Here is a 115,343-nt window from a genome sequence, read left to right as displayed (position 1 = left end):
GGCTGCACCCGAGCAAAGCACTATTTGTATTATTATGAAGTACATCCCAATCATCAAAACTAATACCGTATGGAATATCACTTAAAATCAAGTGTATCGAATTATCAGGAATATTTTTTATGAGCTGGATTGAATCTCCTTTATAAATCTTATTTATATCCATAATCTTTCCTCAAGGAATCTGTAAACTTTGTAATAGCTGCAATTTTTTCATTGAGCTTTAAGGACACAATCAACTCATTTATTGCTTTTTCTCTGGAGTATGTTTGTATCTCTTCAATTTTCCGTTTCCAGAAATCTATTTCAGCTTCACCACGTTCTATCATTGATTGTTTAAATAAAGATAAATGAGCTTCAAAAGTATCGTCTGAAATATGCATAAAATTACAAATGTTTTTATTTTGCGGAATAAAAAAACAATTATTTTTATCGGCAACAGATGTATCTCCGCTTATGACTGAGCTTTGATTCCATAAAATAGAAAGATTGATTTTTTCTGTTTCTTTCATATTATTTTGCAAAAGGATAGAAAAATATTCCCATGAAAATAATGAAACATTATTATTTAATGCTTGTCCATAGATTTGGCTTACTGTCTTAGGATATTGAAAATACGGACATACCAACACTGAATAATCGTGATCACCTCGCCAATGATCCATTGATTCAACTTTAAAGTCTTTTTGATTTTTTGCAGTTCGGCTCAATCGAAATGATTTTGCGTCCCCTACAAGTGAATAATCATGATAGATGCTCTTTGCTTCTATATCGGCGCTATTACTGCGTTCTTGTAATACGATGGCTTTAAGTCCAAGCTCATGGAAACACTTCGCAAGTATTATATCCGAAACTTTTGAATACAATTTTTCTTCTGTTGAATCGTGTCCTATACATTCAGGAATTGTTCCGATTTCTGTAATAAGCGGCATAAAATCTTTCTTCGAGCAGTTAAATATTACTTTTTCAAGTTGATTACCTGCTTCTTGAAATGTCATCGTTGTTGCTAAGTCATTAATAAGACTACATAACTCATTAAATTTCATATTTTCTGATTATAAAACACTTTTTACTTTTATTTAAGAGGCATATTAAGTATTACTATATAATACGTCTAACTGCCGCTTAACCTGCATTTGTGCCTTTGCTGACGCGCAAAGCGGCGGCAAAGTTGGCGCGAAAGTTGCGGTGCCGTATAGGCACTTTAAGCAACTTTCGTGACAAAACAAATGTCAGCGTTGAAGCGGGTGTTAGGTAGAAAATATTTTTTCCTTAAATTTAGTCATTCGATCTTCAGAAGAAGCTCGTTTAGGAAAATTAATTAGTTTATTTCTTTCATTTTGAACAACTGACTTATCATAAAGTTTAATTATATCATGTCTTATTGAATCAAAAATAGACATATCATATTCATTGTAAAACATTCTTTCGTTAATAAAATATAAATCATCCTTCATAAATTTTATTTTTTTATCAGAAAAAGTATCAAATACTTCTGGTGAAATATACCAATTTTCTGAACTCATTAATAGAGCCTCACAGAAATTTAATATACCCAAATCATCTTCCATTTGCTTTACAATTTTTTTATTAATATCTGCAGGATCATTTTTAGGTAAAATCATCAATATTTCTGTTCTATCATTTTCAGGAAGTATACAAAAATGAAATGCAAGTAAAACATCATTTAAATAATAGTAATACCCAGCATCAAGTGCACAAGGTAGCTTTATCGCCCATCTTTTTCTTATTATATAAAAACAGATATCCTCATGAGACAAAACTGATTCATCATCAAGTTTTTTTGATTTCGAAATAGAATCAATTAACATATTTATATTTTCTATTTCAACTTTGATATAGTTTTCAATTTCATGATATTTTTTAAATTTGCGACTTGCTTCTTCTTTATATAAATGTGTAAGTTTGTTTATGCAAATATTTAATTTTTTTGAAATTAAATTTACAAACTTAGTCAACCAGATAGTGGCAAAATCATTTTCATATTCCTTATAATAATTATGATAATAAAGGTGTTTATATAAAACTCTTTTAAATTGAAACAATAAATCATAATAAGTATTTAAGCCATTGCAATCAATATTGTAATATTCAGAATCATGATTTTTGCAAAAACCTGAAAACCCAGAAGCCTTTTGAATTCCAATTGATTCGATACTAAGATATTTTTGATTTTTTTTCCTTTTTGATACAATACCAATTAAATGCCCACCTCTACTTATATTCATTAAATACCGCTTTTCAGAAATAACATGTGAATAAATTGCTTTATTTTCGCAATCTTGTATTATACATTTATTACTACAACGTCCTAAATATGAATTATATTTTTTCTCTTTCTCTGTATCAAAGTTTAATTGCTCAATTTCTGATGTAAAAAGATTCATATATTTATATCTCCAGTGCTATCAACCTAACGGGGCGGCGGATAAGCTGCAAGAAGCGAGAAAGTCTTTAGACTTTTGAGCTTCGCCGTCAGCTTAATCCGCGTGTTGGACGGCGCTGTGCGCCGGACGACAGGCGGAGATTCCGCCGCCCCGTTGAACGGGCGCGAAGCGTCCGTTCAACACCTTTTCGACCTTTCCTCATAATATCATGGGAACGCCCCATTTGCAATCTAAACTATTGGGGATTAAAACAACAACATCTTTCTACCATAATATTCGCCGAAACAACTCATTGACAGACAGATTAGGCCTATCTTCATTAAATGGAACAAGGCTTCCAATAAGTACATTGCAAATAAACAGTAAAAAGCATGATATGTGACAGTACATTGATCTTTACGATATCGGATTTTAAAACGGCTTTGTGCAGGGAAGACTGAATAATCACAGGAACAATGTGACGCTGCCCCTGCTTGCCGGTTTCTTTATTTGTAAGGAGGGAGCCATACCCCGGCACGTTGCATCGAGGTGTGTTGATTTTTCCATCGGCGAGCTTGGGGAAGTAGTTATAGCCATCCCCAAGCTTAGTCCGGCATATTGCTTGCTACTTTACCCCTTCGTTATCTTAGGCAGAAGAATCATGCCACCGGTAAACACGACTAACACAGCGAGCCATGCGGAAAGAATGTTCATAAAGATTCCGCCGGTGATAAAACCTGCTAACGAACACGTTGCGACAAAAAGCGCGTAGGGCATTTGTGTTGCAACATGTTCCAAATGCGGGCAGGCTGCTCCGGTAGAAGATAAAATCGTTGTGTCTGAAATTGGTGACGCATGGTCACCGAAGACGGCTCCGCCGAGAACTGCCGAAATACAAATAAAGACGGCATTAAACGCAGCGTTTTGCGCTAATCCGGCGTTTTCCGTCAATCCGACGGCGATCGGCATAATAATCGGAATCATAATACCGAACGTACCCCAGCTGGTGCCGGTTGCAAATGCAATAACCGCTGATAGCGCAAAAACGATTGCGGGGAGTATCCACAACGGGAAGGAACTGTTCACAACCAGCTCAGAAAGATAGCGCCCCAGTCCTAAACCGCCGTCTGCAGGAGATGAGCGTATAACCGTTCCGATTGACCACGCCATCGTCAAAATAATGAGGGCGGGAACCATAGATTTTATACCGTCACGGACAGCTTCACTGGCTTCTTTTAGATTCATAAGGCGGCGTGCAAGATAGTAAAGGTATGTAACGGCTAAGGTAAAGATAATGGCATAAAAAAGCGCATAGGATGAATCGGTATTAATGAAAGCGTCGCGGAGACTCATCGATGCGGCTGCTTGTGATATATTGGTAATTGTCGTGCCGTCTATAGCGTTAATCCACGAAACGGCAGGAAAAAAGGCAATGGCGAAAACAATAAGAAGCAAAATGGGCAGCAGCATATCGATCGGCTTTGCTCGGGTCGTCTGCTCTTCGGGAATATCACCGGAGATAACGCCGTAGAGTTCTTCGTTCCAGAGGAGACCGGATGTTCTTGCTAAGTCCTCGGATTTTTTCATTGCACCGAAATCCGATTTAAAAAAGATGATGACAAGAATCATCAGAATCGTCGTCAGTGCGTAAAGGTTGTACGGAATAGCGCGGATAAAAAATTCAAAATCACTCATGCCGAGTTTACCGAATCCTTCGGAATTTCTCACGATGGACATAACGGTAACGACCCAGCTTGAGACAGGCGCCAGAATGCACACAGGGGCTGCGGTGGAATCCAGAATATACGCAAGCTTTGCACGCGGTACCTTATGTTGATCATTTATTGGGCGCATAACAGTTCCAACGGTTAAAGAGTTAAAATAGTCGTCTATAAAAACGATTAGACCGAATATAAACGTTGCAAACTGGGACGCGGTTTTGTTTTTCAGTTTTTTGGACATCCATAATCCAAATGCCTGTGCCGCTCCCGTTTTTGATAGCATACCAACCAGTGCCCCGAGCAATCCGCAAAATAGGAAGATGCGGATATTCCAGCCGTCAGCTAAGGAACCGGCGAGCAGATCCGTTAGTCTCATAAGCGCCGCAGCAGGATTTCCGCCGGCAACGATAATACAACCGGATAAAATCCCCAAAAAAAGCGAAACGATAACGTCTTTTGTGATGAAAGCAAGCGCGATAGTTAAAACGGGGGGTATGATGCCCCACATTCCAAAGTGATCCATAAAGATATAATGCTCCTTTTTTATCAGGGTTTAAGATAAGTTAAAGAAAAGAAGATCTCCAAAGAACTTCCCACGGTTTTAGAAATATCTGTAAACGCATTGTAACATATATTTGATATCTGTACAGTAGGGGAGCATGACACTTCAGGTATGAAAATAAGGCTATAATCCATACCGATAAATTGGAAAACGTAGTTACAATAAAAAAATTGCGTACTTTATTAATGACTCCCTGTTCGTTTTGTGATATAGTACAGGGTATGCAAGAAATACCATTATCAGCGGACTTGGCTCTTCAAGCAAAAACTTTTTTACAAAAGACTTCTTTCTTTTCAGGGTGGACTGATGAAGAATTAGACGAAATTATGATGCATTGTCAGGCAAATGAGTTTGAGGACGGCAGCATAATATTCACCCCCGAAGAGAACGGATCGAAGGTTTATCTGTTGCTGAACGGCAGTGCGGAAGTGCTTTCTCCCGATAAAAAGACCGCATTGGCTGAATTTGTTGCCGGGGAATTATTCGGTGAAATTACCTTGCTTACCGGTAAACCGCATGATGCGTATGCAATAGCACACAAACAAGCCCGTGTTTTGGAATTTCCCAAAGATGGGGTTCCGCTCGAAGCCTTATTCCACGATAATCCGCGGATACTTGCTCATCTCTTTCAATCATTGTTGATTTTTACCTCGCAACGTACCCGAGCCGCCAATATGCTCATTAAAGAGAATTCGCCGGTTGTACGCGAACTGAGGAATCAGGTCTATAGCGATAAGCTTTCAGGTCTCTTTAACCGTACCTATTTAGAAGAATCTTTTGCAGAGTTTTGCAAAGAACCTTTTGCGCTCATTATGATGAAACCGGACAACTTTAAGCAGATCAACGACAGTTTCGGGCATGAAGCAGGTGATACCGCGCTTATCTTTATTGCCGGCCATCTAAAAAAAGCTTTTTCGGAAAATACCGTTTTAGTGCGTTACGAAGGGAATGAATTTGCGGTCCTTACCCATGTGTATACCGATAAGGACTCTGCGCGAGCATTTGCAGAGAAAATTAAAAATGAGCTGGAAACATTGGATCTTTCTCATATTTTTAACGGGGAGAAAATCTTTTTAAGTATGAGCCTCGGTGTTGTTCTTTTCCCCCAGCACGGTAAAATTTATACCGATATTGTAACGCGATGTTCCGGTATACCGCTCATAGGCAGACAACGCGGCGGTTCGATGATTTTATTTCCGGAGGATATATAATGCTCGAAGTAAAACAGCGGTGGCTTGAAGTTTTGCGCAAAACATCTATTTTTTCACGCTTAACCCCCAATCAAATGGCAGTTGTTCTTTCTTCCCTCTTTTATTGTGAGGTAGAAGCAGGTCAGACCCTCGTATATGAAGGCGAAATCGGTTCGGAGCTTTTTATTATAGCGCAGGGATGTATATCGATTTCGGTAAAATCGGGAGAAGAAAACATCGAACTGGGACGGCTGCGTTCCGGTGATTTTTTTGGTGAAATGTCGCTGTTGGAGCAAACAGCCCGTTCAGCTTCTTGTACGGCGGTGGAAAACACCTCCTGCTTTATGCTTAAAGCACGTGACTTTTCTCAGATTATTGTAAACGATCCTGTTATTGCCGTTTCCATCTTACAGCAAATGCTGTCGAGTACGGTTTCCCGCCTCTTGCGGACAAACAGCTTTTTGACGCAGGTTATCCAGTGGGGTGACGAAGCCAAAAAGCGCGCTATTACAGATCCCTTTACCGGGCTCTTTAACCGCCGTTATCTGGATGACAATATCGGAAACCTTATCCGCCGGAACACTGAAACCACCGGCGCCAGTTTTGCAATGGTGGATGTTGACCGTTTCGGCACTTTGAATAAGACCTACGGAAGTGTATTCTGCGACAACATTTTACTTGCAATTACCGATGTATTTAAGAAAACCTTTGACCATCAGGATACACTGATACGGTACGGCGGCGATGAGTTCTGTTTTATCGTCGGAGGAAATTTTGAACGTGCCGAAACGCTCTGTCGAAATGTCTGCGAGGGAGTAAACGCCATCAGATTTAACGAGCATCCTGAGCTGGCTGTTTCCTGTTCAATCGGCTTAGTTCCCTGCGCCCATAACGATAATGTGCAAGATATACTCAAGCATTCCGATGAAGCATTGTACTGTGCAAAAGAACAAGGCCGGAACCGTGTGTGCACGGCTTAGTGTAGTAGAAATGTGCTGCTGTGGTATCAATATGAAAAAATATAAGGTTTATACGGTATGATTTCACTACTAAAACTTTTCTGCATCGGAGTATTCATTGGAATTGCCAATGTTGTGCCCGGAGTTTCCGGCGGCACGATTGCGGTAATTTGTAATGTCTACGATAAACTAATTATATTGAGTTCGCTTAATTTTAAACGGATAAAGGAGGCTTGGCAGGATATTCTTTGCCTTGCCTTGGGAATCGGTGCGGGGATTGTGCTGTTTGCAAAGGTGATTACGCTGCTATACCGCGCGTATCCGGCGCAGACCAGTGCCTTTTTTATCGGGATTGTGGCGGGAAGTATACCGTTTTTGTTCCGCAAGGTTCGTACCGGCATTCCCGCTGCAGCAGTTGCAGAGAATGGTTCCCTAAAATCCGGATGGCTGTATGGAACGCTATGCTGCGGAGCGGTCGGTTTTGCGCTGATGCTGGGAATGTTTTTCTTACAGCGCCGCGGTGTACAGGCAGCTGCCGTTGTTACTGTTTTTTCGCTGCCGTTTGCGGTTAAATTAGCGCTAATGGGAGCTTTGGCTGCGGTTGCGATGCTGATTCCGGGTATTTCCGGCTCATTTGTGTTGTTGATTCTCGGCGTATACCCGACAGTGCTGCAAGCGGTCGCGGATTTTAATATGCTATTGCTTATACCTATTGCGCTTGGCGTTGGTGCAGGGCTCGTTGTCGGAGCACGGCTGATTGCCGTATTGCTGGAACGCTTTCCTGCACCGATGTATGCTTTTATTCTCGGCTTGGTTGCGGGTTCGATACTTTATCTCTATTCGAGTACCAGTTGTCAGCCTTTTACGATGCGGCTTGTTTCCGGAACGGTATTTCTTATCGGTTATATAACCGTCTCATTCTTTTCTAAAAGAGGGGAAGCAATGGAACAGAAAGAAGATGTCACCGATGAGTAATAACCGTATATCTTTTTGAGTGGGAGGAATGTATGTTTGAATCTTTACAAGTAACACCTGAATTAGTAGACAAGGTAATTAAACCTTTTTCTGCGTTAGCGGAGCACGGGGTATTGGTCAGTGCCGGACATGGAACGGAGCGCGGCGAGTGGAATACTATGACCGCATCGTGGGCATTGATGGGGCATTTATGGAACCGGCCGATGGTTGCTTTGTTTATCAGACCGCAGCGGCATACTGCGGTATTTGCCGAAGAAGAAGATTACTTGAGCGTGTCCTTTTTGGATACTGCCGATGAAAAAATGTGCGAAGCCCTTAAAATTTGCGGCACTGTTTCGGGAAGAGATGAAGACAAGGCTGCTCGTGCAGGGCTTACGCCGGTATTCCATGACAATACCGTTATCGGATTTGAGGAAGCGAAGCTTACCATATCATGCCGGAAACTCTATCGAAGTCAATTCGATATGGATTTGTTTTTAGATCCGCAGGTTATTATCGACTGTTATCCCAAGAAAGATTTTCACTACGTCTATTTCTGTGAAATCCGCGATGCCTACCTTCGCAGCAACTAGAACACTGATATACGATAAGCAATCATGTCTGGCAAAGTAGATAAAAATCGCAGGATAATGAAGGTTGCTTGCACAAGAGATTTATTTTTTTTATTATATCGCTTATGACAGCAGTATTGGTATATTTTGATAAAGGGAAAACAGCTCAAACCAAGCTTTTTCTGGAAGCCTTAAAAGAGGGAGCTCATAGTCGGTGCGATGAGTTCCATATTTTGGATGGATATGCACTGACCGATACCGATCGGCTTAATATGTATGGGTATGTTGCCGTTTTCTGCGCCGAAAAACCGCTTTTTACCTCCAAACCCGATTCTGCTGTTGTAACTATCCTAAAAGAACACGGCCTAAAAGAAGGCTGTAAAGGCTGCGTTCTGACCGTAAGCCGCGGCTTGTTTTCGGATAAATTTACCCGGAATGTGATGAATGCATTGGAAAGCTGCGGTTTTATGATTGACTACTTCGATACATTGCGGAATGCTGCGGATGCTCGCCGTGCGGGGGCAAATATTGGGTAGTAAGGCGGAAAGCGGACAGCAGGATAGCGAAGAAGGATGCAGAAATCGATCAGCTCATCAAGTTCTAGAAATAGAAGATTATTATAAGATTTTAGATATTTCTCCTTCTGCTTCGACCCCAGAAATCAAACGGGCATTTAGAAAAAAAGCTAAAGAATTGCATCCCGATATTCCGCATAATATTCGGAATACCGGCGGTAAAAAAGCAAATGAGCAGGCGCTGATGCGGCTTATCCGCGCCTATGAAGCATTGCTTGATGTAAAACGTCGGGCGGAGTTTGATTTTTTCTATAATAAGACAGCCAAAAAAGGTGAAAGTTTTGATTACCGCACATGGTTAAAAGAACGGGCGGATCCTGAAAGCAGAGCTACGCTGATTTTTTTTGACCTTTTCCATAATGCAGAAGACGAAGCGGTACAGGAGTTTTTACGGCTCCGGTCAGTACAGCCTTCGTTTTCGCTCCGCCATTACTTTAGCAGGGGAGATTTTATGGATTGCGGTTTTGTTCTTGCAGAGGAATTGTATTTCCGCGATCATTATTATGAGTCTTTTTTGCTGCTTGACCGGATTATCCGCGAAGAGCAGAAGCAGGCATATTTCCGCCATTTTTTCCCCGAAGTGCTTATCTTAGCCCGCAAGCTTATCCGCGAGAAACTCATCTATACTCTTGCCGATGATTTACTGCTCGATTGCTGCGAAGCCGCGCTGGATTTTGGGTTGAGTAAAGCGGATAATGCAGAGATATTAAAAAAGATGGCGGAAATTTATTACCGGATGGGTGATTTTAGCACCGGTGACGGATGCGCGGCGGCGTCCGTGCGTATGAATCCCCGTATCCGCGGTATAACGAAGTTGAAAAAAAACTATCAGCAGCAGCTTTGGCGTTAACGGTGTGCCGGATATCCTTAACACAAGATAACCGGTGTATCCTCCTAAGACGATAAGGCTGCGCAAAAGGTAAGGAATATATGATACGGATTAAGACAAAGGAACAGATAGACGGTATCCGCCTATCCTGTAAGGCATTGGCGCGGCTCTTTAAAGAGCTGACTCCTCGTGTACAGCCGGGCGTAACCACTAAAGCGCTGGATGACTTTTGTGTTGAGTACATTAAGAGCATCGGCGGTATTCCCGCATGGTATGCAGAAGATTTTCCGGGGGCAGCCTGTATCTCCATCAACGAAGAAGTTATTCACGGCATTCCCAGCAAAAAGAAAATCGTACAGGAAGGAGACCTCGTATCGCTGGATATCGGTATTGACCTCAACGGATACATCAGCGATTCCTGCGTAACGGTACCGGTCGGGAAGGTAAGCCCTGAACGAGCCCAGCTCTTAAAGGTTACTACCGATTGTCTCTATGCGGGTATCGCCGCTTGTCAGGCGGGAAAGCGTGTAAATGCAATATCCCGCGCGGTGTACGATTTGGCACGGCAGTATAAATACGGCGTTGTATATGAATACTGCGGCCATGGGGTCGGGCTTAAAGTACATGAAGAACCGAATATTCCGAACGTACCGGAGCGCGGCGGGCCAAATCCTCGGTTGGTACCCGGCATGGTGATTGCGATTGAACCGATGATTAACCTCGGTACGGCGGATGTTAAAACCCGCGCCGACGGATGGACGGTTGTCAGCGCCGATAAGTCCTGTTCCTGCCACATGGAGCACACGGTTGCCATCTTTGAAGACCACACCGAAATTTTAACCCAACTTGCCCCCGGTGAAGTGTAAGTAAACGCGGCGCATTTTGCGTTATTTTATCAATTCAAAGGCTGAGTATTCTTTTGTTCCGTCTAAACTGTTTATCACCGTGTATCCTGCAGCCGCTAATTTTTCCGCAAGGGCAAAAGAGCGGTTGCCGGAATAACAGTAGGTCAGTACCGGTTTGTCTTTAGGCAGTTTGGGGAGTAATTCAGCGACGGTATTCGCATTGCCCGATATCGCGCCCTTTAAATGCGAAACGGCATAGTCCGCAGGTTCCCGGGCATCGACTACCGAATAGCTTCCGGTATTTACCAACTCCTGCATCTGCTTTCCCCGTACATTTGCGACTTTTGTGAGCGATTTATAAGAATAGCTGCCGACTCCATCCGCATTGAACAGTTTTTTAAATCCGTTCTTTTGTAAGATTTCTGCAGCTGCCCGGCTCCGTCTTCCGCTTCTGCAAATAACGATAATATTTTTATCCTTGCAGTCTGCAATATCACTCAGTCTGTTACCGATATCGTTAAGGCTGATGTTGATTGCGTAGCGAACGTGCCCTGCATCGTACTCGTATTTTTCACGCACATCGATAACAAGATACTGCTCTTTTTCCGCCTTGTCGTTCATAATGGTGTCCAGCGCGGCACCTTTCATATCAGCAATCTCCGCAGTACCCTGTGAATCGCTTTTTCCTTCTTGCGCTGTACAGGCATTTCCCGACAGCATAATACAGACCAGTGCATATATAAGGGCATTTATCTTTTTAAGCTCAATTTTCCGACTATACATTTCAAACTCCTCTATGTCAGGATGTAGTAAAACAATCCGGTGGCGGTACCTTATGTTTTACATATTACACTTTAAACTTTGAGACTTCTTTTGCAAGATTCTCAATGCTATGCTTATTTTTCTGCGTAATCTCGCTTACTTCCTGCACTGCATTGTTAATCTGTACTGCGCCTGAGGCCATCTCGTTCATACTTTGGGTGATGATGCGGGTCAGGTTGTCGAGCTTACGCATCTCTTCTGCCACTCCTTCCCCGCCTTTCAGCATTTCTTCCGAACCGGCTTGCACTTCTATTGTTACCGTATTAATACTCTTAATAGCGGTGAGTACCTCTCTGCTGCCGTTTTCCTGCTCCCGCATCGCTTCGGTTAGGTTGGCACTCATTTCTTTTACCTGCTCGGCAAGGCTGAAAATTGCGTTAAATTTTTCTTCTACTGTTTTGGATGAAGTGGAGAGTGTTTCGATTTCACCGCTGAGCGCTTTCAATGTAGTGGTGATGGTTTTCCCTTGCATCGAAGATTCTTCTGCGAGTTTGCGGATTTCGTCTGCAACAACGGCAAAGCCTTTACCTGCCTCTCCTGCATGAGCTGCTTCTATTGCGGCATTCATTGCAAGTAAATTGGTTTGCGAAGCAATATGCTGAATAACACTGCTGGCTTCCATTAGAGAACCGGATTCTTCTGCAATCTTCTGTGTTACAGTGTTAGAGGTAACAAGTGTTGCTTTGCCGTCGCCGGTCGCTGTTGTAAGACTTTTAACTACGTCATCGGTTTTTCCGAGTGTTTGTCCGATAGAGGCGATATTTGCAACCATCTCTTCTACAGAAGATGAAGATTGTGCGACACTTGCAGCCTGCGTGTCAATACTGGCGTTCAGCTGCTTAATAGTTCGGACAATTTCTTCAATGGTTGATGCCGTTTCGGTAACGCTGGCAGCCTGAGTTAAAGCTTGCTGTTTAACACTGTCGATGTTTGCACTAATTTGGTTGACGGCACTTGCCGTTTCGGTCATATTTGATGCAAGTTCATCGCCGATTTCTTCCATTTTTTGACTGTTAATTCCGACTGTCCGGATTGATGTGCCTATTTTTGTAATAGTTTCATTAAAATACGCTGCCATATCCGTGATTTCGTCATTTCCTATCAGCGGCAAACGGACGGTTAAGTCGCCTTCGCCTTGGGCAATATCCTGTAAAGCGGAAACAGCAGTGTGAATAGGTTTTACGATTGTATGGGTAACCAGATACACCACAACAATCGCTGAAAGCAAAATAATCACACCGATAATGAGCATAGAAAACTGGAGTGCATAGACCGTTCCTAAAAACTCCTTGACAGGTGCACGTACAACTACGGACCAATTTACCGACGCGATTTTAGCAAATGAGGCAATATAGCTCTCCCCTTCATAGGTATAATAGTCAACACTGCTTGTCGTCGTAGTTAGTACTTGCTGTAAAAACGCTGCAGTAGACGCCAGTGAGGCATTAGTCTTAGCTTGTTCAATAATATTAGCTTGATTTTCTACCAGAGAAGAATCTTTGTCAGCTATAATAACGCCTTTATCATCTAAGATATAGCAATTGCCGGTTTGACCGATCACGATGTCTGCAATATCACCGGAAAGCAACAAACCTGAAATATCTGCGGAGAGAACACCTGCAACGGCTCTGTTTTCATCATAAATAGGAACAGAGAGGACAGCGATCAATTCACCAGTCGCGCGTGATATATACGGAGCAGAAAAATACTTCTTTCCGCTTAAAGCTGCACGGAACCACTCACGGTCGTCAACGGTTACCAGCGAACCGTCAGGAAGGGTACATTTTCCATTTATATCGCTGAAATTCATTTCCTTGAGGCGTGTGTTAAAAGCAACCTCTCGAGTCAAAAAGTCTGCTTTTTCTTTTACAGAGACATCGGCATCCCTCAAAAGAGGCATACGGGCAATACCTTCAATAAACTGTAAAAATGCAGTAATCCGTCCGTTAATAATTTCTGCAGTATCATTTGCCTTATCGATAAGATGCGTCTCTATTTTTTCGAGAACCGCTCTACGCGCTGTATGTACGGCAAGAAATCCTTCAATAGATGAAGCAAGTGCGATCAAAAGACCGAAAATAAGAATAAGTTTCTTTTTTAAAGAAAAACGATTTCGTGTCTTTTTGGCGGCGGGCTGCGCCTTCTTTGCTTGTCTTGGGTGGGTGTGGATGGTACTTTTTTCGTTCATTTTGTCAAAACTCTCCTTATTATGACAAAAGATTACATCCGCCTATCTTGTCCGCCTTTTAGAAGGTAAAAAATAAGCGGATCCACGTGTATATTGCGTACACATGAAAAGTATAGCCCTTTTGCCGATATGTGTCCAGCAAGCAATGAGTAATGGTGGTAAAGCAAATTAAATCTAAAGAAAAGTTCTAAAAACAGAGGCTCGAGAGATTTTCTATAAAATAAAAAATTATGAACTAGTTTTTCTCTGGGACAAGGCCGCCAACAAAATACTTGTCCGGTAGTTTTGCGGGCTTACCGGTTTTATCTACACAGCCCCACGAAACTTCGGCTTCAGCACAGACAAAACCCTCCGGATTTGTGATTACCTGCCGGAAAGTTCCCGAAAGTTTGCCGAGTTTGATGGGCGTAACGTCAATACGGAGTTTATCGTAAAGCCGCGCAGAATATTTGTAATGAATGTCGATATGTGTTACATAAAGCATATAGCCTTCATCGATGAGTCCGACATAATCAAAACCGATACGGCGTAGGTATTCCATACGGGCGTACTCCAAGTAGTTTAAATATATGGCATTGTTTACATGATTATATGCGTCCAGTTCGTAGCTGCGAACTTCTACTTCTATTGGGGCTATCATAATTTTTGTCCTCCTCGTGATTTATCATAGCGAAAGTAATAGCGTAAAAAAAAAGACTGCAAGCCCCCTTGCAGTCTTTTGAGCTATGATGGATTCGAACCATCGACCCACGCCTTAAAAGGGCGTTGCTCTACCTACTGAGCTAATAGCCCATATCTTGAAATAACAGGGCGAGTATATAGGATATTGAGTGCTATGTCAAGTATCGCTCCTGTAAATATTTTTGTTTTGAACCGATTTTTTCCAGCATATATCGTTTTAATAAAAATGTGCAGAAATACGGGAATGTATAAAATTTACCATTAAATCCAATGTTCTTTGCACAGAGTTTTATTCCGTAATGAATATCCGGATATTTTTCTTTTTCTATCAGATTTTTAAGCGAAGCCGTAGCGCTGTCAGTTGCCTTTACTTCTACAGGAACAAGAGATTCGGCATCGCGGATAAAAAAATCCATTTCAACGGTAGATTTTTCATTCTTGTAATAAAAGAGTTCATATCCCTGTTTTACCAGCATATCGCCGACAATGTTCTCAAAGATTGCGCCTTTGTATGTGTTGAAATTTTTGTTCTGCCGTAAATCTGCCTGCGCCTCTTCATCCAGGGCTGCAATCAAAATTCCCGTATCGTGATAATAGATTTTATATTCCGTCGGATTATAATTGCCTCTTAAAGGCAGTTCCGGCTGCGCAAGATTGTAACACACATTTACAATTCCGGTATCTTTACGGCGGAGTTTGTAATCCATGACCGTATACTATCACGTTTTATCACATTTTTCCAGCATTATTCGAGGTAAAAATCACATTTTTCCAGATATTTTATGGTGATTTATCACATTTTTCCATAGACAAATTGCTCAAATCAATATCTTTTTTGCTGTGCCGCCGTAATATTCATTGCGGAGTTCGTGGACGTGCTCATCGCGGATATAGTCGTCAAAGGGCATCATCCGGTCGATTACACCGCCGGGGGTAATTTCTACAATGCGGTTTGCAATGGACGAAATGAATTCGTGGTCATGCGAGTTGAACAGAACGACGCCGGGGAAGGCGATGAGCGCCTCGTTCAAACTGGTGATCGCTTCCAAGTCGAGGTGATTGGTCGGCTCATCCATAATCAGCACATTGGCGCCGGAAAGCATCAGCTTACTGAGCATACAGCGTACCTTTTCTCCTCCGGAAAGCACCTTAACGGGTTTGAGCGACTCATCGCCGGTAAAAAGCATCCGTCCCAAAAAGCCGCGCACGTAGGCTTCGTCCTGTTCGGTGGAAAATTGCCGCAGCCAATCGGTAATGTTCAAATCTGTTTCAAAGTAGCTGGAATTATCCTTGCTGAGGTAGGCATTCGTAACGGTCTGTCCCCAATACACATCCCCAGAATCGGCGGTTTTAACACCGGCGATAATATCGAAGAAAGCCGATTTTGAGTTATGCTCCTGTCCGACAAAGGCGATTTTGTCCGTCCGGTTCACGGTCAAGCTGAAATCTTTGAGCAGCGTAATGCCGTTGCCCGAACCTTCTTCCTTAGAAATATAGTTGAGCTTTTCTACGCGGACAACGTTATTCCCGATTTCTCTATCCGGTTTAAAGTGGACATACGGGAATTTCCGAGTGGTAACCTCCAGTTCTTCCAGGGCAAGTTTGTCGTACACTTTTTTGCGGCTGGTTGCCTGCCGGCTTTTTGCCGCGTTAGAAGCAAAGCGCAGGATAAATTCGCGCAGATCTTTCATCTTTTCTTCGCGTTTTTTCTGCTGATCGCGTGCCTGCCGCTGCATAATCTGACTCATCTGATACCAGAAGTCGTAGTTACCGCTGTACATACGGATTTTTCCGAAGTCGATATCGCAAATATGCGTACACACGGTGTTTAGAAAGTGCCGGTCGTGCGATACCACGATCACGGTATTCGGGAATTCAATTAAAAACTCCTCAAGCCAGCTGATGGATTCAAGGTCGAGACCGTTCGTCGGTTCGTCCAACAAGAGAATATCGGGATTGCCGAACAGCGCCTGTGCCAGCAGCACACGCACTTTCTGACTTTCGTCAAGCTCGCTCATCATGCGCTCGTGGTTTGCCTCTTCCAAGCCGAGCCCGGAGAGCATCTGTTCTACCTGATTTTCTGCCTCCCAGCCACCCATATCGGCAAACTCACCTTCGAGCTCCGAGGCGCGGATACCGTCCTCTTCGCTGAAATCTTCTTTTTCGTAAATGGTTTCCCGCTCTTTCATAATTTTGTAGAGCTGCGGGTGTCCCATGTATACGGTGTCTTTGACGGAATATTCATCAAAAGCAAAGTGATCCTGCCGCAGTACCGCCATCCGCTCACCCGGTGTAATGCTGATTTCTCCACTGTCGTGCTCCAACTCGCCGGAAAGCAGCTTGAGGAATGTTGACTTGCCTGCCCCGTTTGCTCCGATAATGCCGTAGCAGTTCCCGGGGGTAAATTTTAAATTGACATCTTTAAAAAGAGGTTTTTCCGAAAATTTTAAACTAACATCGCTTACTGTAATCATAAAGGATAGTATAGCCTAAAAGAAAAAAAGAGTGAACGGGATGGATGAATAAACGCATCAGGTCGTTTTTTAACACCCCCACGGAAAAACTGAGACTATTCGACCAGAGTTGAACCTCTTCGCGGTTCAAATGGTCTCACAGTCTCAGTTTTTCCGCGGTTTTTATCTAGTCTACCTGATGCGTTTATCCATTTGTGGGAAAAATGTGCGAAATTTTAGATAAAATTTCGCACAGAAGGGCTGTTACGGATTATGGGTTTCTGCCAATACCCGTTGGTAAACCTCTGCAATTTTTTGTGCCATCGTTTGATAATTGTCTTGGGCCATAGCCGAGTTTATTTCTTCTTTGAGTGTTTCGCCGCCCTCGGCATGTTGTTTTTTATCATAGATATCATGCAGGATTTTAACGAATGCCGCTGAATCTTTAAAAGCAAACCCTGTTAATCCTTCAATATATTGATCTTCATTGTCTTTGTCATACAAATGGACAACGGGAAGACCGCAGGCCATCGCTTCCAACGCCGAAACTGAATGGTTTTCCGAAAGCGAGGTCATAATATATGCATCACATAAGTGATAATAATATTTAACGGTTTCATGCGGAATCGCACCGGTAAAGATAACCGAATGGGTAAGACCGTAATCCTGTGCTTGCTGTTCAAGTTCTGCTCTGGCAGGACCGTTCCCGATTATAAATAATTTGGCATTCGGCATCCTGTCTACAAACTGTTTCCAATATTCTAGTGTGAGTGAAAGATTTTTTTCGGAGGCAAGTCTCCCACAAAAACAGGCAATAAAATCCTCAGGTTTAATGGCGTACTGGATTTTAAGATTGTTAATAACTTCTTGATTGAGTGTTTCTTCGGAAAAGTCGGATGTAATACACGCATTTGGGATTTTATAAATAGGGGTCGTTACTTTGCATTGCTTTAAAAAATCTTCCATCTTTGTTGATGCGCAAATAACCGCTTTAGCGGCATTGGTATATTTTAAAATGCTCCAATTAATAAAATTTTTTGCCGCTTTAAGATTCTTAAATATCCCTAAATAATGCATATAGTCGTAATACATGGTATGGCAGGTGTATACAATCGGTATATTGAGCCTGCGTGCTGCATAAAGAGCAAACATACCCTGACTAAACTCCGTGTGGATATGAAGAATATCCGGCTTCCATTCCTGTAAGAGTTTTAATTCACTTTTACTGTATGGATACGAGACACAGTAATCATACAGATTAGGTAATTTTACTGCGGGACTATATAAAATACCGTCGGTAATATGATGATGCTTTGTGTTAAAATCCGGTTTTACAATTAATACTTCGTGTCCTGCTTCTATAAGGCCCGTCCTCAAGGCTTCCATGTGGTATACAACACCATTGATCGCGGGCAGGTAGTATTCGGCGATAATAGCAATTCGCATATAGATATGCCCTTTATAAGTTAGCTTGTATTCCGGCACTCTAGCACAGTTAGGCGGTAAAAGCAAGCAAAATCAAAAGTATGTCAAAATTAATATCGAAACCTCAGGCAGACATCGCAAATAAATCTAAGGAAAACCTATTGTTTTGTGAGAGCTTGTAGTATACATCCAATATTTTCTGAGCTGTTGATATACTCTGTGGACATCTTTCTTTGTTTTATCTATTATTATTTACCAATTATTTCTCAGGGTCAAAAAATGAAACGCTCTATCATTGTTCTATTATTATCGTTAATGCCTGCTCTATTTTGTTTTGCAGACACGTCTTATGCGCTATTTGTAGAAAATGATCATTGGATTTATGATGCAATGCACATCCTTTCGGTCGAATCGCGACAGACAACACTTGCAGATCGTCAGCCGCTTTCTAAAGGAGAACTTACTGAATACTTTTCTACTTTTGAGAATGCTGCTATACCTCAGGCGAGTGAACCGCTGTACCGTATGATGCACGATTATTTCTCCGGGCATTCGTTTTTATTTACTCGTAAATATTTTGCATTTGATGTGAACGGTATTTTTGCGCTGCAAGGGCAATATGTACACAACCGTGAAAATGAAGTGCGGCTGGATAGTTTTTTACGGTATAATAGAACGCCTGCTGTTGTTTCTGTCCCAATGCATATGATGTTTACCCCATACATTGATTTTTTTGCTAATCTCAGCTTAAAGAAAAATTACTGGGCGGCGGTATTATCCTATCCATATACCAATCTGCCGTTGGAAGGCAATGCCTTTGAGGCTGCCGTTCCTACGCAAGCCGGACTGTCTCTTGGAGGACGCATCTTTAATCTTACCATCGGACGTGGGGCTTTAAATATTGGCAGGTCGCTAGCAGGTAGTATGCTGCTTGCAGATACCGTAGACCGAATGGATTACATAACCGCCTCATTTTTCTATAAGAAGGTGCGATTAGCACTGAATGTATTGGAATTAGAGCCTACTCGATTTGTATTTTCTCACGAAGCTTCGTTTCGCCCAATTAATTGGATTACACTCCGCTTTTACGAAGGAATCGTGCTTAATGCTCCGTTTGATCCTAAATACTTAAACCCGATGATGATTTTTCATAATTTTTTCGGCTGGCGAGAGAAGACTTTTAATGGAAATGCTTCTGAAGAAGCCGGCAAATCAAGCCTCGGTTGCCAATTCGGTGTCGGTGTTGATATAGTTCCGATACGAGGTTTGCGGTTATATGGTCAATACGGTCAAAATCAATTTCAGACCTCGTTTGAGCTGAAAAACTATCCTAAAGCCCGGAATATTCCTAACAGCCTCGGCGGTTTAGCCGGTATTGAGTATATCCATCCGTTCAGTTTTGGACACCTTTCCGTAACAGGTGAGTTTTTATACGCAAACCCGTGGATGTATATAATGGAAAATAAGCATATCAGCCTCTACCACCGCCGGAAGGATACTGTTGCAGGCAAGGAAATGACGGATTCGTACATCCGGCAATGGGTTGCTAATCCGTATGGTCCTGATACAATCGGGGCTTTTTTACAGATTACGTTAACGGAACCCCAAAAATACCGTGCAAAGCTTGGGTACCGTTTTTTGGCGAAGGGAGAAAACGAAGATAATTTTTTTGATCCCAGTAAAGAAAAACCAGGAAAGCCTGGGATCTATTACCCTGATGCCGATCACTATGAAGCAATAGCACAGGCAAAGACCCCGTATGGGAACCCTGCATATTTTCATACGATTTCGTTGGAAGGCACATACCGGGTGATTAAACAGCTTGAACTGAATGCAGGGCTGAACTGGACAATTGTATCCGGTAGAAAAAACGGACACGCGGTGGATATTTATTCTTCGGTTAAATATACAATCCGGTAATATGTGCTTATATGGTAGGCTCCTGCTTGAGCATATCGCCGATTTTTGATACCTTTCGCACTTGTTATAGAAATAATTATGAAAAAGATGAGGTGTGTATGAAAAAACTTTTATGCATTGTATTATTACTCGTCGCGTTCCATACGGTATGTATTCAGGCGCAAGCTCCAGTTAATTTGTTCGATCCGTTCTATGAAGATTTATCGATATGGGAAGGAAGTGGTTTAATCAATGATGCACCAAGTATCAGACCATATCCGCTGCAAGAAATTGAGCGCTTACTGCAAATAGTTATGGAAAAAGGAGATGCCGGTCAGCGTAGAAAAGCTGCTGAATATCAAGCACGTTTTTTTCAGCGGCCTTTTCACTTTGGTGGAAAAGCTGAGTTTAACTTTGCTTCACCCGATAACCAAAAACAATTTTTTATAACGCCTTTCGGTACGCTTAACTATTCGCTAATGAAGTTTTTAACTATGTCCGCGTATCTGAGTGTTAATCTTATGAATACGCTGGATAATGAAAGTTTGTTACCTGCATATTCCTATTCGCAAAAAGATATTGCCGATGATGCAGGAAATATCGGTAAACTCAAACTACTTCCTGCATTTAATACTTCGGCAACATTCGGTACTGCAGAATATTATTTTACTGCCGGCTTAGGGCGGACTTCTTATGGTCCCTTCCATGACAGCGGTATTTTTATTTCCCGTGATGCATTCCATGCAGGGCATTTTATTTTAACGATTAACAAGAAAAAGTGGGCATATAATCAAGTTCTTTTGTTACTTGCTGCAACCAATGATCATAAAGGCTCTATTGGACCGCAGAAGTTTTTAGCATCTCATTCTATTGATATTCGGCCGTTGACCTGGCTCTCTTTTTCTATTATTGATACAATGAGTTATGGCGGGCGATTTGAGCCGATGTATTTAATTCCTTTCTCAGCTTTTTTTCTTGGACAAAGTGTCTATAGCTTCCCTGATAATTCTTTAATAGGGCTTAGCGCAACTGTCAAACCTATAAGAGGTTTACGTATTGATTCAGCGTTTTATGTTGATGATATCGGCTTAAATGAAATACTAAAGTTTAAAGATGCAAAATGGCGTTTAGCAGGAGAATTTGGAATTTCATATACCATGCCGAATACTCATTGGTTCTCTTTTGTCGATTTAAATTACACGTTTGTGATGCCGTATATGTATACACATGTTGACGATGATGATTATAATAAACCAAATTATCAAAATTATACGCATCACGGTTCTCCGCTTGGAACAAACCTCGACCCGAACTCTGATAGAATTCATCTTAAACTTAAATTTCGTCCGCTCCATGGGCTTGATATTAACCTTTCCAATACCTTTATCCGCCATGCTAATACAACTGAAAGTATTACGGATATCAGTATGATAAAAGACTACCTTGCAAGACAGTATACAACGGATGGATCGGTATTTAATCATCCTACGATTACAGGCAGGGCTCAAAATGGCGGTACTGACTGGAAAAATCATGCCTTCTTATATTCCACGCCCTTTATGCGACAACAGACCATCCAATATGTTAACCAGCTTGCATTGGATATCAGCTGCCATTTACCGATTGTAAAGTCGGGCGGGTATATGCTGTTCAAATTCGGTTATGTGTTTGAAGCAAACATCAATCCGGGTGTACGAAGAAATATTTATTCGCCAAATCATACGACAACGGGGTGGAATGATAAATCCATAGCACAAATTGGGGAAGCCGCGATTCGGCAAGAAGCTGACAGACAGCTTGCAGACTGGCGTGCCAAAGCTATCGGTAAGCAGTTCAACCACTATATTCGGTTAAGCGCAGAGTTTGCGTATTAGGAAAAGTTTTTATCGTCGGGCTTTTGAACTTAACTTAAATCGCACTATCTTGTGCGGTTTAAGTTAATAGTTTACTCGGACAACCTTATCGGTGCGTTCTACAACCGTGCCGATAATTGCCGGTTTTCCGCAGACGGTATTTTCAAGGACGGTGCAAAGTTCTGTGTATAACTGCTGCGCGTCTTTTTGCGCTACCGCAATAACAAGACCTCCTGACGTCTGCGGGTCAAACAGTATATCCTGATAGGCGCGCGGCACTCCGTCCAACACAGCATTATCGCCGACAAAGCTCCTGTTTGAATACGCTCCGGCGGGAACAAAGCCCATTTCGGCATATTCAACGGCAGCGTCAAAAATCGACAGCGATTTACAAGTAAGCTCAATACTGAGGCCGCTTCCCTTTCCCATTTCATACAAGTGCCCCAACAGTCCGAAGCCGGTGATATCCGTACAGGCATGAACCTCATATTTGGTCATCACAGTGCAGGCGGCGGCATTTAAGAAGGCCATAACGTCATACACGCTTTTAAGCTCATCAGCGCCGAGCATATCAGCCTTCGCTGCCGTTGTTAAAATACCGGAGCCGATGGGCTTGGTTAAAATCAGTACATCACCTGTTTTGCAGGCTGAATTCCGCAGTATTTTATTGGGATGCACAAAACCCGTTACCGCTAAACCGTATTTCGGGATGCTGTCGTAAATGGTGTGCCCGCCGCAGATAATTGCTCCCGCCTCAAACGCTTTGTCGGCGCCGCCTCGCAGTATTTCCTTGATAATGGGTTCTGGCATTTTTTCCGAAATACAAAAAAGATTGAGCGCCAGTTTCGGAACGCCGCCCATTGCGTAAATATCGCTGAGTGCATTAGCGGCTGCAATCTGCCCGAACATATACGGATCATCCGTAATGGCCGGAAAGAAGTCAGCCGTAAAAATTAATGCCGTTTCGTCATTGATTTTATAAACAGCCGCATCATCCGATGTATCGAAACCGACCAAAAGCCGGGGATCGGAGCAAATAGGAAAGCTTTTTAATAATCCATCCAGTGCACCCGCACTTAATTTTGCCCCTCATCCCGAATAGGACGAAGATTTAATTAAACTGAAATTTTTATCCGGGATTGCACAGCTCATGGTTGCCTCTTAATTGTCCACTGCGGTATATGTGCCGGCGGAGTCAAAACTGAACACTTCATCGCGTTCAATGTTTGCAAAGTTCTCTGCGCCGAACACCGCGCCGTCTTTTATCATAACTTTAACCGCCGTACCGCAGGCGGAGCTGAGTTCGCGCGGCACGGGAATAAGCTTAACGGTAATCACGCCGTTTTGCACAGCCTCGCTCTTTTCGAGACTGCGCATACAGACGAGCGCTTCGTAATGAGTGTGAAACGTTATTACGTAACCGCAGATCATTTTGAAACGGTGATTTTCCAGTCGCTGCCGTCTGCTGAAATGGAGGTCTTTGCCTTCATCTTATCGCAAAAGCGGATAACATTTTCTTTTGAGGTTTCATTATCGACAAGCACCGTAAAATTCTGATGTGCATCGAATGCTTTTTTTGTCCGTACTACCGGTTCGGGGCAGGAAAGCCCCCGTGCATCTACCATATAATCTGCCATTTTTGTCTCCTTCTGAAATATTTTCTATGTTAAAAAAAGAGGCATCCCTAAGAGGTCGATGATTAGGGATGCCGCGAAAACATTATTTATTTTTTGCTGCGTAATATACGCTGACACAGGCTGTTACGACTAATCCGATAACAACGGCAATCATCCCCGCACTTGTCGGGCCTTTACCGGAAGAGGCAAGACCGAAGTTATGAGCGAAAGCCGCGCCTGCAATCAAACCGGTTACAGTTACAGCCGAGTCGGTGTTACCCTCACCGGTTAAGATGAGCTGGCGTAAGGGGCAGCCGCCGAGCAGAACACTTGCCCATCCGACCAGCACCATACCAAGCGCATTCCACAACCCGTCGGTGTGGGCAACTGCCTGCCCCGCAAGTCCGAGCTTAAACTGTCCGGTTACGAGCGTTCCGATAAGCATGGCAACTAAAATAGCAATGCTTCCCGTTAAAAGGTGGAAGTCTTTGAGCATAATTGCATCGCGGATACCGCCTGCGGTACAGAGCCGGCTGCGTTGTGCTAATGCACCGCTGACAAGACCGATACCGAGTGCGAGCGCAATCGGCGCATGCATTGAACCGGGGCCTTTTTCGCTAAAGGCGAGAACGGCGGGGAATGCAACCAATAAAATAAAGAATACGATCATCACGATGGGGGCAAGCATACCTTCCTGTCCGGATTGGGGATACGCGCGGCTCAAGGAGAAATTCTTATTGAGGAATACCACTCCGATAGCGATACCGATGATGAACCCTACAAGACCAAATACCGCATTCAAGTCGCCTGCGCCCAAACGTAAAAACATACGAAGCGGGCATCCCAAGAACATCAATGCGCCGATCATTACGAAAAACCCTAATACAAAGCGGGTAAAAGGCGCTGAACCGCCGCGCGGCTTAAATTCTTTTTTTACGAGCGCGATTACAAACGCACCAACTATCAGGCCGATGACTTCGGGTCGCATATACTGTACGACGGCTGCATTGTGCAATTTTAAGGTGCCCGCAATATCGCGCAAGAAACAGGCAATACAGAAGCCCATATTCCCCGGGTTTCCGAATTTGACCAATACGACAGCCGCAATACCGATAAATGCGCCTGTCAATGCTACCATGAAATGTTTTTTCATTTCACTCCTCCAGTTTTTTATTTTTTTAATAAAACTATAAAAAAATTATATATAGTATGATACAAGGAGTTTATAGGGCTGTCAATATTTCTTTTAAAAATATATGTGGGTATTTACTGCTCTGACAGGGGGACTGCGTTTCCCGGCAGAAACGAGTTTAGGTATAAGTTAAACTTGTAGCCGCAGCATGAGGATGTTTCAAAAGTTGGTTGCTTTTTCGACATCCCAGCGAGTTTAAAATTAACTCTTTCCATTCTACGGCTTGTCTCTATTTTATTTTAGATAGCTCCTCGCTATTTTACAACATGCCGCCCTGATGGGGATGCCGGACAGCTTATTCCGGCTGAGGTAACAATTCTATCACCAAGAATGCTTACTTGACGTCCACAGTGGATACAGTGAATACCGTCATATACGGCAACATGCTTTTTTGTCGGGTTCCTGGTACAAACCATATCGCCGGTTGCGGATGCTAAATTATGGCCGACCGGTTTTATATCTTGCTCACAAAATCTACATTTCATAAAAACTCCTGTAAAAAGCAATACTCCTTCTTTTTATCATTTTTTATGAGAGAAATCAACAACCCTGATGCAGGGTGAAGGTCGTACTGTAACAGGGGATTAAAACCTCTCTATGGCTCAAGACAACTTGTTTATCCTGACTTAATTGTACTGTATGACCGACTGCAGCGGTATCCAGCCGGTAACTCCGCCGACGGTTTTAATGTAGTACCATTGCGGCGCTTTTCGTATGATAATGACACTTTGGCCTGCCGAAAGCCGGTGCACGATACTGCCGGTATTTTCCGGTATACGCCGCACCGCTATTTCGCCGGCATCCTCAATGCACACGCCTTGCGGCCGAAGTATGAGCCGGAACAGTACGGCGGTGAGGCTTCCGCTACACAATGCGATGATGATACAAAGCAGCATAAACCGCTTTTTATTGCGGAAACCGCACACTGCCGCACCGATCAGTAATAAGCCGGAGATTACCGCCGTTAGAATGCCGAGCAGGCGCGGATACAGCGGCAGCGGATGGGCAATCTCCAACGCAGCTTCCAGTTTTCTGCGTTCACGGCGGATTGCGGGAGAAAAAAGCGCCGCGGCTTCCTGTTTGCGGTAGTCGGCTATTTGCTTTGCCGCGGCGCTTTTTTCTTGCTCGGTCATAGTGTTGCCGCTGTACTGCGTTTCAGGCGGGAGCGCCTGAAACGCAGCGGCGGTGAAGCCGTCCGCACCGCTTTTATCGGCAGCCTCGGTAATTGCCTGCCGGTCGATGCGGTACGCAGCAGGAGCGCTAAATGCTTTTCCACCCGCTGTAAAAAATATCTGCGCTTGAGGAAGGCTTTGCACACCTATCCGCAAGGGTATCAAATTAAAGGCGGCAAGAACATAATGCTCGTCATCGGAATCTTCGCATGGAACGGATGCAGTCGACAGGACTGCACTGGAAACACTGGCATCCGGCAAATCTGCCGTATTTGACAAAGCCGCCGAGTTTATTAAAACAGCCGCATCAAACGGCAGTTCTGTGAGTGTAAGCGGTTTCAGCGCGGCGCTTTCGGATGGAGCGCATTCGATACGGACTATTTCAACTGGTAACGGCAGCTCACTGTGCATATCCCGAATAGCAGTGCTGTTGCGGTTCTCTTGGGAGCCGGACGCTTCGAGGCGGGCGGCTTCGATTTGAGCAGAGGCGGTTTGCAAAGTGTGCCGGTAGCGCTCGGTATGTCCTGCCGAATAAAAGGCTGCGGTTAAACACAGGATGTATTCCGTACCTTGTTCAAGGGCTGCGCCGTCCGCAACCGGCAGACCGCTTACAGAATACAGCATCCACACAAACGGCGTATGTTCCGACAGCCGCGGCCGGTGTACGGTTATATCCAGCGGTGTCAGCTCGACCGTTTGCCGTTTCCATTGTAGCTCCGGTTCGAATCGGAACCTGCCTGTTTTGTTAAACCGATACCGATAGCGCAGGTGTAGGCCGTCTCGTTCGGGAATCGCACTGCTCTGTATCAGCTCTGCCGTATCTGCGCTCTGCTCAAGGATAAATCGCGGCGTATCGCCATTATTCTTCTGCAAATACGGAGCCTCTCGTTTGATGATTACTTCAATTTCAAATTCACGATCAATTGATAATTCGGTACCGTCTGTTTTGAGCTCAATAAAATGCTCGGCATAATCGTTTTGCTGCCCATAGAGGCTTGCGGTTGCACAAAAGAAAAAAAAGAGTGTTGCCGTCTTCGCGACTAGCCTGCATACAAAGAATCCTAATAATCGTTTATCGCCGGTTCCGATTCGTGCTGTGTTTTTTTCCATTCGGTTTGCTCTCTTTTGCGAATAATATCTAAAATAATCGAATCCGTCAGATCGGCTTCGGGATCTTCGGACGTCTGTTGCGGAGCTTGATGCTGCATCTCCCGCTGTGTGTCGCTCAACTTTTTGCTCAACTCGTAATTAATCTTAGCTGCCGTATCGCGGCCGGACAGCTCCAATGATTTTCGGAACAATGCCGCCGCTTCTGCATAATCCTTTGAGTGAAACGCAATAATGCCTTGTTGATAAAATCGATGTGCCCGTAAAATCTCAGGCGCCGTTTCGAAACCATTTTGTAATTTTCCAGACGCAGCCTCATCCTCTCCCTGCATCAGATATGCGGATGCAAGCGCAAAGTCCGTGTACGGTTTTATGGTCTCATCGGATAATTCCGCCGCTAAACTTTCAGCCTCATAAAAATACAACACGGCATCATTCCAATCGCTCCGCATCCATGCGAGTGTCCCTTTTACGTGTGCAAGTTTGGTTTGCTGTTCTGCGCTGCATCCCGATAGGACAAACATCGTCATCAATAAAAAAATAAAACTCACCGACAAAAATGATGATCTAAATAACGATGATAATAATGTTGAACGTGATGATATGGGTGATATGACGGCAGCCGGACGTCTACATTTTTTTAGCACGGATACCTCCTGCACAAAGACCGATACAAAAAAGGAGGAGCGCCATCGCCGTACACTCAAATGTCCGCCGTACCGGTTTTTGCACATATCGTATTTTCTCGCTTTCGGCATCGCCTTCCGTCAGCGATTGCAGCACCTTCTGTGCCGAACCGAGGTCGGCAGCGGAAATATAAAAACTTCCGTTCAAGGCTTGCTCCGCATAGCGTTTAAGAATAGATTCCTCCAACTCACTTTTTTGCACGACCGATTCGTGTTTTTCATTCAGGATGGAAAGCGTACCGCCTGTTTCCGTTCCAAAGCCGATGATAATCAGTTGAACATTTTCTTGCCGATACCGCGGAAGAATACGCGGCACCGAACCGATTGTTTCACCGCCGTCGGTACACAGCACAACCGTTTTTCCGGTTAATCGATTTTCGGGGAAAGCCTCCAATGCGACACGCAGTCCGTGTTCAAGATTGCTGCCTGCCGAGGTTGCATTGAACGGCGACAGCGTTTCCGCTGCAGTCAGTACACTCTGATGATTAAAACTCAGCGGCACGGCAAGCGTACCCAGTCCCTTTATCGTAACGAGTCCGCAGGCAGTTTCCGGTAAACGTTCTATCAAAAAGGAAACATAACGCTTTGCAAATTCGAGCCGGTTCGGTGTGATATCGGCAACGGTCATACTGCGCGAAATATCGACGGCAAAGATAACCGCATTCCCGTGTTTGACTACGGTGGTTTGTTTTGTACCCCAGAGCGGTACGGCTGCAGCAATACTGAGGAACAGCCAGCCGATGCTCCAAAGCGCCGTTCGGATTCGCAGTGTCCGTATAATGGCGTGAATCTCTCCCGTCGCAGCGTAGCTTTCTTTTAATTTTTTTATGCGGTACAACGTAACGGCGCACGCAGGCAGAATAGCAATGATACACAACAGGAAAAACGGTTTTTCAAATTCAATCATTATGACACCGCCTGCATTCCGATTCTGCGGAGCAGCCATGCTCCTGCCGCGCAGCTCATTGCAATCAATAAAAACAGCCCGTCAAGGTACGCGTATTTACGCATCGTCATTGAAGGAGGCGTCGCCGGTATTTTTTGAATAAATCGATTAAAAATATCCGTTAATAATTCGGGTGACTGTGCCGAAAAATAGCGGCCGTTACCGTAACCGGCAATTTTTTGTAACTCCGCTTCATTGAACACAGTGTTGAGCGTACCGGAAATTTCTTTTTTTTGAATGGGATCAATATACTTAACCGGCGCATATCCCGACTTCCCCAACCCGATAATGTAAAACCCGATTTTTTTATGCTTGATGATATCCGCGGCTGCGCGAGGATGCACCTCGCCGGTGTTATTATCTCCGTCGGTAAAGAGAATGATATGTGAGGGAATCGCGGAATACTGCGTCAGATGCAGCACGGCAGAGGCAAGCCCCATACCGATTGCCGTTCCGTCACCGAATTCACCGACTTGCAGTTGATCCAACCGAGTCAGAAACGTGTGCCGATCGATTGTCGGCGGAATGAGTACGGCGGCGGAACTTCCCAGCGCGGTAAGACCCAACGAGTCGCCTTCATATTTTTCCGCAAAAGACTTGATAATCCGCTTCGCCGCCTCAAGCCGTGTCAGTGTTCCCATGTCCTGTGCCGCCATCGAGGGGCTGGTGTCGATGACAAACATCAGCGCCTGTCCCGAACCGGCATACATCGCTTCGGAAGTTTGCCGTACCGGTTCCGCAAGCGTAGCGACGGCGAATACAAAGGCTGCCGCAAGGGTGTACTGGGAGATACGGTGCACAAGATACACCCGCAGATTTTTTTCGGGAACAAACCCGTTCCAATTTCCAAGCGGCAGCACTATTGATACTGCTTGCAATCTCCCCGTCCGCCGGAGCAGTACAAAAGTCGGCAGTAACAGCAAGAGGAAAAAAGAAAGCGGTCGTTGAAAATTCAGCACACGGGTACCCTTGTTAGAGTATTATCAAGTATGGCAATTTCGCTCATATATTTTTTGATTTGCCTTTGTATGGGTTTATCAAGCCGTGCAAACTGTTTACTTGCTGCCGGAGCGTATTCGATTTTCATTTTAGTTATAATCCAAGCGCTTTATATAGAGCTTCGGCAGGTATTGCAGCTTCTCCGCTGTTTTCAAAGTCATTCCACGCTTTTTCGGCACGTTCAGTATCTTCGGCGTCTTCTTGTAATTCGGCAAGATAGCGGCTTAACGCATTTTCCAAGACGATATCTTTGGACATTCCGATCATTTGCGCTGCCTTTTCCAATTGTTGATACAATTTATTTGGCATAGTCATTGTAGGCATAACGTACCTCCCTCGTTGGTTATTATACCACACCTGCCGCAGTTTTATAAGGCAATACGTTTTTTCGGTATTACGACAGGGGGCATAGAGGCGCAAAAGATTCTCAAGGAAAAGGCATCCGCATCAAAAATTTTGCACGTGGTTTCCCTGTGTTAATACGGTTTCCCCATCGTAACCTTTTTTGAATCGCGGAGTGCCCAGCTTTCGGCTTTATTGACGCCGGACTTTGCATCGCGTACCAACGATTTTGAGGCGGTTATCGGCGCGATAATCGCTGACTTTAAGACAGCTCCGCCTCGCCATGCTCCGCTAGCAACGGCTGCTTCCGCTTCCCGTACCAGTTTTTCATCGTTCCATGCAGGAGCGGCGCCTCGCTTGGCAAATTCTTTTTCGGTACAGTAGAGAATGGCATCTTGAATATCGCCCCCAGATCCGGCTTTTATCAGAATGACATTGGCGTTCCGTTTGGGAATGCTCGTATACGGCCCCCAAAAATCACGCGCAGCGGGACATGATTGTGTTCCGCCTGAAATAATTTTAGCGGTTGTTTCATCGCGGATACCTTCTTCGACGGAACGCCAGTGGTATACGATGGTCTCTCCTGCGGAAACTTCTGCGGCGGGGAACTGATAGTGCGGAGCCTGCTTATCCCCGACATTCGTGATGGTGATGCCGGAAAGGTTCCCGCTTTTCATCACAATGAATTCGATAAATTCGCTTTTGGGTTTGCTGCTGTATAACGGACGGATTTCGGTTATCCGCAGTTTTGCAGGACGTGTGTTAGCACCTTCGAACGGCAGCGCGAAATCGAGAACGCTGTGCTGCGTATCCGACACGGAACCGCGCAATACAAAAGGAGCGCCGATTCCGATCGGGGTAGTTGGAGTAAGTGTAAAGGCGGTATAAGCATCTGCCTTGCCGGATTGTCCTTCGGAATCGGCAAAGTCGTCTGGGATGTCCATAGCTTCGACACTGCACGTTTGCGCTTCGCCCGTTTCAGGGATAAAAATTTCCGCCGACAACAACTCCGCCGTACCGGAAAAGAACAGTTGCACGGTATTGTCTTCTGTCCGCGCGGCCTTTGCTATTTTGACCGGTTCGGCTTCTCCTCCGATAATCTCGGTAAAAATGGGCTGTTCAGAAAAACCTGCGCATCCTGCTCCAAACAGGGCGCAGACAATCGGCACAACAAACAAGAGTTTTTTCATCAGTTAGCCTCCTAAGAATCTACAAGCTAACCTCTATATGCGACACGCGCGGCTTTTTGGCTAAGGATTTTGGGGGAAAGAAGGGAAATTTTTTGAAAAAAATTGTGAAAGCAGGGAGCTTAAGTTTCGGCTTGAGCACCAAGCCTTATAGGCCTCGGTGCAGGAGATATCCCGAAAGTCGGTTGCTTTCGGGATATCTCCGTGATTTTTCTCAGCGAAGATTTATTTTAGAGCCGCCCAGTTCGAGATGGTTACCTCATAATCGCTGATTGAAGAATCGTTCGGCTTAAACTCATAAGCTTCGGACCTTTCGGTTGTAAGTTCTCCCGTAAAATCATTTACAGGGCTTTGTTTCTGAGTCCCTTTAAAATAGTACATGCTTCCGCCGTTTTCAATAGCCAAAAGCCACTTATCTGATATTGCAAAGGCAGGGTGATAAACATTTTCCTGGGGAGCTCCATTAGCGTCGAGCGTTTTCCTTGATTCAACAAAAAAATCATTGTCGGGATTCTGGTTGCTTGGAACATAAAACCTCAGTTTTCTTGAAGCAATGTTTGGAATACTCCCCACACCCTCCCCCTTTATTTTAATATTAAAATATCGATTACGTTTTGTTTGGGGGAATAGATCTGATGATAATACCTTTTTTTCATCAACGGCAAAATCTATTAAGGAAGCCTCTTCAAAATTATCAGTAAAACTTGCAACAGCTCCGCTCATCTTTAACCATTTAAAGGGCTTAGCATTATTTTTAAAGCTTTTGCCTACGTAGAAACCGAGATAGTATTTTCCGGGAAATATCCGCCGGTGTTTATGTGGCTCGAAAGTTACAAAATGGGCATCCTTAGCCAAATATAATTCATTCACCGGGGTATATTGATTCTCAACCTTTGCTCCAAAGGCTATTCCTCGGTCGTATCTAAAGTCGGAAGAGTTAAAGTCCGTATCTGCTTTAAATAAACGGGCAACCCAAAACTCATTATCATACTCAGAGCCTCGAATCATTAAGCCTGCATTGTTTATACTGAGCTCAGCGTATGGTCTATTCACCGTTAAATTCTCTGGGTTAGTTCCGTTAAGCTCAATAGGCTTTGCATCCCCTTTATTAAGTTTTTTATCATACCAAAATTCATATTCCTGAAAGGTGTCGGTATCTTTTAATTTTATATAATAGGAACCCTGAGGTAAATGCTTAAAAGAAAAGTCTTTATTTGAGGACAGGCTTAAAAAAGGAGTCTCTTTTTGATCCTTATATAATTCAACCGTACCTATGCGTCCGGAATGGCCTCCATAGATGTCATTGACTTTTAAGTTAAGCACGGACTGCGCTGTACCAGGATATGCAATATTGATGGTTTCTGCTCCCGTGTTAAACTTTATCTTTTGACCATCCGCTTTATGTAAAGAGAATGTATCCCTTGCAGACATCCAAAGTTCAGGTGATGTAGCTGCAACTGCAGTATATTTGTCTGGCTCATGCTTTATGTTTACAAAATATTCACGGGCTAAAATTGTGTTGCCGTTAGGAATTCGTACAGGTTTTCCGTCCTCTTTATTCTTCAAAAAAAATACATTATAACTGCCTCCATAGGGAGGGGGAGCATATTGTATCTTTACATCAGGATACCACAAATCATAGTTGGCTTCTGAAGATTCAATAGTCACAATACAGCTATCATCAAAACTATCGCCTATCTGTTTACCTATCCAGAATTCGTTAGGATAAATGTTTCCAGGTTTTTCGGGTCTATAGCCTTCAAGGTACTTAAAAGCAAATTTATGACCAATCGGCATAAAAGCTTTAAAATTTACAGCCTTCTCATTTTCAAACCTTCTTATAGTATATAAAATTTGACCATTAGAGTCGGCCATTTCTATTAGACTGCTATAGCTGCGCCCATTTTCAAAATCCCTAGGAGTTGTAAAATTTGAGTTATCCGCCTTGTGCTTCATGGTAAAATTAACCGTTTTAGCTTCCGGATATTTAAAGGTATACGTTACATCTTTAATTCCGTTACCTTCATAGGTTATAATACTTGCCTCATCTTTAGAAAAAACGGCAGTCCCATCGTTTTTATAGTAGCAGCTTAAAATAGATGTCCTAGCTGATCGATCGTAGGAATTGGTTTTATATTCAAGTATACGTTTTTCTCCTAAAAAGACACCACGCAACTCAATATCGTGATATTCAGTGTTTATAGCTTTCATTGAGGAACCATCATGCTGTTGCAAAACTCCCTTAATATCTCCCTGGGGATGATAAGGACTAATTAAGTTTATGTCGTTTAAGTTTACTTTGCAGGCATCTTCTTCCTTTATAGTTACCGTATAGTCAGGATTTTCAGGTGTATGTCCCGCTTCTTCTTTAAGCCAAAGGTCATAATATTCTGTTGTGTTTTCATTAATGCCCTTATAAGAGAACTTAACATAATAAGACCCCTGATCAGTTAAGTATTCCATCGTGGGGTTCATAGAAGATTCTGTACCTATGTTAAAACTTTGCTTAGCAAGAAGCTCCTTTTGATCGTTTAAGATGGAAACCGTGTATTTTACATCTTTCGGATTAGTAGGGCTAAATGTGCGTTTGGGCATCTTTACGCTAAGAACAGATTTTTTTAAAATGGTGATTAGCCCCAGATCAGCTCCTTTTTCATCGGTAATATTAATAATATTAGCATCAAAGCTGCTCTTGCCGTTATACCACTGTATAAAGTGCCCAAGAGAATTAGGAGTAGCTGATATTCCTGTAAATTTTATAAGATATTTTCCTTTTTCGAGATTTCTAAATTCAAATGAACCATCTGTAATTTCCGGAATTGTAGATTTAATATTTTTCCAGTATTCTCCATCTTCTTTGTACAGCTCAACACGTGCAATTAAGGGATTTCCATCATATTTTAAGGATCCCTTTATTACACCTTTTTCAGCAGGTTTAGTCGTATTATTTTCACCGTTGTTTTGCTCCGGTGTCTTGTTTTGATTTGAGCCTGAAGGTGTAGGACAAGCACTAAACAATAATAAAACTACAGCGCTTAACAATAAAAAATTCAAAAATTTTTTATACATAAAAATCGCCTCCGAAAATAAAAATCTACCCGAGTTGTTATAGATGCTCGGTAATTATTGTTATAATAAAAACACTATTTTGTCTACTACTATACCATTTTCTTAATAAGTCGATTGTAACGGCACATATTCATAAGACTGCTGAAAAAACCAGACATACCCTCAGGCTTTCTACCATTCACACAAGAACCTTATATACGATGTTCACTACTGCAGATATTAAACCTACAAGATAACGTATTCACATACAAACCTCAAAAAAAATCTACAAGAGGGATTTTACGCCCTATCATACGACGAACCGATATCCAGTTCTTTTCGGTATTTTGCGACGGTGCGGCGGGCGACGGAAATACCGTATTTTTCTTGCAGCAAGTCGGAAATTTTTTGATCCGAAAGTTTGGAACCTTTTGCTGTATGTTCGGTAAGGAGCTCTTTAATGCAATCCTTTACGCCTTCTCGTGTTGCGGGAATGGTTGATGACGCGGAAGCATTGGATTGCAAAAATGCTCCCGACTCCAAAGAAGCGTTGGACTGTATAGGGCTGGACTGCGGTTGTACTGCTACGGAATTGGTGAAAAAATATTGTATCTCAAAAGTACCCCATTGGCACTGTACATATTTTCCGGCAACGGTCCTCGATACGGTAGATTCATGGATATCCAGTTCCCGCGCTATCTGTTGTTGCGTAAGCGGAACCAGCCGCCGCTTATCACCGGTTAAAAAGAACGCTTCTTGTGCCGATACTATTTTACGCAATACTGCTACAATTGTTTTTTCCCTCTGGTTTAAACTTCCGATAAAAACCTTTGCCTTTTGCAGCTGCTCTTTAATATACGTTTTAGAGTCGGAATCTTTTGCGTGGCTTATTAAATCCTGAAATTCGGGCGAGACTGTAAGAATCGGAACTTCTAAGTTATTTATTCTTACGGTGAATTCTTGATCATTCCGCTCGATGAACGCAGTTGGAATGATATATTCGTCCGGTGTTATATCCGGCGTAAAGGCTCGTCCCGGAAAAGGATTGAGCGATGCAATCAATGCAAGAATATCTTCTGCATTTTCTTGTGTCAGCTTATAGGGAATTTCTTTGTTTTCATTGACGGCACGTACGAGCGAATACGGACGCGCTTTTTCCAAATAGTCAAAATGGTGCGCCAAAATATCGAGCGTATAGGTATAGACGGGATCGATAGTAGTTTTATCACGGAATAATATCTTTGCTTGAACCAAAAGCGATTGCTTAAAATCCCGTGTTGCACATCCGATAGGGTCAAGCCGTCGAATAACCGATAATGCATGAGATATTTTATGCCGCGTAAAAGCGAGTGCTTTCTCTCCTTTGTTTTCAGAGAGTTCCGTTTTAAAAAGTTCGTTTAGCGGGACAACATGGAAGCCGTCATTTGTTAAATTTCCGATAATCCGTTCGGCAAAAGATGCGGTAAGCGGATCCAGCTTGTGAACAAACAGTTGCTCCAAAAGATGACTTTGTAAGCTCTGCTGCTGAGGCGCCGGAATATTTTCTAAAAAAGTCTGGAATACGTCGCTTGCTTCCGTCGAAAAGGATGACGATGTTCGGTCGTTGCGGTAGTACGGCTCTTTCCGTTCGAGCAGTTTTGCTTGACCGGTTGGCGCAGGCGATACTTGTTGTGTTCCGTGGATGAGTTCCAAAGCCGGATTTTCAGCAAGTTCTTCCGCAATTCTTTCTCGAAGTTCGACGGTCGGCATTGCCAATATATCCAGCGATTGGATTTGACTTTGACTCATTCGCTGCTCAAGCCGTTGCCCGAGCGTTTGCCCCATTTGCTGCATGGTTACCGGCCTATCCGGAAGGCACACCCGATCGAGCAGGTACAACCGCGTAAAGACGTGCCTGCGGAATTGGGTGGTGTATAGGAGCTTGGCTCAGTTGAGGTGATGCCATTATAAATAATACTACTACCTTCCATTGTTATACAATATTGATAAAAGAGATTAATGAATACTAAAAGGAACGGCAAGCAGTTCCAATGCAACCGGATATTACCGTGCATTGCCCATCCGCCGCCCAGAATGTCAACATATCGCACATTAGTAGCATGGTGGATATCTTCTGCGAAAGCTGTAATATCGGCAGTAACGTGAAAATCCGATAAAAGCGTTAGTTTATGAGGGAGTGTTGCTTCAAAAGCGACTCCTATTGCCGGTATCATTAATTGTTGTTGATACGATACAGCCGATCCTATATGCGGCACCTTAGGTAATGCAGGGCTCCACGGTTCATACGTTCCGTTCGGCCGTATTTTTGCATATTGCAGATAGCCCCCATAGGAATGCCAACTGATTTTTGAATAGTAAAAACTGAGCATCGGTTCTATCGTCATTGCAATACCGGCGCTCCTCATTGCTGCGGACTGCGGCATCGGCAACTGTAAACCGAGTTTTACCATCCAGCTTAGCCCGTTAACGATTGTACAGTTATGTTTGGAAAATTTGGTTATTCCCGTCTGCTGAGGAGTCGCCAGAATCCCCTCAAAGTCCAAATCGGTCATGGGTGCGGTAGCCATCGGCTGCATAAATGAAATATTCCCTTCAAGGTGAATCCCTTTCGGGAAATATACGCCGCCATAAAGCGTGTAAGAGGCCGAAGGTATAAGCGGCCATTTTAGATCACTTAAAATGGCATCATAACGGCACACATACTCGCGGCTTTCGGCAATCATGGTGTTGAGCGAAAATGCGATAAATCCGCTTACCGGAAATTTTTTTGTCTTTTCAGCAGTATCGAGACGCTTTGCGTCCTGTGCTAAAAGTATTGGTGGTAAGAGGAAAAAAAAGATAAAAAATATTGAAAACAAGCGACACGGCCGCATAGCGGAACTATAGTCTTAATTTGCAATCTACTCAATATCTTTGGATAGGGAGGATAGGCTCTTCTTATCGTTTTTTAATTTTAGAAAATATCGGGCAGGGGGGATTTGAACCCCCGACTTCTTGGTCCCGAACCAAGCGCGCTACCCCTGCGCTACTGCCCGTTTGTGTGATCATATCGTAACTATTATAAAAATAAAAGCTCACCACTTGCGCGGTGAGCTTCTTCGGGAGCGACGGGGCTCGAACCCGCGATCTCCGGCGTGACAGGCCAGCGCGATAACCAGCTTCGCTACGCCCCCGTAATGGCGGTAATAATATACTTATTGGAATAAAAAGTCAAGAGAAATATGACGAAATTTTCTCAGAAGCTTCTTTAATCATAAAACCAATCGAATCAACACTGAAATGCCGATAAAATTGATTGCCGTGATAATAAGCGTAAGTTCTATCACAAACCGCTTTTTAAACAAAGACAACAGCATAAAGAGGTTTTTTATATCCATCATCGGGCCGTATACTAAAAAGCCGAGAATTGAACCGAAGGAAAATCTGTTTAAGAAGCTGCGGGCGATAAAGGCATCGGAGGTGGAGCAAGCGGAAAATACAAAAGCGAAAAGCATCATTACAAGAAGCGAACCTGCCGCACTGCCGCTTGTTATGCTGAAAAACTCCTGAGGCACGGCCGCGCGTATCAGGGCGGTGATAAACGCACCGAGGATTAAAAAGGGGCCTGTGGTAAAAAATTCCGAACAGGTGTGCATCAATAGGGCGTATACTTTTACTTGCAGCCATTGCGCTTTGCTTTCTGTAGCGGTGCCCTCGAAATTGTCCGATTGAGCTTCGCTGCGGCTGTTCTGTGTACTTCTGCCTGTTGCAAGACGAAATGCTGCCACAGCACTATCAAGGGAATGCGGCTGGGCTGTCGGTTGCGTATCAAAATCTTCCTTTAAGTATTTTTCTTCGGGGTAAAACAGCAGTAAAAGCCCAATCGCAAATGCAATCAGCAAACCGAAGAACAGCCGGTAGAACGCTACGGACGGCTGTTGCGGAAAGGCGTACAGCGTCGACACAATCGAAATAGGGTTGACGATGGGGGACGCAAGCATAAAAGTAACCGCTATAGGCATCGCGACGCCTTTTTTAATCAGACTGCGCATCAGCGGAACGGCAGCACACTCGCAAACGGGGAATAACGCTCCGGCAAAGAGCGCGGTTAAAAAACCGAGCCCGTATTTTTTAGGAAAAATCTTGACCAGCAGCCGGTCGGGAACAAAAGCGTATAGAGCCGAGGACAAAAGCGCCCCCAGCAGCATGAACGGCACCGCCTGCAACACGATACCGGTAAATACCGTATGTACGGTAGAAAAAAATGCCGTCATATAAAACCTTTCTACAATCCGTATGAATACAGGCAGGTGTCGAGGTTACCGCTCTTTAACGGCCGCTTTTTGAGCGTAATGCCTGCACGCAGGAATATGTCTGCAAAAGCCGGTTTGTCGGTAATAAAACCTAAACGCCAGTTGTCAAACTCGTGCGGAATGGACGTCATTTTTTCGTAGAGCGTGGTTGCTTCCTGTTCATCGCCGAGGCGGTCTCCATAAGGCGGATTGGAAAGGAGCACCCCTTCGGGATACGGCGCGGTAAGTTCGCTAAAATCAGCTTGGATAAATTCGGGGCGCGGGATACGGTTATCTTTTCCAATCCGTTGCAGCGCTTTGCCTGCAAGCATACAAGCGCGCTCCGCATTGGTTTGCGCAAGCCGCACCGCCTCAGGATCGTTGTCGGAACCGCTCACTCGCACCAAGCAATCCGTGCGGATATTGAGCGCACCGCGCCGGCGCTCTTCTTCAATAAGCTGCCGGTCTTTTTTAGACGAATAACAGGTAAAGGTTTCAAAGGCAAAGCTGCGGCCGATTCCGGGCGGGATATTATAGGCATACCACGCCGCTTCAATCGGGATGGTACCCGAACCGCAAAAAGCGTCATGCAGCGGCAGCTTCCGTTTCCATTGCATACACTGCAACAGAACAGCCGCCAGCGTTTCCCTCATCGGCGCGGCGCCTCCGCTTAAGCGGTATCCCCGCCGGTGCAGCGGCTCTCCCGAAAGGTCAAGCAGCAGATACACGCGGTTATGTTCTATGTATATGCGTATACTGTACTCTCTCCCTGTTTCCGGTAATACATCCATCTTCCATGCGGAACAGAGCGCGGTGCATACCGCCTTATGAACAGCCCGCTGCACTGCATGTTCGGAAGCGAGTTTACTCTTAAAGGTTCTGACTTTGTCTACCGTTATCTTGGAATCTTTGGAAAAAAAACGCTGCCAATCTACTGCGGCAACGGTGTCATACAACGTATCGAAGTTATCAGCGGCAAATTCTTTCAGGACGAGATAGAGCCTGTCCGCAGTGCGGAGGTAAAAGTTTGCACGCATAATGCTTACGACTTCAGGCTCCTTCAGTGTAGAGGTAAAAAAAACACGTCCCGGCAATCGGTTAACCGGTTTAAAGTCTAACAGTTTTAATTCATTTGAAAGGATCGGCTCCGCGCCGACTGCGCAAAGCGCTAAAAATTCAAGCATGAAAGGACTATACTCATTTTAATTGATTTGCACAATTGGATATTAGGGAATGCCGGGGCAGCTTGAGCTTTTAGCGATGCCCTTGTTATTTCTATAAAAATAGCAGATACTCAAGCCCATAATACAGCTGTTTTTTATTATCGGTTTTAATAATCCCTTATCCTCAAAACGAAGGAACGTATGCGTAAAGTTTTTACCCTTTTAACCGGAATTTTTTTCACTTTTTTATTTACCTCTTGTGAGCAGTTTACCTCGGATATAGATACATATTTGGGGTATTGGGCGGCAGAGATTGCTCCGGTAAGCTATAGCATTGATCAGCTTCAAAAACCGTACCCAACAAATAAAGACGATGTCTTGTGTATACCATCAACAAGCGATGTAACGGTTACGATTAACCTGCGTAATCCGAAAAACTTTACGCTCGTTATGCCTAACTCCCCTTCTCTCGATGCAGGAAAGGTTATCACATTTCCCGGGCTTTCGCCGCAGCCTGAGTATGGCGAGTTGAAAGACTACACTTTAACGCAAACCGCAAACGATAAACTGGAACTTAAATACAAATCGACCTTTTTGCAAGCGCACGAGTGGGGTAACGGTAACATTAGTCCTGAAATTACCTTCATCACTGGCCGCAGGGTGTTTCGTAGAAAGTTCAACTTAAATTTAAAAGTTGACACCGCCCCTGCTTTGGAGTACGCGGGAATCGGAAAAACGACGGTTGGTACTGACAACTACTATGTGCTTTTATTCCGCGTAAAAGGTATGAATACCCCGATTACCGACAGCAGTGTACATAAAGACATCAAGAAATTGATTGTTACGGCGGGCGGAGGAAGCCCTGTTGAGATTCCGCTTACCTTTAACACAGGCAAGACCGACTTTGTAGCGAGTGCCGATCTTTTGGCCTCAGACGTGGTACAAAAACTTAAACCGGGCGATCCCGAACTTCCTGCTTCGGACACGCAGGATTGGATACTCCGCTTAAAGACCGATGTAAAAGTCGGCGGTCCTGAAAAAGCATACGATGTCAGCATAAAAGACGCACAAGGAGTAAGTTCCGCGGTCATATCGGCAGGTACTCCCAAAAATAAGCTTGGCGATGTGAAATTGCTTGACGGTTTGACCCCAATGGCGGAAACCCCTACATCGCCGGGAGTATCTGAGGCAAATCCGAAAGTATTTGCAGGTATGAGCGTAAAAACCTTGACAGCAAAAGCACAAAGCGGAGCGGCGATAACGGGAGCTATCTATAAGAAAAACGGCAGCGCTTGGACAGAGACGGATACCGTAAGCGGTATAACGCCTGTTACGGTAAACTTACCGGCGTTCGGCACAGGCGAAACCGAAGCGCTCTACAAAATTACTCTCAAAGCTCGGTTAAGCGGCTACGACGACAGCGACTCAAAAGACTTTTTTATTAAGTCGGTACGGCAGGAGCTGCCCATCCTTAAACTGAAGCAGGCTTTTGGCAGCAGCGATAACTCTTTGTACTGCATCAGCGCAGGCACTAAAGGCTATGTTACAGAAGACATCATTCCCGATGCGGGACAGTATATATCCTCAAACCCGCTGGTTATTTACAGTATGCGCAGCGGACAGTGCAAGCTTGCGCTTAGTGCGTCCGCAGGAACCACGGTAAAGTATAAGCTGGACAGCGGTACCGAACAGTCGCCGTCGGCGCCGGCGGAAATAATGGTATCCGTCGGTGCACACATACTTGAAGTATGGACTGTAAAGGGCACAATAGAAGGGCCGCCCACTACCATGCATATTAAGGTGGTAGATGCCGTAAGAGCCTACGGCGAACTTAAAAACCTTGTAAAAAACGCTCCCGAACAAGGTACGGGTACGGGGCAGTATAATTATAGCAGCCCCATAGATATTAAAATCGGCGACGACCTGAACGCTTCGATCGATACCGAAATAGCGATAACCGGCGGCAAAAAACTGGAACTGCTTAGTTCGCAAAGCGGTACCGTCCGCACTGTAAACGCAAATAACAACGGGCGCATCTTCAAAGTAAGCGGAGCCGGCACGGAGCTTACGCTGAATGATATAAAGCTTATGAACGGTAAGCCTGCTGACAACAAAGGTGGGGCGGCTTACGTCGAAACGGGCGGCATACTTGTGCTGAAAGGCAAGACCGTTATTACCCCATCCATCGGCAGTGAAGTAAACACGCCGGGCAAAAATGACGTGTATCTGGATATTACGAAGAGTTCTTCGATTAAAGTGGATAGTGCTTTGACGAGTACCGAGCCCATTGTTGCCCGCATTACACCTGTACCATACAGCGATACGCATAGAGTGCTTACGGGTACAGCCGTCGGCGGTGAATATATCAAGTTCAGTGTAACACAAACCTCCGATTCAACAAACCTATGGAAAATAAAGAATGACGGAAGATTGGAAGCGATTCCCAGTGTTATAAACGGCTCGGACTCCCTCGCATGGCAAAAGCTGAAAAATGCCGTGCAGAATTTCCCCAACGGTAGTATTATCACCATCAACGGCGAAATTAAAGCGACAAACGAAGGTTCGGGCCCGACAGCCAATTACGGCGAAATCGTTATCAACAAGAACCTCACGATTAAGGGCAAAACCGGAGCGACTACAGACATTCTTAACGCAAACAGTACTACTACCGATCCCAATGCCCCTGTGACAAAGCACCGCATCTTCAAGGTAACAAGCGGTAAAACGCTTACCCTTGAAAACCTGACGCTCAAAAACGGCAAGGCAGAAGGGACTGCACCGGCTGACTGCGGCGGGGCAATTTACACAGACGGCGGTACAATCAATATTACAAACTGCACGATTACCGGCAGCGAGGCGGGCAACGGTGGAGCTGTTTATACACGTCAAAACAGTACCATAACGATGAGCGGCGGTAAAATCTGCGCCAATAAAGCATCGTCGTTCGGCGGCGGTATGTATATACACACCAGTACATTGAAACTTACAAACAATGCACTCATCGGCGGTGAGCAATATTATGCAGATTCCGCACCCAACAAGATAAAAGGTAATATTGCAGAGAACGGCGGCGGCATATACTTTGAGTCAACCGGTAACAAAACGTTTGTGATGGAAAACAGTACCGTCTCTTTCAATACCGCGGACGGGACTTTGTTGCATAATGACAGCAGTGGCGGCGGCGTGACACTTGGCTCATCTATAGAGTTTACAATGAAAGGCGGTGCGGTAAAAAACAACAAAGCCGTCAGTGATACCGGAAACCTGTGCGGCGGAGGCATAGCACTCCGCGGTACAAACAGTAAGTTTATTATGGAAAGCGGCAATCCTGAAATATCCGGCAACGAAGCAGTCAGTACGAGTGCAAACGCTTCCGGAGGCGGCATATTTGTCGGCTTCGGCGTAACGTTGGATATTAAATCCGGAAATATTACCGGCAACGATGCAAAAGAAGGGCAAGGCGTGTATGTATCTTATTCAATGTCTTCCCCTCCAAATATGTGTATGTCCGGCAGTGCAAAAATCGATACAAACAACGATGTATATTTGTCAGGGTTTTCCACCAATACAAAAATTAAACTTGACGGTGTATTAAGCGGTGTCGCTCCTGTGGCACGCATTACCGTATCGAACAACAAATACCTGCCGAGTACGCAAGTGCTTGACGGCGATATAACAGAAGGTACACCGCAAAACTATACCAAGTTTACCGTAACGCCGAAAACTTTAGGCGGGGGAAGTACGCAGCAATGGGAAATAAACAGTAGCGGATTTTTACAAAAGGCACCCGTAGTTATAAACAACACAGGTCTTGCGTGGCAAAATCTCAGAGACGCGGTTGCCGCCGCCGCGGACGGTGACACCATCATCATAAACGGTGAGATTAAAGCGACAAACGCTAGTGATAACAAAGGCGAAATTACTGTCAATAAAAACCTTACGATAAAAAAAGCGGACGGCGCAATATCTGCCGTTTTGGACGCAAACTGCAATCATAGTGGCACTCCTCCTTATGGTGCTCCTACAACGCAGTACCGTATCTTTGATGTACAAAGCGGCAAGACACTCAAGCTTGAAAATTTGACACTTAAAAACGGAAACAAAGTAGGTATAACTGGCGGCGGTATTTTGGTTACCGGCAAAGTAGAGCTTACAAACTGTACTATCGAAAGCTGCAAAGCGTCAGACGGCGGTGCAATAGGAGGCAGGGGTGAGGCAAAACTTACAAATACAGTAATTAAAAAGTGCGAGGCAACGTCCAAAGGTGGCGCTATTTACACAAAAGGCGGTAACGTTACCATGACGAACTGCACCCTTACGGGCAACAAGGCAAAGAACGGTGGCGCCATCTATGCGGAAAAGAACACTGGGCCGAGTATACCGGCTGCCGTAACAATCACAGGCGGTGCAATCGGCGACATAAATGCGTCTAACGCAAATAAAGCGACCGGGACTGGAACAGACGGTAACGGCGGTGGCATTTATATCGGGGGAGACTGCACAGTCACACTTATAGACGGCGTACAGGTTATCGGCAACACGGCAGTAAACGGTGGCGGTGTATATGTGGATATAAACAGTACATTTAAGATGTCCGGCGGCACAATTCAGAAGAATAATATAAACGGTGCGGGAAAAGGCGTTTATGTAGCAGCCTCTTCCGGTAGTATGGGTAATCAAAATGGTAGGTTTATTATGGGTGATGAAGCCTGTGTTGGAGAATGGGAAAACAATGGCGCTCTGAAAGACGGAAATGATGTTTATTTAGGACAAAACAGTGACAGCGGCGAGCTTGTGAGCATTGTCATTGACGGCGAGAAGCCCATAACGAAATCGAAGGTTGCCTGTATTACTCCGCACGCATATAACTTTGAAGACATTGTACTAAGGATGTCGAACGGCACTGCGGTAGGAGCTTATACGGGTAAGTTCACCGTAACGCCGCAAACAACTCCTGCACAGGAGTGGAAGGTAGGTAATGACGGCAAACTGATACACAAGTAATCGTAAACAGTGGAACATAAAAAATTGGGAATGGATACTATTACCCATTCCTAATTTTTATGTGTATATGAGTGTATTGTTTCCGCTATACACCTTAATTAAACGGGGACAAAGCGATGGAAAATCGGTAATTAACGCAAGTGCGGGGATGTCGACAAACTTCGTTTTTTAGAGATACCCAATAGTGCCTTTCTGAGAGGTTTTTTATGGAAAAGATATTTGACTCGGTACGGGAGCTGGATAAGCGGGCAGAAGATGCCTTTAATCTAAAAAACGGTGTACTGATGGAACATGCTGCCCGCGGTATGGCCGAACGTATTCGGAATCTTCTTTTATCACGTTTATTGTATCCACAAAATATACAGGGACGTTCGAGGCAGAACAATACTTTGGATTTACCGTCTTCGCACATAAAATCGCTGCAGATGGAACTGCCGCTTGTGCAGATTGTCTGCGGTTCGGGTGATAACGGCGGAGACGGGTATGCTCTTGCGCGGCTGCTTGCCGATTTTTGTGCTGTTCGGGTGATTTCGGTAAAAGAACCGAAATCACCTTTGTGTAAACTGCAACGGGAACGGCTTGAGCTGCTTGGTATTCCGGTAGCCGCTGAATTGCAGGAACGTTGTGATGTACTGGTTGATGCGGTGTTCGGCACTGGAATTCGCGGTAGCCTCGATAGCGAAATGTGTGCCTTGATTGAGCGGATGAATGTAGTACAGGGCTATAAGATTGCCTGCGATATTCCGAGTGGTTTAAATGAATTCGGTATACCGTCGCCTGTTGCGTTCCGCGCCGATGAAACTTGTACCATGGGTGCCCTTAAAACAGCTCTCTATGCCGACGCCGCAAAGGATTATACCGGGGCGATTCATGTTTGTAATCTCGGTTTGCCGAGGTGCTGCTACGAAGGTGAAACCGATACCTTTCTTCTGTCAGCAGAGGATATGAAGCTGCCTCACCGCCGTGTGCAGAATACCCACAAGATGAGCTACGGGCATGGGCTTTTTTTCTGCGGCGAAAAAACCGGCGCCTGTATGCTGGCGGCCACAGCTGCGCTCCATTTCGGGATCGGTTTGGTTACTGTATTCGGAGAACCTGTGCCTGCCGCTCCGTTTGATTTTATGTATACGTTACAGCTGCCCGAAAACTTTTCCGCAGCGATGGTCGGCTCCGGATTAGGGCGAAGCTTCGCTGCACAGGCTCGGGCGCTCGACTTCCTTTCACAAGAGCTTGTTCGGGAATGTCCGCTCATTCTTGACGCCGATATACTGCATAACACCAAACTGCCTACACTGCTGCCACTTTTCAAAACGCCTATTCTAACGCCGCATCCAAAGGAGTTCCAAAGTCTGCTTGCAAATAGCGGGCTCGCGCAGGTAAGTGTCGCCGAAATACAGGAGCGCCGGTTTGAATATTTGAGACTGTTTTGCGGCGCTTTCCCGCAGGCAGTCATAGTATTGAAAGGTGCTTATCCGCTTGTCGGCTGCGGAAACCAAGTATTTGTGAATCCGCTCGGAACCAATGCGCTCGCCAAAGCGGGTTCGGGCGATGTACTGAGCGGGATGATTACCGCATTAGTGGCTCAAGGATATCCGCCCTTGGAGGCTGCGTATACCGCAAGCCTTGCCCATGCCGAAGCTGCAAAACTACTGCATACTGCCGACTACGGTTTAACGGCGAGCACACTTGCGGAGGCCGTTGCTAAACTGGGATGCTAAAGGAGTAACAACAAACTATGCCAAGACCTAGATAGACAATACGGCTTTATTGTGGTATTATCATGCCATAGAGGGATAGTTATGCCGCAAATAGTTCCGATACGTGATTTAAAGAATACTGCAAATATTTCCGCCTTGTGTCATGAAAGTAATGAACCTATTTTTATAACAAAAAACGGTTACGGCGATATGGTAATTATGAGTATGGAAACGTTTGAAAGAAACTCCTTTTTTTATCGTCTGTATGATAATCTGAATGCGGCGGAGCTGGATGTGAAAGAAGGGCGTGTTATCGATGCTGATGATGCAGTTGCAGAACTAAAATCCAAGTATGGTTTATAAAGTCAGAGTAACCGATAAAGCAAAGACTGATCTTGATGAAATTATCAGGTATATTGCGGAAAAGCTTTCAAATGTAACAGCTGCCGCCAATTTGCTTGCGGACTTTGTAAAACAGAAAAATAATTTACAGGATTCGCCATATATGTATCCCCTTTGTAATGACATAAAATTGCAGAAGAAGGGATATCATAGATTCCTTTTTTATAAAAACTATCTAGCTTTGTATTCGATTGATGATAAAGAAAAGATTGTACATATATTGCATATATTTTATGCAAAAAGAGATTATGCAAAATCGGTATAAAACAAAGCATTGAAAAAATATAGGGCACGATAACAGCCATCTCTAACAACTGCCGGATTTTCAGGAATAACAGATGCATTTTGTACAAGCAAAAGGAATTTTATCAGCGAAAAATGGAATGAACTTATACCGCGGTTGCACGCATGGATGTATCTATTGCGACTCGCGCAGTGAGTGTTATCATATAAACCACAGCTTTGAAGATATCGAAATAAAAGAAAATGCAATAGAGCTGCTCGAAGATGCCTTGCAGCGAAAACGCAATAAGTGCATGATCGGTACCGGGTCTATGACCGACCCGTATATGCCGCTGGAAGAAAAACTCGGGATGACGCGGAAAGCGATAGAGACTGTCTACCGCTACGGTTTCGGTTTTACTGTGATAACAAAATCCCCGCTTATATTGCGCGATCTCGAACTTTTACAGGTAATAAACACCAAAGCAAAATGCGTTGTACAAATGACGCTGACCACCTATGATGATAGCTTATGTAAAATACTTGAACCGAATGTTGCCGTTACCAGTGAACGATTTGCCGCGCTTAAAACGCTACGCGACGCAGGTATTCCAACCGTTGTGTGGCTTACGCCTATTCTTCCCTTCATCAATGATACGGTGGAAAACCTCGAAGGTATTTTACAGTATTGTATCGAAGCAAAAGTATGCGGCATCATCTGTTTCGGCATGGGCTTAACGCTCAGAGACGGCAACCGCGAATATTTTTATAAAAAACTCGACACAGCTTTTCCGGGCTTAAAAGAACAATATATCCAACGCTACGGTACTCGCTATTCCGTTATGAGTCCACACAATACACGCCTAATAAATATCTTCCATGCGCGGTGCAAAGAAAACGGCATAGAAACCAATCCCGATGTTATATTTGCGTATTTAAGCGCCTTTGATAAAATCCCCGGAAAGCCGAATGCACAACTGGAATTGTTTTGATATAATGGAAGTCAATACGTAAACAAATCAAATCAATTAGGAGCATATCATGAATGAAAATGAAACTGTAGAAAAGAAAAAGCAGACGCTGCAAGACATTGACATACCGAAATATATCCAAATTGCCAGCGTCATTTTTATTACGCTCTCTATTCTTGCTGCAGCACTTAATTTAGTTATTGATATTTTAACGCAGGGGCATGCAACATTAAATCAATTAGCATATCTTGAAAAGGTCGTATCGAATGTAACGCTCGGATTGGTATTCTGGGGAACAGGCCAAGTATTTGCAAAGTTATTGAGAAAGGCTTAAACTACATGAACCGGCTGTTAAAATATCTTAGATTGTATTTTGGAATTTCGTTTATCCTTTCAATACTCGGATGTATTATTATAGTGATGTCTATACCGATGTCTTTTGATGGGTATACCGCGTATCCAATTTTCGAACAAAAGCCGTATTTTTTCGTGGTGTTACAATTTATTGCTCAAATGATCAGTTCAATCAAAGTAATATTCGGTGTATTGATTGTTAGCCTTATCGGTTTTTTTATCGTTCTACACTTTCGCCGTCTGTACGGAATGTTACGAAGAATGGTATAACGCAACTATCTGTCATTATTATCGTTAAAATTGATGGGAAGATACTATGAAGATATCAACACGCAGAAGTTTTATGAAAAAAATAGTTATCGTATGTGGTGCGTTTATTTTTGTCGCGCTTTGGATCAATTACGATATGGTTCGCTTTGCAAAACAATATGTCAAAAATGCTGATGATGAGTGCCTCTCGAAATCTGATTGCATTTTAGTGTTAGGTGCGCGTGTTTGGCGCAACGGACAGCCGAGCCATATCCTAGAAGATAGAATTATAACCGGTATCGATTTGTACCGTGCCGGTATTTCTCCGGCGATTCTGATGAGTGGTGATCATGGTACAAAAAGCTATGATGAAGTAAAAGCAATGAAACAGTATGCAGTAGAAAGAAGTGTTCCGGCTGATTGTGTGTTTACGGATCATGCCGGTTTTTCTACGTACGATAGCTGTTACCGAGCGCGGGATATTTTTTGTGCAAAAAAAGTGGTGATTGTAACGCAGCAGTATCATTTATATCGGGCTCTCTATATTGCACGCTGTTTGGGTCTTGAGGCATACGGAGTTGCGAGCGACCGGCGGTTTATCTACGGAGAAAAACGCCGTCAGATACGGGAATTTTTTGCACGGATAAAAGCAGTCGGTGCAATTCTGATTAAAGCCGCTCCCCGTTATTTAGGTGAACAAATTCCTATACAAACTTCACAGGGAAGTGCAACGGATGGTTAAGTCTGTGATAAATCTGTGATTGGAAAAATCTTACGTGTACATCATTGCCTCCTCTGTGCTATAATCCCGTCATGATGGAAAAAACAATGCTTAATATTGCGCACAGGGGATTCCGCAGCCGGTACCCTGAAAACACCATGCTTGCCTTTCGGAAAGCAGTAGAAGCCGGGTGCGACGGGATAGAGTTTGATGTGCATCTTTCAAAAGATGGCGAGGCTGTTATTATTCACGATGAAACGGTTGACCGCACGACTGACGGTACGGGGTTGGTCGGACAGAAAACATACCATGAGTTAAAAGCGTTGAATGCCGCAAAGCCGCATCCTGAAACGATAGATTTTGCATCCATTCCTTCATTGCGGGAATACTTTGAATATATTGCAACACAGCCGAATATTATTTCAAATATTGAATTAAAAACCGGCGTTTTTGTTTATGAAGGAATTGAAGAAGTTGTATATCAGCTGATGAAGGAGTACAAACTGATCAGCCGCTGTATTGTGTCGTCTTTTAATCACGAAAGTGTACTACGGATGAAGAAGCTCGATGCATCGGTTGTTTGCGGACTATTGGTAGACAGTTGGCAAATTCATCCTGAGCAGTATGTGCAGAACCTCGGTATCGAATGTTATCACCCATCAGCTTATTGTGTAACGCCCGAACTGGTTGGGGCTTTGCACCGGGCTGGTATCCGTGTCAATCCGTGGTTCGGCAGTATTCAGTGCGATTACCGGCAGCTGATTGAAATGGGGGTAGACAGTCTTATTACCGACTACCCCGATCGGATTACCGCGTTGATGAAAGACCTTCATCCGGCGGCGGCGGATTAATCCAATACCAATACTGCCGGTTTATTCTGACAAACGAGATAAACTTTATCGCAACCCGCACTACCAAATATACAATTTGTACATGTTGAATAAGTGAAGTATAATTCGGGATCAAAAAGAATAATATGAATGAAAGAGGGATGATAATGTCCGGTAAGCACTCACGGCTGTCAAGGTTTGTTGCTGCTAAAAGTGAAGAAAGGAAAAATACATTATAGAAACTTACCACACCTGTGATATACACCATATTGTTCTTCCCAAAGAGACAGGCAGCGGTATAGGTAACGGCAAACGATAGTATTAAATGCGCAATGAGACGGATAGAAATTGCATGAGATCGGATGATTGAATGAATTGCGGAGATGGCTGTTCCCGACATAATAGTGATCAGCAGAGCTTCTCCGCCTGTTATATTCAAAATAAGAACTGTATCTGCTGCTGCGTGAATCGACGGTATTGACATAAGCCACGATGTCAACCCGATAGCAACAATTCCTTCATTGGATCCGATTTTTCCAAAAAACATTACCCGCCGCTTATAGCGTTCCCAGAAACTTCCAATCTGCCCTGCATATAAATTAAAGAAGCCTATTGTAATAAGAGCCGGTTTTGTTATCTTGAAAGATATCATCAGAATACTCATTAAAAGACCGGTCACAAAACAGTCTAAAAAATGGTCAAAATATTCACCAAGCGGTGAACCGGTTCCTGTTTTTCGAGCTTGTTTTCCATCGGCACAATCGCCGGTCAAATACATCAGTGCAAGTAATGGAATAAGCCACCAGTGGTCGTACCTTCCGACATAGTACCCATGTACTGCGACACAAAAAGCAGTAATAATACAAAGAAAGGATGAAAATGTAATAAAATTTGCCGGTACACGATAAGGTAAAATTTCTACCAAAGGATTAACGAAAAACTTATATAATATCGGCGATAGAATAGATTGATCTTCTGCACTATATAAATATTTTTTAGCCATAGAAAACTCCGCGTAAGAGAGTATTGCGTCCCGTATAACACTCGTGTCGCTGTTTATGTTGTGCTATCTGTATTATACGGGAAAATATCGCCTACGCCCTTGTGTAATTTTTTATTTCGGTTCTGATGCGGTTTGCAAGTTCTGTGCGGGGAATGCGAACCTGCTCCATAGAATCGCGGAAGCGTAAGGTTACGGTTCCGTCTTCTTTGCTGTCATAATCGACGGTAACACAGAACGGAGTTCCCGCTTCATCTTGGCGGCGGTATCGTTTACCGATTGCGCCGGATTGGTCGTAGTCTGTGCGGAAGTCTTCGCGCAATTCCGCTTGAATATCCTGTGCCAATTCCGCAAGTCCGTCTTTTTTCATCAAAGGCAGCACCGCTACGGTAATCGGCGCAATAACCGGATGAAAATGTAACACGGTTCGCCAATCATCATCGTTGCCTTTGTCGGCAACTTTTTGCTCTTCGTACGCATCGCAGAGGAACATCAAAAGGTTGCGGGTTAAACCGGCTGAGGTTTCGATGATGTACGGAATATACCGCTCGTTGCCGTTATCCTGATCGATATACTGCATATCCTTACCGGAATATTCGGTATGGCGGGTCAGGTCAAAATTTGTCCGGTTGTGCACACCTTCAAGCTCTTTAAAGCCCATCGGGAATTCGTATTCGATATCGTAGGCGTCTTTTGCATAGTGAGCAAGCTCATCCGGGCCATGCTGATGCCAGCGTAGTTTATCCATGCGGACACCGTGCTTTTTGTAGAACGCCCACCGCTGTTCACGCCAGTAGTTGAACCACTCGTCGTCGGTACCCGGCTTTACAAAAAACTGCATTTCCATCTGCTCAAATTCGCAGGTACGGAAGATAAAGTTTTTCGTTACAATCTCGTTCCGGAATGCCTTTCCGATTTGCGCAATACCGAAGGGAATTTTCATCCGGTTGGACTGCGCAACGTTTTTATAGTTCACATAGATACCCTGTGCGGTTTCGGGGCGTAAGTAGATGAGATTGCTGTTATCGTCCGTCGGTCCGATATGGGTTTTAAACATCAGGTTGAACTTCCGTACATCGGTGAGTTCACCGCCGCAGTCGGGGCATTCTTTTTTAGCTAACTTGTCCTGATCAATCTGATCGGCACGGAAGCGTGCTTTACATTTTTTGCAGTCAACCAACGGATCGGTAAAGTTCTCCACATGCCCGGAAGCCTCCCACACACGTGGGTGCATCAAAATAGCTGCATCGATACCGACAATTGAGTTGTGCAGCTGGGTCATTTCCTTCCACCATGCGCGGGCGATGTTGTTTTTTAATTCAATCCCGAGCGGGCCGTAATCCCATGCCCCGTTTTGCCCTCCGTAAATTTCAGAAGACTGAAACACAAAACCGCGCCTCTTGCACAGGCTGACAATTTTTTCCATTGAAATTGCGTGATCTTCCATACTGTAAGCTCCTTTTTTAGTTATGCAAAGTGTCGCTGACTGCTATGCAAAGCGTTCCTTGATTGTTTTTTCGATACGGGCAATAGAGCGGTCTATACCTAAGATCTGTATCGAACCGACCAGCGGCGGACTTACGCGGCTGCCCGTAACGGCCATACGCATCGGCATCATAAAGTCGCCCAATTTAACGCCCATTGCCTCTGCCTCCGCACGGAACACCTCGCTTGCCGCGTGCTCGTCAAGGTTTGCAATCGAAGGCAGAACGATCTTTGCTTTTTCGAGTACCGCCTTCGTTTTCTCCGCATCCAGTTTCTTGGGGATAATCTCTTCTGCAGGCGGCACAGTCGGTTCTTCAAAGAGGAACCGCACCATTTGCGGGGCTTCCGTCAAAAAGTGGAGGCGTTCTTTAATGAGCGGCATCACCTTCATCAGCATTGCCTTTTGTTCATCGGTAGGTTTAAGCAGAGTCTGGTCGGCAAAACGTAATCCGGCTGCTTCACGCGCTGCTTGATCTTGCTCACCGAAGATTCCGGAGTTCGCAATGAACGGCCATGTCAACTCAAAGAGTTCTTCATCGGTTTTAAGCCGCATATACTGTCCGTTAAACCATTCCAGTTTTTTATAGTCGAAGATTGCAGGGGCTTTATTGATGTGTTCGGGATTAAAGCGTTCTCCCAATTCCTGGAGTGAGAACATATCTCGGCCTTCTTCGTAAGAACAACCGAGCATCGCAACATAGTTGATAATCGCTTCTTTTAAATAGCCGTTGTTGCGGAATTCATTACAGCTGGTCGCGCCGTGCCGCTTGGAAAGTTTGTGTCCGTCATTTCCCATTACCATCGGCAAATGGCAAAAATCAGGATGATCCCACCCGAATGCCTTATACATAATGACATGCATCGGGGTAGAGGGAATCCATTCTTGGGCACGCATGACATGTGTAATCTTCATTAAGTGATCATCGACAACGTTTGCCAAGTGATAGGTGGGGAAGCCGTCGCTTTTCAGCAAGATAGGGTCAGGGTTGATGTCTTCGTTTTTCCACTCGATTGTACCGAGGAGCACATCGTGGAACACTGTTGTTCCTTCAAGCGGCACCTTAAGGCGGATAACATAGGGTTTTCCCGCTGCGATATTCGCATCGATTTCTTCCTGCGTTAAATTGCGGCAGTGCCGGTCATAGCCCGGAGGCATCTTATTCATGGTCTGGATTTTTCTTATGCGTTCGAGCCGTTCTTCATCGCAAAAGCAATAATAAGCATGGCCGCTTTTTACCAGCTTATCGGCGTACTCGCGGTATAATTCGGAACGTTGCGATTGAATATAGGGGGCATAAGGGCCTCCGCGCGGGCCGCCTTCATCCCAGTCCATTCCAAGCCAGTCAAGGGTATCGTAAAGATTTGTTTCGTATTCGGCAGCATAGCGGGTTTGATCGGTGTCTTCTATACGCAAGATGAATTTTCCGCCGGTAGCGCGGGAAAAAAGATAATTAAATAATGCAGTACGTACTCCGCCAATGTGCTGTAATCCTGTCGGAGACGGAGCATAACGGCTTCGAGTTTCCATATTTTACTCCTAACCATTTTGTAAAAAAATGACAGTTTATAATTATAGAAACTTTTATCCTTTTAAGCAAGTACGGTTTTTTTAATTGGTTGTTGTCATGGATAACTTGACTATATAGAAAAATATATATTATTATATATTTAAGAGGTGATGAAATGTTAGTGGAAACTACTCAAATTATGCCTATAACCCAGTTGCAGAAAACTCTTACGCAGACTGTCAGAAAGATTTCTGAGGACAAACAGCCGGTTTTCATCATGAAAAACAACATTATGGAAGCGGTTATGATTCCGTTCGACCGTTATGAAAAACTTTCCGAACTGGAAGAACTTGAAGAACATAAAGAAATTTTTTCGATGGTTCAAGACAGGCTAAGTCATTATGACGCTTCAAAGACAGTCAGCTTATCATCTTTGCGGAATAAATAATGGCAGAAAAATGGGAAGAAAAAAAAGACAAATTCGAAAAAATCCAATTAATTCCGGAGGCTGCTGAAGAATATAACAATTTGGATGGCAGTATCAAAATTGAGGTAGATAAGAAATTTATAAAACTTGATAAAAACCCCTTTCTTGGTTTTCCGTTAGGTAATAAAGCTAATATGGATTTGACAGGTTTTTATAAACTTTATGCCTGTGGAAAAAGTGTTCGGATCGTTTATCGACTTCTGACCCCCGAAAAAGTAGAAATTATAGAAGTTTGGGGCATCGGGGAAAGGGAAAATATGGAAGTATATAAAGATGTAGAAGACCGGAAAAACGGCTCCTAAAGAATCAACACCCCCGATGCTCTGTACTGGAGGTGTTGATTGGAATGGGCTGCCTTACTTCTTATTAAAGAACGCTGCAAAAGGATTGTACTTTGTGCCGTCATCGTCCTTCCGCGGGCGGGCTTCTGCAACACGCCGTTCTGACCGGACTGCGGGCTGCCGCTCTCCGCGGTGGCTCAGGTGTTTTTCACCCTGTACGGCAGGGGCGCCGCTGCTAGTCTTAACCGCAACGGTTTTTCCGTCCTTGGTTTTTACGGTAATCTTTTTTACTTCCGCCTTTTGCTTTGCGGTCAGCTTCCCCTGTACCCCGCTTTCGCTTTTCCGGCTGAGTGAGATGCGGCGGCGCGCTTCGTCGAGTGCAATAATCCGGCATTCGACAATATCGCCGACTTTTACCGCCTCAAGCGGGTCGGAAACAAAGCTGTCGCTCATCTCGGAGATGTGCAGCAGGGCGGTTTCCTTAATACCGAGGTCAACAAAGGCGCCGAAGTCCACAACGTTTTTGATCTTGCCCTTAACGGTCATGCCGAGTTTCAGGTCTTCAAACAAGAGAACGCCCTGCTGCATAATCGGCTTGGGGCAGTCCTCACGAGGGTCACGGTTCGGTTTTTTCAGCTCTTCGATAATGTCGCTGACTGTTTGCTCGCCGAGCTGATATTTTTCCTGCAGCTCCGTGCGCACCTCTTTGGTTACCGGTTCGTTTTTGCGTACAATCTGATAGATAACCTCCGCTGCAGGATAGTTTTCGGGGTGTACCCACGAGTTATCCAGCGGATTGGCGCTCTCCGGTATCTTTAAAAAACCGGCGCATTGTTCAAAGGTCTTAGGCCCTAAACCGCTCACGTTATGAAGTTGCTCCCGGTCGGTAAAGATGCCGGTTTTTTCGCGGTGGCTGACAATTTTTTTCGCCAATCCGCTCGTAATACCGGACACGTATTTGAGCAGCGAGGCACTTGCGGTATTCAAATTAACACCGACATTGTTTACTACCGAACCGACAACCGCATCCAGCTCTTCTGAAAGCTTTTTCTGGTTTAAGTCATGCTGATAGAGCCCAACACCGATAGACTTGGGATCGATTTTGACGAGTTCGGCAAGGGGATCCTGCAAGCGCCGCCCGATGGAGATAGCACCGCGGATGGTCAAATCCAAGTCGGGGAACTCTTCGCGCGCCACATCTCCTGCGGAATACACAGAGGCGCCGTCCTCATCAACTACCGTAAACAGTACTTCGGGGCAATGCATTTTAATCACATCGGACACAATTTCTTGTACCTCGTGAGAGCCTGTCCCGTTGCCCACTGCGATGAGCTGTACCTTATAGTCTTTTACCGCCTTGAGCAGCGCGGCTTTTGCTTCCTCTGCCTTATGCTGATAAATAACAAAAGAGCCGAGGTACTTGCCCGTTTCGTCTAAGGCAGCGCATTTGGTGCCGGTTCTAATACCGGGGTCTACGCCGAGTACGCGGGTTCCCTTAATCGGCTGCGTCATCAAAAGATGTTTTAAGTTTTCGCTAAAAATAGTAATGCCGTGGGTGTCGGCGTCTTCGCCTAAGTTGCTGCGGATTTCGCGCAGTACCGCAGGACTGAGCAGCCGGACAATGCCGTCTGCAATCGCTTCACTGTGGTATTTGTTGTGCTGTACCGAACGGCTCTGTACCCGCGCAACCGCTTCGTCTACATCAACATTGATTTTTACTTCCAAAATACCTTCACGCTCTCCGCGGTTGATAGCAAGCACCCGATGCGGTTTAATCTGATTCAGCGCTTCGGAATAATCCCAGTACATCTGATACACGGAGGTTTTCTGCGCTTCTTCATCACCGATACCCTTCACCTCAAAAAGACCGGTCGCCATAAAGAAGTCATGTACCGCTTTCCGGTTTTCAGTATCCTGCGCTGTTTCTTCGGCAATAATATCGGAAGCTCCCGCAAGCGCATCCTCTACCGTCGGCACATTCAACGTTTCGTCTTCGCAATCGGTTTTAACAAAGTCCTGTGCCCGTTTTACAAGCTCCGCTTCTTCCAATTCTTTCATTAAATCCGCTAAGCCCTGCAAGCCGCGTTCAACAGCCAGCATACCGCGAGTCTTTTTCTTCTTTTTGAAGGGTGCCCAAATATCTTCAAGCTCTGCCAGCGTTGATGCCTTCATAATGTTGTCATAGAGCAGCTCAGTCAGCTTTCCCGCTGCAAACACACCCCGCACAATCTCAAGCCGCCGCGTTTCCAAGTTGACATAGGATTTAAACAATTTATCGGAATCCCGCACCTGAACCTCGTCCAGCGAGCCGTGCATTTCTTTACGATACCGTGAAATAAAAGGAATTGTGCATCCTTCGTTGACCAATGTGATAACTGCGGAAACCTGCTGCATTCTAATGTTCAGCTCTTCCGCAATTCGTTTCATAATTTCGACCTCATTTACCGTAAGGCCGTCAATAAACTCTTGAGTTAATTCCATGCGGGCGAGTATACCGAATTTTCGCTTTTTTTTAAAGGGGATAAAAAAATGCTACAGGTGTCTTTCCGTAAGCCTTTTGAAAAGATGTGGGTAGATGCTAGGAGCGTACAAAAAACACCCGCAGGCGTACTTATTGTACGTCGAGGACTGTTTTTTTGTTAAGCGACAACGCAGATGCCCACATATTTTCAAAAGGTGTGCTAGACGTTGAATTTGAAGAATATAATATCCCCATCCTGCACGATGTATTCCTTGCCTTCTTGACGATAGCGGCCGGCTTCTTTGATTTTTTGTTCAGAGCCGTATTTAAGGAAGTCGTCAAAACTGTAGACTTCCGCTTTAATGAAGCCTCGCTCAAAGTCGGTGTGGATAACGCCGGCCGCCTTGGGTGCGGTATCTCCGGCATGGATTGTCCATGCACGGCATTCGTCTTTTCCGGCGGTAAAGAAGGTTCGGAGTCCAATCAAATGATACGCTGCATGGGCAAGAACCGATAAGCCCGAAACTTTGAGCCCGATCTCTTCCAAAAAGGCAGCACGTTCTTCCGCATCGTCGATATCGGCAAGCTCCGCTTCAAACTTTCCGCAGATAACGACGGTTTCGGCTCCCTCCTGTGCGGCGATTTTTTTAACCGTTTCGATATACGCATTCCCGTTTTTGATTCCGTCTTCATCGACATTACAAACATACAGCTGTGGCTTCATGGTAATCAGGTGCGTGTCGTACATCACGGCTCGCTCTTCATCGGTTAAATTGGCATTGCGGGCGCCCTTTCCGTCTTGCAGCAAGGGCTTGATTTTTGCAATTGCGCTCATCGCAATCGCCGCCTCTTTCTGCATATCTTTACCCATACGGGTTGCCTTGTCCGCCCGTTCCGCCCGCTTTTCCAGCGAAGCAAGGTCGGCAAGTGCGAGTTCAATATTGATAGTTTCGATATCCGAGGCGGGATCAACTTTGTTATTTACGTGAACGATGTCGGGATTATCAAAGCAGCGCACGACATGCGCAATAACACCTACCTCACGGATATGAGAAAGAAACTGATTGCCGAGCCCTTCACCCTTTGAAGCTCCCTTTACGAGTCCTGCAATATCGACAAACTCGACGGCAGCGGGGATGGTCTTTTTCGGTTCAAAAAATTGAGAGAGCTTTGCAAGCCGTTCGTCAGGCAGATCGACGATACCGACATTGGGGTTAATAGTACAGAACGGATAGTTTGCCGCCTCCGCAGGGGCACGGGTTAATGCAGAAAAGATGGTTGACTTGCCGACATTCGGCAGTCCGACAATACCGCAGTTTATAGCCATAAGGGAACCTCTTTAATCGATTATATTACATAGAAAGACAGCTAAAATCTTTATTTTTCTATACATACGGATATTCTAAGAATCACGAAATCCCAATGATTATTAGTGTAATCTATCACGGAATGCCGACGACTTTTACTGCAATATATCACGAAAAACCGATGAATAAAAGGGGTTTATTACACAAAAATTGAAGATACGATGTAATCCCGATAGAAAGAGAGCCTTTCTATCGGGATTTTTTTTACCTTACCGTGCAAGCAGCTTATTCAAGCGTTTTATAAAGTCGGCGGTGTCTTTGAGCGTACTGCCTTCCAGCAGCAGCGCCTGATCCAATAGCACAAATGCGGTGTCGGCAATGAGCGCTTCATCATCGGTATCCTTGAGCCGCTGCAGGATAGGGTGTTCCGCATTGATTTCCAAAATGGGCTTTACCTCACCGCGGAGCTGCTGTCCCATTGCCCGCATCATGCGCTCCATTTGCAAGCTCGGATCGTTTTCATCCACCACGATACACGAAGGAGAGTCGGCAAGCCGCTTTGAAAGGCGTACCTCTTTTACCGCATCGCCGAGCGCGTTTTTAATCTTTTCAACAATCGGCTTAAAATCCTTTTCCTTCTGCTTTGCTTCTTTCTTTTCTTCGTCAGTGCTCAGCTCTTCGTCGGATCCGGCGCGGTTTGCAGCTTTGAGTTCCCAATCCTTATACTTGCCGACAGAGGGAATTACGATATCGTCAATTTCATCCGGCATAATCAGCACTTCAAAGCCTTTCGCCTTGTATGCTTCCAAGTGCGGAGACTGTCTGAGCGCCTTTTCATCGCCGCCGGTGATATAGTAAATCGCCTTTTGCCCTTCCTTCATCCGCTGTACATAGTCGGCAAGGCTCGTCCAGGTATTTTCCTCATTCGTTGTTCTAAAGCGGATCAGTTCCAAAAGCTCGTCGCGGTGTTCATAGTCGCTGTACAAACCTTCTTTTAACGGACGGTTGTATTCGGCGATAAAGGTTTCGTATTTTTCCTTATCATTTTCAGAGAGCTTTTTAAATTCGCCTAAGAGCTTTTTTACCGATGCTGAGCGGATATTGTTCAAAATGCGGTTCTGCTGCAAGATTTCGCGGCTGACATTGAGCGGCAGGTCTTCACTGTCGATAATACCGCGCACAAACCGCAGATACACCGGCAGCAATTCTTTTTCGTCCTCCGTGATAAATACCCGCTTTACAAAGAGCTTTACGCCGGGCTTGTAGTCGGCATGGTACATATCAAAAGGCGCCTTTGCCGGAACATAAAAGAGCGTGGTGTATTCCTGCGTACCCTCCGCCTTGGTGTGGATGTACAGGAGTGGATCTGTAGAATCGTGCGAAAGCGACTTATAAAAATTCTTATAGTCCTCGTCTTTCAGCTCAGACTTCGGTTTTTGCCACAGAGCGCTTGCATCGTTGATCTGCTCGCTCTTTGCTGCCTGCGATTTTTCGTTCCCCTTATCATCATATTCTTTGTGGATATAGTGGAGATAAATCGGGAACGCGATATGATCCGAATAGCGTTTGATAATGTCTTCGATCTTCCAGCGGCTTGCAAATTCGGAATCTTCATTGTTCAGATACAGGGTGATGCAGGTTCCGTTAGCCCCTTCGGGAACATCATCGATGAGCGGGAACGCTGAATCATCGGTTTGCTCCAGTTCATATTCGCCCTTGCCGTCGGAAATCCACTTCCATACGGTATTTTCGCCTGCTTTTTTCGAAACTACTTCGATTTTTGATGCAACCATAAAGGCTGAATAAAACCCGACCCCGAATTGTCCGATCAGGTTGGAGTCTTTTTTATCTTCCGCGGCAAGCTGCTCCAAAAACGCCTTGGTGCCGGAGCGGGCGATCGTACCGAGGTTGTTTTTGATGTCCTCATCGTTCATACCGATACCCGTGTCGCGGATAGTCAGCGTCGGCGTTGCGGCATCTTCGTTAAACGTAATATCGATACGGGGATTGAATTGCAGATTTTTTAATGCGGCATCCGATACGGTCAGATATTTCAGCTTATCGAGCGCATCGGAGGCATTCGACACCAGCTCCCGCAGGAATATTTCCTTATTTGAATACAGAGAATGGATAATCAGGTGGAGCAGCTGATTAACTTCCGTTTGAAACTCATACTTTGCCATGCTATAACCTCAATATATGTAAGTAATTTTTTTTAATGTACTCAAAATAGTAAAAAACGGCAAATTAGCGTATTCCAATGCAGAGTACGAATATTCACCTTTCCACATAAATCAAACTATTTTTTTGGCATCCTAATTTTCTTTTTTTATTGTTGATTTTTCCATTTTTATCCCTTATACTGATACGGTAGAGTCAGTTCATTGATGAACAGTCTTTAAAAATCTCAATTTTTTAGGGACTTCCCTTAGGTATCTTTTGTGCGTATCCGTTTTGGGTATCCACAATTACATAATATCTTTCCGGATGGAGTATGCTATGGTATCATTAACCGTGAACGGCCGGATTGTTGAAGCCGAAGAAAACCAAAAACTTATTTATTTTTTACGCGATTCACTACGTTTAACTTCCGTTAAAAACGGTTGTATGGAAGGTGCATGCGGAACGTGTACTGTTTTAATAGACGGAAAGCCGATGAAGGCCTGTGTTCAAGTGGCCGGTAAATTAGCGGGAAAGACAATTACAACGCTTGAAGGGTTCCCCGAACGCGAGCTTGCCGTATATCAATATGCGTTCGCTCATTGTGGCGCGGTGCAATGCGGTTTCTGTATTCCAGGAATGATTATTTGTGCAAAAGCGTTGATAGACGAAAATCCTAATCCTTCATCCGCGGATGTAAAGCAGGCTATCCGCAATAATATTTGCCGCTGTACCGGCTATGTAAAAATTGAAGAAGCTATTTTGTTGGCTGCCAAGATACTGCGAGAAAACACGCCTGTGCCGGAAGGAAAAACCGAAACGGCTGTAGGAAGCAGCGCGCTCCGTGTTGATTCATACGCGAAAGCCGCAGGTACAGCCGAATATGCCGATGATATGTATTTGGATGGTATGTTGTACGGAAGCGCGGTACGTACTGCATACCCGCGGGCAAAGGTATTGTCTATCGATACCGAAGATGTGGAAAAGATGCCCGGCGTTCATCTTGTAATGACGGCAAAAGATCTTCCCGGTATGCAAAAAATCGGGCACTTAAAAAAAGATTGGGATGTGCTTATTCCCCTCGGCAAAGAGACGCATTATTTAGGGGATGCCATCGTTCTGATTGCTGCCGAAAGCCGCGAGATTTTGGCAGCTGCAAAAAAAGCGGTAAAAATCGAATATGAAGAATTAGCGCCGGTATGCTCTATAGCGGAAGCAATGGCGGAAGATGCGCCTCATGTTCATGAAAGCGGGAACCTTCTTTCAAAAGAACACCTCGTACGCGGCAATGCCGATGAAAAGCTGAAAAATTCAAAATATGTCGTTTCTCACCACTATTCCGTACCTCCGACCGAACATGCCTTTTTGGAGCCTGAAACGGCGGTGGCAAAGCCGGACGGAGAAGGCGGTGTCATTATTTATTCGGGGGATCAAGGTATATATCAAACAAAACGGGAATGTTCGGAAGCGACCGGCTTACCGATTGATAAGGTACGGGTTATCGCCAAGATGGTCGGCGGCGGCTTCGGCGGCAAAGAAGATATGAGCGTGCAACACCATGCGGCTATCCTTGCGTTAAAGACCGGACGCCCCGTCAAGGTGAGTTTAAGCAGAAAAGAGAGTATGATTATCCATCCGAAGCGGCACGCGATGGAGATGGATTTTACACTCGGCTGCGATGAGAACGGCTACCTAACCGGCTTAAAAGCCGTGCTCCATTCGGACACGGGCGCCTATGCCTCCCTCGGCGGGCCGGTACTACAGCGTGCCTGTACCCATGCGGCAGGGCCGTATAATTATCAAGATATCGACATACTCGGCTGTGCATGGTATACCAATAACCCGCCGGCCGGTGCATTCAGAGGATTCGGCGTAACACAAAGCTGCTTTGCCGTTGAATCGTGCATAAACCTATTAGCGGAAAAGGTCGGCATCAGTCCGTGGGAAATCCGCTACCGGAACGCAATTCGTCCCGGGCAAGTACTGCCAAACGGTCAGTATGCCGACGATTCAACCGCTCTTGTACAAACCCTCGAAGCGGTAAAGCCGTATTACGATGCGCATCCGAAAGCCGGTATTGCCTGTGCTATTAAAAACTCCGGACTTGGGGTCGGTATCCCGGACTTTGGCCGGACAACCCTGCGGCTTCAAGCAGACGGCGTACATATTTATTCGAGCGCAGCCTGTATCGGGCAGGGGGTTGGAACAATCCTCTTGCAGATTGTCAGCGAGGTGCTTAATCTGCCGCGCAGTCTTTTACACTACGAAACACCCGACACCAAGTTTGCTCCCGATGCGGGAGAAACAACCGCCTCGCGTCAGACCGTATTTACCGGTGAAAGTGCTCGTATGGCTGCTACCGATGTCAAAAGAGCGCTTGAAGAAGAACTGCAAAAGCGCGGCAAAACCGGTTGCCTTTCCGAACACATAGATATACTGCCCGAGCTGTTTACCGCCTTGAGCGCCAAAGAGTTTTTTGCGGAATATACCTATCCGACGGACAAACTGGGTTCCGACAAGCCTCATCCGGTAAGTCATGTTGCGTACGGTTATGCAACGCACCTCATCGATTTGGATGAAGAAGGAAAACTCGCGTATGTGGAAGCCGCACACGATGTCGGTCGTGCGCTTAATCCGATTTCGCTGGAGGGGCAGATCGAAGGCGGTGTCGTGATGAGCCTTGGGTATGCGCTGACGGAGGATTATCCGCTGCAAAAGAGTGTTCCGACTGCCAAGTTCGGTACGCTCGGCCTGTTTAAAGCGCCTCAGGTACCGCCGATAAAGGTTGATATTATCGAACATAATGATAATGAGCTTGCATGCGGCGCAAAAGGAGTCGGAGAAATTGCCAGTATTCCGACAGTGCCGGCGGTAGCGCTTGCGTATTATAACCGCGACGGTATTTTTAGAACAAAGCTGCCGCTGGAAAATACGCCGTATAGCCGGAAAAAGTAAACGAAAACGAAAAACCCGATTGAATGGGAAAGGATTGAAAAACCGGAAGATGCTTGAAAATAAATGAACCAGACAGGATTAGAAACTAAAATTAATTTTACGGGAAAGAATAAGCTTACAGATGAAGAATTTGTTGAGTATTATGAGCAATTATGGGATAAAACTCCTCATAGAGGAATTAATTGGCCAACAAAAGAACAGCTTGCTGAGAGTAAAAGAATAAGTTTAAACCGATATAATTTTTCTGAAGACACGTATGCAAATGATGAAAAATGGGTAAATGGTTCAACTTTTGGGTGGAATGACTACGAAATAAGTAATTACGGTCGTATAAAATATAAAGGTAGTATCGTTCTCCAAGATGACAACGAGTTAGATGGCTACCTTAAGTTATCTAAAAGCAATAAAGAAGTTGATCACAACATAAACGTTTATGAACTCATCGGAAGAGCTTTCTTAGGGAAAAGAACGAATGATGACTATGATATTCATCATATAAATGACGATGGCTACAATAATACGCCTGAAAATTTAATTTTATTAACCAGAAAACAATATAATTTAATTCATTGCAATATAAAAATAAAAAAAGAGAATGTTATAAAAGAACTAAAAAAATATAATTATTGTACGTTGATTTTGCACTTATCTAACTACAAAGCCTCCGTATTGAATACTCCAGAACAAATGAATTACAGAGGGAAAAAATATCGCCATATTCTACCAGAAGAAAAAAGAATGCTGAATCTCATTGATTCAGGATATAAAGATTCTTTAGAAAAATATATTACTGAAAGTAAGATAAAATTACATAGAGATTTTTCGCATTTAAATTCGTCACAGGCTCTTTGTTTGAATTTATTTTATCCGTTAATGAAAGACCATAGTTTGCAGTTCGTAAACAATAATATTTCTTTGTCCGCTATAGGAGAATTTGAACATACAGAAGAAGCTTCATTTGAAGTTTCAGGCGAATATACAAATTTTGATTTTTTTATTAATGATTCAAATACAAAATATTTTTTTGAAATAAAATATACAGAATCAAATTTTGGATCAATTGATACCGGTAATCCGATAGAGGCGTATCAAACTAAATATAAAAATAATTATTTATCACAACTGAAAAAAATCTGTAATGAAAAATATTTAAACGATAACTTCGAGGATGAATTTTATAAAAAATATCAGCTTTGGCGTAATATCTGCCATGTGGATATCGGTACAATTACTTTTGTATTTTTAAAATCACGAATTAATTTGAAAAATGAAATCGATAGTGCAATGAAAAAATGTAAACCTGAATATGCTGCAAAAATAAACATTATCTATATTGAAGATTTCATTAGCAGATGTCTTGAAAATAAGAACTTGCCTTTTTATAATCACTATTCCGAGTTTTATAATAAATACTTAAAAAATATTTAACAAATATTCTAAATACTACATTACTAAAAAAGCCGATTAAACACATGGCGTGTTCAATCGGCTTTTTGCTATTTTGACGGTTGAAAGCTTTTTACTTTATCGCTTCCGCAAGGTTATCCGTATTCAAAAGGCGGATCTTGTTTGCCGTATCTTGTACGAGCAAACCTTTTTCCGTAACGGTTATCGCCGTGTACGGAAGAACGGTTACCGTAGATTTTGCTTGCATTTCGAGGTTATTGTTGAATCGTGCAAGGTAATTTTTGCCTGATTGTTCAATTACCGCATAGTAGCTGTCATCAACCTGTATTAAAAGACTCTGTGCAGCAACCGGTACTGTTGCCTGTTTAGTCATTTCGAGCGTGCGGGGGTTAATGCCAACAAGTGTAATCATCTGGTTACCGGATTTTGAACCGGCAATCGCGATAAGCGAATCCGTTCCTTCGATAAGGACACGTCCGCGCACGGTATTCAACGACGAGGTTTTCAGTGTTTTTTCTGTTTTAAGGTCGAGCAGTACCACTTCGGAAAGCATGGAGCCGGAGTCAACTACTTTCAGCACAGCACTGGGTAATGCAGATGCAAAAGCCGCCTCATCTTGAGCTTTCCGCTCAGCTCGTTTTTCTTCAATGATTTTCCGAGTATCTGCAGCAACATCCTTCCGGTCGCTTTGAGCTTCTTGTTCTTTTGTATCGGCAAATTGTTTTTCGGAAGAAGCTTCCTGTTCTTTGTCTTGAGCTTTTTTTGCAGCTTCATTGGCGGCTTTCTGCTTTGTATCGGCTTCTTTCTGTTTTGCCGCTGCTTCCTGATCGCCTTTTTTCGCTGCATTTGCTTTTTCGGCAGCAGCTTTATCTTTATTGCTTGCTTCTTGCTTATTTTTTGCTGCTTCCTGTTGTTTCTTTGCAGCCTCTTCAGCAGCTTTACGATCTTTCGGGTTTTTCTGAGCCTGCTTCTGCGCTGCTACCGCATCTTTTTCGGATTGAGCCGCTTTCTTCTTTGCTGCTTCTGCATCTTTTCGGGCTTTTTCCGCATCTTGCTTTGACTGAGTCGCCGCTGTTTTTGATTTGTCAGCTTCTTTTTGTGCGGCTGCAGCTTCATTCCGTTTTGTTTCGGCATCTTTCCGAGCCGCAGCGGCATCCTTCTGTGCAACATCTGCACGGTCGCGGGCAGCACTGCTTTCGCGCTCTTTCAGGTTGATCATGTCTTTGCGTGTTGCGATATCTTTATCATCCTGTTCGCGCATCTTGCTAACGACGTTTTTATCGGAGATCGATTTCGTATCGATCGCGCTTAACGTACCGCTATATTTTTGATCGGAAAGCGGGATAACAATCTGTGTCTTTCCCGGCCATTCATCATAGCGCAGGGCAAGACCGGCTTTATCGGCAGTCAAATTCTTGACAACAACCGCTTTATACTTACTTTTGAACATATTCATGTCACCGCGGTATACGGCGTTATAAATTGTTACAAAATGTGCAATCGTATTTGCATCTTTTTCGGAGTATCCGTAAGCACGCCGTAAATAACCGGCGATAATAACTCGTAAGTTGTTGATATGGTCTACTCTTGCTCCGCTTCCGATAATCATGATATCGGCATCGAGACCGGTTTTCACCGACGGATCAACTGCATGGATAACGGCGTAGCGGTTCGTATCGCCGGCACGTCCGCGCTGAGCAGCTCCGGCAAGCGACTCTCCGATTTCAGCGATTGCCCGCAGCGTATCGATTTCGGCATGAGGCCCTGTGTAGTTGATAAATTCAATCGGCGTATTTTCGGCCTGCTTCAGTTCACTTTGATCGACCTCTATTGCAAAAGCCATACTCATAAAGGCAAATGTACAGAGGCATACAAGCGCTATTCTTTTCATTGAACAACCCCTTTCTATGAAGATGATACGAAGAAATTCCAACCCATTAGGACGTATCCTGAAGGAAGAGAGCTTCTCAGTAAAACAAAGTTCAATCCTATTCTACTATAGTTTTTATTTTTTGTCTTGCGTACTGCTTAATATTTTCGGGAAAGGCGCCCGCCGCGATGGTAAACAATGCTTTTACAGCTGAACCTGCGGTCTGTTTATCGCCATATTTTGCAATTTCGGTTAAAGCATCACAGGCTGCATACGCAGGTTCATAAATACGGACTCCGCAGCGTTGCAGTAACAGTTGTATCGATTCGATCGAATGTCCGTCAGGGTCGGCGGCAATAAATCCTAATGCCCGGATGATTGCAACGGCTAAAGTTGGGTCGTAGGTTTTTGATGCTTCGCCGAGTAAAATGGTTCGGTATTCCAATGATTCCAATAGTCCAAGCAATTCCGCTGCCCGTGCCCGTTCGTATACCGTAAAATCGTATGGAAAATATGCTGCCCGCTGATTGTTTGTTAAAATTGTTTGCAGAGTAAGTGCGTAGGCTGCTTCATTTGTACCGATTGTTCCTTTGGTAACAGCTTCGTCAATGCTTGATAACAGTGTTCCCGTATCTCCATAGGGGACAAAGAAAGGCAAGGTTTGCGTTTTTTCTTGTGTTTTCAAAATGTGATACTGCGGCGGTACGTCCCGCTGGGGAGAACTTTGCATAATCTTTGTGTCCAGCCGCCAGCTGTTGATCACCCAATCATTGACGGCAATAAGGATCCCGCTTGGTGTGATAACAGGCAGAAAAGCCGAGGTGAGTATCTTTTGTTCCCGCTTTACGCTTCCCGTTCCGCTGATAATTGCCGCTATACTTTTGCAGGCGATGTAATATTCGCCGTCCGTTTTGCTGTAATATAACGGAAGTGTGAGGCAGCTGTTCAATTTTGACGTCCAAGCGATTTTGTTAGAGGTAATATTCCGTGCCGAAACGGTGCCGTCAGCATATATGCATACCAGTTCATCGCCGGAATTTTGCATAAACAGCGGAGCTGTTTCTTGTGTTTGCCAAACTGCAAACCCATCGGTTTCTCCCTGCGGCACAAGTGAGGATGTGTTTTTTTCTTGGGAAATGGTACTGCGGTAATAGGTAAGGATGCCGTCACCGGTGCTCATCACATACCCGCCGGGAGCGGCCGAGAGTACTGCAATATCTTTTTTTAGTGTTTTTGTATTTAACACCTGTCCGGTAAGCGAAACGGTTACAAAGTCTTTGTTCGTAAGCGTCAGCAGTAATGATGCCGCTCCCGTTTCGCATAATTGCCGTGCCGGCGGAGAAGATAATGTAACCTGCCATTTGAGCTTCCCTTTTATGGAAAAACAGTAAAGATTGGATTTCGTCAGCACGCATATTCTGCCGTCTGTAGTGCTGTAAGGAGCATATAATGCCGGCTCCGGCAGCTGCACCGACCACAGATAAATCCCCTGTCCGGAAACTGCTTGCAGCATCCTCGACGCATCTGCAATAATCAATATTCCCGAATTTGATACGCTTAAAAACGGTTTTATTGTCCGCTCAATATTCCGCCGCCATACAAAGGAACCGGTATAATCGATACAGTTAAGCGCTTGATCCGAGCTTAATGTATAAAGATATTCTCCATGTAAGACCGGATCGCAGAGTGTTTCACCCGCCATAACCGCAGACCACTGTGCTTGTTCTGTTTGTGCGGTTTGTGCAGTAAGCAACCGTGTCGGAATCAGCAAAAACATACATGAAAAGGCTGCTGTAAGTAAGGATGTTAAAAAGCGTTTCGGTTTTGTCATCGTATAAAAATTCCTAAAAGTTCACAGTGGTGTGTTTGCGGATAAAAGTCGAACAAATGGTATTCGATAAATCGATACCCCAATGCGGTTAGTTTTTTTGCATCGCGGACAAAGGTTGCGGGATTGCATGAAACATAGTGAATGCGCGGTATTTTTGCTTGCCCCAGATAAGTAAGCGCCCGTTCGTGGATGCCCTGCCGCGGCGGATCGATGATAGCAGCATTATATGTAAGCTGTGCGGCGGGGATGTCCGGCCAATCGGCGTCGGAAACGGCATGGAAAAAGCCGCGGCAGGGGCTGTTCTTTTCTGCAATAATCCGGTTGAGGTTTTGCTGTGCTGTCCGCAGCGCCCGCTCATTGTGTTCCACCAAATGAAGCTCGGAAGCTTTGTCCGTTAAAAAAGCGGAAAAGGTGCCGACACCGGCATAAAAATCGAGTATCCGCGTACATGGGGGGATATCCGATACCGGTTCAATCAGTTTTTCCAGCATTGTGATATTCGACTGAAAAAAGCCGAATACGCTAAAGTTCAAAACAGTGTCTTTTACTCGTGCCGAAGCGTCGGGATGAACGGGACTGTATACGTCATCTTGTGCAAAAATATGGTAACGGTCTTGAGCGATTTTTGTACTGCGAGGAAAAAGTTTTTGCAACCCACCTTGTTGTAGAATAGTACGCAAAGCCGGTGTTGCAATGGGACAGTCGTGTACGGGAACAACCGTGTTGCTCGCAAACCCGTGCATCCCGATTGTTCCGTTTTTATCTGTATGGAATTGAAACCGATTTCGATATTCCCATGCGGGTCCCGTAATAAAAACCGGCGGACGTTCCGGTGTAATATGTGCTCTGTCGAAAAGCTCTGCAACCATTGCCTGCCGAAGTACTTGTTGAAAGTCGTCATCCGCCATTTGCAGATTACATCCGCCGCAGTACCCGAAATAAGGACAGGACGGTTCAATCCGGTGCGGAGAAGGTGTGATGATTTTTTTTATAACCGCTTCGCTGTAATCGCGCTTATTTGCCGTAACGCTAATATCGAGTTCTTCATCGGGGAGTGCAAAAGGGATAAATATCGTTTTCCCATCTATCCGTGCCAGCGCTTTCCCGCCGAATACGATTTTTTCCGTAGTAACTCGCATGAGATGCAGTATACAGGAAACCGGACGTTTTATAAAGGCGCGGGAAAGATTGTGTGCATTGGCGATGTATCAACTCAGATTTCCTTGTATTTTTTCTCTTGACAGTATATGTTATTGCCTCTATAATCAAATAAACATCTGAACATCTGTTCATATATTTGTAGGTAAAAAAAATCACCTTGCTGTTTTGAGAAAGCGAATGACCAAGGCCGGCAGGCGTGATAATCGGAATACATAAGGAGGCAGCGTAATGGAAAATCAAGAAGAACCGATGACTGACGAAACGGCGGAGTATTTTAACCCCGATGCCGTGGCTCATGCACGCTCAAAGATCCCCGACGAGGACACGATGACCGCATTGAGTGATTTTTTTAAGAACTTCGGTGATTCAACCCGTATCAAGATTGTATCCGCGTTAATGGCGGGTGAGCTGTGCGTTGCCGACATTGCGGAGGTACTTGAAATATCCGCTTCGGCAATTTCTCATCAACTGCGTATCCTCAGACAAGCAAAAATAGCGCGTTCGCGGCGGGTGGGAAAACAAATCTACTATTCTATAGAGGACAATCATGTCGGCATCTTATACAGCGTCGGCATGGAGCATATTCTGGAAGGGCGCTGAGCCGAAGGGGCAGGGTAAACGCATCAGGCTGTTTTTTAATAACCCCGCGGAAAAATTGATACTATTCGACCAGAGTTGAACCTCTTCGCGGTTCAAATGGTCTCACAGTCTCAATTTTTCCGCGGTTTTATCTACTCTACCTGATGCATTTACCCATTTACCGGAAAAAATGTACGAAATTTTAAGTAAAATTTCGCACAGAAGGAAGGCAACCGCTAAAAATATTTTTAATGCGGTTGCCATGATCTAAGGAGGAGAGAAGATGGCTTGTAGTTGTATGGCATGTAATCATATACACGAAACGCATAATCATGATGAACATCATCATGACAGTTTGTGGGATAAACACGATATTATCCGGTTTAGCGTAGCGGCAGTGTTTTTTATCGCCGGAATTGTATTGAAAATTGCTTCCGAACCTTTCAAAATGACCGTTCAGTTCAGCGGCGCTTCTTACTCCATTGCACTTTCATCACTGCTTTTTGTCGGTTCGTGGCTTGCTGCGGGGCTGGAAGTTATCCAAACCTTGCTCAAGACCATCGGTAAGGGGACTATTTTTGACGAAAACTTTTTGATGACTTTTGCGACACTCGGTGCATTCATACTCGGAGAGTGGTCGGAAGGCGCTGCGGTTATGCTGTTTTATAACTTAGGTGAGCTGCTGCAAGCCGCTGCCGTTCAGCAGTCCCGCCGTTCCATTACCAACTTGATGGATTTGCGTCCTGAATTTGTCCGGCTCTACCGTAATCCTGCCGACTCCGAATCGGAGCACGGCGATGCACATAGTTGTTGCGGTCATGAACATGAAGATGATGACCACCATCACAGTCATGAGCACATTCACGCCGAGATGTGCGAATGCGGGCACGAACACGGTGAACATCACCATACCCATTCGGAAAACTGCGAGTGTGGACACGAACACAGCCATGAACATCATCACAAACATGAAGAATGCGATTGCGAGCATGAACACGAACATACGCATAATCATGCCGAAGAGTGCTGCTGCGGGCATCATCATGAAGGCGATGACCCTGACATTGTAGCTCCGGAAGATGTTCCTGTCGGTACGCTGATCCTCGTAAAACCGGGAGAAAAGGTTCCTCTGGACGGGATACTGGTCGAAGGAGCGTGTTCTTTTGACACCTCTTCGATGACGGGAGAGAGTGTTCCGCGTTTTATTGAAGCAGGCGGTACGGTACTTGCAGGATTCGTCAATACGGACGGGCTTGCGGTGATTAAAACTACCGTAGCGGCGGAAAATACTGCTGCGGCTAAAATGCTGCAGTTGGTGGAACATGCGCAAGACCGCAAGGCAAAAACGGAGCGGCTTATTTCGAGCTTTGCGCGGGTATACACGCCGATTGTAACGATCGGTGCAGTCGTGCTGGCGCTCCTTCCGCCGCTTGTACTTTCGGCTGTACACGGCAGCCCGCTTTCGTGGAACGCCTTTGTTCCGTGGATTTCGCGCGGACTGGTATTCCTTGTTATATCCTGCCCATGCGCCTTTGTTATCTCCGTTCCGCTCGGCTACTTCGGCGGACTCGGCGGCGCAGCAAAAAAAGGTATATTGATAAAAGGCGCAGATTTTATCGACTCGCTTGCCAAAACGGACAGCGTCGTATTCGACAAAACCGGCACATTGACCGCCGGTGTTTTAACGGTACAGCATATTCTTCCTGCAGAACAATTCAGCACGGAGGAATTGCTTGAACTTGCCTATATCGCCGAGTATCATTCCGGCCATCCGATTGCCGTTGCGATAAAAGGCGCTATTCAAGGGCAGCTCGGTAAAGAGAAAACAGCTGTGTTTGAAACAGAAGCAGCCGAACTCCGGCAATACACGGAAAAAGCCGGTTCCGGTGTTAAAATGCTGCGGAACGGACAGGAGCTTGCAGCTGGTTCCGCGCTGTTCATCTTCGGCGATGCGGAAAAGCAGCCTGCTTCCATCGCCCAAATCGAAGGAACAAAGGTATTCCTTTCCTACGGCGGGCGCTATGCCGGCTGTATTATTTGCAGTGACAGCATTAAACCGCAATCCGCACAGGCAATACGGGAACTGCGCAGCGCCGGCGTCGGATACCTTGAGATGCTGACCGGCGATACGAAACGCACGGGCGAAAAAATAGCCGCCGAATTGCAGCTTGACCGCTGCAGCAGCGAACTTTTGCCGCATGAAAAGGTCGCTCGCTTTGAAGCAATCAGCGACGATCGGAAAAAGAGCAACGCCCACGCTGTCTGCGTGTTTGTCGGAGACGGGATTAACGATGCGCCTGTTCTTGCCCGCGCGGATGTAGGTATCGCGATGGGCGGAATCGGCAGCGACGCCGCAATCGAAGCCGCCGATGTCGTGCTTATGACCGATAATCCGCAGCTTATTCCGCAGGCAATCAAGTCGGCACGCTTTACACGGCAAATCGTTAAGCAGAATATCGTTATGTCATTTGTCGTTAAAATCGCCTTTTTGGCAGGCGGCGCTTTGGGCATTATCGGATTATGGGCAGCGGTGTTCGCCGATGTCGGTGTTGCACTTCTTGCCGTGTGCAATTCGTTGCGCGCACGGAGATAGGTTGTTACGGTTTGCTCTCAGCCAGTGCAGAAGCCGAAACGCTATAGCCGCTTTTGCGTCCTCCGTACCTTTGGCATTAAAACATCGCAAAAGAAATCTAAGGGAACCCTCTAAAAACGGAAGTTTTTAGAGGGTTCTAAACCTAATATCTCCGGAGTTGCTTTTTACTCCTTCTTAGCCTATAATACTACCCATGCCGAGCCGACATACCGCATATCCGCAGTCAAAACCGCCTCCCGTAAGCCTTTTGCAAATATGCAGCATATCTGCGTTGTCGCTTCACAAAAAACAGTCCTCGACGTACAACAAGTACGCCTGCGGGTGTTTTTTGTACGCTCCTAGCATCTATACCGCATATTTGCAAAAGGGGCTTGACACGCGCATAGTCGGCTGTACAATTCTCACAGCTCACAGCTCACAGCTCACAGCTCACAGCTCACAGCTCACAGCTCACAGCTCACAGCTCACAGCTCACAGCTCACAGCTCACAGCTCACAGCTCACAGCTCACAGCTCACAGCTCACAGCTCACAGCTCACAGCTCACAGCTCACAGCTCACAGCTCACAGCTCACAGCTCACAGCTCACAGCTCACAGCATGAATGTTATTTAGATAATTTTTTATCCGTATTTCACACACATAACAATGTTTCCTCATCACTAAAAACGCTGTCCAACGACAAGTTTGCCCAGCAAACTCGCTACTATATGGAACCACCGCCATTCGTGGCGATACTGAAAAGAACTTATTATATAAACCTCTTATTATTGTCCGCCTTGTACCGCAATGCTCGGTATGCAGTCTGGTTTGATACCGGATAATCCTCGCAGGAATCACATACGAACAACATGAGATAATTTACATAATAAGGAGAACACCGTATGAAAAAGAACATACGCTATATAACTATCGCCGCTGCATATATGGCTGTAGCAGCGATGATAATCGGCTGTAATCCAAATGTTAGCGCCGCACAAGACACAACGCCACCTGCGGAAGTTACGGAACTTACAGCAGCTGCCGGAAATGGTAAAGTAAGTTTAAGCTGGACGAACCCTGCGGATGCAGACCTGTATCAGGTAGAAATTACTGCAAGCCCTGCGGCGGGAACCCTTACAAACGCCGTTTACCTTTCTGCGGAAAAAGGTAAAGCGATGAGCTTTACCGCGGAAGGGCTTACCAGCGGTACTGCGTATACATTTACCGTTAAAACCATCGACAAGGCGCTGAACAAGAGTAAAGACGGTGTGAGTAAAACGGTTACCACCAACGCTGCTAGCAGTGTGATGACTATTACTCTGACGCAAGTCCCTGTAAAAACTGAGTGGACAAAAGATTCTGTAACGATAACGGTTAGTTCAGACACTTCACTAAAAGAAGCAAAATGGAAGAAAGGAAGCGGGCTCAGTGCAAAGGATGTGTTGGAAAATGGAACCGAGATAACCGGCAATAGCTTTACGGTTACTGCGAACAGCATCTACTCGGTAGCAGTGTTAGATAATGACGGCAGACGTGAAGTAGAAACGATTACCATTACAAACATCGACAAAACACCGCCTGCAAAGGTAAAAAACCTTTCTGCAGTATACGATTCAGGAAACCAAAAGATTATCGTAACGTGGACAAATCCTACAGACAGTGATTTTGCGGGACTTACCTTGAGCTGGAAAAAAGGAGGCGAAGATGCAACGGATATGCCGCTTACAAAAGACAAAACCGGCTATGAACTTCCGGTAACTCCTGTCGTCGGCGATGTGTATACGGTTTCAGTGAGTGCAAAGGATGACGTCGGAAACAAAAGCGACCCGGCTTCGGTATCCGTTACCGCTTCGCTGACCCCTTCCCTGAACGGCATCGAATTGAGCCGTGCGCACCTTGTCTATAACGACACCGACCTCACGATAACGGCAACGCTTAAAGGAAGTAATTTTGACCTTATCGCAAGTCAAAGCGACCCGGCGGTAAAAGTCGGTATCTTTAAAAACAGCACTCTGGTAGGCAGCCTTCAAAACGCAGTCGCAGCCGGTTCAGACTACACGGTAACGCTTACTGCGCCAACCCTTTCTGCGAGTAATGTAACCGTGGAAGGTGCGGTATATACGGTAAAGGTAAAACTGTGCGGAACATATCAAAGCGTAACCGAAACCTTTGTCATCTCCAAAGAAGCGCGTCTTACCGCCCAGCCCGAATTGAGCGTAACACAGATAGCTTCAAGTGCGGTACCGCCTTCGAGTACAACGAAAATTATGCTCAAAGGCATCAATCTCGATATTGTTGCGGGGGGTATCACCGTACAGCTCTATGACAGCAACGGAGCCGCTTACGGAAGCGCGGCGCCGATTGATACGTCGCATACGGGACGCGAGCTTACCACGCTTACGGCGGATATTCCTGTCCCATCGGAAGAAGGCGTGTTTACCGCGAAAGTGTTGTTCGGCAATGCCGTTCAAACGTCATATTATGAAGGATCTTCTTACGATGATAAAAAGACCGTAACCCATCCGACCATTCAGGTATACGGCAGTCCGAAATTTACCTCGTTTACGATTCCCAATGCGGGCATTTCTAAGGAAGACTCCCCTATAACGGCGACCGTGAAGGGGGTGAACTTCAAAGCGCCGGGAGTGAGCAAAGAGAATTTTTCGGTAAGCTGTGCAACATCTTCAATTACCAATAGCTCGGCGATTACGATTATTGATGATGCTACGCTGAAAGTGAGCCTTACCATACCGGGAACAGAGAACGACTACACGGTTACAATAAGCTCCGGAAGTGTAAGCACAACAGGTACTTTTGCCGTCAAAGACTATAGCGCCTACACTGTCGGTAAAATCGTACTTGCGGATAAAACAGTCGTTGATAAAGATAGCTATACTGCAATAGACCCAAACAAGCCACCGGTTGGTATTATCTGCGGCTCTAATAGCTATGGTGTACCGCGTATGATTGCGCTGCATACAAGCGGTAGCGGTCTTAGATGGGCAAAGAATGACAGCGCCGGCTACAACATGAAGTTTGCAGATATTATCTGCACACCGAGCGCAACAGGAAGTGGCGCTGCCCAAAGGGCAACGTTTACCGGCGATACTGACGGTAGCGATAACTGGGAGTATATTAAGCAGCAAGATACTGCAGGAGCCGCGGATGCAGCAACGAACTATCCGGCGTTCCACTGGGTAAATACTTATAACGAAATATATAGGACACAGCTTGGAGAAAAGAGGTTTGACTGGTATATACCAAGTCTTGCGGAACTGTGCGAGGTGTATAAGAACCGCGTGGCAATCAATGATAGTCTTGCAAAAATACACGGTCTGGATAGCAGTTATGCAGATGCAAGTCTCGGTACTTCATTGTATTGGTCGTCGTCGCAGGTTTCCTTCGACAATAGTTACGCTTGGGACGTGGATTTCAGTGACGGCTCCGTGGACTTCAATAGCAAGGGCAATAATTTTCGGGTATGTTGTCTCGCAGGCTTTTAACCGGTTAGGGGAAGACTTTTCTTTTTTTTCGATAAAAAGAAAAGTCTTCCCCTATGACCCCATCTAAAGAAAAACGGCGACTTAGGGCTCTGCCTTAAGAACCTGCCTTGGTGCTCAAGCGGGTTCTGAATGAAAAGCTGAGTAGCTATGCTTTTTACGCTCAGTATTTTCAGAACGAACAAGGATGTCGCGTTCAAAAATTGGCAAGAAAGTCAATTTTTGAACTTGCCGCAAACAGCAGTGCAGTTTGTGGAGAGATAATGAAGAAAAACGCTCCGTATGGGGGGCGAGGAAAGGAGAAGATTAAAGTGTTTGATAAATACATATACAAATCTATGTTTACAGACGGTAAAAGTAATGAAAGTATAAATGCAAAGAACTTAATAAATAAAGACAAAATACCAGAGCAGGATGATTCTCTAATAATCGATATGTATATAGAAAAAATACAAATGCCGATATGTTCTTACGTATTATTTATAGTGTTCAGTGTATTTGCAATCGGTTTATTAATTTTCTTATGGATGAATGTACGTCAATACGGTAATCAAGATATATTTATCATCACCTCAATTTTTGTCGGTATTATGACAGTTCTTATTGTTGCCTTTGCTCTTATAAACCTTGTATTCTCAGAAGAAAGCCGTAAATACGCTCTTTTAACATACGCCTATGATGAAGCTCTTAAAAAAGTAGGAGAACGGTACGATAAAAAAACAATTGCAACTTCTCGTAATGATAATACCGAATCAAAAAAAGAAGAAATAGAATATGGGGTGCGGACAATCACTAAAACTTTTGAATCCTACTGTCAAAATATTACGGCAAAATAAAAAGGGGGATTTATGTGCAATCAAGATAACAATCGTAATGACAATACGAATGCGAACAGTAATAATCACACCCCTACAGCAAAGGATATTTACAAATACCTTTGGCGCGGAAGAGATTTTGAGCTTGAACGTCTTTGGTCTCGGTCTGTTTTTCTTGCTGCTTTTTTAATTGCTATTGCAGGCGCTTATGCTGTTTATATGAAGGATATATTTATCCCCCAATTAGCCGGCAATCGCCTTACTGCAACGGTTCAAGCTGTTAAAGATGATGTGAAAGTTTGTAAAGAGTTTATGGTCATCATTACCGAAAAAAATGAATCCCCGTGTACGGAAAAGTCATTTGCCCAGCCTTTTACTATGGGGATAGTTCCCCTTGTTATCTGCTTTTTGGGAATGCTCTTTTCTGTGTTGTGGGTTCTTATGGGCAAGGGATCAAAGGCATGGTATGAGCTGTATGAAAGCAATATTGCACAGATGAGCACTAATCACAAGTTTTGGGAAGGCTGCAATGAGTCGGCAAACTCCGAGCTTAATAAGATATTTTGCAATAAAAAAACCGGACGATATACGGAATACTTATTCGGGAAACTGCACAACCGTCACGGCGATCCGATGAACTCCCGTCTCTTTTCTCCGGTCGCGGGGCCTTTTTCCGTTTCTAAAATCAACATCATGATCGGTATAATCAGCTTACAGTTTTTTATCCTCGCCTTTTTCTTTCATCTTTACCGGCTTTGTAAAATGTGTCTCTCCGCCTCTTTACATCCTATGATGTTCCTCATTTTCCTCGCCGCCGCTCTCTTTCTTTTCGTACTTTTTACCTGCTTAAAAAAACAACTGGGTTCCTCTTATTTGGCAAACGAATAGCCGTCTTTGACGTGGCTAAATTGCAGAAAGCATTGAACCCTGCTATACTATTGCTATGAATACTCCCCGCAAACTACCGATCGGCATACAGAGTTTTGAAAAACTGCGCCGAGACGGTTATCTGTATATTGATAAGACCCCATTTCTCTGGCGGCTCGTTCAAGTGTCGAGTCCCTATTTCTTAAGCCGTCCGCGGAGGTTTGGCAAGAGTCTTTTCCTTTCAACCTTGGCAGCATATTTCCGCGGGCAAAAAGAGCTATTCAAAGATCTATATCTTGAAAAAGCGGAAGAGGAGCAAGCGGCACAAGAAGGCAGAGAGGCGTGGCAAGAATATCCTGTACTCTATCTGGATTTTAATACGGAAAATTACAATGATGAAAAAAGTATGCACACTATTCTGCACACTCATTTAGTCCAGTGGGAAAAGCAATACGAATCAGATACCTCAGAGCAAACGTTTTCGAGCCGATTTAAAGGGATAATCCAACGGGCATATCAAAAGACCGGCAAGCAGGTAGTCATTCTCGTAGACGAATACGATAAGCCGCTTTTACAAACGATGGGAATAAATGAAGCGCTGAATGAACAATACCGCAATGCGCTTAAAGCTTTTTACTCTGTCATAAAAACCTGTGATGAATATATCCGCTTTGCCTTTTTAACCGGGGTTACCAAGTTTAGCAAGATCAGCATTTTCAGTGATTTGAATAACCTCCGCGATATATCGATTGAGAAACAGTATGCCAGCCTCTGCGGCATCACACAAACAGAACTTGAAACGAACTTCCAGCCTGACATACAAGTGCTTGCCGATGAGCAAAACCTTACGTATCAACAGGCATTAGCAGCCTTAAAGCAGTGGTACGACGGCTATATGTTCCATCCTGCAGGAGAAGGAATGTACAATCCCTTTAGCCTTTTGAGCGCCTTTGTCAAAAAAGAGATTAGCGGTTACTGGTTCGGTACGGGAACGCCGACTTTTTTGGTCAACTTCTTAAAAGAAGCGCATTATTATATCCCCGACTTGGATGGCAATGTGCAACTTGATGAAGATGGCTTGCAAACCTATCGGGCAGTTGCTCAAGATGCGTTGCCTATTCTGTTTCAAGCAGGCTATCTCACTATCAAGGAATATATAAAAGATTTACGGCTTTACCGACTGGGCTTTCCGAATGATGAGGTACGGTATGGCTTTTTGCATAATCTGTTACCGGCATATTCTGACGTCCCCTTCGGCCAAACAGGGGTATGGGTTGGACGGTTTGTACAAGACATCCGCAAGGGTGACGTGAATAGCTTTATGGAGCGGATGCAAGCGATTATCGCAAGTATTCCGTATGATGATTTCCCGAAGAATAAGCTGAAACTGCGGGAACAGAACTATCAGACAGCAGTGTATCTTGTCTTTGCACTGATGGGACAGTTTGTACAGACGGAAGTACACTGCGCTACCGGACGTGCGGATGCCGTGGTTATTACTGCTGATGCTGTGTATATCTTTGAGTTTAAGCTCTCCGGGAATGGTAGTGCTGAAGATGCCTTCAACCAGATAAAAACGAATGGCTATGCCGCAAAGTACATGGCGAGTGGGAAAAAAATAGTGCTCATTGGAAGTTCATTTGATGAACAGACACGCACAATAAAAGACTGGAAAACCGAAGTTTTAGACAAGTAAATTGCAACTATCGCGGACTGTTTTTTGTTAAGCGACAACGCAGATGCCCCGCCCCTAACCAACGCTTTTGCAAAGAGACGGTACAGATACGAGGCGTGAGCGAAAATTAACCGCAGGCCTGTTGAAAAGCGTACTTCCGTGTACGCTTTTCAACGACAAGTTTTTCTAGTGAAAAACTTGCTGCTGTTTAGAAACACCGCCATCCGTGGCGGTACTGATACGTTGAGGATTTTCAGCAGCGGCAAGGATGCCACTGATTTAAACAGAAGCGATGAAGGAGATACCCCGCCCCTAACCAGCGCTTTGACAAATAGGTGGAGCAGATGCTAGGAGCGTACAAAAAACACCCGCAGTCGTACTTGTTGTACGTCGAGGAGTGTTTTTTGTTAAGCGACAACGCAGATGCCCGCCTATTTGTCAAAGTCTAAGGCTCCCGTATAAAGTTGATAATACATACCCTTTTTGGCAATAAGACTTTCGTGTGTGCCGCGTTCGATAATTTCGCCGTGATCCAAGACCATGATAACGTCGGAGTTCATAATGGTGGAGAGGCGGTGGGCGATGACGAAAACGGTTCTGCCTTCCATCAGCCTATCCATACCTTTTTGGATGAGCGCTTCGGTTCTTGTGTCGATTGAAGAGGTTGCTTCATCCAATATCATAACGGGCGGATCGGAGACTGCGGCGCGGGCAATGGATAAGAGCTGCCGCTGTCCTTGCGAAAGGGAGTTTTTGCTGCCTTCAATAACCGTGTCATATCCGTGGGGCAGCATCGTAATAAAGTTGTGCGCATTGGCAAGTTCTGCCGCTGCGATACACTGTTCGTCGGTTGCATCCAAGTTGCCGAATCGAATGTTTTCCATAATAGTGCCGGTAAATAAATTCACCTCTTGCAATACGATACCGAGCGAACGCCGCAGGTCTTCTTTCTTAATGCGGGTAATCGGTATGCCGTCGTAGGTAATAGTGCCGCTGTTAATATCGTAGAAGCGGTTGATCAAATTGGTAATCGTTGTTTTGCCTGCACCGGTCGCCCCGACGAATGCAACCTTTTGTCCGCGCTCCGCAAAGAGGTTTATGTCCTTCAGCACGTTTTTCTCAAGGCTATAACCGAAATCGACATGTTCAAAAATCACCTTGCCCGTCAGCCGGGTTAAAGAAACCGCGCCGTCTGCCTGTGTTTCCTTCCACGCCCATATACCCGTGTGTTCCGCCGCTTCGGACAAGGTGCCTGCTTCTTCCCGTGCGTTGACAAGCGTAACGGTACCGGCATCTTCCTCCGGCGCTTCGTCCATCAGCGCAAAAATCCGTGAGGCTCCTGCAACGGCATTGATTACCGAATTGAGCTGATTGGATAGCTGAGAAATGGGATTGGTAAAGCTCCGCGACAGCGTTAAAAATGAAGCGATGGTGCCAAGCGTCAGCGTATTGATACCGGCGATAGTCGGATTGGGAATTTTTGCAATAGCAAACCATGCACCGACAAGCGCAACAATCACATACTGAAAATATCCCAGCGCATTCATAAAGGGCATGATGATATTTGCATACGCATTTGCTTTTGCTGCGCTTTCCTGCCATGCGGCATTCTTTTCTTTAAATTCAGCTTTTACCGCTTCTTCCCGGCAGAACACTTTAATCACTTTCTGTCCGTTTATCATCTCTTCAACATAGCCGTTGAGTTGCCCGAGTGTCTCCTGCTGGCGGACAAAATAGAAGCCGCTCTTTTTTGCGACGAACTTAATCACGTTCAAAATAGAAAAGATGGAAGCGACAACGATGACTGTCAGATACACACTCTGATACAACATTGCAAAGAACACGGCGATAATCGTACACACGGAAGAAACAAACTGCGGCATTGACTGCGTAATCATCTGCCGGAGTGTGTCGGTGTCGTTGGTGTAGCGGCTCATAATATCACCGTGCGTGTGCGTGTCGAAATACCGAATCGGCAGGCGCTGCATCTTTGCGAACATCTCATCGCGGATCCGCTTGAGCGTCCGCTGCGCCACATTGATCATCAAACGGCTGTAAATCCATGAACAAAGGACACCGGCGCCGTACACCGCCGCCATAACGATGAGCGCCCGTAGCAGTCCGGTAAACACCGGAGTACTTTGCGCAAGCAGTGGCAGGATATACTGATCAATCAATACTTGCAGGAATAAAGAGGCGGCGGCGGTTGCGCCTGCACTTAATAAAATACAGACCGTCACAACCGCAAGGATGCCCCTGTACTGTTTTTGATAGGAAAGAAGCCGTTTGACGGCAGGCATGGAAAGTTTCATTTCCGGTTTTGCACCGTGAGCAGGTTTCATATTATGCATCGGAACCTCCGATTTTTGTTGCACTGTTGAGCAGTGTACCTCCGTGTACACTGCTCAACTCTGATAGTCATTATGTCGTCAGTTCCTTTTTGTTGCGTTTCAAAGACTTCTTTATAGATGTCGCTTGTATGCAGCAATTCATCATGTGTGCCGACCGCAGTAATTGCTCCGTTGTCGAATACGAGAATTTTATCCGCATGTTGTACGGAAGAAATCCGCTGCGCAATAATGATCTTTGTTGTATCCGGCAGGAAGTCTTTAAATGACTTTTGAATCAGTGCGTCCGTTTTGGTGTCTACCGCACTGGTTGAATCATCGAGGATTAAAATCTTAGGTTTCTTGAGCAGCGCCCGCGCAATACAAAGCCGCTGTTTTTGTCCACCGGAAACATTGGCACCTCCCTGCTCGATACGGGAGTTATACCCATCCGGCATTGCTTCGACAAATTCGGCAGCGCAAGCGAGGCGGCACGCTTCCGCAATTTCCGCATCGCTTGCATGTTCATTCCCCCACTGCAAATTAGTCTTTACCGTACCGGCAAACAATTCATTTTTCTGCAAGACCATTGCTACCGCATCCCGCAGCGTTTTTACATCGTAGTCTTTTACGTTCACACCGCCGACACTCACCGAACCGGAGGTAACATCGTATAAGCGGGGAATGAGCTGGACAAAAGATGTTTTGGAAGAACCCGTGCCGCCGATAATCCCCACCGTTTCTCCAGACCGGATAACAAGGTTCGCATTATCGATTACTTTTTTATCGGCATCCGCAGTATACATAAAATCGGCATTGGTAAAGCATATCTCTCCGTTTTTTACCTCCATCACGGGATGCTCAGGATTGGTGATGTCCGGCTGCTCATTTAAAATTTCTGCAATACGGTCTGCGGAAGAACGGGAAATAGTGATCATCACAAAGACCATCGAAAACATCATCAAGCTCATCATAATTTGAGAGGCATACGAAAACAGCGCCATCAGCGACCCGGTGGTGAGCCCCTGCGTCGCATTGTTCCCGCTCGCAACAATCTCCTTTGCACCGAACCACGAAATCAAAATCATACAGGTATAAATACACAGCTGTGCCATCGGCATCATCAGCGTAATATACCGCTCCCCTTTTGAAAAGCCCTTGTAAATCGATTCGGAAATATTTTCAAACTTGGTAATTTCGTACTGCTGCCGGTTAAAGGATTTTACCGCCCGGACACCGCGCACGTTTTCCTGCACCACATTGTTGAGCGTATCGTAGGTTTTAAAAACAGTTCTGAATATCGGATGCACCTTCCGGATAATAAGAAAGATACCGAGTCCCAAAAGCGGAATCATACCGAGAAAGATGAGGGAAATGTTCGTACTGATTCTAAACGATGCAATCATCGCAAAGATCATCATTCCGGGGGCGCGCACGGCAAGTTTTACCAGCATCTGATAGGAGTTGAGTACGTTTGTTACATCGGTGGTAAGCCGCGTTATAATGGAAGAAGGTGAAAATTTGTCGATGTTGGAAAAAGAAAAAGTCTGCACGTTGTCGTACATATCCTGCCGCAGATTTGCCGCAAAACCCGCCGATGCCTTTGCCGCAGTAACCGACGAAAACACCCCCGTCAATAATTGAATAAGCGCAAAGACCAAAAGCGCCGCCCCGTACTTGAACACCGTTTGCATTGCACCGGCTTCAATTCCAAAATCAATGAGATACGCCATACAGGAGGGGATGATTATTTCAAACACCACCTCCGTAATAGTCAGCAGCACTGCGATAACGGATGTCCGTTTATATTCCCGCAGGCTTTTTGATAAAGTCTTCAGCATGATGACTTATCGTAGCACAGTCTAAAAAAAATGAATACGGCGAGTTGGAATATAAATTAAAATGCTGCTATATCACTCCCGCTTTTTCAAAATGCTTTTTTAATATCCGCATAGAAATCCACGCTCCCGCGAAACTTGTTATAACTGTCAATGCAACCATAGAACCGTACATCTGCCATGAACCCACAACCTGCAAATACTGTTGTAAAGCTTCATCCGTTAAATGTAAAATCTCCTTTCTTTGCACAAAGTATTCTCCATGCGAAAGATACATGGGCAGGGTGAACAAGGCTGTCTGCAATGTGGAGCCCAGCATATAGGACAGAATAATTGCTTTTTTATCCTTGTACTTCATCGTTGACGCAAGAGTCTCCGCAATGAACCAGCCGATAATTGAAAGGCCGACGCCTATTCCGTTTGCCGCCATAAATCCCGGTAAAACGATAATTATCCCCATAATAAAAAAGACGCCCGTTTTTCTTACCTTTGATGCCGCCAGCATAAATGCTATCGATACAAAAAACAGCGTAATCGGGATATTGGCTACCGTTCCGAAAAGCGTTAATGCAGCAATTGCTCCTGTAACAAAGAAGATGAGCAGTGCAACTGTACCAAAAATTCCGATAAAAATAAAATCTTTGGCGTTTAGTTTGTTTGTCGTTGTTTCCATAGTTTATATTCTCCTAAAAAATATTACTAACCTGTAAGTACGATACCACAGCCACAGCAATAGCCGTACATAATCCGTATACAAAATCCGTTTTTGTAAATTTGAGCGGATAGACATTCGTTCTGTTTTTATAGTTTTCAATTCCTCTCAGCAAAACCGATGTGGAAAGTTCCTCAGCTATGCGAAGACTTCTAAATAAAATCGGAACAATTATAAGTTCTAAAGAACGAATGGGATGAATTAAAAACCGTAAGCCCGAAATAGAAATTCCTCTTATTTTTAAACTGTCTTTTAAACAGCCGTAATCTTCTTTTAAGGACGGGAGATACCTAAATACAACGATTAAGGGAATTGCTATTATGTTTGGAAATTTCATCGTCTGCATAGCCGATATAATAGAGGGCATGGAAGTTTTCTTTTTCAAGAATATAATCATCATAACCGCAATAACGAATTTTTGAATAAAATAACTTAAAGATACAATCATGAGAGCAATTGTCGAATTCGGAATATAATGAATATAAAACATCGACACGGCAATGATACTATACATTCCGCTATATAAAACGGATTCACGATAAGCGCGTACATCCCATAAATAGAAATTACAAATAATAAGTAAAACATGTGAGGGGAGGGGCTTATTGACGGCAAGACCGAACGAGATAAAAATAAATACAATGCCGAGTACCGTTCTCGGATCCGCTTTTCTTTTTGTATTCACTTCACATTTCCTCTTTTTTACTTAAAAGCTCCCAGAGCATTTTCTTGGTATCATTATTTAAATTGAAATCAGCGTGAACCATTCCGCTTTTTAAATAAATAATTCTGTTGCAGACAGACAGTAAAAATTCATAATCATGCGATATTACAAATATAAGCCTACCTGCCTTTGCCTCAGTGAGAATACTTTTAGAAACTAAATCCATAGAATGTTTATCCAAGCCGCTTGTCGGTTCATCTAAAAAAAGTATCTTACAGTTATTGCAAAAAGCTACTGCAATGGTAAGCCGTTGCTTTTGACCTCTTGAGAGGGCAAGCGGATGCCGTTCTTTTAAATCAAGAATTTCAAAGTCCGATAAAACGGTTTCTTTTTCCGTATAGCTCAAACCGCCGCCTTTTTTTCCTATATTCAATTCATCCTCTACGGTATTACCGAAAAGTTGATAGTCGGAGTCCTGCATGACAAAATAAATACTCCCCGCCCTTTTCTTATAGCTACGCTTTTCTCCTTTAATTAAAACGCTTCCGCTTTTTTCTTTTAATAAGCCTGTACACAATTTAGCAAGAGTTGTTTTACCCGCTCCGTTTTCACCTATAATGCCGATAACTTCCTTTTCATAAGCTCTTATTGATATGTCTTTAAGCACATCGGGTTTTTCCTGTTTTGAATGTGAATATGAAATATTTTTTATTTCAAGCAATGGGGTGGTTTTATCGATAATACTTTTAGAATGAACCGTATCGAGATTTCCCAAATATATGGGGCGAATATTTTTATTGTTTTTTTGCAGCTCAAAAAATTCATCTTTTGAGTATTCGCCCGTAATTCTTCCCTTATCCATAATGAGCATACGGCTGCATAAGGCCGAAAGATAAAATAATCGATGCTCCAAAACGATAATGGTTTTTCCTTCTTCTTTTAAGCTCCGTAATATGTTTTCCAAATCAAAGATGGAATGAATATCCAGATTAGCTGTAGGCTCATCGAACAAAAAAATGTCAGGCGACATCGCATAGCATGACGCGATAGCCAGTTTTTGTTTTTCACCGCTTGAAAGTTTAAAGATACTCTTCTCTTTTAGATGATTTATTCCAAGCAGCTTCAAACTGTTGTCTACCCTTTTCAGTATTTCTTCCCTGTTCAAAAGCATATTGCTGCAACCGAATGCCGCTTCACTAAAAGGATCGGTCATAAAAAACTGACTTCGCGGGTCTTGGAATACACAGCCTACTATGCAGCCTATTTTTGAAAGCTCCATAGTGCATATATCTTTTCCGTTTAGATAAGCTTCGCCCGTTAATACTCCGTCATAGTAATGCGAGATAAGGCCATTGATAACAGAGCCGAGTGTGCTCTTCCCGCTTCCGCTTTTTCCGGTAATGACAACAAATTCTCCTTTTTTTATTTCGAGGTTTATATTGTCGAGAATGAGAAGCCCCGACCTTGTTTTATACGAAATATTTTTTAGCGTGAGCACATTCCGCTCCCGTATTGTGCCTTCCAAAGCCGCGCATAGTAAGCCTCCTTTTCCAAAAGTTCTCTATGCTTTCCTTTTTCGATAAGACAGCCTTTTTGAAACACAAGGATTTGATCTGCCTTTTGAATAGTCCTTAAATGATGAGCGATCACTATGACCGTTCTGTTTTTTGCAAGTTCTGTAATGGCATCCTGTATTAAAGACTCATTTACAGGATCGACATTGCTGGTCATTTCGTCGAGGATTAAAATCGGAGCGTCTTTTAAAAATGCTCGTGCAATGGAAATCCGCTGTCTTTGTCCGCCGGATAAGAGACCTCCGTTTTCGCCTATATCCGTTTCATAGCCTTTCGGCAAGCTCATAATAAAATCGTGAATCTTTGCCTTTTTTGCAGCTTCGATGATTTCTTCTTTTGTTGCTCCTTTTTTTCCTACTCGGATATTTTCTTCGATGGTGTTATCAAATAACTGAACATTTTGCATAACAATGCTGATGCGATCTAAAAGTTCATCGTAGGGGATATCCCGAATATCGGTACCGCCGAGCGTAATAGTTCCGCTTTGCACATCGTAAAACCGCAAAAGCAAATTCGTAACCGTCGTCTTACCGCTTCCCGATTCTCCTACAAGCGCAGTCATCGTTTTTTCCGGAACGGAAAAATTTATTCCATTCATTTTGAACTCATCTTCTTCATAAGAAAATGCTACATCTTTAAAAACAATATCGTTTTGTGCACGAGTAACTCCGTCCGTTTTATCGGCTATTACCTCGGCATGAAGAATTTTTCCCAAGCGGTGATAGCTGTCTACGGCAGACACATAATACATATAGTGCGTTTCCAGAGCTGCAAAAGGTTTATAAAATTCTTTTGAAATGACTGCGATAATCATAAAGCTGAGCACATCGATGCTTCCTCGTAACGCGGCAAGACCGGAATAAATGAAAAGAACAAAATACCCTGCATCGATTAAAAACGAAAAGACCGAAAGCTGTCTTGCCTTAAAACGGGAAGCAGCCTTACTTGTTTCTCCGAATTTTTTTGTCTTTTCAAAAAGTTCAGTATCCAGACTTTTATTATGCGAAAAACTTTTGAGCACCGGAATACCGCGTACATATTCGACAAATAAACTCACCATATCGGCAAGTGCGGAATTATTGTTATGCTCCGTTTTTTGTGCTCCCTTAATTGTGTAAAAAAGGTAAGCAAGCGAAAGAGGAATCGACGCGGCCATCACAAGGGCTGCACTAAGATTGATAAAGCAAAGACCGATAAATACCGCAAGCGCAATGAGAAAATCACCGAACATCCGCGGCCACATATGACCGACCACCATAGACATATTGTCCACATCTTTATGAAGAATTGTATTTAATTCCCCCAGCCGTTCATTCGTATAAAATCCCAAACTAAACAGCTTTAATTTTACAATCATCCGCTCCCGTATTTGCTGCACCACATCAAAGCCGGCTCCGTGCTTTTTTAAGTCGGCAAGCATATTGCAAAGTCCCTTAAAAACGACCAAGCCTATCAGCGTTGCAAAAGCCCCGTAGAGTCCCTGAACATCAGTCCCGGCAGCAATCTTAAACAAAATCGCAAACACCGTAAGCAACATCCCCACGGAGCTCAATCCGTACAAGGTAAAAAACAGAGAAGAAATACATACATCGATTTTTCCCCGCTTACTCAAAAATGCAAATAATTTTTTATACATAAATGTCTCCTTTACCCCACTCGCCAGTTGTCTACTTTGTTTTGGGCTTCGACCATTTCTTTATAAAAGGTGCATCGCGAAATCAATTCTTCATGTGTGCCGGAATCCAGTATGCGGCCTTTATCCATAATGATTATTTTGTCCGCGTTTTGTACGGTGTTCAGGTGATGCGCAATCGTGATAACCGTTTTATTTTTTCTTAATTCTTCGATCGCCTCGTTTATGAGTTTTTCGTTTTCGCTGTCAACCGCAGCCATCGCTTCATCTAAAATAAGAATTGGGGCATTTTTAAGAATCATCCGGGCAATGGATATTCTTTGCTTTTCTCCTCCCGAAAGTTTTACGCCCATCTCTCCGACCCGTGTGTTGTAGCCGTGAGGCAGGGCGGAAATAAAATCATGACATCGTGCTTTTTGGGCGGCCTCTATAACTTCCGCTTCCGAAGCGCCCGCCTTACCGATCGCGATATTTTCAAAGATGCTCATATTAAAAAGGATCACTTCCTGTTGAACACTTCCGATAAGAGCGGAAATGCTGTCCGTATCATAGTGTGAAATATCTTTGCCCGAAATTGTGAGCACACCTGAATCAACATCCCAAAAACCCATGATAAGATTCGCAAGCGTGCTTTTACCGCAGCCGCTCGGCCCGACAAGCGCATTTAAAGTGTTTTTTTTACACTGTACCGTAATATCTTTTAACGCAAAGCCGTCTTTTTCATACTTAAAATGTACGTTCTTGCATTCTATATCTCCCGTTTTCAGTTTTTCGCTGATCTTTTCTTTTGCAAGAGGCGCACAGAGAATCACCGCTATGCTTTTGAGCTTTTCAGTAAACACGATGGAAAAATGATGGAGCGTTGCGGTTTTACTTATTGCTGACACAAACACCGAAGATAAGATAACGGACAGTATAAACTGAGCGGTAGAAATATTGTTATGTAAGAGCAGTATACTTCCTAACATCATAACCGATACCGCTCCGGCTTCCATAAAAATATCGATAAGCACCATTGGGCCCGTAACGGCACCCATACTCTTTTTTACATCTTGCACATAAGAGCGTGCGGAATCCAAAGTTCTGCTGCTAAAACACTCTTCTTTTGCAAATGCCTTTATGACGGCAATATTTTTTACGTACTCCATCATGTCTTCCCTCATCTGCATTTCTCGTTCAAAATATATTTGAAATCTTTTTTGCATGGTCTTTGCAGATAATTGTTGTACAAGGAACATGAGCGGTACCCCTGCAATCATTATTAATGCGAGCCGGTAATCTATAAAAAGTATTGCAATAAAAACCAGAACAGGAAGAAGAGTTGCCGCCATGATTTCCGGAAGACCGTGCGCCAGATATATTTCAATCTGCTCTACATCGTGTTCAACAATGCTTGTAAGCTCGCCGGTAGTATGCTTTTTAAAAAATCCTAAATTCAATTTTTTCAGGTGTTCAATTATGGTAAGCCGTAATTCCGTCAATGTACTAAAAGCCCTGTCATGAGCTGTCTTTACGGCAAGATAATTACAACACGCCTTGAGCATAAACGAGATGAAAATACCACCGGCAATCATTTTAAAATATCCCCTTTCCGCTTTTCCCGAAAATAGGCTGCTTATCACCAGTACCAATAAAACCTGCGGTATTAAGTCAAACACTATTTTAAGTGCAAGCAGCACATTGGACAAAAAGGTTTTACCCGTTACCTGTTTTTTCAATTCCTTTTCAGTCATTATAGTCTCCTTCACTATGTATGCTTTTGTTTGGCGGCTTTTTGCTTACGCAAAAAACGGTCTTCGGCTCCAATCTTCTCCCTTCTGCTGTTCATTCTAAAGAGGCTTTTCCGGGTGTCCCTCCAAAGCCTCTCTCCTGCTTAATCCAATCAGGGAGAAGGATATCCGCCTCCGCCCATGCCGCTGTTGAAAATCAAAAACATTACTTTTGTTTACACCCTCGATGTCACCCATGGTCAAAATATCGCCTCTTCGTTGAACCATTGTCATATCTTCAAAACCAAATAATATTGAATATTTATTCAATATTGATAGATAAAATGAGGAGCGGTTGAACGCTCCTAAAATAAATTTCCTTCTATACTACTCTAACTAATTACAGCTTACAATGATTCAACTCCATTAAAATAGCACTGATTAAGAATAAAGAGCATATCTTCTGCCCATTTTTCATTTTTATAGTGCCGTGCAATTTCCATAAGCCCCTCAACATAATTATTTGCCAAAATATGAGCAAGCATTGGATCGTGCTTGGTTTTTGAATATCTCTTTAAACCGTCTTTTATATGCTGTTCCAATCGTTTAACCCACATATCTTTTGCATTTTCATGTTTCGTCCCCGAGCTCTTGTCGATCAAGATGATGAGTTTTATTCTACTCTTTAACAGTTTGGGAAGTTGAGATGCTCCGCCTCGATTAAATCTTTCATAAGGACTTCCGGCTTCCATCTTTTCTTCATCTTCCATCATCGTAATGATGTTATCCAAGACACCTTCAACTACTTCATCAAACAAACCTTCTTTATTTTTGAAGTAGGTATAAATAAGCGCAACGGGAACATCAGCCTGTTCTGCAATATCCGTCAGCTTGGCGCTTCTATAATCTTGTTCATAAAATATTTTTTCCGCAGCCGTCAGAATCCTAGTTTTGACCTCTTCTTTTAATACCTGCATACCCGCCTGTACGCTCGAAACGTCCTCCTTTCTATTCTGCTAATACTGAATTATAATTTAATATTAAAAGGAAGTCCGATATTTGTCAAGTGAGGCTGACACTCTTGAAAATATATGGCGGGTAGGAACGTAGAATTAGCCAAATACATTTGCCCTAGTATTCGTCCGCGGTAAGCAGTGTCAACTCATCGCGCATGGAACGCCAGCTTTCGTAGCGGTCGGGGTGGATATGCCCTGCGTCCAGTTCTTCCAAGATACGGCAGCCGCGTTCGTGAATGTGTGAGCAGGAAAGCCCGAAAGCACACTGTATTGCTGCGGCCTCCATTTCGGGAAAGTAGAAGATGACTTCTTCCGGTTTAATGCCCCAGAGTGCAAAGTGTCTGATACCGGGGGTGTCGATGATGTTAAACGGCAGCCGCATTCCGTCGTGAGCGGTAAAGGTCATCGGTAAAAAAACGCCCTGCGTTGTCGTATGGATACCGCGGTCGTACTTAAACGAAATATCGGCGGTTTTAAGCGCAAGGCTGGGGTCAAGGCTATTCAGTAAGCTCGACTTTCCGACACCCGACTGTCCGGTAACGGCACAGGTTTTACCCGAAAGGAGGCGTGCGAGCGGTTCAAGTCCTTCCCCCGTCTTTGCAGACACCTCGCATACCTGTATGCCAATGCGCTGCCAATCCCGTATGCGTTCCCGCACCGGTTCCGAAATGCCCAAATCGATTTTGTTCACAATGATAAGTGCGGGGATACCTTCCGCGGCGGCTTGAACCAATGTGCGGTCGGTAAAGCGCGGACGGAAGGGGGGATTGGCAGGGGTGGTAACGCAGAGCAGCAAGTCGATGTTTGCCGCTAGAAGTTGCGGACTGCGCGTTTTCTGATTCCAGCGGATAAAACCGTTGCGCCGCGGTACAAGCGCCGTAATTTGCCCCTGATCGGGATGGAGGGTGTCGTATTCAATATCGACCGTATCACCGGGTGCTAAGGGATTGTAATACCCGCGGCTTTCTTTCAGTTTTTTCCCCTTAATGGAACAACGCACTACGTTGCCTTCGGGTGTGCGTACTGCAAAAAAATTATTTGCGCCGCTTAATACCAGCCCCTGCATTACAGCGCTCCCTTCCAATCGAGGTCGAAAAGTTCACAGTAACCGCGGTACAGCCGGTCGATACGCTCGGTGATTTCGCCGGTAACATAGCAACTGCTGCGGGATGCGTTCCCACCGGCCGGCGGAGGCAGCACATCCAATGCATGGGAAACAACTCCGGGCAAGGAATCGACAACCTTTATTTCCGGAGCGGCGCATTCGGCAAAGGTGTCTGCAAGATGTAAAAAGTGAGTGCACGCCAGTACAATCGTATCGACACCGGCGTCTTTAAACTGCCGGATTGCAGGCACTACTGCTTTTCGTTTTTCTTCATCCGGGGCGGTAATCAGTCCGTTTTCAATTTTTGCAACCAGTTCCGCATCCGCTCGTCTTTCGATAGTACAATCGGCGGCAAATGATTCAATCAGTTTATCAAGATACGGGTCGTTGATTGTTCGCGCCGTGGCGATAATCCCAATACGCTTATTCGTACTGACTTCCGCCGCGACCTTTACCGCCGGTACGGTACCGACAAAGGGAATGGAAAAATGTTTGCGCAGTGCATCGAGGGCGGCGGTTGACATCGTATTACACACCACGATAACCATTGCGGGATCCAATCGATTTATTATTTTTTCCGTAACACCGACTGCGTACTTAATCACGTCCTCACGCGTTTTTTCCCCGTAGGGAAAATGTTCCAAATCCGCCACATACGCAGCCGATGCTTGCGGTGCTTTTTTATGGAAATACCGGAAGTACGGCAAGCCGCCTATCCCCGAATCTAAAAAAACATACGTTTTGTGCATTTAATGTAACACCTCGTAAAATAAATTCATAATGCGAAATTCATGGTTTGATAATTAAGGATTATAAATTATGCATTATTCTTGAGCAAGGTGCATAGAATACAACGGATGCTCCTGTTATAATGACACCTGTGAAAAATTTTGTTCGGCTCTTTTCGTACTTAAAAGGATTCCGTCTCTTATACCTGCTTGCGCTCATGTTTGCACTGCTTGCTCAGATTGCCGCAGCCCTACAGCCGAGCCTAATCAAAATTACCGTCGATTCGGTACTCGGCGATGTACCGCTTACGCATACAGCCCTTGAACGGCTCGTTGCACTGTTCGGAACGGCTGTAAAGGGGACAAACGGACTGCTCATTATGGCCGCTCTCATTCTTGCATTTGCAATAAGCCGCAGTATATTTACATTTTTGCAGATGAATACGGCAAATGCGGCAACCGAACGGATTATTCAAAATGTGCGGAACCGGTTGTATAATCATATTCAGCTATTGCCATACACCTATCACGCAAATGCAAAAACAGGTAATCTGATCCAGCGCTGTACATCCGATGTGGACACCATTCGTATCGCATTATATTCTCAAATTCCCGAAACGGTCGGCTCGGTGTTTTTAATTATATACACGGTCTTTTTGATGATGCAGTCGAACATCAAGCTGGCGCTCATTTCATGTGCAGCGGTTCCGGTTGCGGCAGCTTTTTCTGCTCTCTTCTTTTATGTGATTGAAAAACAGTTTAAAGCCTCAACCGAACAGGAAGCGGCAATGACGGCAGTTCTTCAGGAAAGTCTTACCGGTATCAGAGTGATTAAGGCATTCACTCGTCAACAATACGAGATGGAAAAATTCAAAACAGTCAGCGAAGCGTATATGCGGCGGAATTTGATATTGATACGCTGCTTTGCATTTTTTTGGTCTGGGGCTGATTTTTTATCGTACACCCAGATTTTTACCGTTATCCTCTACGGAAGTTTTTTAGCATACCGCGGCGAAATTTCAGCGGGAATGTTGATAGCGTTTATCTCGTATATCACTATGCTGATACAGCCGGTGCGGCAGCTTGGACGGATTCTCGGTAATATCGGCAAGGCCTGTATATCAGTCGGCCGTATTGAAGAAATATTCCGCGAAGAACCTGAGGCGCTTTTCCCCACACAGAAAAAACCGGATATTAAGGGTGATATCATTTTTGATTCCGTGTCGTTTGCATATCCCGGAGCGAAGAACACACCGGTATTGGATAATGTTTCATTCAGTATCAAACAGGGACAAACGGCGGCAATTTTAGGTCCAACCGGTTCGGGAAAAAGTTCGCTGGTGCATCTGCTTGACCGGCTCTACGACTATACTTCCGGTTCAATCACCATTGACGGCATCGAATTACGTTCGATAGACAAGGGCTGGATACGGTCGCAGATAGGACTGATTTTGCAGGAACCGTTTCTCTACGCTAAAACAATTATGGAAAATATTAAACTTGCCGCCCCCGATACGAACGATGCCGCCGCACAACGATACGCCCGCATCGCAGCCTTGGACGGAGAGATTCATTATTTTGCAGACGGATATTCGACCGTTGTCGGGGAACGTGGCGTGTCTCTTTCCGGCGGACAAAAACAGCGGCTGGCGATTGCACGAACGTTGATAAAGGATGCTCCTATTTTGATCTTTGACGATTCACTTTCCGCAGTTGATATGGAAACCGATGCGGCAATCAGAGCTGCCCTCAAAAATGAAAACAAACATAAAACGGTGATTATCATTTCGCACCGCATTGCTACGGTCAAAGATGCAGACATTATTATCGTGTTGGAAAAGGGAAAGATTACCCAGCAGGGCACACACCGCGAACTCATCGAAAAAGACGGCTTATACAAGCGTATTTATGATATTCAGAGTAATCGAGATCGGTGATTCATAGCAAAATTGAATACCTACCGCTTCTCAGCTGCGCTCTGCATCGGAGTGATTGATTGCCGTGCCGTTTGTTAAATTACAGAAAAGCAGTAACCGTATTATAGTGACAGTATGAACATTTCACGGAAATTGCCGATCGGCGTACAGAGGTACAGAGTTTTAAAGTATTACGGGAAGATCATTATCTCTATGTAGATAAGCCCGAGTATCTTTTTCGATTAGTACAAAGCGGTCGAGTTAGTTGTTAGAGATGGCTGTTATCGTGCTCTATATTTTTTCAACGCTTTTTTAATATCCTTAATAGCCCAATCGTAGTGGCTCGAAGTTGCAGATACGCAATAGCTGCCGAGCGTCGTTGTGCCCGTCCAATCGAAAGTACCTTTGGAAAAAAAGGCTTCATTGGAAAATGTTTCGATAAGCGCCAGCACTTCTTTGTGTGTTTTTTTGAGCATTGTTTCCGCATCGGTATATGATGTGTTTTGATGTTTTTCCCAAAAAACAACATTCATCTGAGGATAGGTTTTCCAATTATAGGGCGCCGGCAAAAAAGGGGCAGGATTCCCGTTTGTGTTTGACCGTATCCAATTCAGCAGAAGACAGTGCCACTCATATAGATGAACCAAAACATCCCGCACGTTTTTATCGCGTTCGTTCGGAACAATATCCGCGTTCTTTTCTTCGTCAGACATTTCGCCGATTAACGTCCACAGTTTTGCGAATTGTTCATTTGCGGCTTGGATTAAATCGGCTTTGGTGGTAGGTCTTGGCATAGGTTATTGTGACTCCTTTAGGATAGTAAGATGCCCTATTGTACCATAGAAAGCTGACACGGTATGTCAGGTTTGAAAAAACATTTAAACTTTTTTATGGTGCGCCGCTATTTTTTCAGCAAAATCGATTATTCCTTGTTTTAGAGTTTCCGGTTCAAGAATTTCTACCTCGGTACCGAGCGACAAAATAAATCCGTACAGCCAATGATCGATCGGAAGATATACTGAAAGCGTATACGAGCCGTCCATATTTTTTGTGATAAGATCGGGAGGAAATTCATCATAAAACCGATAAGCGATTCCGGCGGTGCATTTTAATTTTATGTTCGTAAGCGTCAGAGCATCGGAATAGTCTGTACAGTCAGGTAGCTTGTTGAGCAATTCCATACGCTTAAATATTTTTACCGTCTGCATAACGGAAAGCATACGGTTTAACCGGAAAAGCCGATAAGCATTTTTGTCGGTACACAAACTTTCAACGTACCACGCCTTGGATTTAAACAAAAGGCGAAGCGGATAAATAGTACGCTCAGTTTTTTCTCCATAGGAACTGAGATATTCAATGCGGAGCGCACGGCATTCCAAGATGGCTTGTTTAACCGTATCGAAAATGGACGTGTCGTTTTTGTTGTCCCAGCGGGAATAATCAACCTTAACCCAATCGGCATGACGCTGAAAGACAGCAGACAACCGGTTTAAAATCGATTCGGTATGTATCTCGTCAACAGGTGCTAAACATTGCAGGGCGAGCAGAATCTTATCCTGCTCTTCTTGTGTTACAATCGATTTATTGATGGTGTATGTTTCGTCAATAAAAATTCCGCCGCCTGTTCCCTGCACCGTATACACCGGAATACCGGCACAGCTTAAAATATCAATATCACGATACACGGTACGAATCGATACAGCAAATTTTTTCGCAAGCTCCTGCGCCGTCGTTCGTTTTTTATTGAGGAGAATAAAGACGATTTCAAAAAGCCGTTCGGAACGCATAACGATAAAAGTATAGCATAAAAAGTAGACGGGTTCCTATAAAGGGCATTTAATTATAGCAGTTACAGCGGGGAGACCATCGTACCAAAACATACCCTTTCGTATATTCTCGGCAATCCGCCGTTTTTAGGTGCGTGGGTAATGGAGAAAGAACAGTCTGCGGAGCTTGCAATGCTTTTTAGCGGGGTAAAGAATGCGGGGAATCTTGACTACGTTACGGGCTGGTATAAAAAGGCTGCGGAGTATATTCAAGGAACGCAGATTGAATGCGCCTTTGTTTCTACTAATTCTATTTGTCAGGGACAGCAAGTACCGATTTTGTGGCCAAATCTTTTTGCGCGCGGGGTGCATATCAATTTTGCTCACCAGACCTTCAAGTGGTCGAATGAAGCGCGGGGAAATGCGGCAGTGTACTGTATTATTGTCGGCTTTTCTCTCCGCAACCGAACGGAAAAACAACTCTTTTTATATGATGATATAAAAGGAGAGCCGAAAGCTCAAACAGTCAAGTGGATAAATGCTTATTTAGCCGATGCGCAACATGTGTTTATTGATAGTAGAAGTTCGGTACTTGATACACAAACTAATCCGATGGTGTTTGGCAGTATGCCGAATGACGGCGGTAATCTCATTATAGAAGAAAATGAATACGCCTCCTTTTTACAACAAGAACCGGAAGCAGAACGGTATATACGTCCGTTTTTGGGGGCGGAAGAGTTTATCAATAATAAAAAACGATATTGTCTCTGGCTTTTGAATGCAGAACCTCAGCATCTAAAAAAGTGTCCGCTCATTGTAGCGCGATTACAAAAGGTGCGGGAACACCGTGGAGGCAGCAACCGTGAGGCAACACGGAAACTTGCGCAAACCCCATCCCTCTTTGGAGAAATCCGTCAGCCGGAGTCGGGACATTATCTCCTTGTGCCGAGTACATCATCAGAACGCCGTAAATATATTCCGATTGGTTTTATGAATAGTTCTGATATTTCAAGCAATGCGAACTTACTCGTTCCCAATGCAACGCTATACGAGTTCGGGGTGCTTACTTCGCAAATGCACATGGCGTGGATGCGTACCGTATGCGGGCGGCTGGAAATGCGGTATCGCTATTCTGCGCAGATTGTGTATAACAACTTCCCGTGGCCGGATATTTCGGAAGAGCAAAAGGCAGCGATTATGCAAAAGGCGCAGGCGGTATTGGATGCGCGAGCGCAGTTTCCCGATAGCTCCCTTGCCGACTTATACGATCCCAATACTATGCCGCCGGTACTCACCAAAGCGCACGCCGCCCTGGATTCCGCTGTGGATAAGCTCTACCGGAAAGCCCCCTTCCCCGATGATGCCGCCCGTGTGGCTTTGTTGTTCGAGCTGTATGGAAAGAAGACAGAGGCGCTGCTTACGGGGAAGCGGAAACGGGGGAGGGGGTAGAAGTGTTTAGGGTATATACTATATTTATACAGGGAGAATGATTTTATGGAATATGCTACGATTCAGATAACAGTCCCAAAAGATATGAAAACGTATTTTACGGACAATTATAGCGGTGAATCAAACGAAGAGCTTGAGCGAAATGCACTTTTATTGTATCACTCCAATGTCTACAAAAAAGTCATTTCTCATGGTCGCGCAGCTGAAATTTTGGGAATAAAAAAACTTGATTTGATTGATTTATATGATGATATGGGCTTCCCTTATTTTGATATGGATATAACTGATGTTATGAAAGATATTCAAACATTTCATTCTCTTAAAAAGATAAAGACATGATAGTAATTTCAGACAGCTGTGGATAAGCCTATCGTAAAACAGCCTTCCCCGATGATGCCGCCCGTGTGGCTTTTTTGTTCGAGCTGTATGGGAAGAAGACGGAGGGGCTGCTAAAAACAAAGCCGAGAGAAGCAATGTAGGATGGGAGTGAATATACGAAAAAAAATTTCAACTAAAATACAGCCAGCATGAAATAATAAGTAAAGCAATCATAATCGGCAAATAGAATGCATTTACCGTATTAAAAGGTTTTGATTCAATCGTGATATGGGCTATATCCATTGAGAAATCTATATCTTTTTCATCTTTTTTTCGGACAATATCATATAATTTACGATATAAACGTTCTGTTTTTAGGACATTCCTATTTAGTACCCAAAACAAATCGGTAGGAAGTAGTGCACATAATATAATAAACCAGCTTCCTTGCTTTTCTGCCAATGTTAATACTCCAACTACAAGTAAGATAGTCCATGTTTTTAATTGAATGGATTCATTATTCATTCTTACAATAACATTTTGGATAAATTCTAAATGTTTTAATTTATTCTCCATAATTACACCTTTCTCTGATGAATTACTTGTCTGGAAATAATAGGTCTAATTTCATTAATGCAGAATTCGGATATTTTTCGTCACTTGGCACACCCATTTCCCACCTAGACAACTCAGTCATTGATAATTTATATAAATTTTTAATATCAACAGGAAAAGCCATTGCTAGATTCTCAGCTCCCATAGAAAAAGACTTTCTCATTTCGCCTTCTGCTATTCTTGATCGACTAATTTTTTTTCTAATAAATTGTAATAGCGATAATTCATAATATATCCAAGGTGAATAAGTAAATTGATGAATATTATTTAAAGACAATGACTGCGGTGTATTCAAGAAGAAGATATAATCAATTTTATCAATCATTTTTAATAATGCAGTTGCAAGCATCATATGAACATGACTAGATGATATAATTGTTTTCTCATAATAATAAGTATTGATATTATTTTCAGTGCAAAATAAACTATATTTATCGTCTAATTTTTTTAATAAATCATTTGCATATCCCCATACCTTTGAGTCCACAAAACATTTTATACCAAATTGCTGATATAACCATTGTTCAAACTTTTCTACCAATTCAATATTCTTATGCGAATGTGAGATAAAAACATGCGCATCAACACTTGGAAACCAGTCTTGTTCAAGACTTTGTACATCAATAGCATTATTAGGTAGCAAAAAATTTTCCAATGATCGCTGTATATTGAATTTATTAGAAAGATAAATATCAAGAAAATTATTATAAAGCTGATTACTATTTCTTAATAAGCTATCCATTTCATTATCTGCTATTTGGACATTAAAAGCTCTATACATAGTCTCTAACTCTCCTGATGTTTAATATAATATTGGATATGGAGATCGACAAGCAAAAATCTCTGTATAGTTATAAATATTCCAGATACTTGGTATTGCCATTCTTTTTGTGCTATACTGTCTATGTAATCATGGGAGGTTGATAGATGCCCATAAGAGACGCTTTGCAAATGATAAAACAGAAGCTGCAAAATGAATATGGATTTGATTTACATACCGCACAACCACCATTATTTCTTCAGCTTTTCAATCTCTTCAAAAAGTTTATGCACATTACAAAACGACGCGGTGGAAGCTTCATCTTTTTTCTTTCTTCCAATTTACTGCTATGCTCCAAAGCTGTTTTATGCAATGTTTTCAGTTTAGAATATAATAAGTGCATCGATTTTTTATATTCGGGTAAATGTATTTGCAGTTCTTTTATAAGAGATTCCTGATCTGTGTAATATTTTTTAGGGAGCACATAATGTAATAAAAACTATATTTCAAATGCAGGTAGAGAATCTGCAATGTGTATGTTGTTGTGTTCAGCTTGCCGTTTTAGCTTTTCCAGTTTTTCACACGGCGTTGTTTTTGAAATAGTATCGCAATCGAATACACACCAGATAACATCATACACTTTTGTTTTTTGTTCCTCAAATGCTGTTTTGAAAATACTTGCAACTGAACTGTATTTTGCTTGTTTCGGAATAACTGTTATACCGGGAATTCGTTCAACGGCTTTCATTTCAGAAAAGTAATTCAGCTCCGTTGTCCCTTCAACAACAATCAACACCGTTTTGTTACTTTGTATTTTCCGAGTTTTTCTCGGCATAAAACAGCTCCTTCAATACATTGACGTTCACAAGCGGTAAGGCACCGAATTTGTCGGCATTATACAGCTTTTTGCGCGAAACTCCTTTGCGGATCCCTGTATAGTCAGTGATGCTATTGTATACGCTATTCCCCTTATCCGTTTTATAGCAAAACCAAACTTCATCGTCCCGTAAAAGACCGGAATCTAATAAATCTTGATCATGCGTGGTAAAAATGAGTTGTGACTCTGTAGCAACATACAAGAAAAGCTCGAGAAACGTCTCTATCAATTCACGGTGTAATGAAGTCTCAAGTTCATCTATAGAAATAATGTAAGCAATGTTTTCGTATTTCAATGAGTGCAATAGTGCGCTCAGTTCTATCATCCGTATTGTTCCTGCAGACTCTTCATCAATTGATAGCGTATAGTCATGATTATCATAGCGATGTGTTACTTGTACATCTTGCACTGTCAATTTTCCATTGTAGTTTACAACACGTTCTTGCATTTCTTGGGGAAGCGTTGCCGCTAAATCTTCGGTAATCGGTATATGTTCAACGTTTATATCGCTGATTGTTCCCATATCAGAAGCAGAAAGTAATTGCACAAGATAGTCCTTAAATTGAGGGAACTGAGGTCTTATGTGAGCAAACGCGTTCCCTCGTAAAAACTCGTTTGACATACCTATTATCCCGGAAAAAAACACGCTTAAATAGAGTGTTAAATGTTCTAGTGCAGGAAATGGAAGCTGCTGACATGCCGACAGCAACGAGCAGTTAGGACGCACAAGGTTTTCAATTGCTTTCTTAGGTCCGGAAATATCACTGCCCCATTTTATACCTGTATGCTCATCCCTCATAACGATCAGTTTTTTCTGTCCTTTCGGTGCATAATATACAGATTCGTAGACAACAGCGATACGGGTAAGTTTTAGGTTATATTCATAGCGGGTATAGCCTTCGGTATTACTATTTTTTAGATACAAGATAATTTCAAACGCACCGGGCTGATTTTGAAGCTGCGGATCAAACTTAAACGGAATAAAATTAATCGCATCATCCGGTTTTAAACGGGTAAATGAGCTGAGCATAAAATACGCATAAAAGCGAAGCGCCTCAAGTATGTTTGTTTTCCCTGAAGCATTTGCGCCGTATATACACGCCATTTTGAGTATTTTCTTACCGTTACAGTCTATACAGTGCTGCCCGTCGGTTGTGGGATCGTTCAGAGCCGATTCAAAACTAATAGTTTGTCTTTCACTAATAGAAAATGTATTTGTTATAGAAAACTCAAGCACCATAGCGCAGCTCCTCTATCATCAACTGCGCATACAATACCATCTTTTATTCATAAAATACAAGCTGTTTTTGCTGAAAATTTGCAAAAATGAGATCAATTTCTAGTTAACGTGCATACAACTTTTGTATCATTACAAGGCATGGATTCCATTCGTGCCATAGCGTAGGGAACACTTCAAGCTTTTTGAATCCTTGTTTTTTATAAAAAGCTATTGTTTGATCGTATTCTTTGTAGTGTCCTTCATCGACCGTCTTTACCTGTAAATACTCGTATGTTGTCTTTGCAAAGTTTTTCAGTGCTTCAAGCAATAAAGTACCTACCCCTTTCCTATGATAGGCTTTTTTGACGCCCATGCAGTGTATCTCTCCGCAATCGGTACTCGATTGGCTCAGCGTTATAAATCCGATATATTCACCGTTATCTTTTGCAGCCCATAAGTCCAGTTCTCTTGAATCATGTATATATTCCGCCGTGCTTTCAGGCAGACCGAACCATTCGGGCAAGTCTGATAAAACATATTCAACGATATGAGCTTTTTCATCACTATCTGTTATTTTAAGAATTGTTGTCATAATGCGTCCTCCACCGATACCGCTCACCCACTCTCCATGAGTCCCACACAGCCGGTCAACTATTCCCGCTTATTTCACTCAAAAATCTGTCCGGGCAGCTTTAACTTCTCTTTGTACGGAAAGCCCGACTCATACGCGGCGAAGTCATTCGGATATTCATCGCAGACAGCATAGCCCTTCGGCGTAGCATATTCTCCGGTAATACCGGTCAGATAGCCGGGAATTAATTCCTTACAGAGAAAGAACGAAGCATCTGCTCCCTCCGGCAATCCGTGATACCTGATGCCGTATGCACTCGCGTACGTAAATCCGCTCTTGCCGTAAAAATCGATATTACCTTCAAAGCATACCGCACCGCAGCCGAGCGCCGTTGCTTTATCAAGGGAATAATCCAGCAGTATTTTTCCGTAGCCATGCCGCTTTAGTTCCGGCGCAATACAAATCGGACCCATCGTCATAATCGGAAGATCGCGTCCGTCATCAGTTTTAATCAGTGCCCTGACAAAGATATTCTGCCCGATCAGCTTCCTGTCTTTTTCCATCACAAAATCAAGCTCGTGCACAAATGCCGGATCATCCCGCAGCTGCTTGAGAATATAATGTTCCTGGCACCCCGGACGGTACACATTCCAAAAACTTTCTCGTACAAGGTTTTCAACATCACGGTATTCTTCTTTTCTTTCCAAACGGATGATATAGTCGTTTTTATTCATTGTGAGTTCCTTATGCAGAGAAATTTCTGTCCGAGTAGTATTGATAGGCAGTGTAGAAATGTCAATATGATGATGTAATATTGCACGAATAACCTATAGTACAAAGTCAACAAAACTTCCGGTATGATATCTCTAAAGTTGAAATTATATTGACATCATCAATAAATCTATCTACAATAAAGATAGAAGGAGTTACTACTATGGCACAGACAAACATAAATATCCGTATGGACGAGAACCTAAAAAAACAGTTTGAGGCTTTTTGTTCCGATATTGGAATGACCATGACAACAGCATTTTGCGTATTTGCAAAAACGGCGGTCAGGAAACAAAAAATACCGTTTGAAATATCAACGGATCCGTTCTACAGTGAAAGCAACATGGCTCACTTACGCAGGGGCATTGAGGCTCTGAATGCCGGGAAAGGCGTAGAGCATGAGCTTATCGAGGCATATGAATGAAAAAAATATGGTTTGATGAAGCTTGGGAAGATTATGAGTATTGGCAACTACAAGATAAAAAAACAATAAAGCGTATCAATATGCTGCTTAAAGATATTGAACGGGGAAGCTTTGACGGTATAGGTAAACCGGAGCCTCTAAAGGGCGAATTGAGCGGGTTTTGGAGTCGCCGTATTGATGACGTGAACAGGCTTGTGTACCGAGTGAGTAAAAATACTTTAGAAATCCTTTCCTGCCGCGGACATTACGATAATTAATTGAATTTTTTGAAAAGCCCCAATAGCATTGTAACGACAAGGTACTATTATGGAACAAGATCAGGAAAACGATTACAACCAAAAGTTTAATGGCGGAGTTTGGAAGCGGATTGTAAAAGAATTTGCGTTCTTTAAATTGCTCTTTATTTCAGGTTTTATTTTTTCAGGGCTTGAAGGAATCTGCGCAATTGCACAACCTAAAATCACCAACTATGTTATCGACGTTTTTGTAAAAGAGCAGAATTTACAGAATTTTATTCCGGTCGTCGTGCTGACCAGTGTCTTCATAGTGTTCGCAGTTCTCGTTACGTTTTTCTATATTATGACAATCGGCACGGTCGAAGTAAAGATGTGCAATCGCTTACGGATCCGCTGCTTTAATCATTTACAAAGTCTTTCTCTTTCATTTTACGATGCGAATTCAGTCGGCTCTCTTATGTCACGCATCACTTCGGATATCAATAAATTATCGGAGCTGGTGGCGTGGGGTGTATCCGATTTATTGTGGGGCTTTTTTATGCTGTTCGCGCTCATCTTTACGATGTTCCACGACAATATTAAACTCGCCCTTATTGTATTAACGACCTTCCCGCTGATTATTGCATTAAGCATTTATCTGCGCGCAAAGATATTAAAAGCGCAACGGAGAGTACGGGCGGTAAATGCGCAGCTGACGGCGGCATATAACGAAGATATCCAAGGAGCAAAGACGACCAAGACGCTCGTGCGAGAGGAGTTGAACGCAAAAGAGTTTTTCTCCAAAACAGAGAATATGAAGGCTGCTTCGATACGTGGAATTTTGCTTTCTTCTATTTTGATGCCTGCGGTACAGATTATCGGATCGGTAGGTACGGGACTGGTCGTCTTTTACGGCGGAAGCGCTGTTATCTCGCAGGCGATTAGTTTGGGACTGCTTGTTGCGTTCCTTTCGTATGTTACTCAGTTCAACGCCCCGCTTGCAGGAGCATCCGCGCTGTTTGCGGAATTGATATCGGCACAAGCAGCGGCGGAACGTATTTTTGCGTTGCTTGAAGAAAAGCCTGATATTCAGGATACGGAAGTGGTTATCAAAAAATACGGCACCGCACTCAACCCGACGGAAGTGCAGCGTCCTGCCATAAAAGGAACCGTACAATTTGAGCACGTATCATTTTGGTATAAGGAAAGCGAACCTGTTTTAACCGATTTTAATTTGACGGTGCAGGCCGGCGAAACGCTCGCGTTAGTCGGGTCTACCGGAGCGGGAAAGTCCACTATCGTAAATTTATTTTGCCGATTTTATGAACCGAAGCAGGGACGTATCTTAATTGACAACATCGATTACACCGAAATGCCGGAAACATGGATACACGAAAACCTCGGCTATGTATTACAATCACCGCATTTATTTTCGGGCACAATCGAAGAGAACATCCGCTACGGCAAGCTTGATGCAACGGAAGAAGAAATTATCGCGGCGGCAAAGCTTGTTGACGCTCACGAATTTATTTCCGCGATGCCGAACGGTTACCAAACGCAGGTAGGCGAAGGCGGTGGCTTACTTTCAACGGGGCAAAAGCAGCTCATCTCGTTTGCGCGTACGCTTGTGCGGAATCCGCGCCTGTTTGTGTTGGACGAGGCCACTTCTTCCGTCGATACGGAAACGGAACAAAAAATTCAAAAAGCGATTGCCGCCGTGTTGAAAAACAGAACCTCATTTGTAGTCGCGCACCGCCTTTCCACTATCCGCAATGCCGATAAAATCATCGTTATCGAAAAAGGCAGAATGATAGAAGCAGGCACGCACGAAGAACTGCTGCAGAAAAAAGGACACTATTATCAGCTCTATTCAATGCAGTTCCTACAGGAAGAAGAAGGAATGCCGCGGACCGACAGAGACAGAGCGTGATTGTTCTGTGTGCAAGGCATAAGCCCCTTGTACTCTGTGCAGTGTTGTATTGCTTTTTTGTAAACCCTTACGCAATGGTTAAGTTCTTTACCCACCGCTCTTTTTTTAATTGATGACCGGCGATGAGCAACTTAAAAAAATCACTCAGCTTTGCAAGGCCGAACATCGCGACGGGAGAAAGCGCAGTAAAGTAGGTAAAGATAATCATCACCGGTAGGAATACGATTGAGTTGACGCTGATATCCACCCATGCGCCAAGTTGCGCATCGCCGCCGGCGCGGGAAATTGCGAGCTGCGTGTTAAGATATGACCACAACGGCATATAAAGCGCGATGACCCATATAAGATTCCGCGTGATGATATGCGAGGCAGGCGAAAGCCGAATAAACACAACGGGAATAAGGAACACCGTCAGAGCTTCACAAATACCGACAAAAATACCGAAGATAAAAAAGCCTGAAAGGAACCACCGCGCCTGTTTGCGGGCTTCGTCCAATTTGTTCTGTCCGAGCGAGCTGCCGACAATAATACGTACGCAGGTAAAAATCACCGGAAAGATTAAAAAGAAAATATTTGCAATCGTCCAACCGGCTGCCATGCCCGCAACCACCTCCGCCCCGCCGCGGCTATTATACAGCGCGGCAACAATCGTTTCGGTTCCCACCCACGAAATATCGGAGGCAAACACCAGCCCGAGTTTTTTAACCATCTGCATAAACAGCGGCCAATGCACCTTCCACAGCGCGGTAATCCGCACGTAGAACGCAGGCTTTTTGACATGTACGTAGATAAGCAGGAGAACAACTTCAGCACAGCGGGCTATCAGCGTCGCGTATGCAGCGCCCTTCACCTCCAACCGCGGCGCTCCGAAATGGCCGTAAATCAAAATGTAGTTTCCGCAGGTGTTTATCAACGTAGAGATAATCGCGCTGTACATAATGATCTTTACCTTGCCGATGTCGCGCAAAGAAGAGGCAATCGCCGTTGAAAAAGCTATCGGAATAAAGGTGAAAAGGATAATATGCAGGTACCGCTGCCCCTCGGCTACGATTTCCGGTGCCTGCTGATTTCCGTGTACCAAAAAACCGAGTATATACCTCGAAAAAAAGAACGAGAAAAGGGTAAAAAGTACGGCGCAGGCGAGCATCATAATCTGTTTGAAGCGGTAGACCTGTCGCATCCCTGAGGCATCTTTTGCACCGTTAAACTGGGACATAAACATGCCGCCGGTTTCGGAAAACGTCCCGACTGTTACCAAAAAGAGAAAGGTAAATTGATTGGTGATATTGACCGCGCTCATTTTGATGTCGCCCAGCCCGCCGACCATAAAGTTGTCAATCAGCGAAACGAGGCTCTGTACAAAGGTTTGAATCATTACCGGTATGGCAAATCCGAGCGCCTGCCGGTAAAAATGGAGCGGTCCCAACGAAAATCTTTTTAATTGCATTTTCTGCCCTATAGGTCATCCTTTAACGCGGAAGATTTTGCGTAAGCCGTAGACTTTGCTTCAAAGAAATCTGTTTTGATGAGGTTTGCATTGCTGTACTGGCTTACCCAGCTCATGGAGGCGGGTTCTTCGCGGTGCCCTTCGTACAATGGTTCAAAACCGAGGTTTTCGCAGCGGAGGTTGCCGAGGTACTGAATGTAATCGGTAACCATGCCGCGGGTCAGGCCGGGAATGTCGTCGCCGATAACATAATGCCCCCACGCAATTTCCTGCTCGCAGCCTTCGCGGATCATGCTGCGGAACAGCTCGTTATTTTCCGGTGTGAATAGCTGCGGTTCTTCCTTTTGCAGCTCATGGATAATCGAGCGGAACAGCCACAGGTGCGTGTTTTCGTCACGGTTGATGTAGCGGATTTCCTGCACGGAGCCGGGCATCTTGTTGTTCCGTCCGAGGTTATAAAAGAACATAAAGCCGGAATAAAAATACACCCCTTCCAGAATGTAATTGGCGATGGCTACCTTCAACAAAGCCAATGCGCTCTTATCATCCTGAAACTCATTGTATAAGTCTCCGATAAACTTATTCCGCTTGAGTAGATGTGCATCATCCTTCCATTGATAAAGGATGGCTGTCCGCTCGTCGGGGGAGCAGATGGTGTCGAGCATATAGCTGTAGCTCTGCGAATGTACCGCTTCCTGAAATGCCTGAATGGTAAGGCAGAGGTTTACTTCGTTTGCGGTAATATACTGCCCGACATTCGGTAGATTCGCCGTCTGAATGCTGTCCAAAAAAATGAGGAATGATAAGATTTTATCGTAGGCTGTTTTTTCCGCGGGGCTGAGCTTACGATAATCCTGAACATCGGTGTTCATATTGATTTCTTCCGGTATCCAGAAGTTGTTCATTGCTTGCCGATACCATTCGCTTGCCCACGTATACTTCATATTGTTAAAGTCGTTGAGGTTTGTGGTATTGCCGCCTATCATTTTCCGTAAATGGACTTCGATATCACCTGTTTCGTTAAAAAGCTTTTTACGGGAAAGCACCGTTTTATTGTCTATCATAAAAATACTCCTTGTATCGCTTTAAAATATATCGGATTGCTGTTTTATAAAAGGGGGAATCGCTGCTAAATCATTATTAATTGGATTGTTCTGTAAATTGATCGGTATCAAATTCCAACAGGTAGTTGCTAAATACATTGATAACGGTTGTGTTTTCGTAAACGGTTACCCGCGGCGCCTGTAGGTCGTAAAGATGGATATGCCCATGTAAAAAATAGCGCGGTTTAAACTTCTTTATAAACCATAAAAAGCATTTAAACCCTATATGGCACGGATCGGGACGGTCATGAATGCCGAAAGGCGCCGCATGGGCGACAAAAACATCTAAATATCGTCCGTAACGCAGCTTGTTGTAAATGAGGCGCGGTACCAGTGCAAGCAACTGCATCTTCATTTGATGTTCGGTGTACTGCCCGATATCGCTATTATACCGGATACTTCCTGAAACCCCTGCAAAAAGTACATTGCCTTCTCGGCGTGTGGTAAAGCCGAGATACGTTGAACCATACCCTTCGGGCCGGATTTCGGCAATGGATTGCAAAGAGGCGTCCGCTCTAAGATTTTTATGATAGTACGGCAATGCACTGAGATTATGATTCCCAAACACAAAAAAAAGCGGTTTGTTCAACGATGAAACGATAAATTCCAAATACTCCATCGGTAAATCCCCGGCAGAAATCACAAGATCGACATCTTTGTACCGCTCTTTGATATTGACACTGTAAATGAGCGGATCGATTTGATCGGAAATGCAGAGGATCTTCATGCTATATGCCTTTTATCGTTTTTAGAATTGACTCCAGTTTGTCTTTATCGATTAGTTCAAACGGCCGGTTTTCTGCAAAACTTAATGCAGCCCGTGAAAAACCGCTTGAGGTGATGACGACAACTCGTACCAACCCTTGAGCTTTCATCTGTTCGTGTAACGAACGTAAAAAAGAATCACCGATGATGTCGCTATCTCGCGAATAGATAAAGAGTTTGGGCTGCTTCCGTACGTTCATCCATTTTTCGGAATTATCTTCCAATGCAATAATAGCACATCCCTGTTTGATCTCTTTTTGAGACTGAACCAAAAGCGCAAAGGCTTGTTCCGTAACTGTTTTACAGAGTTTGAGGAATGCCTCCGTGCTGACGGTAAGGTATTCTTTCATTAAATCATTTGAACGGAGGTCTCGATACTGGTTGAGCTTGTCTGTAACATCCTTGTAGCTCGGCATTACGGTGTGGATTGCTTCCCACTGCTCAATAGCGCGGTCAAGGTCTCTCATTTTTTCGTAACATGCCGCAGCCGCATAGCGGAGACGCAATGTATCGGGATTCGAATTTTTTGCAGTTGTGAGTTTTAGTGCGCGATCGAACTCGAAAGCAGCTTTTTCAAGACTGTTTGCATCAAGATAGCATAAGCCGCGTTCGGTAAAACACTTTTGCCGAAGATCCGCATTGCGGGCTGCCTTTTCAAATGAAGCCAGTGCTTGTGCATATTCTTTTGATTCACGGAGCAGCCGCCCTTGATAATATAACGCAGTCGTATTATCCGGTTCCAGCTTCAAGGCAGTAGCAATTTCTTGTTTTGCCTCGTTCATCATCTTACTGCGGAACAGGAGCAGTCCAAGAGCTGCATGGGCGGCGGCATGTTTTGAATTAAGATTAATCGCCTGCCGATAATGAAAGATAGCCTGTTCCGTTTTATTAAGCTGTTCAAAAAGCTGTCCGATTGCGTAATAATATTCCGCATTTTGAGGGTCAAGTTTTATCAGCAGTGCATATTCTGCGAGCGCTTCCATATGCTGTTGAAAACGTTCATATAGTTGTGCCGTTAAATTTCGGAATTCTTTTTCTTCGGCTTTTGATTCAAATACGGCCTTGCTGATGGTTTTAAACTCCATTAAAGCAAGTTCGGCGCGGCCGTCAGCCAAATAAGCTTTTCCAAGGAGATAGTGGGCTTTTGTATCACGCGGGTTTTTTGCTATAATGGCTTTTGCCCGTTTAATTGCTGTCGCATACTTGCCGGCATTCATATATTTTTCTATTACAGCTGTTTTTTTCGGTGAAATAATCGAACGTATCAGTAAAAAAGCTAATAATAGAACGAAAAAAGCAAGGACACCAATGAAACTAATAAGGTACAAAGACATAATTTTATGGTATAATTTTTGAGAGGTAATGTCAATGAAGCGTATTTGCCGTATATCGGCTCGACAATTGATTTCGATTGTTATTTATCTAATAATAGTTGCACCGGGCTTTACAGAAGATGCTTTAACGCAAGGCAAAAAATTTCTACTGAATAATCAGCCGGATAAGGCTGTACCGCTTTTCTATAAGGCAATGACAGACGGAAAGGGCGACTCTAAAATCAACTTGTATTTGGGGGTGTGCTACATCAGCCTCGGTAAATATGCGGAAGCCGAACAGCAGCTGTTGGCAGGTAAAAGTAAAGATGCGGCTGGCTCATATCTCTACTCATATAATCTGGGAAATGTTTACTTTTTGCAAAGCCGGTTTACAGAGGCGGAAGAAGCTTATACCGCGGCCTTGGCAGCGCGCCGCGCCTATCCGCCGGCTGTATTGAATAGAGCGAATACCTATATTAAATTGGAACAATATCCGCAAGCATTGGAAGATTATAAATTTTATTTAAATCTCGACCCCGCTACTTCCCAAAGACAGGCGATTCAGCGTATGGTATCGCTTCTAGAATCGGAACACCGTGAAGCGGAAATGATTCGAATGCAAGAAGAAGCACGGAGGTTGGCGGAAGAAGCCGAACGAAAAGCCGCAGAAGATCGGTATAAAAAACTGCAAGATGAAATAAATGCGAGTTTACAATCAGTAGATAATGCTTCTTCTCTTTCTGTCGGTTCGGATGAAACGTTAGACTATTCGGAGGATTATAATCTTGAATGATTTACACAAATATTTAATCGGAACAGCAGCAGGTATTGTACTATGTCTTTTAATTTGGGGCGGGTACTCTCTTATTTTCGGTGGGAAAGGGACAAATAACGTACCGATTTCAACAAATGAACTGAATGGCGGCGCTATTGGAACCGCTTCCGGGCAATCTTCCGATATTTTAGGAAATAACGGTTTCTTCGCAGCCGAAAATGACAGTAATGAACTTACGCAAGAGCAACAGGAGCGGCTTTTAGCTGCACAAGCTGCAAATGAAAGTCTTGCTAAAAAGTATGGTACCCAAGACGGAAGTAACCTACAAAATCAGCAAAGTTTATTGGATAGCCAAACGGATGGAACAGGGAGTGCCTATCCGGGAGTGTTCGGTTATGATGCGCTTGCGCTTAACCGCGGAACACAGGAACAGGAAACAGCGCGGGCAATCGGAAATCAAAAACTTGAAGAAGACCGTAATAAAGTACGCGGCTATATTGTGCAAGGAAAAAGTGCCGCTCAAAAAAATCAGCTGGACAATGCGCTTACCGCTTTTGAACACGCAGATGAAGCGATGCCTGATGACAAAGATTTTGAAGCCGCATCGTATCATGATATGGCATCATCCCTCTTTCTATTATCGAAAACAACGTCCGATACTCAGACTGCTCAAAAAGCCCGGGATGAAGCTGAACGGTATATAAAGAAATCGCTTGCAGCCCGCAATAATACGGATGCCCGCGAACTCTATAGTAATATTATAGCTGAATATCAAAAAGCAGCCGAAGCAAAGCGTCAGCAGGCGCTGTTAGCCCAACAGCAAGCGGCAGAACGCGCACGTAAAGAAGATCAAGCAGAGCAGCAGCGGAGACAGGTTGTAGAACTGATCGGACAAGGGAAAAACGCCGTAAACAAACGGCAGTTGAATAGTGCCGCATCGGCATTCGATAGAGCGGCTGCCTCAATGCCGGACAATAAACAGTTTGCAAGCGATTCATACACGGAGATGGCTGATGCAATGCTCAATCTTGCACAGCACCTCTCAAATCCGAACGATGTGCAGACATCGCTGAATAAGGCCGAAAACTACATTAAAGCAGCGCTTGCTGCACAGAACAGCTCCGGCGCCCGTAATCTTTACGCTAAAATACTTGACGCCCGCAAAGAGCAGGAGCGGCTTGCACAGGCAAAGGCCGAAGCCCAGCGTAAGCAGCAAGAACAGTCTGCCCAAGCCGCAGCACAGAAAAAAGCCGAGGAACAACGGAAAGAACAGGAGCGGCTTGCACAGGCAAGAGCCGAAGCCCAGCGTAAGCAGCAAGAACAGGCTGCCCAAGCCGCGGCGCAGAAAAAAGCCGAGGAACAACGCAAACAGCAGGAGCGGCTTGCGCAGGCAAAGGCTGAAGCCCAGCGTAAGCAGCAAGAACAGGCTGCCCAAGCCGCGGCGCAGAAGAAAGCCGAGGAACAACGCAAAGAGCAGGAGCGGCTTGCACAGGCAAAGGCCGAAGCCCAGCGTAAACAGCAAGAACAGGCTGCCCAAGCCGAGGCGCAGCGTAAGCAGCAGGAACAGCCGAAAACAGCGGCACACAAGCAGGTAGAAAATCTGATAGCGCAAGGAATAACCGCAGCACAACGCAAACAGCTGAATAACGCTATTCTTGCTTTAGACAGAGCAAGCCGCTTCATGCCCAAGGATGATGATTTTGCGGAAGAGTCTTATCGCAAAATGGCTGATGCAATGTTTAACTTGGCGGAAAATTCGACGGACAAGCAGACAAAATCGGGTGCTTTGAAAAAAGCCGATGAGTATATTAAAAAAGGACTTGCTTCAAAAAATACTTCCGAATCACAAGCGTTGGCTGCAAAAATTGCCGGCGCGCAATCGGCACTGCAAGCGCAAGCAAATTCCGCTGCAAAGCCGCAGACTGCACAGCAAACGCATCAGGCCGCGCCGCAAAAAAATACCGACGCAAATAAGGCAAACCAAGCTAATACGGCAAATAATGCAAACGCGCAAGCGGCAGCACAAGCCCGCGCTGCAGCCCAAGCGGAGGCTGCACAAAAAGCACAAGCAGAATTGCTGGCTAAAAAACATGAAGTAGATGCACTGGTGCAACAAGGCAAAAAATCCGCAGCAAGCGGCAATTTTGCCGCAGCGCAAAGCGCTTTCAGTAAAGCCGCGGCGCAAATACCGTCAGGAGATGCTGCTTTTGCGGCAGAACAATACAGGGAGATGGCCGATGCCATGCAGTCGCTTGCCAAGACCTCTCCTGCCCATAAAGACCAAGCGTTAAAAGATGCCGCCGACTATATTAAGAAATCGATAGCTTCTAAAAATGATGATGCCAAGGCTCACTATGTATATGCTCAAATTGCAGATGCCCAAAACAATGGATCGCTTGCAGTGCAGGAATTGGAAGCCGCTCGCCGGCTCGATCCGCAGAATGCTCAATATAATTATGAGTTGGGTAGAAAGTATTTTGCACAGAAAAAATACCCGCAAGCGCGCACTGCGTTTGAACAAGCCGTAAAATCCAATCCGCAATTTGAAGCGGCTTTTTTCAACCTCGGTATGACGCACAAGATTATGAACGCAAATGATGCCGCTCTTACGGCCTTTTCAAAAGCCGCAGCGTTAAAGCCGGATTACGTCAGGGCATGGATCGAAATGGCCCGTATGCAGGATAAAAAGCGCAATTACGGTGAGGCAATTAACAACTACCGAAAAGCGTTGTCATTGGAACCTTCGAACACCTCAGCATTAAAAGAGATGGCGCAAGTGTATTCAAAACAAAAAGATGCTCAACAAGCGGAACGCTATTTTAAAGAAGCGTTAACGCTCGGTGATGCCGATCCGGTAACATATTATAACCTTGCTGCGGTACAACTTGAACTCGGCAAGACGGCAGAAGCGTTACAAAATGCACAAAAAGCCTTAGCAGTTAACGATAAAGACGCCCGCTTTTTATACACGTATGGATTAGCACTTGAAAAAAACAACCGGCTGCGCGAAGCTGAAGATTACTATACCCGTGCGGTTACAGCTGACGGGAACTATAGCAAGCCACGTATCAACCTTGGACGGATTCAGCTTGAAGCCGGTCATCTCGACAGTGCTGAACAGCATCTCTTGGCCGCATATCGGGCGGAGCCTTCAAACTTTGAAGTGAATATGAATTTAGGAAAGCTCTACGGGCTAAAAAATCAGTACGGTAAAGCTATCGATTATTATACAAATGCGATAAAAATTATGCCGAAAGATATCGATGCCCGTCAAAATCTTGCAGCTGTCTACTTATCAGCAGGATTAAAAGAAAATGCACGCGATACCTATCGGGATATTATCAAAATAAATCCGCAAGCATGGGATAGTTACTATGAGCTTGGAAAAGTGTATATTAGTTTAGATAACAAAGCGGAGGCAAAGGCTATTTTTGAGCAGTTGCTTAAGCAAAAACCGAATTACCGCTATGCAGCAGAAGTGAGAAAGTTATTGGTTAATCTCTAAGAAATAGTATCTTTAAGGCGAGGACAACGATTATGGCATCAGGAGAAAAGAAACGGTTATTAAATCTTCCTATTAAGTTGGTTTTAACACAGGAAGGTTCAACTTTCTTTATTAAGCAAAATAAGAAACTGCTGCGGTTTACTCTGGCGGGGAATGTTGAAGAGTATGGAATCTCTCTGGATTCTTTTGTGCCCGATAACATTCAACGCCTCATCCTCGCAAACTATATTTCAAAGATTGAAATTTCGCAGTCGGAACTGGTTGCTTCACGCCAAGAAATTATGGA

At 44.2% G+C, this 115,343-nt stretch carries 94 protein-coding genes and 3 tRNA genes (2 of these 97 running past the window's edge); 36 read left to right on the top strand and 61 right to left on the bottom strand.

All coding sequences use genetic code 11. The features are described 5' to 3' along the window. The 5 genes from QI63_RS05120 to QI63_RS05100 all read right to left on the bottom strand — a co-directional run. Nucleotides 1-163: the start of a DNA-methyltransferase gene (locus tag QI63_RS05120; protein WP_002687479.1), read on the bottom strand. Its footprint begins 755 nt before the window's first position; only the first 163 of its 918 coding nucleotides appear in the window; its start codon is at nt 161-163; its stop codon lies beyond the left edge, outside the window. Beyond that, the gene (locus tag QI63_RS05115) at nt 150-1,043 is read right to left on the bottom strand and encodes a HindIII family type II restriction endonuclease (protein WP_002687478.1); all 894 of its coding nucleotides are present in this window, start codon (nt 1,041-1,043) and stop codon (nt 150-152) included. Before QI63_RS05115 ends, QI63_RS05120 begins: the two co-directional genes overlap by 14 nt. Before the next feature lie 204 nt (nt 1,044-1,247). Then, complete coding sequence (locus QI63_RS05110) at nt 1,248-2,405, bottom strand: hypothetical protein (protein WP_044014453.1); 1,158 nt, start codon at nt 2,403-2,405, stop codon at nt 1,248-1,250. Between the two features lie 88 nt (nt 2,406-2,493). Beyond that, a complete protein-coding gene (locus QI63_RS13400) occupies nt 2,494-2,628 on the bottom strand; it encodes a hypothetical protein (RefSeq protein ID WP_255347335.1) in 135 nt (44 codons plus the stop codon). Nucleotides 2,629-3,014: 386 nt separating this feature from the next. Further along, a complete protein-coding gene (locus tag QI63_RS05100; RefSeq protein WP_044014449.1) occupies nt 3,015-4,628 on the bottom strand; it encodes a Na+/H+ antiporter NhaC family protein in 1,614 nt (537 codons plus the stop codon). Nucleotides 4,629-4,888: 260 nt separating this feature from the next. Between QI63_RS05100 and QI63_RS05095 the strand changes: the two genes are divergently transcribed. From QI63_RS05095 to map, 7 genes are all read left to right on the top strand, one after another. After that, complete coding sequence (locus QI63_RS05095) at nt 4,889-5,878, top strand: GGDEF domain-containing protein (protein WP_235619790.1); 990 nt, start codon at nt 4,889-4,891, stop codon at nt 5,876-5,878. Beyond that, nucleotides 5,878-6,837 (top strand): GGDEF domain-containing protein, encoded by a 960-nt coding sequence (locus tag QI63_RS05090; protein WP_044014447.1) that lies wholly within the window; start codon nt 5,878-5,880, stop codon nt 6,835-6,837. Before QI63_RS05095 ends, QI63_RS05090 begins: the two co-directional genes overlap by 1 nt. 57 nt (nt 6,838-6,894) lie before the next feature. Then, a complete protein-coding gene (locus QI63_RS05085; protein WP_044014446.1) occupies nt 6,895-7,791 on the top strand; it encodes a DUF368 domain-containing protein in 897 nt (298 codons plus the stop codon). Nucleotides 7,792-7,823: 32 nt separating this feature from the next. Next, nucleotides 7,824-8,363, top strand: coding sequence for a flavin reductase family protein (locus QI63_RS05080; protein WP_044014444.1), 540 nt, complete (start codon nt 7,824-7,826; stop codon nt 8,361-8,363). A 104-nt stretch (nt 8,364-8,467) separates the two neighbouring features. Then, nucleotides 8,468-8,878, top strand: coding sequence for a hypothetical protein (locus tag QI63_RS05075; protein WP_044017075.1), 411 nt, complete (start codon nt 8,468-8,470; stop codon nt 8,876-8,878). Beyond that, a complete protein-coding gene (locus QI63_RS05070; RefSeq protein WP_052185484.1) occupies nt 8,847-9,767 on the top strand; it encodes a J domain-containing protein in 921 nt (306 codons plus the stop codon). Before QI63_RS05075 ends, QI63_RS05070 begins: the two co-directional genes overlap by 32 nt. Before the next feature lie 80 nt (nt 9,768-9,847). Then, a complete protein-coding gene (gene map, locus QI63_RS05065; protein ID WP_044014443.1) occupies nt 9,848-10,612 on the top strand; it encodes a type I methionyl aminopeptidase in 765 nt (254 codons plus the stop codon). A 21-nt stretch (nt 10,613-10,633) separates the two neighbouring features. Here map and QI63_RS05060 read toward each other — a convergent pair whose 3' ends face one another. The 7 genes from QI63_RS05060 to QI63_RS05030 form a co-directional block, all read right to left on the bottom strand. Further along, complete coding sequence (locus QI63_RS05060; protein WP_044014441.1) at nt 10,634-11,374, bottom strand: rhodanese-like domain-containing protein; 741 nt, start codon at nt 11,372-11,374, stop codon at nt 10,634-10,636. 64 nt (nt 11,375-11,438) lie between these two features. Next, nucleotides 11,439-13,601 (bottom strand): methyl-accepting chemotaxis protein, encoded by a 2,163-nt coding sequence (locus QI63_RS05055; RefSeq protein ID WP_081984407.1) that lies wholly within the window; start codon nt 13,599-13,601, stop codon nt 11,439-11,441. 235 nt (nt 13,602-13,836) lie between these two features. Next, entirely contained in the window at nt 13,837-14,241 is a 405-nt protein-coding gene (locus tag QI63_RS05050; RefSeq protein WP_044014439.1) for an acyl-CoA thioesterase, read from the bottom strand. 79 nt (nt 14,242-14,320) lie between these two features. Further along, nucleotides 14,321-14,393, bottom strand: a tRNA-Lys gene (locus QI63_RS05045). Nucleotides 14,394-14,434: 41 nt separating this feature from the next. Next, nucleotides 14,435-14,989 (bottom strand): DUF4143 domain-containing protein, encoded by a 555-nt coding sequence (locus tag QI63_RS05040; RefSeq protein WP_235619789.1) that lies wholly within the window; start codon nt 14,987-14,989, stop codon nt 14,435-14,437. Nucleotides 14,990-15,100: 111 nt separating this feature from the next. After that, a complete protein-coding gene (locus QI63_RS05035) occupies nt 15,101-16,756 on the bottom strand; it encodes an ABC-F family ATP-binding cassette domain-containing protein (protein WP_044014436.1) in 1,656 nt (551 codons plus the stop codon). Between the two features lie 243 nt (nt 16,757-16,999). After that, complete coding sequence (locus QI63_RS05030) at nt 17,000-18,181, bottom strand: glycosyltransferase (protein ID WP_044014434.1); 1,182 nt, start codon at nt 18,179-18,181, stop codon at nt 17,000-17,002. 294 nt (nt 18,182-18,475) lie between these two features. Here QI63_RS05030 and QI63_RS05025 point away from each other — a divergent pair, with 294 nt between their 5' ends. Together QI63_RS05025 and QI63_RS05020 are read left to right on the top strand one after the other, a co-directional pair. Then, a complete protein-coding gene (locus tag QI63_RS05025; RefSeq protein WP_235619788.1) occupies nt 18,476-20,080 on the top strand; it encodes a hypothetical protein in 1,605 nt (534 codons plus the stop codon). Nucleotides 20,081-20,178: 98 nt separating this feature from the next. Further along, nucleotides 20,179-21,933: a hypothetical protein gene (locus tag QI63_RS05020; protein WP_044014430.1), complete on the top strand. Its 1,755-nt coding sequence runs from the start codon at nt 20,179-20,181 to the stop codon at nt 21,931-21,933. 63 nt (nt 21,934-21,996) lie between these two features. Here QI63_RS05020 and selD read toward each other — a convergent pair whose 3' ends face one another. From selD to QI63_RS04925, 18 genes are all read right to left on the bottom strand, one after another. Further along, nucleotides 21,997-23,064 (bottom strand): selenide, water dikinase SelD, encoded by a 1,068-nt coding sequence (gene selD / locus QI63_RS05015; protein WP_081984406.1) that lies wholly within the window; start codon nt 23,062-23,064, stop codon nt 21,997-21,999. Nucleotides 23,065-23,073: 9 nt separating this feature from the next. Then, a complete protein-coding gene (locus QI63_RS05010) occupies nt 23,074-23,343 on the bottom strand; it encodes a putative Se/S carrier protein (protein WP_044014429.1) in 270 nt (89 codons plus the stop codon). Next, a complete protein-coding gene (locus QI63_RS05005; RefSeq protein WP_044014427.1) occupies nt 23,340-23,549 on the bottom strand; it encodes a sulfurtransferase TusA family protein in 210 nt (69 codons plus the stop codon). The genes QI63_RS05010 and QI63_RS05005 overlap by 4 nt, the downstream gene beginning before the upstream one ends. 82 nt (nt 23,550-23,631) lie before the next feature. Then, entirely contained in the window at nt 23,632-24,702 is a 1,071-nt protein-coding gene (gene yedE / locus QI63_RS05000) for a YedE family putative selenium transporter (RefSeq protein WP_369792422.1), read from the bottom strand. A 272-nt stretch (nt 24,703-24,974) separates the two neighbouring features. Continuing rightward, complete coding sequence (locus QI63_RS04995) at nt 24,975-25,205, bottom strand: hypothetical protein (protein ID WP_044014423.1); 231 nt, start codon at nt 25,203-25,205, stop codon at nt 24,975-24,977. A gap of 141 nt (nt 25,206-25,346) precedes the next feature. Further along, entirely contained in the window at nt 25,347-27,002 is a 1,656-nt protein-coding gene (locus QI63_RS04990) for an SH3 domain-containing protein (RefSeq protein ID WP_044014421.1), read from the bottom strand. Continuing rightward, complete coding sequence (locus tag QI63_RS04985) at nt 26,954-27,529, bottom strand: tetratricopeptide repeat protein (protein WP_235619787.1); 576 nt, start codon at nt 27,527-27,529, stop codon at nt 26,954-26,956. Before QI63_RS04985 ends, QI63_RS04990 begins: the two co-directional genes overlap by 49 nt. Before the next feature lie 100 nt (nt 27,530-27,629). Continuing rightward, on the bottom strand, nt 27,630-28,592 hold the full coding sequence (locus QI63_RS04980; protein ID WP_044014418.1) for a vWA domain-containing protein: 963 nt from the start codon (nt 28,590-28,592) through the stop codon (nt 27,630-27,632). Next, complete coding sequence (locus QI63_RS04975) at nt 28,592-29,590, bottom strand: VWA domain-containing protein (RefSeq protein WP_044014417.1); 999 nt, start codon at nt 29,588-29,590, stop codon at nt 28,592-28,594. The genes QI63_RS04980 and QI63_RS04975 overlap by 1 nt, the downstream gene beginning before the upstream one ends. A gap of 133 nt (nt 29,591-29,723) precedes the next feature. After that, nucleotides 29,724-29,954: a hypothetical protein gene (locus QI63_RS04965; protein ID WP_044014416.1), complete on the bottom strand. Its 231-nt coding sequence runs from the start codon at nt 29,952-29,954 to the stop codon at nt 29,724-29,726. A 152-nt stretch (nt 29,955-30,106) separates the two neighbouring features. Then, nucleotides 30,107-31,162 (bottom strand): lipoprotein TP_1001-related protein, encoded by a 1,056-nt coding sequence (locus tag QI63_RS04960; protein ID WP_044014414.1) that lies wholly within the window; start codon nt 31,160-31,162, stop codon nt 30,107-30,109. 222 nt (nt 31,163-31,384) lie between these two features. Continuing rightward, nucleotides 31,385-34,228, bottom strand: coding sequence for a hypothetical protein (locus QI63_RS04955; RefSeq protein WP_044014412.1), 2,844 nt, complete (start codon nt 34,226-34,228; stop codon nt 31,385-31,387). A 279-nt stretch (nt 34,229-34,507) separates the two neighbouring features. Beyond that, a complete protein-coding gene (rpoN, locus tag QI63_RS04950) occupies nt 34,508-36,040 on the bottom strand; it encodes an RNA polymerase factor sigma-54 (RefSeq protein WP_044014411.1) in 1,533 nt (510 codons plus the stop codon). Nucleotides 36,041-36,042: 2 nt separating this feature from the next. Further along, entirely contained in the window at nt 36,043-37,080 is a 1,038-nt protein-coding gene (locus tag QI63_RS04945) for an omptin family outer membrane protease (RefSeq protein ID WP_044014409.1), read from the bottom strand. A gap of 90 nt (nt 37,081-37,170) precedes the next feature. Then, nucleotides 37,171-37,242 (bottom strand) — tRNA-Pro (locus QI63_RS04940). A gap of 64 nt (nt 37,243-37,306) precedes the next feature. Further along, nucleotides 37,307-37,380: transfer RNA gene (locus QI63_RS04935), tRNA-Asp, on the bottom strand. A 78-nt stretch (nt 37,381-37,458) separates the two neighbouring features. Next, nucleotides 37,459-38,460 carry a permease gene (locus QI63_RS04930; protein ID WP_044014406.1) on the bottom strand — a complete coding sequence of 334 codons (1,002 nt, stop codon included), beginning with the start codon at nt 38,458-38,460 and terminating at the stop codon, nt 37,459-37,461. Between the two features lie 11 nt (nt 38,461-38,471). Next, complete coding sequence (locus QI63_RS04925) at nt 38,472-39,662, bottom strand: THUMP domain-containing class I SAM-dependent RNA methyltransferase (protein ID WP_044014404.1); 1,191 nt, start codon at nt 39,660-39,662, stop codon at nt 38,472-38,474. Nucleotides 39,663-39,842: 180 nt separating this feature from the next. Here QI63_RS04925 and QI63_RS04920 point away from each other — a divergent pair, with 180 nt between their 5' ends. The 8 genes from QI63_RS04920 (at nt 39,843) to QI63_RS04880 (ending at nt 50,112) form a co-directional block, all read left to right on the top strand. After that, nucleotides 39,843-44,645, top strand: a complete 4,803-nt coding sequence (locus tag QI63_RS04920) for a right-handed parallel beta-helix repeat-containing protein (protein WP_044014401.1) — start codon at nt 39,843-39,845, stop codon at nt 44,643-44,645. A gap of 206 nt (nt 44,646-44,851) precedes the next feature. Further along, nucleotides 44,852-46,363, top strand: a complete 1,512-nt coding sequence (locus tag QI63_RS04915; RefSeq protein ID WP_044014399.1) for a bifunctional ADP-dependent NAD(P)H-hydrate dehydratase/NAD(P)H-hydrate epimerase — start codon at nt 44,852-44,854, stop codon at nt 46,361-46,363. An 81-nt stretch (nt 46,364-46,444) separates the two neighbouring features. Further along, nucleotides 46,445-46,705, top strand: coding sequence for a type II toxin-antitoxin system Phd/YefM family antitoxin (locus QI63_RS04910; protein WP_044014397.1), 261 nt, complete (start codon nt 46,445-46,447; stop codon nt 46,703-46,705). Further along, nucleotides 46,695-47,009, top strand: coding sequence for a type II toxin-antitoxin system RelE/ParE family toxin (locus QI63_RS04905; protein ID WP_044014394.1), 315 nt, complete (start codon nt 46,695-46,697; stop codon nt 47,007-47,009). Before QI63_RS04910 ends, QI63_RS04905 begins: the two co-directional genes overlap by 11 nt. Nucleotides 47,010-47,082: 73 nt before the next feature. Beyond that, nucleotides 47,083-47,958, top strand: a complete 876-nt coding sequence (locus tag QI63_RS04900) for an SPL family radical SAM protein (protein ID WP_044014392.1) — start codon at nt 47,083-47,085, stop codon at nt 47,956-47,958. A 49-nt stretch (nt 47,959-48,007) separates the two neighbouring features. After that, the gene (locus QI63_RS04895; RefSeq protein ID WP_044014390.1) at nt 48,008-48,271 is read left to right on the top strand and encodes a hypothetical protein; all 264 of its coding nucleotides are present in this window, start codon (nt 48,008-48,010) and stop codon (nt 48,269-48,271) included. Nucleotides 48,272-48,607: 336 nt separating this feature from the next. After that, complete coding sequence (locus QI63_RS04885; protein ID WP_044014386.1) at nt 48,608-49,282, top strand: SanA/YdcF family protein; 675 nt, start codon at nt 48,608-48,610, stop codon at nt 49,280-49,282. A gap of 71 nt (nt 49,283-49,353) precedes the next feature. Further along, the gene (locus tag QI63_RS04880; protein WP_081984405.1) at nt 49,354-50,112 is read left to right on the top strand and encodes a glycerophosphodiester phosphodiesterase; all 759 of its coding nucleotides are present in this window, start codon (nt 49,354-49,356) and stop codon (nt 50,110-50,112) included. On the opposite strand, the gene QI63_RS04875 is transcribed toward QI63_RS04880, so the two are convergent. The 3 genes from QI63_RS04875 to gltX all read right to left on the bottom strand — a co-directional run bounded on the left by QI63_RS04875 (nt 50,069) and on the right by gltX (nt 54,104). Further along, nucleotides 50,069-51,094: a CDP-alcohol phosphatidyltransferase family protein gene (locus QI63_RS04875; protein WP_044014384.1), complete on the bottom strand. Its 1,026-nt coding sequence runs from the start codon at nt 51,092-51,094 to the stop codon at nt 50,069-50,071. The two genes, QI63_RS04880 and QI63_RS04875, sit on opposite strands and share 44 nt — an antisense overlap. A 91-nt stretch (nt 51,095-51,185) precedes the next feature. Next, the gene (locus QI63_RS04870) at nt 51,186-52,538 is read right to left on the bottom strand and encodes a glycine--tRNA ligase (RefSeq protein WP_044014383.1); all 1,353 of its coding nucleotides are present in this window, start codon (nt 52,536-52,538) and stop codon (nt 51,186-51,188) included. 42 nt (nt 52,539-52,580) lie between these two features. Then, complete coding sequence (gltX, locus tag QI63_RS04865; protein ID WP_044014380.1) at nt 52,581-54,104, bottom strand: glutamate--tRNA ligase; 1,524 nt, start codon at nt 54,102-54,104, stop codon at nt 52,581-52,583. A 179-nt stretch (nt 54,105-54,283) separates the two neighbouring features. On the opposite strand from gltX, the gene QI63_RS04860 reads away from it, so the two are divergent. Beyond that, entirely contained in the window at nt 54,284-54,532 is a 249-nt protein-coding gene (locus tag QI63_RS04860; protein WP_235619786.1) for a type II toxin-antitoxin system Phd/YefM family antitoxin, read from the top strand. Then, nucleotides 54,532-54,873, top strand: coding sequence for a type II toxin-antitoxin system RelE family toxin (locus tag QI63_RS04855; RefSeq protein ID WP_052185483.1), 342 nt, complete (start codon nt 54,532-54,534; stop codon nt 54,871-54,873). Before QI63_RS04860 ends, QI63_RS04855 begins: the two co-directional genes overlap by 1 nt. A 54-nt stretch (nt 54,874-54,927) precedes the next feature. Here QI63_RS04855 and QI63_RS04850 read toward each other — a convergent pair whose 3' ends face one another. From QI63_RS04850 to htpG, 3 genes are all read right to left on the bottom strand, one after another. Further along, complete coding sequence (locus QI63_RS04850; RefSeq protein ID WP_044014376.1) at nt 54,928-57,333, bottom strand: helix-hairpin-helix domain-containing protein; 2,406 nt, start codon at nt 57,331-57,333, stop codon at nt 54,928-54,930. 200 nt (nt 57,334-57,533) lie between these two features. Further along, on the bottom strand, nt 57,534-58,640 hold the full coding sequence (gene ychF, locus QI63_RS04845; protein ID WP_044014374.1) for a redox-regulated ATPase YchF: 1,107 nt from the start codon (nt 58,638-58,640) through the stop codon (nt 57,534-57,536). A 249-nt stretch (nt 58,641-58,889) separates the two neighbouring features. Next, entirely contained in the window at nt 58,890-60,803 is a 1,914-nt protein-coding gene (htpG, locus tag QI63_RS04840; RefSeq protein ID WP_044014373.1) for a molecular chaperone HtpG, read from the bottom strand. Between the two features lie 316 nt (nt 60,804-61,119). Here htpG and xdh point away from each other — a divergent pair, with 316 nt between their 5' ends. Next, nucleotides 61,120-63,735, top strand: coding sequence for a selenium-dependent xanthine dehydrogenase (gene xdh / locus QI63_RS04835; RefSeq protein ID WP_044014371.1), 2,616 nt, complete (start codon nt 61,120-61,122; stop codon nt 63,733-63,735). A 63-nt stretch (nt 63,736-63,798) separates the two neighbouring features. Then, nucleotides 63,799-65,163, top strand: coding sequence for a PGN_0703 family putative restriction endonuclease (locus tag QI63_RS04830; protein WP_044014369.1), 1,365 nt, complete (start codon nt 63,799-63,801; stop codon nt 65,161-65,163). 91 nt (nt 65,164-65,254) lie between these two features. Here the strand turns inward: QI63_RS04830 and QI63_RS04825 are convergent, their stop codons facing one another. The 3 genes from QI63_RS04825 to QI63_RS04815 form a co-directional block, all read right to left on the bottom strand. Then, on the bottom strand, nt 65,255-67,033 hold the full coding sequence (locus QI63_RS04825; protein ID WP_044014367.1) for a P83/100 family protein: 1,779 nt from the start codon (nt 67,031-67,033) through the stop codon (nt 65,255-65,257). A gap of 97 nt (nt 67,034-67,130) precedes the next feature. Further along, entirely contained in the window at nt 67,131-68,843 is a 1,713-nt protein-coding gene (locus QI63_RS04820; protein WP_044014365.1) for an outer membrane protein assembly factor BamB family protein, read from the bottom strand. Next, the gene (locus tag QI63_RS04815; protein ID WP_044014363.1) at nt 68,840-69,982 is read right to left on the bottom strand and encodes a class I SAM-dependent RNA methyltransferase; all 1,143 of its coding nucleotides are present in this window, start codon (nt 69,980-69,982) and stop codon (nt 68,840-68,842) included. Before QI63_RS04815 ends, QI63_RS04820 begins: the two co-directional genes overlap by 4 nt. Nucleotides 69,983-70,232: 250 nt before the next feature. On the opposite strand from QI63_RS04815, the gene QI63_RS04810 reads away from it, so the two are divergent. From QI63_RS04810 to QI63_RS04785, 6 genes are all read left to right on the top strand, one after another. Continuing rightward, nucleotides 70,233-70,604 (top strand): ArsR/SmtB family transcription factor, encoded by a 372-nt coding sequence (locus tag QI63_RS04810; protein ID WP_044014361.1) that lies wholly within the window; start codon nt 70,233-70,235, stop codon nt 70,602-70,604. 262 nt (nt 70,605-70,866) lie between these two features. Then, nucleotides 70,867-73,176 carry a heavy metal translocating P-type ATPase gene (locus tag QI63_RS04805; RefSeq protein WP_044014359.1) on the top strand — a complete coding sequence of 770 codons (2,310 nt, stop codon included), beginning with the start codon at nt 70,867-70,869 and terminating at the stop codon, nt 73,174-73,176. A gap of 881 nt (nt 73,177-74,057) precedes the next feature. Next, the gene (locus tag QI63_RS04800) at nt 74,058-76,658 is read left to right on the top strand and encodes an Lcl domain-containing protein (protein ID WP_044014357.1); all 2,601 of its coding nucleotides are present in this window, start codon (nt 74,058-74,060) and stop codon (nt 76,656-76,658) included. Nucleotides 76,659-76,858: 200 nt separating this feature from the next. Further along, nucleotides 76,859-77,491, top strand: a complete 633-nt coding sequence (locus QI63_RS04795) for a hypothetical protein (RefSeq protein ID WP_144389659.1) — start codon at nt 76,859-76,861, stop codon at nt 77,489-77,491. 12 nt (nt 77,492-77,503) lie between these two features. Continuing rightward, nucleotides 77,504-78,358, top strand: a complete 855-nt coding sequence (locus QI63_RS04790; RefSeq protein WP_044014353.1) for a RipA family octameric membrane protein — start codon at nt 77,504-77,506, stop codon at nt 78,356-78,358. A 55-nt stretch (nt 78,359-78,413) separates the two neighbouring features. Beyond that, complete coding sequence (locus QI63_RS04785; protein ID WP_044014351.1) at nt 78,414-80,033, top strand: ATP-binding protein; 1,620 nt, start codon at nt 78,414-78,416, stop codon at nt 80,031-80,033. A 410-nt stretch (nt 80,034-80,443) separates the two neighbouring features. Here the strand turns inward: QI63_RS04785 and QI63_RS04780 are convergent, their stop codons facing one another. The 10 genes from QI63_RS04780 to murI all read right to left on the bottom strand — a co-directional run bounded on the left by QI63_RS04780 (nt 80,444) and on the right by murI (nt 93,339). Further along, nucleotides 80,444-82,354, bottom strand: a complete 1,911-nt coding sequence (locus tag QI63_RS04780) for an ABC transporter ATP-binding protein (RefSeq protein WP_044017057.1) — start codon at nt 82,352-82,354, stop codon at nt 80,444-80,446. After that, the gene (locus QI63_RS04775; protein ID WP_235619785.1) at nt 82,351-84,180 is read right to left on the bottom strand and encodes an ABC transporter ATP-binding protein; all 1,830 of its coding nucleotides are present in this window, start codon (nt 84,178-84,180) and stop codon (nt 82,351-82,353) included. The genes QI63_RS04780 and QI63_RS04775 overlap by 4 nt, the downstream gene beginning before the upstream one ends. Nucleotides 84,181-84,247: 67 nt before the next feature. Then, nucleotides 84,248-84,850, bottom strand: coding sequence for an MptD family putative ECF transporter S component (locus QI63_RS04770; RefSeq protein WP_044014349.1), 603 nt, complete (start codon nt 84,848-84,850; stop codon nt 84,248-84,250). Between the two features lie 13 nt (nt 84,851-84,863). Further along, complete coding sequence (locus QI63_RS04765) at nt 84,864-85,574, bottom strand: energy-coupling factor transporter transmembrane component T family protein (RefSeq protein WP_044014347.1); 711 nt, start codon at nt 85,572-85,574, stop codon at nt 84,864-84,866. A gap of 1 nt (nt 85,575) precedes the next feature. Further along, nucleotides 85,576-87,051, bottom strand: coding sequence for an ABC transporter ATP-binding protein (locus QI63_RS04760; RefSeq protein ID WP_044017053.1), 1,476 nt, complete (start codon nt 87,049-87,051; stop codon nt 85,576-85,578). Next, a complete protein-coding gene (locus QI63_RS04755; RefSeq protein WP_044014345.1) occupies nt 87,039-88,763 on the bottom strand; it encodes an ABC transporter ATP-binding protein in 1,725 nt (574 codons plus the stop codon). Before QI63_RS04755 ends, QI63_RS04760 begins: the two co-directional genes overlap by 13 nt. 11 nt (nt 88,764-88,774) lie before the next feature. Continuing rightward, nucleotides 88,775-90,493 (bottom strand): ABC transporter ATP-binding protein, encoded by a 1,719-nt coding sequence (locus QI63_RS04750; protein WP_044014343.1) that lies wholly within the window; start codon nt 90,491-90,493, stop codon nt 88,775-88,777. 383 nt (nt 90,494-90,876) lie between these two features. Beyond that, a complete protein-coding gene (locus QI63_RS04740) occupies nt 90,877-91,446 on the bottom strand; it encodes a TetR/AcrR family transcriptional regulator (RefSeq protein ID WP_044014340.1) in 570 nt (189 codons plus the stop codon). A 154-nt stretch (nt 91,447-91,600) separates the two neighbouring features. Then, nucleotides 91,601-92,551, bottom strand: a complete 951-nt coding sequence (rsgA, locus tag QI63_RS04735; RefSeq protein WP_044014338.1) for a ribosome small subunit-dependent GTPase A — start codon at nt 92,549-92,551, stop codon at nt 91,601-91,603. Beyond that, the gene (gene murI / locus QI63_RS04730; RefSeq protein WP_044014336.1) at nt 92,551-93,339 is read right to left on the bottom strand and encodes a glutamate racemase; all 789 of its coding nucleotides are present in this window, start codon (nt 93,337-93,339) and stop codon (nt 92,551-92,553) included. The genes rsgA and murI overlap by 1 nt, the downstream gene beginning before the upstream one ends. 131 nt (nt 93,340-93,470) lie before the next feature. On the opposite strand from murI, the gene QI63_RS04725 reads away from it, so the two are divergent. Beyond that, the gene (locus QI63_RS04725; protein ID WP_044017051.1) at nt 93,471-95,255 is read left to right on the top strand and encodes an ABC transporter ATP-binding protein; all 1,785 of its coding nucleotides are present in this window, start codon (nt 93,471-93,473) and stop codon (nt 95,253-95,255) included. Nucleotides 95,256-95,515: 260 nt separating this feature from the next. Here QI63_RS04725 and QI63_RS04720 read toward each other — a convergent pair whose 3' ends face one another. Both QI63_RS04720 and QI63_RS04715 read right to left on the bottom strand, forming a co-directional pair. Further along, complete coding sequence (locus tag QI63_RS04720) at nt 95,516-96,028, bottom strand: ClbS/DfsB family four-helix bundle protein (RefSeq protein ID WP_044014334.1); 513 nt, start codon at nt 96,026-96,028, stop codon at nt 95,516-95,518. Nucleotides 96,029-96,112: 84 nt separating this feature from the next. Next, nucleotides 96,113-97,021: a helix-turn-helix transcriptional regulator gene (locus QI63_RS04715; RefSeq protein WP_044014332.1), complete on the bottom strand. Its 909-nt coding sequence runs from the start codon at nt 97,019-97,021 to the stop codon at nt 96,113-96,115. Nucleotides 97,022-97,099: 78 nt separating this feature from the next. Here QI63_RS04715 and QI63_RS13255 point away from each other — a divergent pair, with 78 nt between their 5' ends. Both QI63_RS13255 and QI63_RS04705 read left to right on the top strand, forming a co-directional pair. Continuing rightward, a complete protein-coding gene (locus QI63_RS13255) occupies nt 97,100-98,449 on the top strand; it encodes a type IIL restriction-modification enzyme MmeI (RefSeq protein WP_081984404.1) in 1,350 nt (449 codons plus the stop codon). Nucleotides 98,450-98,494: 45 nt separating this feature from the next. Further along, entirely contained in the window at nt 98,495-98,788 is a 294-nt protein-coding gene (locus QI63_RS04705) for a UPF0175 family protein (RefSeq protein ID WP_044014330.1), read from the top strand. Between the two features lie 168 nt (nt 98,789-98,956). Here the strand turns inward: QI63_RS04705 and QI63_RS04700 are convergent, their stop codons facing one another. The 6 genes from QI63_RS04700 to QI63_RS04670 form a co-directional block, all read right to left on the bottom strand. Then, complete coding sequence (locus QI63_RS04700; RefSeq protein ID WP_052185481.1) at nt 98,957-99,343, bottom strand: hypothetical protein; 387 nt, start codon at nt 99,341-99,343, stop codon at nt 98,957-98,959. Between the two features lie 22 nt (nt 99,344-99,365). Next, nucleotides 99,366-100,163: a toll/interleukin-1 receptor domain-containing protein gene (locus QI63_RS04695; RefSeq protein ID WP_052185480.1), complete on the bottom strand. Its 798-nt coding sequence runs from the start codon at nt 100,161-100,163 to the stop codon at nt 99,366-99,368. A gap of 478 nt (nt 100,164-100,641) precedes the next feature. Next, nucleotides 100,642-100,977 carry an RloB family protein gene (locus QI63_RS04685; protein ID WP_044014323.1) on the bottom strand — a complete coding sequence of 112 codons (336 nt, stop codon included), beginning with the start codon at nt 100,975-100,977 and terminating at the stop codon, nt 100,642-100,644. Further along, nucleotides 100,946-102,259 (bottom strand): AAA family ATPase, encoded by a 1,314-nt coding sequence (locus tag QI63_RS04680; RefSeq protein ID WP_044014321.1) that lies wholly within the window; start codon nt 102,257-102,259, stop codon nt 100,946-100,948. Before QI63_RS04680 ends, QI63_RS04685 begins: the two co-directional genes overlap by 32 nt. Before the next feature lie 103 nt (nt 102,260-102,362). Then, on the bottom strand, nt 102,363-102,830 hold the full coding sequence (locus QI63_RS04675) for a GNAT family N-acetyltransferase (protein WP_044017048.1): 468 nt from the start codon (nt 102,828-102,830) through the stop codon (nt 102,363-102,365). A gap of 74 nt (nt 102,831-102,904) precedes the next feature. Then, the gene (locus tag QI63_RS04670; protein WP_044014319.1) at nt 102,905-103,543 is read right to left on the bottom strand and encodes a GNAT family N-acetyltransferase; all 639 of its coding nucleotides are present in this window, start codon (nt 103,541-103,543) and stop codon (nt 102,905-102,907) included. A gap of 200 nt (nt 103,544-103,743) precedes the next feature. Between QI63_RS04670 and QI63_RS04665 the strand changes: the two genes are divergently transcribed. The 3 genes from QI63_RS04665 to QI63_RS04655 are packed head-to-tail and all read left to right on the top strand — an operon-like array spanning nt 103,744 to nt 106,149. Further along, entirely contained in the window at nt 103,744-104,004 is a 261-nt protein-coding gene (locus QI63_RS04665; protein ID WP_044014317.1) for a type II toxin-antitoxin system RelB/DinJ family antitoxin, read from the top strand. Then, a complete protein-coding gene (locus QI63_RS04660) occupies nt 104,001-104,261 on the top strand; it encodes a Txe/YoeB family addiction module toxin (protein WP_044014315.1) in 261 nt (86 codons plus the stop codon). Before QI63_RS04665 ends, QI63_RS04660 begins: the two co-directional genes overlap by 4 nt. Nucleotides 104,262-104,310: 49 nt before the next feature. Continuing rightward, on the top strand, nt 104,311-106,149 hold the full coding sequence (locus tag QI63_RS04655; protein ID WP_044014313.1) for an ABC transporter ATP-binding protein: 1,839 nt from the start codon (nt 104,311-104,313) through the stop codon (nt 106,147-106,149). 67 nt (nt 106,150-106,216) lie between these two features. Here the strand turns inward: QI63_RS04655 and QI63_RS04650 are convergent, their stop codons facing one another. From QI63_RS04650 to QI63_RS04635, 4 genes are all read right to left on the bottom strand, one after another. Next, nucleotides 106,217-107,596 carry an MATE family efflux transporter gene (locus QI63_RS04650; protein WP_044014311.1) on the bottom strand — a complete coding sequence of 460 codons (1,380 nt, stop codon included), beginning with the start codon at nt 107,594-107,596 and terminating at the stop codon, nt 106,217-106,219. A gap of 8 nt (nt 107,597-107,604) precedes the next feature. After that, nucleotides 107,605-108,660, bottom strand: a complete 1,056-nt coding sequence (locus QI63_RS04645) for a ribonucleotide-diphosphate reductase subunit beta (RefSeq protein ID WP_044014309.1) — start codon at nt 108,658-108,660, stop codon at nt 107,605-107,607. 76 nt (nt 108,661-108,736) lie between these two features. Continuing rightward, nucleotides 108,737-109,426 carry a metallophosphoesterase gene (locus tag QI63_RS04640; RefSeq protein WP_044014307.1) on the bottom strand — a complete coding sequence of 230 codons (690 nt, stop codon included), beginning with the start codon at nt 109,424-109,426 and terminating at the stop codon, nt 108,737-108,739. 1 nt (nt 109,427) lies between these two features. Further along, on the bottom strand, nt 109,428-110,681 hold the full coding sequence (locus QI63_RS04635; protein WP_235619784.1) for a tetratricopeptide repeat protein: 1,254 nt from the start codon (nt 110,679-110,681) through the stop codon (nt 109,428-109,430). Between the two features lie 151 nt (nt 110,682-110,832). Between QI63_RS04635 and QI63_RS04630 the strand changes: the two genes are divergently transcribed. The 3 genes in view from QI63_RS04630 to QI63_RS04620 are tightly spaced (at most 32 nt apart) and all read left to right on the top strand, a layout consistent with a single transcriptional unit that may run on beyond the window. After that, nucleotides 110,833-111,570 carry a tetratricopeptide repeat protein gene (locus QI63_RS04630; RefSeq protein WP_044014303.1) on the top strand — a complete coding sequence of 246 codons (738 nt, stop codon included), beginning with the start codon at nt 110,833-110,835 and terminating at the stop codon, nt 111,568-111,570. Continuing rightward, entirely contained in the window at nt 111,563-115,057 is a 3,495-nt protein-coding gene (locus QI63_RS04625; RefSeq protein WP_044014301.1) for a tetratricopeptide repeat protein, read from the top strand. Before QI63_RS04630 ends, QI63_RS04625 begins: the two co-directional genes overlap by 8 nt. Before the next feature lie 32 nt (nt 115,058-115,089). Further along, nucleotides 115,090-115,343, top strand: the beginning of a protein-coding gene (locus tag QI63_RS04620) for a DUF8084 family protein (RefSeq protein ID WP_044014299.1). The gene runs 910 nt beyond the window's last position; 254 of the gene's 1,164 nt are visible here — the first part of the coding sequence; the start codon lies at nt 115,090-115,092; its stop codon lies beyond the right edge, outside the window.

Source organism: Treponema sp. OMZ 838 (assembly GCF_000775995.1).
In the GTDB taxonomy this organism is placed as follows: Bacteria; Spirochaetota; Spirochaetia; order Treponematales; family Treponemataceae; genus Treponema.
The sequence above is the reverse complement of the archived record's forward strand: the minus strand, read 5'-3'. Positions and strand labels throughout refer to the sequence as shown.

Bases quoted from the DNA above. Each gene is read 5' to 3' on its own strand.
- QI63_RS05115 (WP_002687478.1), bottom strand. From the start codon at position 1,043: ATGAAATTTAATGAGTTATGTAGTCTTATTAATGACTTAGCAACAACG.
- QI63_RS05110 (WP_044014453.1), bottom strand. From the start codon at position 2,405: ATGAATCTTTTTACATCAGAAATTGAGCAATTAAACTTTGATACAGAG.
- QI63_RS13400 (WP_255347335.1), bottom strand. From the start codon at position 2,628: ATGGGGCGTTCCCATGATATTATGAGGAAAGGTCGAAAAGGTGTTGAA.
- QI63_RS05100 (WP_044014449.1), bottom strand. From the start codon at position 4,628: ATGGATCACTTTGGAATGTGGGGCATCATACCCCCCGTTTTAACTATC.
- QI63_RS05095 (WP_235619790.1), top strand. From the start codon at position 4,889: ATGCAAGAAATACCATTATCAGCGGACTTGGCTCTTCAAGCAAAAACT.
- QI63_RS05090 (WP_044014447.1), top strand. From the start codon at position 5,878: ATGCTCGAAGTAAAACAGCGGTGGCTTGAAGTTTTGCGCAAAACATCT.
- QI63_RS05085 (WP_044014446.1), top strand. From the start codon at position 6,895: ATGATTTCACTACTAAAACTTTTCTGCATCGGAGTATTCATTGGAATT.
- QI63_RS05080 (WP_044014444.1), top strand. From the start codon at position 7,824: ATGTTTGAATCTTTACAAGTAACACCTGAATTAGTAGACAAGGTAATT.
- QI63_RS05075 (WP_044017075.1), top strand. From the start codon at position 8,468: ATGACAGCAGTATTGGTATATTTTGATAAAGGGAAAACAGCTCAAACC.
- QI63_RS05070 (WP_052185484.1), top strand. From the start codon at position 8,847: ATGCTCGCCGTGCGGGGGCAAATATTGGGTAGTAAGGCGGAAAGCGGA.
- map (WP_044014443.1), top strand. From the start codon at position 9,848: ATGATACGGATTAAGACAAAGGAACAGATAGACGGTATCCGCCTATCC.
- QI63_RS05060 (WP_044014441.1), bottom strand. From the start codon at position 11,374: ATGTATAGTCGGAAAATTGAGCTTAAAAAGATAAATGCCCTTATATAT.
- QI63_RS05055 (WP_081984407.1), bottom strand. From the start codon at position 13,601: ATGAACGAAAAAAGTACCATCCACACCCACCCAAGACAAGCAAAGAAG.
- QI63_RS05050 (WP_044014439.1), bottom strand. From the start codon at position 14,241: ATGATAGCCCCAATAGAAGTAGAAGTTCGCAGCTACGAACTGGACGCA.
- QI63_RS05040 (WP_235619789.1), bottom strand. From the start codon at position 14,989: ATGGATTACAAACTCCGCCGTAAAGATACCGGAATTGTAAATGTGTGT.
- QI63_RS05035 (WP_044014436.1), bottom strand. From the start codon at position 16,756: ATGATTACAGTAAGCGATGTTAGTTTAAAATTTTCGGAAAAACCTCTT.
- QI63_RS05030 (WP_044014434.1), bottom strand. From the start codon at position 18,181: ATGCGAATTGCTATTATCGCCGAATACTACCTGCCCGCGATCAATGGT.
- QI63_RS05025 (WP_235619788.1), top strand. From the start codon at position 18,476: ATGCCTGCTCTATTTTGTTTTGCAGACACGTCTTATGCGCTATTTGTA.
- QI63_RS05020 (WP_044014430.1), top strand. From the start codon at position 20,179: ATGAAAAAACTTTTATGCATTGTATTATTACTCGTCGCGTTCCATACG.
- QI63_RS05010 (WP_044014429.1), bottom strand. From the start codon at position 23,343: ATGATCTGCGGTTACGTAATAACGTTTCACACTCATTACGAAGCGCTC.
- QI63_RS05005 (WP_044014427.1), bottom strand. From the start codon at position 23,549: ATGGCAGATTATATGGTAGATGCACGGGGGCTTTCCTGCCCCGAACCG.
- QI63_RS04995 (WP_044014423.1), bottom strand. From the start codon at position 25,205: ATGAAATGTAGATTTTGTGAGCAAGATATAAAACCGGTCGGCCATAAT.
- QI63_RS04990 (WP_044014421.1), bottom strand. From the start codon at position 27,002: ATGGAAAAAAACACAGCACGAATCGGAACCGGCGATAAACGATTATTA.
- QI63_RS04985 (WP_235619787.1), bottom strand. From the start codon at position 27,529: ATGACGATGTTTGTCCTATCGGGATGCAGCGCAGAACAGCAAACCAAA.
- QI63_RS04980 (WP_044014418.1), bottom strand. From the start codon at position 28,592: ATGATTGAATTTGAAAAACCGTTTTTCCTGTTGTGTATCATTGCTATT.
- QI63_RS04965 (WP_044014416.1), bottom strand. From the start codon at position 29,954: ATGCCTACAATGACTATGCCAAATAAATTGTATCAACAATTGGAAAAG.
- QI63_RS04960 (WP_044014414.1), bottom strand. From the start codon at position 31,162: ATGAAAAAACTCTTGTTTGTTGTGCCGATTGTCTGCGCCCTGTTTGGA.
- QI63_RS04955 (WP_044014412.1), bottom strand. From the start codon at position 34,228: ATGTATAAAAAATTTTTGAATTTTTTATTGTTAAGCGCTGTAGTTTTA.
- rpoN (WP_044014411.1), bottom strand. From the start codon at position 36,040: ATGCAGCAAATGGGGCAAACGCTCGGGCAACGGCTTGAGCAGCGAATG.
- QI63_RS04945 (WP_044014409.1), bottom strand. From the start codon at position 37,080: ATGCGGCCGTGTCGCTTGTTTTCAATATTTTTTATCTTTTTTTTCCTC.
- QI63_RS04930 (WP_044014406.1), bottom strand. From the start codon at position 38,460: ATGACGGCATTTTTTTCTACCGTACATACGGTATTTACCGGTATCGTG.
- QI63_RS04925 (WP_044014404.1), bottom strand. From the start codon at position 39,662: ATGCTTGAATTTTTAGCGCTTTGCGCAGTCGGCGCGGAGCCGATCCTT.
- QI63_RS04920 (WP_044014401.1), top strand. From the start codon at position 39,843: ATGCGTAAAGTTTTTACCCTTTTAACCGGAATTTTTTTCACTTTTTTA.
- QI63_RS04915 (WP_044014399.1), top strand. From the start codon at position 44,852: ATGGAAAAGATATTTGACTCGGTACGGGAGCTGGATAAGCGGGCAGAA.
- QI63_RS04910 (WP_044014397.1), top strand. From the start codon at position 46,445: ATGCCGCAAATAGTTCCGATACGTGATTTAAAGAATACTGCAAATATT.
- QI63_RS04905 (WP_044014394.1), top strand. From the start codon at position 46,695: ATGGTTTATAAAGTCAGAGTAACCGATAAAGCAAAGACTGATCTTGAT.
- QI63_RS04900 (WP_044014392.1), top strand. From the start codon at position 47,083: ATGCATTTTGTACAAGCAAAAGGAATTTTATCAGCGAAAAATGGAATG.
- QI63_RS04895 (WP_044014390.1), top strand. From the start codon at position 48,008: ATGAATGAAAATGAAACTGTAGAAAAGAAAAAGCAGACGCTGCAAGAC.
- QI63_RS04885 (WP_044014386.1), top strand. From the start codon at position 48,608: ATGAAGATATCAACACGCAGAAGTTTTATGAAAAAAATAGTTATCGTA.
- QI63_RS04880 (WP_081984405.1), top strand. From the start codon at position 49,354: ATGATGGAAAAAACAATGCTTAATATTGCGCACAGGGGATTCCGCAGC.
- QI63_RS04875 (WP_044014384.1), bottom strand. From the start codon at position 51,094: ATGGCTAAAAAATATTTATATAGTGCAGAAGATCAATCTATTCTATCG.
- QI63_RS04870 (WP_044014383.1), bottom strand. From the start codon at position 52,538: ATGGAAGATCACGCAATTTCAATGGAAAAAATTGTCAGCCTGTGCAAG.
- gltX (WP_044014380.1), bottom strand. From the start codon at position 54,104: ATGGAAACTCGAAGCCGTTATGCTCCGTCTCCGACAGGATTACAGCAC.
- QI63_RS04860 (WP_235619786.1), top strand. From the start codon at position 54,284: ATGCCTATAACCCAGTTGCAGAAAACTCTTACGCAGACTGTCAGAAAG.
- QI63_RS04855 (WP_052185483.1), top strand. From the start codon at position 54,532: ATGGCAGAAAAATGGGAAGAAAAAAAAGACAAATTCGAAAAAATCCAA.
- QI63_RS04850 (WP_044014376.1), bottom strand. From the start codon at position 57,333: ATGGAATTAACTCAAGAGTTTATTGACGGCCTTACGGTAAATGAGGTC.
- ychF (WP_044014374.1), bottom strand. From the start codon at position 58,640: ATGGCTATAAACTGCGGTATTGTCGGACTGCCGAATGTCGGCAAGTCA.
- htpG (WP_044014373.1), bottom strand. From the start codon at position 60,803: ATGGCAAAGTATGAGTTTCAAACGGAAGTTAATCAGCTGCTCCACCTG.
- xdh (WP_044014371.1), top strand. From the start codon at position 61,120: ATGGTATCATTAACCGTGAACGGCCGGATTGTTGAAGCCGAAGAAAAC.
- QI63_RS04830 (WP_044014369.1), top strand. From the start codon at position 63,799: ATGAACCAGACAGGATTAGAAACTAAAATTAATTTTACGGGAAAGAAT.
- QI63_RS04825 (WP_044014367.1), bottom strand. From the start codon at position 67,033: ATGAAAAGAATAGCGCTTGTATGCCTCTGTACATTTGCCTTTATGAGT.
- QI63_RS04820 (WP_044014365.1), bottom strand. From the start codon at position 68,843: ATGACAAAACCGAAACGCTTTTTAACATCCTTACTTACAGCAGCCTTT.
- QI63_RS04815 (WP_044014363.1), bottom strand. From the start codon at position 69,982: ATGCGAGTTACTACGGAAAAAATCGTATTCGGCGGGAAAGCGCTGGCA.
- QI63_RS04810 (WP_044014361.1), top strand. From the start codon at position 70,233: ATGGAAAATCAAGAAGAACCGATGACTGACGAAACGGCGGAGTATTTT.
- QI63_RS04805 (WP_044014359.1), top strand. From the start codon at position 70,867: ATGGCTTGTAGTTGTATGGCATGTAATCATATACACGAAACGCATAAT.
- QI63_RS04800 (WP_044014357.1), top strand. From the start codon at position 74,058: ATGAAAAAGAACATACGCTATATAACTATCGCCGCTGCATATATGGCT.
- QI63_RS04790 (WP_044014353.1), top strand. From the start codon at position 77,504: ATGTGCAATCAAGATAACAATCGTAATGACAATACGAATGCGAACAGT.
- QI63_RS04785 (WP_044014351.1), top strand. From the start codon at position 78,414: ATGAATACTCCCCGCAAACTACCGATCGGCATACAGAGTTTTGAAAAA.
- QI63_RS04780 (WP_044017057.1), bottom strand. From the start codon at position 82,354: ATGAAACCTGCTCACGGTGCAAAACCGGAAATGAAACTTTCCATGCCT.
- QI63_RS04775 (WP_235619785.1), bottom strand. From the start codon at position 84,180: ATGCTGAAGACTTTATCAAAAAGCCTGCGGGAATATAAACGGACATCC.
- QI63_RS04770 (WP_044014349.1), bottom strand. From the start codon at position 84,850: ATGGAAACAACGACAAACAAACTAAACGCCAAAGATTTTATTTTTATC.
- QI63_RS04755 (WP_044014345.1), bottom strand. From the start codon at position 88,763: ATGTATAAAAAATTATTTGCATTTTTGAGTAAGCGGGGAAAAATCGAT.
- QI63_RS04750 (WP_044014343.1), bottom strand. From the start codon at position 90,493: ATGACTGAAAAGGAATTGAAAAAACAGGTAACGGGTAAAACCTTTTTG.
- QI63_RS04740 (WP_044014340.1), bottom strand. From the start codon at position 91,446: ATGCAGGTATTAAAAGAAGAGGTCAAAACTAGGATTCTGACGGCTGCG.
- rsgA (WP_044014338.1), bottom strand. From the start codon at position 92,551: ATGCAGGGGCTGGTATTAAGCGGCGCAAATAATTTTTTTGCAGTACGC.
- murI (WP_044014336.1), bottom strand. From the start codon at position 93,339: ATGCACAAAACGTATGTTTTTTTAGATTCGGGGATAGGCGGCTTGCCG.
- QI63_RS04720 (WP_044014334.1), bottom strand. From the start codon at position 96,028: ATGCCAAGACCTACCACCAAAGCCGATTTAATCCAAGCCGCAAATGAA.
- QI63_RS04715 (WP_044014332.1), bottom strand. From the start codon at position 97,021: ATGCGTTCCGAACGGCTTTTTGAAATCGTCTTTATTCTCCTCAATAAA.
- QI63_RS04705 (WP_044014330.1), top strand. From the start codon at position 98,495: ATGGAATATGCTACGATTCAGATAACAGTCCCAAAAGATATGAAAACG.
- QI63_RS04700 (WP_052185481.1), bottom strand. From the start codon at position 99,343: ATGGAGAATAAATTAAAACATTTAGAATTTATCCAAAATGTTATTGTA.
- QI63_RS04695 (WP_052185480.1), bottom strand. From the start codon at position 100,163: ATGTATAGAGCTTTTAATGTCCAAATAGCAGATAATGAAATGGATAGC.
- QI63_RS04685 (WP_044014323.1), bottom strand. From the start codon at position 100,977: ATGCCGAGAAAAACTCGGAAAATACAAAGTAACAAAACGGTGTTGATT.
- QI63_RS04680 (WP_044014321.1), bottom strand. From the start codon at position 102,259: ATGGTGCTTGAGTTTTCTATAACAAATACATTTTCTATTAGTGAAAGA.
- QI63_RS04675 (WP_044017048.1), bottom strand. From the start codon at position 102,830: ATGACAACAATTCTTAAAATAACAGATAGTGATGAAAAAGCTCATATC.
- QI63_RS04670 (WP_044014319.1), bottom strand. From the start codon at position 103,543: ATGAATAAAAACGACTATATCATCCGTTTGGAAAGAAAAGAAGAATAC.
- QI63_RS04665 (WP_044014317.1), top strand. From the start codon at position 103,744: ATGGCACAGACAAACATAAATATCCGTATGGACGAGAACCTAAAAAAA.
- QI63_RS04660 (WP_044014315.1), top strand. From the start codon at position 104,001: ATGAAAAAAATATGGTTTGATGAAGCTTGGGAAGATTATGAGTATTGG.
- QI63_RS04655 (WP_044014313.1), top strand. From the start codon at position 104,311: ATGGAACAAGATCAGGAAAACGATTACAACCAAAAGTTTAATGGCGGA.
- QI63_RS04650 (WP_044014311.1), bottom strand. From the start codon at position 107,596: ATGCAATTAAAAAGATTTTCGTTGGGACCGCTCCATTTTTACCGGCAG.
- QI63_RS04645 (WP_044014309.1), bottom strand. From the start codon at position 108,660: ATGATAGACAATAAAACGGTGCTTTCCCGTAAAAAGCTTTTTAACGAA.
- QI63_RS04640 (WP_044014307.1), bottom strand. From the start codon at position 109,426: ATGAAGATCCTCTGCATTTCCGATCAAATCGATCCGCTCATTTACAGT.
- QI63_RS04635 (WP_235619784.1), bottom strand. From the start codon at position 110,681: ATGAATGCCGGCAAGTATGCGACAGCAATTAAACGGGCAAAAGCCATT.
- QI63_RS04630 (WP_044014303.1), top strand. From the start codon at position 110,833: ATGAAGCGTATTTGCCGTATATCGGCTCGACAATTGATTTCGATTGTT.